At 57.4% G+C, this 115,343-nt stretch carries 109 protein-coding genes and 1 riboswitch (2 of these 110 only partly in view); of the genes, 72 read left to right on the top strand and 37 right to left on the bottom strand.

What is annotated here, in order from left to right; translation table 11 throughout:
- From KORLAC_RS06300 to KORLAC_RS06290, 3 genes are all read left to right on the top strand, one after another.
- Positions 1-316: the 3' portion of a sodium:solute symporter family transporter gene (locus KORLAC_RS06300; RefSeq protein WP_068304490.1), read on the top strand. 1,169 nt of this gene lie to the left of the window's left edge; 316 of the gene's 1,485 nt are visible here — the last part of the coding sequence; its start codon lies beyond the left edge, outside the window; it ends in the stop codon at positions 314-316.
- A gap of 41 nt (positions 317-357) precedes the next feature.
- Positions 358-1,797, top strand: a complete 1,440-nt coding sequence (locus KORLAC_RS06295; protein WP_082714531.1) for a cryptochrome/photolyase family protein — start codon at positions 358-360, stop codon at positions 1,795-1,797.
- 84 nt (positions 1,798-1,881) lie between these two features.
- Positions 1,882-3,840, top strand: a complete 1,959-nt coding sequence (locus tag KORLAC_RS06290; RefSeq protein ID WP_068304488.1) for a DUF748 domain-containing protein — start codon at positions 1,882-1,884, stop codon at positions 3,838-3,840.
- Here KORLAC_RS06290 and KORLAC_RS06285 read toward each other — a convergent pair.
- The 4 genes from KORLAC_RS06285 to KORLAC_RS06270 all read right to left on the bottom strand — a co-directional run bounded on the left by KORLAC_RS06285 (position 3,837) and on the right by KORLAC_RS06270 (position 7,216).
- A complete protein-coding gene (locus tag KORLAC_RS06285; protein WP_068304486.1) occupies positions 3,837-4,922 on the bottom strand; it encodes a CaiB/BaiF CoA transferase family protein in 1,086 nt (361 codons plus the stop codon). The genes KORLAC_RS06290 and KORLAC_RS06285 overlap by 4 nt on opposite strands.
- Before the next feature lie 27 nt (positions 4,923-4,949).
- Complete coding sequence (locus tag KORLAC_RS06280) at positions 4,950-5,720, bottom strand: 3-hydroxyacyl-CoA dehydrogenase (protein WP_068304485.1); 771 nt, start codon at positions 5,718-5,720, stop codon at positions 4,950-4,952.
- Positions 5,721-5,828: 108 nt separating this feature from the next.
- Entirely contained in the window at positions 5,829-6,689 is an 861-nt protein-coding gene (locus KORLAC_RS06275) for an alpha/beta hydrolase (RefSeq protein ID WP_068304483.1), read from the bottom strand.
- Between the two features lie 8 nt (positions 6,690-6,697).
- A complete protein-coding gene (locus KORLAC_RS06270; RefSeq protein ID WP_068304481.1) occupies positions 6,698-7,216 on the bottom strand; it encodes a GNAT family N-acetyltransferase in 519 nt (172 codons plus the stop codon).
- Positions 7,217-7,340: 124 nt separating this feature from the next.
- Between KORLAC_RS06270 and KORLAC_RS06265 the strand changes: the two genes are divergently transcribed.
- The 4 genes from KORLAC_RS06265 (at position 7,341) to KORLAC_RS06250 (ending at position 12,770) form a co-directional block, all read left to right on the top strand.
- Positions 7,341-8,219, top strand: coding sequence for a LysR substrate-binding domain-containing protein (locus KORLAC_RS06265; RefSeq protein ID WP_068304479.1), 879 nt, complete (start codon positions 7,341-7,343; stop codon positions 8,217-8,219).
- 130 nt (positions 8,220-8,349) lie between these two features.
- A complete protein-coding gene (gor, locus tag KORLAC_RS06260) occupies positions 8,350-9,702 on the top strand; it encodes a glutathione-disulfide reductase (RefSeq protein ID WP_068304477.1) in 1,353 nt (450 codons plus the stop codon).
- A gap of 180 nt (positions 9,703-9,882) precedes the next feature.
- The gene (locus KORLAC_RS06255; RefSeq protein WP_068304475.1) at positions 9,883-11,733 is read left to right on the top strand and encodes a 2-oxoacid:acceptor oxidoreductase subunit alpha; all 1,851 of its coding nucleotides are present in this window, start codon (positions 9,883-9,885) and stop codon (positions 11,731-11,733) included.
- A gap of 11 nt (positions 11,734-11,744) precedes the next feature.
- The gene (locus tag KORLAC_RS06250) at positions 11,745-12,770 is read left to right on the top strand and encodes a 2-oxoacid:ferredoxin oxidoreductase subunit beta (RefSeq protein WP_068304473.1); all 1,026 of its coding nucleotides are present in this window, start codon (positions 11,745-11,747) and stop codon (positions 12,768-12,770) included.
- 75 nt (positions 12,771-12,845) lie between these two features.
- Here KORLAC_RS06250 and KORLAC_RS06245 read toward each other — a convergent pair whose 3' ends face one another.
- On the bottom strand, positions 12,846-13,289 hold the full coding sequence (locus KORLAC_RS06245; RefSeq protein ID WP_068304470.1) for an SRPBCC family protein: 444 nt from the start codon (positions 13,287-13,289) through the stop codon (positions 12,846-12,848).
- 153 nt (positions 13,290-13,442) lie between these two features.
- Here KORLAC_RS06245 and KORLAC_RS06240 point away from each other — a divergent pair, with 153 nt between their 5' ends.
- The 3 genes from KORLAC_RS06240 to KORLAC_RS06230 are packed head-to-tail and all read left to right on the top strand — an operon-like array spanning position 13,443 to position 14,813.
- Positions 13,443-13,778, top strand: coding sequence for an ArsR/SmtB family transcription factor (locus KORLAC_RS06240; protein WP_068304467.1), 336 nt, complete (start codon positions 13,443-13,445; stop codon positions 13,776-13,778).
- Positions 13,768-14,196 carry an SRPBCC family protein gene (locus tag KORLAC_RS06235; RefSeq protein ID WP_068304465.1) on the top strand — a complete coding sequence of 143 codons (429 nt, stop codon included), beginning with the start codon at positions 13,768-13,770 and terminating at the stop codon, positions 14,194-14,196. Before KORLAC_RS06240 ends, KORLAC_RS06235 begins: the two co-directional genes overlap by 11 nt.
- Positions 14,193-14,813 (top strand): class I SAM-dependent methyltransferase, encoded by a 621-nt coding sequence (locus KORLAC_RS06230; protein WP_068304464.1) that lies wholly within the window; start codon positions 14,193-14,195, stop codon positions 14,811-14,813. Before KORLAC_RS06235 ends, KORLAC_RS06230 begins: the two co-directional genes overlap by 4 nt.
- A gap of 69 nt (positions 14,814-14,882) precedes the next feature.
- Here the strand turns inward: KORLAC_RS06230 and KORLAC_RS06225 are convergent, their stop codons facing one another.
- Positions 14,883-15,461, bottom strand: a complete 579-nt coding sequence (locus KORLAC_RS06225) for a hypothetical protein (RefSeq protein WP_068304462.1) — start codon at positions 15,459-15,461, stop codon at positions 14,883-14,885.
- Positions 15,462-15,660: 199 nt separating this feature from the next.
- Entirely contained in the window at positions 15,661-16,359 is a 699-nt protein-coding gene (locus KORLAC_RS06220) for a helix-turn-helix transcriptional regulator (protein WP_074519403.1), read from the bottom strand.
- Between the two features lie 225 nt (positions 16,360-16,584).
- Here KORLAC_RS06220 and KORLAC_RS06215 point away from each other — a divergent pair, with 225 nt between their 5' ends.
- Complete coding sequence (locus KORLAC_RS06215) at positions 16,585-17,220, top strand: DUF2306 domain-containing protein (RefSeq protein ID WP_074519387.1); 636 nt, start codon at positions 16,585-16,587, stop codon at positions 17,218-17,220.
- Between the two features lie 22 nt (positions 17,221-17,242).
- Here the strand turns inward: KORLAC_RS06215 and KORLAC_RS06210 are convergent, their stop codons facing one another.
- The gene (locus KORLAC_RS06210) at positions 17,243-18,406 is read right to left on the bottom strand and encodes a type III PLP-dependent enzyme (RefSeq protein WP_068304458.1); all 1,164 of its coding nucleotides are present in this window, start codon (positions 18,404-18,406) and stop codon (positions 17,243-17,245) included.
- 187 nt (positions 18,407-18,593) lie between these two features.
- On the opposite strand from KORLAC_RS06210, the gene KORLAC_RS06205 reads away from it, so the two are divergent.
- The 3 genes from KORLAC_RS06205 to KORLAC_RS06195 all read left to right on the top strand — a co-directional run bounded on the left by KORLAC_RS06205 (position 18,594) and on the right by KORLAC_RS06195 (position 20,616).
- Positions 18,594-19,220 carry a glutathione S-transferase family protein gene (locus tag KORLAC_RS06205; protein WP_068304457.1) on the top strand — a complete coding sequence of 209 codons (627 nt, stop codon included), beginning with the start codon at positions 18,594-18,596 and terminating at the stop codon, positions 19,218-19,220.
- Between the two features lie 146 nt (positions 19,221-19,366).
- On the top strand, positions 19,367-20,152 hold the full coding sequence (locus KORLAC_RS06200; protein ID WP_068304455.1) for a substrate-binding periplasmic protein: 786 nt from the start codon (positions 19,367-19,369) through the stop codon (positions 20,150-20,152).
- Between the two features lie 92 nt (positions 20,153-20,244).
- The gene (locus tag KORLAC_RS06195) at positions 20,245-20,616 is read left to right on the top strand and encodes a hypothetical protein (protein WP_068304453.1); all 372 of its coding nucleotides are present in this window, start codon (positions 20,245-20,247) and stop codon (positions 20,614-20,616) included.
- A 39-nt stretch (positions 20,617-20,655) separates the two neighbouring features.
- Here the strand turns inward: KORLAC_RS06195 and ribB are convergent, their stop codons facing one another.
- On the bottom strand, positions 20,656-21,324 hold the full coding sequence (ribB, locus tag KORLAC_RS06190; protein WP_068304451.1) for a 3,4-dihydroxy-2-butanone-4-phosphate synthase: 669 nt from the start codon (positions 21,322-21,324) through the stop codon (positions 20,656-20,658).
- Between the two features lie 105 nt (positions 21,325-21,429).
- A riboswitch (FMN riboswitch) is annotated at positions 21,430-21,581 on the bottom strand.
- A 166-nt stretch (positions 21,582-21,747) separates the two neighbouring features.
- Here ribB and KORLAC_RS06185 point away from each other — a divergent pair.
- The 6 genes from KORLAC_RS06185 to KORLAC_RS06160 all read left to right on the top strand — a co-directional run bounded on the left by KORLAC_RS06185 (position 21,748) and on the right by KORLAC_RS06160 (position 27,824).
- Positions 21,748-22,560: a substrate-binding periplasmic protein gene (locus KORLAC_RS06185; protein ID WP_082714529.1), complete on the top strand. Its 813-nt coding sequence runs from the start codon at positions 21,748-21,750 to the stop codon at positions 22,558-22,560.
- A 48-nt stretch (positions 22,561-22,608) separates the two neighbouring features.
- Positions 22,609-23,634, top strand: a complete 1,026-nt coding sequence (locus KORLAC_RS06180; protein ID WP_068304447.1) for a hypothetical protein — start codon at positions 22,609-22,611, stop codon at positions 23,632-23,634.
- A gap of 150 nt (positions 23,635-23,784) precedes the next feature.
- Positions 23,785-24,519: a 2OG-Fe(II) oxygenase gene (locus KORLAC_RS06175; RefSeq protein WP_068304680.1), complete on the top strand. Its 735-nt coding sequence runs from the start codon at positions 23,785-23,787 to the stop codon at positions 24,517-24,519.
- Positions 24,520-24,524: 5 nt separating this feature from the next.
- Complete coding sequence (locus KORLAC_RS06170) at positions 24,525-25,157, top strand: alpha-ketoglutarate-dependent dioxygenase AlkB (protein WP_068304446.1); 633 nt, start codon at positions 24,525-24,527, stop codon at positions 25,155-25,157.
- 92 nt (positions 25,158-25,249) lie between these two features.
- Positions 25,250-27,286, top strand: coding sequence for a hypothetical protein (locus tag KORLAC_RS06165; RefSeq protein ID WP_139167552.1), 2,037 nt, complete (start codon positions 25,250-25,252; stop codon positions 27,284-27,286).
- Positions 27,287-27,449: 163 nt separating this feature from the next.
- A complete protein-coding gene (locus KORLAC_RS06160) occupies positions 27,450-27,824 on the top strand; it encodes a hypothetical protein (protein ID WP_068304445.1) in 375 nt (124 codons plus the stop codon).
- A gap of 4 nt (positions 27,825-27,828) precedes the next feature.
- Here KORLAC_RS06160 and rimO read toward each other — a convergent pair whose 3' ends face one another.
- The gene (rimO, locus tag KORLAC_RS06155) at positions 27,829-29,181 is read right to left on the bottom strand and encodes a 30S ribosomal protein S12 methylthiotransferase RimO (RefSeq protein WP_068304443.1); all 1,353 of its coding nucleotides are present in this window, start codon (positions 29,179-29,181) and stop codon (positions 27,829-27,831) included.
- A 243-nt stretch (positions 29,182-29,424) separates the two neighbouring features.
- Here rimO and KORLAC_RS06150 point away from each other — a divergent pair, with 243 nt between their 5' ends.
- The 3 genes from KORLAC_RS06150 (at position 29,425) to KORLAC_RS06140 (ending at position 32,305) form a co-directional block, all read left to right on the top strand.
- The gene (locus KORLAC_RS06150) at positions 29,425-30,426 is read left to right on the top strand and encodes a PAS domain-containing protein (protein ID WP_139167553.1); all 1,002 of its coding nucleotides are present in this window, start codon (positions 29,425-29,427) and stop codon (positions 30,424-30,426) included.
- Positions 30,427-30,506: 80 nt separating this feature from the next.
- A complete protein-coding gene (locus tag KORLAC_RS06145; RefSeq protein WP_068304439.1) occupies positions 30,507-31,868 on the top strand; it encodes a S41 family peptidase in 1,362 nt (453 codons plus the stop codon).
- A 62-nt stretch (positions 31,869-31,930) separates the two neighbouring features.
- Complete coding sequence (locus KORLAC_RS06140; protein ID WP_068304437.1) at positions 31,931-32,305, top strand: hypothetical protein; 375 nt, start codon at positions 31,931-31,933, stop codon at positions 32,303-32,305.
- Between the two features lie 9 nt (positions 32,306-32,314).
- Here KORLAC_RS06140 and KORLAC_RS06135 read toward each other — a convergent pair whose 3' ends face one another.
- Positions 32,315-32,776 (bottom strand): nuclear transport factor 2 family protein, encoded by a 462-nt coding sequence (locus tag KORLAC_RS06135; protein ID WP_068304435.1) that lies wholly within the window; start codon positions 32,774-32,776, stop codon positions 32,315-32,317.
- A gap of 118 nt (positions 32,777-32,894) precedes the next feature.
- Here KORLAC_RS06135 and KORLAC_RS06130 point away from each other — a divergent pair, with 118 nt between their 5' ends.
- Complete coding sequence (locus tag KORLAC_RS06130) at positions 32,895-34,307, top strand: pyridoxal phosphate-dependent decarboxylase family protein (protein ID WP_068304433.1); 1,413 nt, start codon at positions 32,895-32,897, stop codon at positions 34,305-34,307.
- 115 nt (positions 34,308-34,422) lie between these two features.
- A complete protein-coding gene (gene creD, locus KORLAC_RS06125) occupies positions 34,423-35,733 on the top strand; it encodes a cell envelope integrity protein CreD (protein ID WP_068304431.1) in 1,311 nt (436 codons plus the stop codon).
- Positions 35,734-35,771: 38 nt separating this feature from the next.
- On the opposite strand, the gene KORLAC_RS06120 is transcribed toward creD, so the two are convergent.
- Entirely contained in the window at positions 35,772-36,851 is a 1,080-nt protein-coding gene (locus KORLAC_RS06120; protein ID WP_068304429.1) for a DUF6607 family protein, read from the bottom strand.
- A gap of 278 nt (positions 36,852-37,129) precedes the next feature.
- Here KORLAC_RS06120 and KORLAC_RS06115 point away from each other — a divergent pair, with 278 nt between their 5' ends.
- Both KORLAC_RS06115 and KORLAC_RS06110 read left to right on the top strand, forming a co-directional pair.
- The gene (locus tag KORLAC_RS06115; RefSeq protein ID WP_068304428.1) at positions 37,130-39,205 is read left to right on the top strand and encodes a TonB-dependent receptor domain-containing protein; all 2,076 of its coding nucleotides are present in this window, start codon (positions 37,130-37,132) and stop codon (positions 39,203-39,205) included.
- 17 nt (positions 39,206-39,222) lie between these two features.
- Entirely contained in the window at positions 39,223-39,771 is a 549-nt protein-coding gene (locus KORLAC_RS06110; protein WP_068304425.1) for a cytochrome b, read from the top strand.
- On the opposite strand, the gene KORLAC_RS06105 is transcribed toward KORLAC_RS06110, so the two are convergent.
- From KORLAC_RS06105 to dapF, 4 genes are all read right to left on the bottom strand, one after another.
- Positions 39,772-40,293 (bottom strand): hypothetical protein, encoded by a 522-nt coding sequence (locus KORLAC_RS06105; RefSeq protein WP_068304423.1) that lies wholly within the window; start codon positions 40,291-40,293, stop codon positions 39,772-39,774.
- A gap of 71 nt (positions 40,294-40,364) precedes the next feature.
- On the bottom strand, positions 40,365-41,609 hold the full coding sequence (gene ftsY, locus KORLAC_RS06100) for a signal recognition particle-docking protein FtsY (protein WP_068304421.1): 1,245 nt from the start codon (positions 41,607-41,609) through the stop codon (positions 40,365-40,367).
- A 20-nt stretch (positions 41,610-41,629) separates the two neighbouring features.
- A complete protein-coding gene (mtaB, locus tag KORLAC_RS06095; RefSeq protein WP_068304675.1) occupies positions 41,630-42,925 on the bottom strand; it encodes a tRNA (N(6)-L-threonylcarbamoyladenosine(37)-C(2))-methylthiotransferase MtaB in 1,296 nt (431 codons plus the stop codon).
- Between the two features lie 8 nt (positions 42,926-42,933).
- Entirely contained in the window at positions 42,934-43,779 is an 846-nt protein-coding gene (gene dapF / locus KORLAC_RS06090) for a diaminopimelate epimerase (RefSeq protein ID WP_241493371.1), read from the bottom strand.
- Between dapF and KORLAC_RS06085 the strand changes: the two genes are divergently transcribed.
- On the top strand, positions 43,768-44,670 hold the full coding sequence (locus tag KORLAC_RS06085; RefSeq protein ID WP_068304417.1) for a hypothetical protein: 903 nt from the start codon (positions 43,768-43,770) through the stop codon (positions 44,668-44,670). The genes dapF and KORLAC_RS06085 overlap by 12 nt on opposite strands.
- Here the strand turns inward: KORLAC_RS06085 and KORLAC_RS06080 are convergent.
- Entirely contained in the window at positions 44,667-46,166 is a 1,500-nt protein-coding gene (locus tag KORLAC_RS06080) for an SLC13 family permease (RefSeq protein ID WP_068304415.1), read from the bottom strand. The two genes, KORLAC_RS06085 and KORLAC_RS06080, sit on opposite strands and share 4 nt — an antisense overlap.
- A 159-nt stretch (positions 46,167-46,325) precedes the next feature.
- Here KORLAC_RS06080 and KORLAC_RS06075 point away from each other — a divergent pair, with 159 nt between their 5' ends.
- The 15 genes from KORLAC_RS06075 to KORLAC_RS06005 all read left to right on the top strand — a co-directional run bounded on the left by KORLAC_RS06075 (position 46,326) and on the right by KORLAC_RS06005 (position 63,388).
- Positions 46,326-48,134, top strand: a complete 1,809-nt coding sequence (locus tag KORLAC_RS06075) for a DUF885 domain-containing protein (RefSeq protein ID WP_068304414.1) — start codon at positions 46,326-46,328, stop codon at positions 48,132-48,134.
- A 168-nt stretch (positions 48,135-48,302) separates the two neighbouring features.
- Positions 48,303-50,108, top strand: coding sequence for an ATP-binding protein (locus KORLAC_RS06070; RefSeq protein ID WP_068304411.1), 1,806 nt, complete (start codon positions 48,303-48,305; stop codon positions 50,106-50,108).
- Complete coding sequence (locus KORLAC_RS06065; protein ID WP_068304409.1) at positions 50,105-51,880, top strand: hybrid sensor histidine kinase/response regulator; 1,776 nt, start codon at positions 50,105-50,107, stop codon at positions 51,878-51,880. The genes KORLAC_RS06070 and KORLAC_RS06065 overlap by 4 nt, the downstream gene beginning before the upstream one ends.
- Before the next feature lie 83 nt (positions 51,881-51,963).
- Entirely contained in the window at positions 51,964-53,709 is a 1,746-nt protein-coding gene (locus KORLAC_RS06060; RefSeq protein WP_068304407.1) for an ATP-binding protein, read from the top strand.
- Between the two features lie 220 nt (positions 53,710-53,929).
- A complete protein-coding gene (gene ffh, locus KORLAC_RS06055; RefSeq protein WP_068304405.1) occupies positions 53,930-55,318 on the top strand; it encodes a signal recognition particle protein in 1,389 nt (462 codons plus the stop codon).
- A gap of 67 nt (positions 55,319-55,385) precedes the next feature.
- Positions 55,386-55,832, top strand: a complete 447-nt coding sequence (rpsP, locus tag KORLAC_RS19255; protein ID WP_068304402.1) for a 30S ribosomal protein S16 — start codon at positions 55,386-55,388, stop codon at positions 55,830-55,832.
- 185 nt (positions 55,833-56,017) lie between these two features.
- Positions 56,018-56,572, top strand: a complete 555-nt coding sequence (locus KORLAC_RS06045; RefSeq protein WP_068304673.1) for an NADAR family protein — start codon at positions 56,018-56,020, stop codon at positions 56,570-56,572.
- A 106-nt stretch (positions 56,573-56,678) separates the two neighbouring features.
- Positions 56,679-57,149, top strand: a complete 471-nt coding sequence (locus tag KORLAC_RS06040) for a cell wall hydrolase (protein ID WP_068304400.1) — start codon at positions 56,679-56,681, stop codon at positions 57,147-57,149.
- Between the two features lie 75 nt (positions 57,150-57,224).
- A complete protein-coding gene (gene rimM / locus KORLAC_RS06035) occupies positions 57,225-57,827 on the top strand; it encodes a ribosome maturation factor RimM (RefSeq protein ID WP_074519389.1) in 603 nt (200 codons plus the stop codon).
- Entirely contained in the window at positions 57,827-58,546 is a 720-nt protein-coding gene (gene trmD, locus KORLAC_RS06030; protein WP_068304397.1) for a tRNA (guanosine(37)-N1)-methyltransferase TrmD, read from the top strand. The genes rimM and trmD overlap by 1 nt, the downstream gene beginning before the upstream one ends.
- 6 nt (positions 58,547-58,552) lie before the next feature.
- Positions 58,553-58,936, top strand: a complete 384-nt coding sequence (gene rplS, locus KORLAC_RS06025) for a 50S ribosomal protein L19 (protein WP_068304395.1) — start codon at positions 58,553-58,555, stop codon at positions 58,934-58,936.
- A 179-nt stretch (positions 58,937-59,115) separates the two neighbouring features.
- A complete protein-coding gene (leuC, locus tag KORLAC_RS06020; protein WP_420913270.1) occupies positions 59,116-60,528 on the top strand; it encodes a 3-isopropylmalate dehydratase large subunit in 1,413 nt (470 codons plus the stop codon).
- A gap of 15 nt (positions 60,529-60,543) precedes the next feature.
- On the top strand, positions 60,544-61,149 hold the full coding sequence (gene leuD, locus KORLAC_RS06015) for a 3-isopropylmalate dehydratase small subunit (protein ID WP_068304391.1): 606 nt from the start codon (positions 60,544-60,546) through the stop codon (positions 61,147-61,149).
- A 19-nt stretch (positions 61,150-61,168) separates the two neighbouring features.
- Positions 61,169-62,251 (top strand): 3-isopropylmalate dehydrogenase, encoded by a 1,083-nt coding sequence (leuB, locus tag KORLAC_RS06010; protein WP_068304389.1) that lies wholly within the window; start codon positions 61,169-61,171, stop codon positions 62,249-62,251.
- Positions 62,252-62,365: 114 nt separating this feature from the next.
- The gene (locus KORLAC_RS06005; RefSeq protein ID WP_068304388.1) at positions 62,366-63,388 is read left to right on the top strand and encodes an aspartate-semialdehyde dehydrogenase; all 1,023 of its coding nucleotides are present in this window, start codon (positions 62,366-62,368) and stop codon (positions 63,386-63,388) included.
- A 70-nt stretch (positions 63,389-63,458) separates the two neighbouring features.
- On the opposite strand, the gene KORLAC_RS06000 is transcribed toward KORLAC_RS06005, so the two are convergent.
- The gene (locus tag KORLAC_RS06000; RefSeq protein ID WP_068304386.1) at positions 63,459-64,700 is read right to left on the bottom strand and encodes a GAF domain-containing sensor histidine kinase; all 1,242 of its coding nucleotides are present in this window, start codon (positions 64,698-64,700) and stop codon (positions 63,459-63,461) included.
- 217 nt (positions 64,701-64,917) lie between these two features.
- Between KORLAC_RS06000 and KORLAC_RS05995 the strand changes: the two genes are divergently transcribed.
- Complete coding sequence (locus tag KORLAC_RS05995) at positions 64,918-66,744, top strand: M2 family metallopeptidase (RefSeq protein WP_068304384.1); 1,827 nt, start codon at positions 64,918-64,920, stop codon at positions 66,742-66,744.
- Between the two features lie 62 nt (positions 66,745-66,806).
- Positions 66,807-67,670: an HpcH/HpaI aldolase/citrate lyase family protein gene (locus KORLAC_RS05990; RefSeq protein ID WP_074519390.1), complete on the top strand. Its 864-nt coding sequence runs from the start codon at positions 66,807-66,809 to the stop codon at positions 67,668-67,670.
- Between the two features lie 14 nt (positions 67,671-67,684).
- Here the strand turns inward: KORLAC_RS05990 and KORLAC_RS05985 are convergent, their stop codons facing one another.
- Together KORLAC_RS05985 and KORLAC_RS05980 are read right to left on the bottom strand one after the other, a co-directional pair.
- Complete coding sequence (locus KORLAC_RS05985; protein ID WP_068304379.1) at positions 67,685-69,595, bottom strand: alpha/beta hydrolase family protein; 1,911 nt, start codon at positions 69,593-69,595, stop codon at positions 67,685-67,687.
- Positions 69,596-69,694: 99 nt separating this feature from the next.
- Entirely contained in the window at positions 69,695-71,659 is a 1,965-nt protein-coding gene (locus KORLAC_RS05980) for an alpha/beta hydrolase family protein (RefSeq protein WP_068304377.1), read from the bottom strand.
- 340 nt (positions 71,660-71,999) lie between these two features.
- Here KORLAC_RS05980 and sdhC point away from each other — a divergent pair, with 340 nt between their 5' ends.
- The 5 genes from sdhC (at position 72,000) to KORLAC_RS05955 (ending at position 75,883) form a co-directional block, all read left to right on the top strand.
- Positions 72,000-72,395, top strand: coding sequence for a succinate dehydrogenase, cytochrome b556 subunit (gene sdhC / locus KORLAC_RS05975; protein ID WP_068304375.1), 396 nt, complete (start codon positions 72,000-72,002; stop codon positions 72,393-72,395).
- A 3-nt stretch (positions 72,396-72,398) separates the two neighbouring features.
- Complete coding sequence (gene sdhD / locus KORLAC_RS05970; RefSeq protein WP_068304373.1) at positions 72,399-72,782, top strand: succinate dehydrogenase, hydrophobic membrane anchor protein; 384 nt, start codon at positions 72,399-72,401, stop codon at positions 72,780-72,782.
- A gap of 3 nt (positions 72,783-72,785) precedes the next feature.
- Positions 72,786-74,573, top strand: coding sequence for a succinate dehydrogenase flavoprotein subunit (gene sdhA, locus KORLAC_RS05965; RefSeq protein ID WP_068304371.1), 1,788 nt, complete (start codon positions 72,786-72,788; stop codon positions 74,571-74,573).
- A gap of 17 nt (positions 74,574-74,590) precedes the next feature.
- Positions 74,591-75,367: a succinate dehydrogenase iron-sulfur subunit gene (locus KORLAC_RS05960; RefSeq protein ID WP_068304369.1), complete on the top strand. Its 777-nt coding sequence runs from the start codon at positions 74,591-74,593 to the stop codon at positions 75,365-75,367.
- A gap of 90 nt (positions 75,368-75,457) precedes the next feature.
- Positions 75,458-75,883 (top strand): GFA family protein, encoded by a 426-nt coding sequence (locus KORLAC_RS05955; RefSeq protein WP_068304366.1) that lies wholly within the window; start codon positions 75,458-75,460, stop codon positions 75,881-75,883.
- A gap of 37 nt (positions 75,884-75,920) precedes the next feature.
- Here KORLAC_RS05955 and KORLAC_RS05950 read toward each other — a convergent pair whose 3' ends face one another.
- Entirely contained in the window at positions 75,921-76,973 is a 1,053-nt protein-coding gene (locus KORLAC_RS05950) for a nucleoside phosphorylase-I family protein (RefSeq protein WP_068304364.1), read from the bottom strand.
- Between the two features lie 120 nt (positions 76,974-77,093).
- Between KORLAC_RS05950 and KORLAC_RS05945 the strand changes: the two genes are divergently transcribed.
- From KORLAC_RS05945 to KORLAC_RS05925, 5 genes are all read left to right on the top strand, one after another.
- Entirely contained in the window at positions 77,094-78,575 is a 1,482-nt protein-coding gene (locus KORLAC_RS05945; RefSeq protein ID WP_139167555.1) for a hypothetical protein, read from the top strand.
- Positions 78,576-78,746: 171 nt separating this feature from the next.
- Positions 78,747-79,346, top strand: a complete 600-nt coding sequence (locus KORLAC_RS05940) for a hypothetical protein (protein ID WP_139167557.1) — start codon at positions 78,747-78,749, stop codon at positions 79,344-79,346.
- A 186-nt stretch (positions 79,347-79,532) separates the two neighbouring features.
- Positions 79,533-80,183: a substrate-binding periplasmic protein gene (locus KORLAC_RS05935; RefSeq protein ID WP_160328604.1), complete on the top strand. Its 651-nt coding sequence runs from the start codon at positions 79,533-79,535 to the stop codon at positions 80,181-80,183.
- Positions 80,180-80,902: a substrate-binding periplasmic protein gene (locus KORLAC_RS05930; RefSeq protein ID WP_068304356.1), complete on the top strand. Its 723-nt coding sequence runs from the start codon at positions 80,180-80,182 to the stop codon at positions 80,900-80,902. The genes KORLAC_RS05935 and KORLAC_RS05930 overlap by 4 nt, the downstream gene beginning before the upstream one ends.
- A gap of 85 nt (positions 80,903-80,987) precedes the next feature.
- Positions 80,988-82,322, top strand: a complete 1,335-nt coding sequence (locus tag KORLAC_RS05925; protein ID WP_068304354.1) for a substrate-binding periplasmic protein — start codon at positions 80,988-80,990, stop codon at positions 82,320-82,322.
- Here the strand turns inward: KORLAC_RS05925 and KORLAC_RS05920 are convergent.
- Positions 82,296-83,093 (bottom strand): tyrosine-protein phosphatase, encoded by a 798-nt coding sequence (locus KORLAC_RS05920; protein ID WP_074519391.1) that lies wholly within the window; start codon positions 83,091-83,093, stop codon positions 82,296-82,298. The genes KORLAC_RS05925 and KORLAC_RS05920 overlap by 27 nt on opposite strands.
- Before the next feature lie 241 nt (positions 83,094-83,334).
- Between KORLAC_RS05920 and zapE the strand changes: the two genes are divergently transcribed.
- Complete coding sequence (zapE, locus tag KORLAC_RS05915) at positions 83,335-84,531, top strand: cell division protein ZapE (RefSeq protein WP_068304350.1); 1,197 nt, start codon at positions 83,335-83,337, stop codon at positions 84,529-84,531.
- A 26-nt stretch (positions 84,532-84,557) separates the two neighbouring features.
- Positions 84,558-85,445 carry a hypothetical protein gene (locus KORLAC_RS05910; protein WP_068304347.1) on the top strand — a complete coding sequence of 296 codons (888 nt, stop codon included), beginning with the start codon at positions 84,558-84,560 and terminating at the stop codon, positions 85,443-85,445.
- Here the strand turns inward: KORLAC_RS05910 and KORLAC_RS05905 are convergent.
- Positions 85,439-86,008 carry an antibiotic biosynthesis monooxygenase gene (locus KORLAC_RS05905; RefSeq protein ID WP_068304345.1) on the bottom strand — a complete coding sequence of 190 codons (570 nt, stop codon included), beginning with the start codon at positions 86,006-86,008 and terminating at the stop codon, positions 85,439-85,441. The genes KORLAC_RS05910 and KORLAC_RS05905 overlap by 7 nt on opposite strands.
- Before the next feature lie 195 nt (positions 86,009-86,203).
- Between KORLAC_RS05905 and KORLAC_RS05900 the strand changes: the two genes are divergently transcribed.
- Positions 86,204-86,575: a response regulator gene (locus KORLAC_RS05900; RefSeq protein WP_068304343.1), complete on the top strand. Its 372-nt coding sequence runs from the start codon at positions 86,204-86,206 to the stop codon at positions 86,573-86,575.
- 7 nt (positions 86,576-86,582) lie between these two features.
- Here KORLAC_RS05900 and KORLAC_RS05895 read toward each other — a convergent pair whose 3' ends face one another.
- Positions 86,583-88,367 (bottom strand): hypothetical protein, encoded by a 1,785-nt coding sequence (locus KORLAC_RS05895; RefSeq protein ID WP_068304341.1) that lies wholly within the window; start codon positions 88,365-88,367, stop codon positions 86,583-86,585.
- Between the two features lie 270 nt (positions 88,368-88,637).
- Here KORLAC_RS05895 and KORLAC_RS05890 point away from each other — a divergent pair, with 270 nt between their 5' ends.
- Positions 88,638-90,158, top strand: coding sequence for a PAS domain-containing sensor histidine kinase (locus tag KORLAC_RS05890; RefSeq protein ID WP_068304339.1), 1,521 nt, complete (start codon positions 88,638-88,640; stop codon positions 90,156-90,158).
- Here the strand turns inward: KORLAC_RS05890 and KORLAC_RS05885 are convergent.
- A complete protein-coding gene (locus tag KORLAC_RS05885; RefSeq protein WP_068304328.1) occupies positions 90,155-90,868 on the bottom strand; it encodes a 2OG-Fe(II) oxygenase in 714 nt (237 codons plus the stop codon). The two genes, KORLAC_RS05890 and KORLAC_RS05885, sit on opposite strands and share 4 nt — an antisense overlap.
- A 369-nt stretch (positions 90,869-91,237) precedes the next feature.
- Between KORLAC_RS05885 and mdh the strand changes: the two genes are divergently transcribed.
- The 8 genes from mdh (at position 91,238) to KORLAC_RS05845 (ending at position 101,510) form a co-directional block, all read left to right on the top strand.
- The gene (gene mdh, locus KORLAC_RS05880) at positions 91,238-92,200 is read left to right on the top strand and encodes a malate dehydrogenase (protein ID WP_068304326.1); all 963 of its coding nucleotides are present in this window, start codon (positions 91,238-91,240) and stop codon (positions 92,198-92,200) included.
- Between the two features lie 41 nt (positions 92,201-92,241).
- Positions 92,242-93,411, top strand: a complete 1,170-nt coding sequence (gene sucC, locus KORLAC_RS05875) for an ADP-forming succinate--CoA ligase subunit beta (protein ID WP_068304324.1) — start codon at positions 92,242-92,244, stop codon at positions 93,409-93,411.
- Positions 93,411-94,286: a succinate--CoA ligase subunit alpha gene (gene sucD, locus KORLAC_RS05870; protein WP_068304322.1), complete on the top strand. Its 876-nt coding sequence runs from the start codon at positions 93,411-93,413 to the stop codon at positions 94,284-94,286. Before sucC ends, sucD begins: the two co-directional genes overlap by 1 nt.
- Before the next feature lie 57 nt (positions 94,287-94,343).
- A complete protein-coding gene (locus KORLAC_RS05865) occupies positions 94,344-97,238 on the top strand; it encodes a 2-oxoglutarate dehydrogenase E1 component (RefSeq protein ID WP_241493369.1) in 2,895 nt (964 codons plus the stop codon).
- 21 nt (positions 97,239-97,259) lie between these two features.
- Complete coding sequence (gene odhB, locus KORLAC_RS05860; protein ID WP_068304316.1) at positions 97,260-98,522, top strand: 2-oxoglutarate dehydrogenase complex dihydrolipoyllysine-residue succinyltransferase; 1,263 nt, start codon at positions 97,260-97,262, stop codon at positions 98,520-98,522.
- Between the two features lie 74 nt (positions 98,523-98,596).
- The gene (lpdA, locus tag KORLAC_RS05855) at positions 98,597-100,003 is read left to right on the top strand and encodes a dihydrolipoyl dehydrogenase (protein ID WP_068304313.1); all 1,407 of its coding nucleotides are present in this window, start codon (positions 98,597-98,599) and stop codon (positions 100,001-100,003) included.
- Between the two features lie 213 nt (positions 100,004-100,216).
- A complete protein-coding gene (locus tag KORLAC_RS05850) occupies positions 100,217-100,726 on the top strand; it encodes a response regulator (protein ID WP_068304310.1) in 510 nt (169 codons plus the stop codon).
- Positions 100,727-100,952: 226 nt separating this feature from the next.
- Positions 100,953-101,510: a response regulator gene (locus KORLAC_RS05845; protein WP_175445648.1), complete on the top strand. Its 558-nt coding sequence runs from the start codon at positions 100,953-100,955 to the stop codon at positions 101,508-101,510.
- A gap of 51 nt (positions 101,511-101,561) precedes the next feature.
- Here KORLAC_RS05845 and KORLAC_RS05840 read toward each other — a convergent pair whose 3' ends face one another.
- From KORLAC_RS05840 to KORLAC_RS05810, 7 genes are all read right to left on the bottom strand, one after another.
- The gene (locus KORLAC_RS05840; protein WP_068304304.1) at positions 101,562-101,762 is read right to left on the bottom strand and encodes a hypothetical protein; all 201 of its coding nucleotides are present in this window, start codon (positions 101,760-101,762) and stop codon (positions 101,562-101,564) included.
- A 186-nt stretch (positions 101,763-101,948) separates the two neighbouring features.
- Positions 101,949-102,422 (bottom strand): DUF1203 domain-containing protein, encoded by a 474-nt coding sequence (locus KORLAC_RS05835; protein WP_068304302.1) that lies wholly within the window; start codon positions 102,420-102,422, stop codon positions 101,949-101,951.
- Between the two features lie 92 nt (positions 102,423-102,514).
- Entirely contained in the window at positions 102,515-103,012 is a 498-nt protein-coding gene (locus KORLAC_RS05830; RefSeq protein WP_068304300.1) for a methylated-DNA--[protein]-cysteine S-methyltransferase, read from the bottom strand.
- On the bottom strand, positions 102,987-103,568 hold the full coding sequence (locus KORLAC_RS05825; protein WP_068304299.1) for a bifunctional transcriptional activator/DNA repair enzyme AdaA: 582 nt from the start codon (positions 103,566-103,568) through the stop codon (positions 102,987-102,989). Before KORLAC_RS05825 ends, KORLAC_RS05830 begins: the two co-directional genes overlap by 26 nt.
- A 66-nt stretch (positions 103,569-103,634) precedes the next feature.
- Entirely contained in the window at positions 103,635-103,940 is a 306-nt protein-coding gene (locus KORLAC_RS05820) for a hypothetical protein (protein WP_068304297.1), read from the bottom strand.
- Positions 103,941-103,976: 36 nt separating this feature from the next.
- On the bottom strand, positions 103,977-104,921 hold the full coding sequence (locus tag KORLAC_RS05815) for a tyrosine recombinase XerC (protein ID WP_068304295.1): 945 nt from the start codon (positions 104,919-104,921) through the stop codon (positions 103,977-103,979).
- A complete protein-coding gene (locus KORLAC_RS05810; protein ID WP_068304293.1) occupies positions 104,921-105,586 on the bottom strand; it encodes a COQ9 family protein in 666 nt (221 codons plus the stop codon). Before KORLAC_RS05810 ends, KORLAC_RS05815 begins: the two co-directional genes overlap by 1 nt.
- Positions 105,587-105,870: 284 nt before the next feature.
- On the opposite strand from KORLAC_RS05810, the gene rpsU reads away from it, so the two are divergent.
- Positions 105,871-106,089, top strand: a complete 219-nt coding sequence (gene rpsU, locus KORLAC_RS05805) for a 30S ribosomal protein S21 (RefSeq protein ID WP_068146241.1) — start codon at positions 105,871-105,873, stop codon at positions 106,087-106,089.
- Between the two features lie 93 nt (positions 106,090-106,182).
- On the opposite strand, the gene KORLAC_RS05800 is transcribed toward rpsU, so the two are convergent.
- From KORLAC_RS05800 to KORLAC_RS05780, 5 genes are all read right to left on the bottom strand, one after another.
- Positions 106,183-106,503, bottom strand: a complete 321-nt coding sequence (locus tag KORLAC_RS05800) for a hypothetical protein (protein ID WP_068304290.1) — start codon at positions 106,501-106,503, stop codon at positions 106,183-106,185.
- A gap of 214 nt (positions 106,504-106,717) precedes the next feature.
- Complete coding sequence (amaB, locus tag KORLAC_RS05795; RefSeq protein ID WP_068304286.1) at positions 106,718-108,229, bottom strand: L-piperidine-6-carboxylate dehydrogenase; 1,512 nt, start codon at positions 108,227-108,229, stop codon at positions 106,718-106,720.
- 23 nt (positions 108,230-108,252) lie between these two features.
- Positions 108,253-109,923, bottom strand: a complete 1,671-nt coding sequence (locus tag KORLAC_RS05790) for a thiamine pyrophosphate-binding protein (protein ID WP_068304284.1) — start codon at positions 109,921-109,923, stop codon at positions 108,253-108,255.
- Positions 109,920-111,092: a saccharopine dehydrogenase C-terminal domain-containing protein gene (locus KORLAC_RS05785; protein WP_068304283.1), complete on the bottom strand. Its 1,173-nt coding sequence runs from the start codon at positions 111,090-111,092 to the stop codon at positions 109,920-109,922. The genes KORLAC_RS05790 and KORLAC_RS05785 overlap by 4 nt, the downstream gene beginning before the upstream one ends.
- 1 nt (position 111,093) lies before the next feature.
- Positions 111,094-112,167 (bottom strand): saccharopine dehydrogenase, encoded by a 1,074-nt coding sequence (locus KORLAC_RS05780; RefSeq protein ID WP_068304279.1) that lies wholly within the window; start codon positions 112,165-112,167, stop codon positions 111,094-111,096.
- A gap of 200 nt (positions 112,168-112,367) precedes the next feature.
- On the opposite strand from KORLAC_RS05780, the gene KORLAC_RS05775 reads away from it, so the two are divergent.
- The 4 genes from KORLAC_RS05775 to KORLAC_RS05760 all read left to right on the top strand — a co-directional run.
- Entirely contained in the window at positions 112,368-112,793 is a 426-nt protein-coding gene (locus KORLAC_RS05775) for an Lrp/AsnC family transcriptional regulator (protein ID WP_068304276.1), read from the top strand.
- 139 nt (positions 112,794-112,932) lie between these two features.
- Positions 112,933-113,892 carry a hypothetical protein gene (locus KORLAC_RS05770; RefSeq protein WP_139167558.1) on the top strand — a complete coding sequence of 320 codons (960 nt, stop codon included), beginning with the start codon at positions 112,933-112,935 and terminating at the stop codon, positions 113,890-113,892.
- Positions 113,893-114,168: 276 nt separating this feature from the next.
- Positions 114,169-114,882, top strand: coding sequence for a DUF3667 domain-containing protein (locus tag KORLAC_RS05765; RefSeq protein WP_068304272.1), 714 nt, complete (start codon positions 114,169-114,171; stop codon positions 114,880-114,882).
- A 110-nt stretch (positions 114,883-114,992) separates the two neighbouring features.
- Positions 114,993-115,343, top strand: partial view of an MBL fold metallo-hydrolase gene (locus KORLAC_RS05760; protein ID WP_068304269.1) — the 5' portion only. Its footprint extends 573 nt past the window's final position; 351 of the gene's 924 nt are visible here — the first part of the coding sequence; its start codon is at positions 114,993-114,995; the stop codon falls past the right edge of the window.

Genomic DNA, 115,343 nt, shown 5'->3' with positions numbered 1-115,343 from the left:
ATCCATCGCGCTTTATTCGGACAAGCTTGTGGGGCTATTGGGGGCCTTCGGCTGGGGTACGTTCGCGGCGGCATTGGTGCCGGTGGTGCTGATTGGCCTCAACTGGAAGGGGGCCTCGGCCCGCGGGGCAATTGTGGCGATTGCCTCGTCGCTCGCGATCAATTTTGCCATCCAGCTTTGGCAGATTGAAATCCCTTACAAGATGTCCGGCGGTTTCCTGGCCATGCTGACGTCCATGATCCTGTTCATTGTGGTGTCGATGATGGAAAAACAGAAGCCGCTGCCGAAAGATATTGATCGGGTGATGGACCTTTAGCGTACAACTCCGAAAGCCACGGTTTTTGGAGTGATAGACACGTGAAGCCTATTCTTCTGCTGATGAACGGCACACTTCGCCTGGATGACCATCCGGCGCTGGTGTCTGCGTGCTCGTCTGGTGCTGGTGTGATTCCAATGTTTATTCTGGATGATGCCGGGGCGGGTGACTGGAAGCTGGGCGGTGCGCGGCGCTGGTGGCTGAAGGACAGTCTCATCCGACTGGCCACAAGCCTGGAAGCAAGGGGCAGCAGGCTGATCCTGCGTGCGGGCGATACAGCCGACATTGTTGAAAGCCTGTTGGGCGAAGTGAGTGCCGTTTATATGACCCGAGCCTACAGCCCGATGGGTCGCCGCGCGCAGGAACAGATCCACCAGTTGTGTAGTGCCCATGACACCGATTGCCGCCGCTTCACCGGCAACCTCTTGCTGGAGCCCGAGGATGTACGCACCAAAACAGGCGGCATCTATGAGGTCTTCTCGCCTTTCTGGCGTCGGGCAGTGGAACTGATTGACGGGTCCCCGCCGCTCGGGGCGCCTGACCAAGTCCCCGCGCCGGACAACTGGCCCGAAAGCCAGGATATCACGGAGTTGAAGCTGGACCCCAGGCCCGCGCACTGGGTCAAACCCATCGCCGCCACCTGGGTGCCGGGCGAAGACGCGGCGCAGGACAGGTTGGCAAAGTTTCTGACGGAGGCCGCGCGCGACTATAAGGCCATGCGTGATGTGCCGGGCGTGGAGGCCACCTCGCGCCTGTCGCCCTATCTGGCCCACGGTGAAATCAGTCCGCGCCGCATTTGGGCCGAAGCCCAGCTGCATATGATGACAGAAGCGCAAGACCGCAAAGGCGCCGACTGGTTCCTGCGCGAACTAGGCTGGCGCGAATTCTCAAAGCACCTGTTGTTCCATAACCCCACGCTGCCGGTCAGGCCGTTGAAGGCACAGTTCGAAGACTTTCCTTGGCGCGAAGGCGTGGATGATATGGTGGTAGCCTGGCAGAAGGGGCGCACCGGCTTTCCCATTGTGGACGCGGGCATGCGCCAGCTTTGGCAGACCGGCTGGATGCACAACCGGGTGCGCATGATTGTGGCGTCCTTCCTGGTCAAGGATATGCTGTGGCACTGGCGTACGGGCGAAGACTGGTTCTGGGATACGCTGGTGGACGCGGACCTGGCCAATAATGCGGCCAGTTGGCAGTGGGTGGCCGGCTGCGGGGCCGATGCCGCGCCTTATTTCCGCATCTTCAACCCGATCACCCAGGGCGAAAAGTTTGACCCGGACGGGGATTATATCCGCACCTATGTGCCCGAGCTTGCCGATATGCCGAACGATTATATCCACAAGCCGTTCGAGGCGCCTGAAGGTGTCCTGAAAATGGCGGGCGTCAGCCTGGGGGCGACATATCCTGAGCCGGTCCTGGACCGTAAAGCCTGCCGCGAACGGGCGCTGGCGGCACTCCAGAGCATCAAGAAGCAAGCCTAAAAACCGCCGCATTTTTTGCCTTTTATTGCGTCTGGGGCCAAGCTTCCCATATATGAATGGCAAACCTGAAGTATCGGGAGCTCTATGCCAAAATTCTTGCGGCGATTCATCGTCATCTTTCTCGTTTTGACCGGGATTTACGTCCTCGCGTCACCTTTTGTCGTGCCCTGGTACGTGCAGAAAAAGGTGCGTGTGGTGTTCGCCGAACGCGTGGACGGCACGCTGGCCTTCAGCCATGTGGCCTTCAACCCGGTTAGCCTGACGCTTCTGGTGCGGGACCTCGATATTACTGACAGTACGGGCAAGCCGGTCCTGAAGATGGATGCGGCGCATATCAATATCTCATGGCGCACCCTGTGGTCTGGCCAGCTGCATCTGCAGTCCGTTGTGCTGGACATGCCGGCGCTCCAGATGGCAATCGCCGAGGACGGCCGTACCTCCCTTGAAGCCATGCTGCGGCCGCCCGAAGGCGCGAGCGCGGGCAAGGGCCCCAATATTCGCATCGACAAGTTGGCTGCCAAGGAGCTTCAGCTGGCGCTCAAGAACCATGCGGGGCATGAGATTGCCGTTGGGCCGCTGGACTTGGCGCTGGACGGGTTCGCGACGGCTGAGGGCTACGCCATCAGCTTCAAGGAGTTCGGCTTTGCGCTCGGCGGCGGCAAGGTGACTGCGACTGGCGAGATTGGCCGCGCGCCCCTGTCTGCAAAGCTGCATCTGGAGCTCAGTCGGGTGCCGCTCAAGGCCATCATGGGCTTCATTCCGCTGGATGACCTGACGGTAACGGGTGGTCAGGTGACCGGGCCGGCGACCTTGACTTTCACGGACGACCTGCGCGTTCAGGGTGACTTCGATGTGTCGGACTTTGCAGCCACCACAACCGACAGTCTGGTGCGCAGGGTGCAGGTGCCTTACGCCAGCGCTGCCGGGTTCGACTATGACCGCGCCCGTGACCAGGTGTCGGTGGACAGCCTGACGCTGGGCGGCGGCGTGGCAGAGATGGTGCGAGCAACGAGGCCTGACAGTGTAGCTGAGGCCGAGGGCGAAACAGACGGTGTTGCGCTTGAAATCCGGCAGGCGCTTCTGAGCGGCGGCAAGCTGGTGTTCGAAGACCAGACCTTCGACACACCGCCTGTTGTGACCATTGACGGCGTTGGCGCCATCGTCATGGACTTCCGCCTCGCGGATACGCTTGCCTTCAGTTTCCAGGGCGATGGTTATCTGGGCCAGAACAGCCCTGTGCGCACGGCAGGCTATATTGAAGCCCGCGACACCATGAGCGCGTCCTTCACCCTTGAGATCAACAAGCTGGATCATGCCGTCTTGAAGCCTTACCTCTACCGCACGCTTGGCCGTGCCAGCAGCGCAGGCGAAGCCTATCTGCAGTTCGATTATTATATCGAGGATGGCCAGTTGGACGGCACCAACAGCTTTCTGTTTGACCGTTGGGAGTGGGGCGACAGGAACCCGGCGTATGAGGGCGAGGAAATCCCGCTCAAGAGGGCCTTTAACCTTTTGGAGGATAAGGGCAGTCGGGTAGCGATGGAAATCCCGGTGGACGGTGAATATCTTGACCCCACTTTCCGGGTGGACGGCCTTGTGCGCCAGGCAACCAACAAGTTTGTCGGTAACTTGATTACTACGCCTTTCCGCCTGATCGGCAAACTGATCCCCGGCGGCAAGAAAGATGATATCGACCTGGACAAGGTGCGGTTTGACCCATCAAGTGCCGAGCTTGCGGCGCTTGAAAAAGCCCGGCTGACGGCTTTGGCCAAGGCGCTTCAGGAGCGTCCCAAAGTGCGCCTGCAGATTGATGGCGTTGCAGTGCCAGGGCTTGATCTGGCGCCTGCGGTGCCCGTAGAAGGCGAGGCCCCCATCAACCAGCAGGGACTGACCAAGTTGGCCAATATGCGCGCGGACGCGGTGTATCAATATCTGATCGCCGAAGGTATTGCGCCGCGGCGACTGGAAAAGGTGGTGCTGCCCCTGATGGAGATGCCGGACGGCAAGAAACCCATTGTCCGGCTTGAACTTCTGAAAGACTAGAGCCCCAGTTCCTTGAGGAGGGCCTCGCGGTCCGCGTCTTTGGTGATTGGGCCGTGGCGCACTTCGGGTGCCGTGCGGGAAAATTTCGGTGTTGGCGCGGGCTGGCGTGTGCCGTCCACTTCAATGAAGCTTTCGCGCGCCACATTATGCGGGTGCTCATGCGCTTCCCAGAAGGGCAGGATAGGGGCATAGCAGGCATCCGTGCCGCCCAGAAGGTCGGTCCACTCGTCCAGCGTCTTGGTCTTGAACAGCGCCGTCAGCTCTTCCTTCAGGGCGGGCCACTCGCCCGGGTTCAGGTGCTTCTGCATCCAGCTCTCGTCAAGGCCAGCACGCTCGATAAACACCTGCATGAACTGGGGCTCAATGGCGCCGAGGCTCGCATACTTGCCATCCTTGGTTTCAAACGTGCCGTAGAAATGCGCGCCGCCGTCCAGCAGGTTGATGCCGCGCGCGGGCGCCCAGCGGTAGTTGGCCATTAGCGTGTGGAAGATGCTCATCAGCGCCGAGGAGCCCTCAACCATGCTGACATCAATGGCCTGCCCCTTGCCCGACGTGCGGGCCTCAAGGATGCCGCACACAAGGCCGAACGCCAGCATCATGCCGCCGCCGCCATAGTCGCCCACAAGGTTGAGCGGTGCAGTGGGTGGCCCGTCTTTTGGCCCCATGGCATGCAGGGCGCCAGACAGCGCGATATAATTGATGTCGTGGCCCGCTGTGTGCGCCAGCGGTCCGGTTTGGCCCCAGCCGGTCATGCGACCATAGACGATCTTGGGGTTGGCCTTCAGGACTTCATCTGGCCCGAGGCCCAGTTTTTCCATCACACCGGGGCGGAAGCCTTCAAACAGCGCGTCGGCTGTTCCCGCGAGTGCGAGGAAGATCTTGCGGTCTTCCTCGCTTTTAAGGTCAAGGGCAATCGAACGCTTGCCGCGCCGGTTGATATCGCCCTTCATGTCGAGGGGGGAGGTGCCGGGGCGGTCGATGGCGATCACCTCCGCGCCCATGTCCGCGAGCATCATGCCAGCAAACGGGCCGGGCCCGATGCCAACAAGTTCCAGAATGCGTACGCCAGCTAATGGCCCCATATTGTCCCCCTTGATATTGTCTCCCGCTTACTTCGGCGCCATCCGTGCAGCGGCGTCCATGCGGATCACTTCCCCATTGAGATAGGTGTTTTCCACGATATGACCAGCCAGTTTGGCATATTCCTGTGGCTTGCCGAGGCGCTTGGGGAAGACCACCTGGTTCGTCAGGCTCTCGACCGCTGCTTCGGGCAGGCCGTCAAACAGTGGCGTGTGGATGAAGCCTGGTGCGATGGTCATCACGCGTACACCCTGGCGGGCGAACTCGCGCGCGGTCGGCAGCGTCATGCCAACGATGCCGCCCTTGGAGGCTGAGTATGCCGCCTGGCCGATCTGGCCCTCGTATGCTGCAACAGAGGCTGTGTTGATGATCACGCCGCGTTCGCCGTCTTCGCCCGGCTCGTTATGCTGCATGGCCTCTGCAGCTTGTGCCAGTACGTTGAAGCTGCCGATCAGGTTGATGGCGATCACCTTATTGAAGTGCGCCATACCATACCGGTTGCCTTCGCGGTCCAGCACCTTTTGCGGGGTGCCGATGCCGGCACAGTTGACGGCGATATCAACGCTGCCGTAGGTGCTTTTGGCTGTGGCAATAGCATTCGCCACATCGTCTTCGCTGGTGACGTCTGTTTTCACGTAGGTGGCTGCGTCGCCCAGCTTGCCCGCCAGCTCATGGCCCATCTCGTCATTGAGATCGAGGATCACGGCGTTGGCGCCCTTGGATACAAAATATTCCACTGTCGCGCGACCAAGGCCGGACGCACCGCCTGTCACAATCGCGGTTTTACCCTTAAATTCCATCTGAAATCTCCAAACCTGAAATGTTGCGGTGCAGCATAAGGCCTCGCACATGCGAAATCAAGCGCTCGAAATCGTACAGCAAGGCCCGTCAGGTTTGGAGACAGGTTTTTACTCGGGCGTGGCAAAAATCCGCCGGATGGCCTTGAGAGCCGCCGGGTGGAAAATGGTGCCGTGACTTTCCTGTTCCATGGGCGCGTACGTCCAGTTGAGGCCTTTGGGATTAGCCGCCCGGAGCGCTTCAGCCAGCATGTCAGTGCCCTCCCGCATGGCCGCGCCTTCTGCACCAAACTGACCTTCGTTGCCAATGGTCAGGAACAGGTGCGTGCCCTTGGGCGCCGGGTTCGCGCGGATGAGCGCCGGAGCTTCTTTTGCCAGCGCCTGGTCGTCCCACCACAAGGACGGGCTGACCGCGACATAGCCGCTGAACAGGGCGGGATCTTTCAGGAATGTCTCCAGAACAAAAAGGCCGGCGGCGGATTCGCCCATAAGGGCGCGTTCGCTGGTTGTCCGGTAATGGTCATTCACATAAGGGATCAACTCGTCCTTCAGGAAGGTGCGGAAAGCGTCGCTGCCACCTGCCGTCTTGAGGCGATCGAATTCGATTTCCGTCGCGGATGGCGGCAACAGGTCATGATAGCGATCGATATTCTCAACACCGACTAGAATGAACTCCCGGATCTTCCGGTAATCTGCAGCAAGGGATGCAATGCCAGCGATATGGATAAAGTCCTCACGTACACCACCATCGGGCATATAGAGAACTGGATAAGCCTTGTCTCCGCCTTCATAGCTGGGTGGCAGATAGACGTTGATCCGGCGGGTCTGGCCAAGGACCTTGGTTTGCAGGTCAAAGCCGTGCCCAATGACGACCGGGTCGTGTTGTACGGTCTGTTCTGCCTGCGACGGCACAGCCAACAGCAGGCAAACCAGGCAGGCAATCGTGCGCCAGCAGGTGATAAAGCGGGGCATGCTTGCTCCTATATGGTGGTGTATTGGCTGATGCGCTCGTCGTCGCCCGGCAGTTGGATTTTGCGGTCGAATACCATGCCCAGCTTTTCGATCAGGCCGATGGATTTGGCGTTTTTCGGATCAACGATCGCGAGGATGCGGGTCATGCCCAGTTTGTTTCGGCCATAGTCCAGCACGGCGGCGGCAGACTCATAGCCGTAGCCCATGCGCATATGGTCGGGCAGGAAGGTGAAGCCAATGTCCGGCGCATCGAGGCCGGGTCGGTCCACCAGGCCGCACATGCCGACAGGTTCGCCGCTTGCCTTCAGTTCCACGATATAAAGGCCGAATCCATTTTTCGCGTAGCTGCCCAGCAGATTCTTTTCCAGATAGGCCTTGGCGTCGTCAGTCGTACGCAGGCCGCGGTCGCCCACGAATTCGATGAAGCCGGGGCTGTTATAGATTTGCAGGGCCAAGTCTGCGTCATTCAACGTGGCCTCTCGGAGGCGCAGGCGCTCGGTTTCGATGGCATAAGTCGGGCTACTCATAAATTATCCTCGCTGCCGATTTACGGATGGGTTCTTGTGTTTGCGACTGTAGGAAGCCTTTCCTATTAAGTTAAATGATAGTAATTCACTTTAGTATGAGTTCTATTCACTATTGAGGTTGCCAATGAACCGCTTGCCACCCCTGAAAGCCATGCAGGCTTTTGAAGCCACTGCCCGCCACCTTAGCTTCAGCCGCGCGGCCGATGAATTGTGCGTGACACAGAGCGCTGTCAGCCATCAGGTGCGCGCCCTTGAAGAATTCCTGGGCAAGAAACTCCTGACCCGAAGCGGCAAGCATGTGTCGCTGACCTATGAGGGCGATACTTTCTATTCCGTGCTTGGCGACTGCTTCAAGCGCATGGCGTCGGTGACGGACCATCTGGTGGGCAAGGACCGCACGACGCTGAAGCTAATGGCCCAGACCTCGCTGGCGTCCGAGTGGCTGGTGCCGCGCCTGCATGAATTCAATGCGCTGTTCCCGGAGATCGATACCCGTCTGGACACCTTTGTGATGGCTACCACGTTTGAGGCGTCAGACTATGACATATTGGTTGGTGCCTGGCCTGCGCCCGAGGGATTTGTCTCGCAAAAGCTCAGGGATGACAGTTGGTATCCGGTCTGCGCGCCTGATCTTTACGAACAACTCAACAAGGCTGATCCGGCATCCCTTCTCAAGTATCCGCTTTACAGCACTGAGGAGGGCGCCGATTGGACGCTGTGGATGCAGCATCAGGGTATTCGCACGCCAGCGGCACCCGATATCCGGCATTTCAACCTGGCGCTCTTGTCGACGCGCGCGGCGGTGGCTGGGCACGGCATCGCGCTATCGAACGATTTCGTGGCGGGCAGCCTGATGGCGGAAGGAAAGCTGGTGCCGCTCAGGGAGCTTGGCTATTCCCTGCCATGGGGACAATATTATCTGCATCACCGGACCAGCAGTCACAACGCTGACCAGATCGGCACATTCATTGACTGGGTGTCGGCGAAAGTGGCAGCCGAATAAGCGCTGGACCTTGGGCATGATCATATTATTGTGATGCCCCGCACCGGTGCTTTGCCTTGGATTCCTGTGGCAGGTGCCCATATTGCCAGAAAGCATTTCAAGTATTGGGCCCCAGGGGCCGGAGGCATGTATGACATTCGACTATGATCTTTTTGTAATCGGCGCGGGCTCAGGCGGTGTGCGCGCGAGCCGTATCGCGGCGGGTTTTGGCGCCCGTGTGGCCGTGGCGGAAGAGTTCCGTGTGGGCGGCACCTGCGTGATCCGCGGCTGCGTGCCCAAAAAGCTTCTGGTCTATGCTTCCCATTTTTCCGAGGATTTCGAAGCCGCCAAAGGCTACGGCTGGACGGTGGGCGAAACCAGTTTCGACTGGAACGCGCTGATCGACCGCAAGGACGCCGAGATCGACCGGCTGAACGGCCTCTATATCCAGACGCTGTCGAATGCCGGTGTGGAGATCATTGATGGCCGCGCCGTAGTGACAGGCCCCAATGAGGTTCGGGTTGGTGACAAAACCTACACAGCCAAAACCATCCTGGTGGCGGTGGGTGGCTGGCCGCAGATGCCGGATGTGCCCGGGATCGAGCATGCCATCACTTCCAACGAAGCGCTGCATTTGGAAAAATTTCCTAAGAAGATCGTGATTGTGGGTGGCGGCTATATCGCGGTTGAGTTCGCGGGCATCTTCCACGGCATGGGGTCTGAGGTGATCCAGCTGTATCGCAGCGAACAGATTCTGCGCGGCTTTGATGATGATCTCAGAAACCGGTTGGCGGACGAGATGCGCAAGAAGGGCGTGGACCTGCGCACCAATATCAATGTGACCAATATCGAGAAAACAGACGTCGGTGTGCGCCTGACGCTGACGGACGGTAGCACGCTTGACGCGGACGCTGTGATGTACGCCACCGGACGCACGCCCAACACCAAAGGGCTGGGACTCGAGGACGCGGGCGTGACGCTCGACAAGAACGGCGCCGTCAAGGTGGACGCCTACGGCAAGACGTCGGTGGACAGCATTTATGCAGTGGGTGACGTGACCGACCGGGTGCAGCTGACGCCGGTGGCGATCAAGGAAGGCCATGCCTTTGCCCTGACGGTCTTTGGCGGTACGCCCACCTCGCCAGAGCATGACGCTATACCAAGTGCCGTTTTCAGCCAGCCGCCGATTGGCACTGCGGGCATGACGGAACAACAGGCGCGCGAGACTTTTGGCGAAATCGATATATATCAATCAGACTTCCGGCCGATGAAACATACGCTGGGGGGTGCGACAGAGCGCGCATACACCAAATTGATCGTTGACAAAGCAACGGACAAAGTGGTTGGTGCGCACATGATTGGCATGGATGCCGCCGAAATCATTCAGGGTGTCGGAATTGCTGTGAAAGCAGGGCTGACAAAAGCCCAGTTCGACGCCACGGTTGCGGTGCATCCATCCAGTGCGGAAGAATTTGTCCTGATGCGGACGCCAAGGGCAGATTAATCGGGTGATTTCGAAATTATTGTAGAATAAAATTCTCACAATAGATCGTTTTCATCCTGATGATAGAAAAATTACGTCGCCTTAGGGCTTGAAGCGGTGTATTGGTTGCGCGCATATATATGCGAGTATTGACAGCGGGCCAAATTGAGCGAAGGTCTGCGTGACAGAGGAATAAGTTAGATGGCTTCTGACGTTCAGGTTCTGGAATCTGCGGTTGTCCGTTTCGCGGGCGACAGCGGTGACGGTATGCAGCTTACCGGCAGCCAGTTCACAACATCCACCGCGCTTTCGGGCAGCGACCTTTCCACCTTCCCGGACTTTCCGGCTGAAATCCGCGCACCCGTTGGTACCACCTTCGGCGTGTCGGCGTTCCAGATCAACTTTGGCGCCAAGGCGATCAAGACCGTGGGCGACCGCCCCGACGTTCTGGTGGCCATGAACCCGGCGGCCCTGAAGGTGAACCTGATGAACTTGCGCCCCGGTGGCCTCTTGGTTGTCGATACCGGCACCTTCAACAAGCGGAACCTGCAGAAGGCCGGCTATGAAGAAAACCCGATCGGCAGCCATGAGTTTGATACTTATCAGGTGATCGAGCTTGATATTTCCAAGATGACGCTTGAAGCCGTCAAGGACATGGGCCTTGGCAACAAGGAAGCGCTCAGGTGTAAGAACATGTGGACGCTCGGGCTGATGCTGTGGATGTTCAGCCGCAAGCGCGAGCCTGTCATCAGCTGGCTTGAGAAGAAATTCGCCAAGCTGCCGGATGTGGCAGCCGCCAACGTTGCGGCCCTCAATGCCGGTCACGCCTTTGGGGAGACCGCTGAACTGTCAGCCACGTTCAAGCGCTACCAGATTGGCACCGTACATAGCGAGCCGGGCACGTATAAAACCGTTACCGGTAGCCAGGCGCTCAGCTGGGGTATTGCCGCGGCCGGTGAGCTTGCAGGCCTTGATATCGTGCTGGGGTCCTACCCGATCACGCCGGCATCACCGATCCTGCACGCGCTTTCCACCATGAAAGAGCAGGGCATCGTGACCTTCCAGGCGGAAGACGAGATTGCCGCCATCTGTGCCGCCATTGGCGCCTCCTATGGCGGGGCGCTGGGTGTTACCAGCTCAAGCGGTCCGGGTATCGCGCTCAAGGGCGAAGCGCTGGGCCTCGCGATTTCCACGGAACTGCCGGTTGTTGTGATCAACAGCCAGCGGGGTGGCCCATCCACCGGCCTGCCAACGAAGACAGAGCAATCTGACCTTTACCAGGCCGTGTATGGCCGCAACGGCGATGCACCACTGCCGGTGATCGCCACCCGGTCCCCCGGTGACTGTTTCGAGACTGCCATCGAGGCCTGCCGCCTGGCTGTCAAATATATGACGCCTGTGATGCTGCTGACCGACGGCTTTATCGCCAACGCCGCAGAGCCCTGGAAGCTGCCAGACCTGGACGCGCTTGAGCCGTTCAAGGTTGAGTTCGCCAAGGCGCCTGAGGGCGAAGAAGAATTCAGCCCGTTCGTGCGCAATGAGCAAACGCTGGCGCGCCACTGGCCGAAGCCGGGTGTGTCGGGCACCGAGCACCGTATCGGCGGGATCGAGAAAGACTATAAGTCCGGCCATATTAGCTATGACCCGGAAAACCACCAGAAGATGACGGACCTGCGCCATGCCAAGGTTGAAGGCATCGCAAATGACATTCCGCTTCAGGACGTGGACCAGGGTGAGGAAACCGGCACGCTCGCAGTTGTGGGCTGGGGGTCGACTTACGGTCCGATCTCCGAAGCGGTGAAGGCCGCGCGCGCTGATGGCTTGAACGTCAGCCATATCCATATCCGCTACATCAGCCCGTTCCCACGGAATCTGGAGACGCTCCTTAAGGGATATGATAAAATACTGGTGCCGGAAATGAATGCGGGCCAGCTGAAGACCGTGCTGCGCGACAAGTATCTAATCGACGCCAAGCCGTTCAATAAAGTTTCAGGTCAGCCGTTCAAGATCCAGGAAATCCTGGACGCGATCCGCGCTGAGCTGGCTGTGTAGGAGTAGGTGCCATGAACGAACTTAGCACCCCCAAAGAGAAGCTCACCATCAAGGATTTCACCAGCGACCAGGAAGTGCGTTGGTGCCCTGGCTGTGGTGACTATGCGATCCTCAAGTGCATGCAGCGTACGCTGCCGGAGATGGGCGTTACCCGCGAAAACACGGTGTTTGTATCGGGCATCGGCTGCTCCAGCCGCTTCCCTTACTATATGAACACATACGGGTTCCACACAATCCACGGCCGTGCGCCGGCGATTGCCACGGGCCTGAAGCTTGCGAACCCTGATCTGGATGTGTGGGTTGTCACCGGTGACGGTGATGGCCTGTCGATTGGTGGTAACCACCTCTTGCACGCGCTTCGCCGCGATGTGGACCTGAACATCCTGCTGTTCAACAACAAGATTTACGGCCTGACCAAGGGCCAGTATTCGCCAACGTCTGACGTGGGCACACGCTCGCCGTCGACGCCAACAGGCTCTGTGGACCCGTCCCTGAACCCGATCAGCTTCGCGCTCGGTTCGGGTGCGCGTTTTATTGCCCGCACGGTGGATACGGCGCAGAAGCATATGCCGGGCGTGTTTACCCGCGCGCATGACTTCAAGGGCGCGTCCTTTGTTGAGATCCTGCAGAACTGTATCGTCTATAACGACAGTGCCTGGTCTGACATCACCGAGAAGAAGGCGGCGCCAGAGCGCCAGCTTCTGGTGGAACACGGCGAGAAGATGATCTTCGGCGCTGAGCGCAACAAGGGTATCCGCTTCAACCTGGACACCTTCAGCCTTGAGGTTGTTGTGATCGGCGAGAACGGCTTCACGGAAGATGATATCCTGACCCACGACGAAACCAACCGCCGCATGGCCCAGATGCTGGGCGAACTGGGTGCGAACCCGGGCGAGCCGGTTGCCATGGGTGTGCTGTATGCCCAGCAGGCTGACCACAGCTATACCGACGCGGTGCTGGGACAGGTTGAAGCCGTGAAGGGCAAATCGACTCTGAAGGACCTGATGTATGCAGGCCAGACCTGGGAAGTGAAATAAGCCAGCCCCGCGCTGGAAAAGGAAAAGCCCGGCTGGTTGGCCGGGCTTTTTTTACGTCTACATGCCAGGTTTTCTCTACATACCGGTGGCTTCGATTTTCAGGTCATTGGGGAACGGGCGACCTTTGCCGGTTTCCACATAGGCCTTCAGGCTCAACAGAAATGTCGCCCATTTCATAGAGCAGTGATGGAAGAAGGGCGTTTCCGCTTCCCAGTCCGTGTGCCGGAACATCAACTGGCGGTGGGTGCCTTCATCCTGAATTTTAAACTCCACGTCCGTGCCCAGCCATTCGTCCGGGCCGCCGGTGCATTCCCACACCACACTGTGGTCGTTACTTTCCTTGACCCGCATGTCAAAACCGCCGGCTTCACCGAAACGAAAGGCGATTTCGCCGCCCGCATCCGGGTCACCGCTGGTGCCATCGGTCCACCAGGTGGCAAGGCCGGGCAGGGTGCGGACGGCGTTGGCAAGTGTGTCTTGCCGCGCCTCGGTACCAAACGTTAAACAGATATTCGCCATAAAATCCTCCTGTTGCGATCATCTGCCACCAGAGTCTAGCGCCCAATCATGTAGTAAAAAGAAAAAATTGGAAAATATATAAATCATATAAAATATTGAAAAATAATGCTTTTATAAATTGATTGAATATAAAATTTATTATATTTTCCATATATGGAAAATGAAAAACAGCTCGACACGCTTTTTCATGCACTTGCTGACCGCCGCCGTCGGTTGATGCTGGAGATGCTCGCGGAAAGCCCGAAGCCGGTCAGTATGCTGGCGGAGGAAGCCGGGCTGAAGGCCAGCGCAGCGTCAAAGAATATCGCGGTCCTGGAAGCCGCTGGGCTTCTCTATAAGTCGCGACAGGGGCGTGTGGTCTATTGCCACATGAACTTCGATGCCTGGAAGCAGGTGGCAGGCTATGTGGCGATGCATGCGCGCTTCTGGTCGGGCCGGTTGAATGAGCTGGAACGCTATTTGAAGGAGGCAGGCAGCGATGACGAATGACCCTTTGGTGCTGAAGCGCGTGATGCCGTGTGGGAAGCGGCAGCTGTTTGATGCCTGGTCCAGGCCCACGATCATGTCGGCCTGGTTCTTTGCAGACCAGAAGGCTGTGAAGCCCAGCACGGTTGAGAGCAGCTTCACGGTGGGCGGCAAGTGGTCGCTGACCATGCATATGGAGAATTCGGAGCCCCACATGCATGGCGAATATCGGGAAATCAATCGCTATAACCGCATTGTCTTTACCTGGAACAGCCATATTGCGACTGACAGCATCGTTGAGCTGACGTTTCGCGAACTGTCGCCTAACCGCACGGAAATGACGCTCATGCACACCCACTTCCCGAACGAGGAATCACGCACCAGTCACGATAATGGCTGGAATATGTGCCTCGACAGTCTTGAGAAGTATTTGGCCGCATGACCTCACGCGAACAACATTGGCAGCATGTTTATGAGACCAAGACCCCAAACGCGGTGTCCTGGTATCAGGTGGACCCGGCTCTGTCGCTTGGCCTGATCGATGGCCTGCACCTGCCGGAGGATGCTGCCATCGTGGATGTGGGCGCGGGGGCATCGGTGCTGGTGGACCGCCTGCTGGATTGCGGCTTCAAGAACCTGACACTGGTGGACCTGGCGGCCTCTGCCCTGGCCCATACCCGCGACCGGCTGGGTGCGCGGGCAGCGGCTGTAAAGTTCATCCCCGGTGACGTGACCCGCTTGTCCCTCGGGCACAAGGTGGACCTGTGGCATGACCGGGCAGTGCTGCATTTCCTGACCAGTGCCGACGACCGCGCGCGCTACCGAGGCGCGCTTGACGCCCACCTCAAGCCCGGTGGTCACGCCATCATCGCAACCTTTGCTGTGGGCGGGCCCGAGAAATGCAGCGGCCTGCCGGTCCGGCAATATGACGCCGCGCGCCTGATGGATTTGCTGGGGGATGGTTATGAGCTCGTGAACGAGTGTTTCGAAGAACATACAACCCCGTGGGGCAGTACGCAGGCCTTTGCCTGCTTCCTTGTGCGCAAGAAGGCGGACTAGAGGTCGTCTGAGGCAGGTCATTATAAAACCGGGGAATTAAGTATTGTGTCCCCGGAATTCTCGGAATTCCTAATTAGCCAAAATGGCTTTTCTCTCCAACTCCACTATGAATCGGATCGATTTATAAAAGCTGAGCAACCTAATGTTATCTTCGGTGGAAAAATCAAAATCGGTATACATACCTTTCCTGAAGTACGACGTGCCGTCAAAATAGGTCAGATATACATTGTTAGCATCAAGCAGCCATTTGCCGCTATCAATTACCAAATTCTCCTCCGTAAGCACCTCATAGATGTCTTGAACATTGAATTCGTCTATCGAAGGCTTCGTCACTTTATGTTTACCACCCTCCCTATCAATCAATACTCCCTGCTCATCGGCCCAAAATAGCACTTGCGAAAACGAATTGTTCAAGTTGTATATCCGGATCATCAAAAACGGTGACTGAAGTACTGTTTTTTCGGCTTCGCAAATGTTTTCTGAGATACTCGCCTTACCCCAACCTTCAAAGAACGCCACTGCATTACCGGCTGAAGACTTTTCAGCGATAGCAAGCTCGCAGCTATCTTTGGCGCTGATCGGATGAACACATCCAAATATCAAAGTCCCAGCCAAACACAGGGAAGGTATTTGTTTAAGGCTTTTCATTTACTCACCTCGGATAGTATGGGCCTCTTGCCAAATCACCCATATGATTTCGGAATTCCGGGGACATGATACTTATCTTTTTGCTAGCAGGCAGCATTTGGTCTGTGAAGTGACTGTAGCCAATCCTTCAATCATGGCCACAAAAAAAAGCCTGAGGCAATACGCAGGCCTTTGCCTGCTTCCTTGTGCGCAAGGTGGCTTAGGGCCGGAGGCCGTCGCAGTAGCCCAGGCTGTCGAGGTAGGTCTGAAGGGATGTCTCTGGCGTGTCTTCGAAAAATTCACCGGTGAAGGTGGCCTGGTTGACCCGGTCCAGCCGGAAGTGGCGAAAATCTTTCCTGAGCTCGCACCAGCCCAGCATCATCCAGACAGGCCCGACGAACACCAGCGACAGGGGCCGGATGGTGCGCTCGGTCGACCGTCCCTGTTCGTCGCTATAGTCGAGGTGGATCTTTTCCTTCTTCCGGACCGCCCGGCGAATGGCAGAAAAATTGATGTTCCACGGCGGGCGGGCGCGCGAAGGCGGGGCAAACAGTGCGATGCCTTCAAATGTTTCGCGGTCACGTTCACTCAGCGCATTCCTGACTTTCCGGATCAGCGTCTGGGCCGAAACGCTCATGTCCGTATCGGTCCAGCTGGAGACCATCGCGGCCCCCAGCATCAGAACCTCCAGTTCCTCCACATCGAACGTCATGGGCGGTAGGTAATAGCTTTTATCGAGCATATAGCCCACGCCGGCCTCGCCGTTGATGGGCACGCCGGTGATGATCAGGTCCTGAATGTCGCGGTAAACGGTGCGGATGGAGATATCAAACTCGTCCGCGATGCGTTCTGCCGTCACCGCCATGCGGCGGCCCTGCAGGAAATTCACAATCTGAAAAAGTCGGTCTGCGCGTTTCATACCGGCCACCATACCCCACCATGCTGACAAAAAGTGTCAGTAAGGTGCGATAGGCGTCCGTTTTTGGCAAGACGTAATCTGAAGCGCATTTTTGACACTGAAATTTCACGACGCGTTTCGGCACGCACGCGACAAGCGCTTTGATTTTCCGGATTTTCAGGTCATGATTTCTGCATCGAAGCGCCGACAGAGCTGCTCGATAGTCGTGACAAAGACAGCGAGGAAATGATGAAAACGATCCTGATAATCCTGATGACGATCCTGTCAGTGGCTGTTGCCCTTTATGGCTGGGCCCTGATCTGGCCCGACAGCCCCATCCAGAATGATGGCATGGCCCACCATTTGGCGGACCGGCCGCTGGCCATGTATCTGCACTTCGGCTTCGGGCCGCTTGCATTGGCCATTGGCGGCTTCCAGTTTTTCACCCAGCTGCGGGCCCGGGCACCAAAGCTGCACCGCTGGGTTGGTCGCACGTATGTTACGGCCTGCATGCTGTCCGCGGTTGGGGGCATTTGGCTGGGGTTTGGGTCGGATGCCGGTGTGGTGGCGCAGGTGGGCTTCCTGGGGCTGGGTGTCGCCTGGGTGGTGACCACGGGCTATGGCTTTCTGACGGCCCGCGCTCGTCGCTTCCAGGACCACAAGAGGTGGATGACACGGTCTTTCGCGCTGACCTTCGCGGCGGTGACGCTCAGGCTTTATCTGCCATTATCGCTGGGGGTCATGGGGCTGCCGTTCGGCACAGCCTATCCGGTGATTGCCTATGCCTGCTGGATTCCGAACCTTTTGGTCGCGGAATGGCTGGTGCGCCGGAAAGGTGCGCGCCGCGCGGTTGCGGCAGGGGCGGCCCAGGCCACCCCGTAAAACTGCCTAGATATAACAAGCCTCAGATATAATAAGCTTTCAGGGGCGGGAAGCCGTTGAATTCAATGGCGCTGTAGCTGGTGGTGTAAGCCCCGGTGGAGAACCAGTAGAGCCTGTCCCCGATGGCCAGATTGAGCGGCAGCGGCACCTTGTTGTCTTCATACATGATGTCGGCGCTGTCGCAGGTCGGCCCGGCGATCACGACCTCTTCAAGCTCACCCTGCTTTTCGGTGTAGATCGGATATTTGATGGCTTCATCCATGGTCTCAATGAGGCCGGAGAATTTACCCACGTCGGTGAACACCCAGCGGTGTAGCGAGGTGCGGGCTTTCCGGGAAATCAGCACCACTTCGCTGACCAGCACGCCGGCGTTGGCCACCATCGACCGGCCGGGTTCCAGAATAATCTCCGGCATGTCCTCGCCGAAATCTTCCCTGAGGAAGCGGGTGATCTCTTCCGCATAGGTCTGCAGTTCGTGGGCGCGCATGGTGTAGGCACCGGGGAAGCCGCCGCCCATATTGATCATCTTGAGCTCAATGCCGGCCTCAAGCTTGAGGCGCTCGAAAATGCTGGAAACCTTGGCGATGGCCGCATCCCAGGCGCCGATGTCGCGCTGCTGGGAGCCCACATGGAAGGAGATGCCGTAAGGCACCAGCCCCAGGTCGCGCGCCAGGATCATCAGGTCGATCGCCATGTCGTTCTGGCAGCCGAACTTGCGGCTGAGGGGCCAGTCGGCAGTGTGGGTGCCTTCTGTCAGCACGCGGGCATAAACCTTGGCGCCCGGTGCCGCCTTGGCGATATTCCTGAGGTCAGCCTCGGAATCGGTCGCGAACAGGCGCACGCCGCGCTCATGGAAATAGCGGATGTCTTTGGATTTCTTGATGGTGTTGCCATAGCTCAAGCGGTCCGGTGACACGCCATGCTCCAGCACACGGTCCAGCTCATAGATGGACGCAATGTCGAAATTTGACCCTTTGTCCTTCAGGAGGTTGATGATCTCCGGCGCCGGGTTCGCCTTCACCGCATAATAGATTTTCGCGGTGGGGAACTTTTGTGTCAGGTCATTATAAGCCTCATCGACCATGCCGGTGTCTACTACAAGAAACGGTGTCTCCTGCGTGTCGGCCAGGGCTTTGATGCGGTTGAAGGTATCGGGCGAATAATAATCTTCGATCTGGGCACTCATTGGTGCGACGGCCTTCCTGTTAGGCGTTTTCGGCATGCTGCCGGCCCGGTTATCCGGGGAGGCGTAAAATACCATATTCGCGGGAAGGCCCAAACGAATAATGTAGGCCCCAATATATGGTTGGGCAGCCGACTAAAAGGCTCTACTTCTTGCACTAAGGGAAAAAAAACGGAAAGGAACGAGCCTTATGATCAGGGTGCATCATCTCAATAATTCACGGTCGCAGCGTATTCTCTGGATCCTGGAGGAAATGGGGCTCGAGTATGACATCGTCTCCTACGAGCGGGACAAGGAAACCCGGCTGGCGCCTGATAGCCTGAAGGCGGTTCATCCTCTGGGGAAAAGCCCGGTGCTGGAAGACGGTAGCGTCAAAATCGCGGAATCGGGCGCGATTGTGGATTATCTGGTGCGCACCTATGGTGGCGGTGAATTCGGCCCGAACCCCGGCGCGCAGGACTATAATTCCTATGTGGAATGGCTACATTTTGCAGAAGGGTCCGCCATGCTGCCTTTCATGCTGGCGCTCTATACCGGCAGGCTGGGAGAGGCGGCGGCGCCGCTTGCACCCCGTATCCAGAGCGAAATTGGCAATCACCTCACCTATATGGCCGAACGGCTCGGTGAGCGGGATTTCTTCGTTGGCGACCAGCTGACCGGCGCGGACATCATGCTTGTTTTCGTGCTTGAAGTGGCGGCCGTGAGCGGGATCATTGCCAAGTTCCCGAACCTCAAGGCCTATCTTGAACGCATGCAGGCGCGACCGGCCTATGGCCATGCGTTGGAGCGTGGGGGGCCATACCAGCTTGGCGCGTAAAGCAGCTTTAACCTGTTATGATTTAATTAATCAGTGGTCTGTAGGCTGAACCCACTTTTTGGGGTGGTTGGAAAGCCTGCCCGGGTGCCTGAGTGACGGGCAAAGGTTAAAAGGACCGTTGATAGTTGTTTGGTAAGATTTTTCGAGTGCCATTGCCTGTAGGCGCTGGTCGCCGGGCCGTTGTTTTGGCCTGGCTCGGCGTCTGCTGCCTGCTGGCCTCGCCCACGCAAGCCCAAGGCCCAGACATTGTCGTTTATACGGAAAGCTACCCACCCTATAGCTATCTGACCAAAGACGGGCGGCTAGATGGCCTGTCGACCCGGCTTGTGCGCAGGTTGCTGGATGAAACCGGCATTGAATACCGCATCATCCACGTGCCCTGGACCCGTGCCTACCGTGCCACGCTCGAGGAAGACAATGCCCTGATCTATACCATCGCCCGGCAGGAAGGCCGGGAAGATCTGTTCCAGTGGCTTGTCCAGCTTGGCAGCATCAAGTTCCACTTGTTCGCAAGGCAGGACGATCATCGTTTCGATGCCGAAATAGATTGGAATATGGCTCATTATCGAGTGGCTTGCTTGGTCGACGATATATCCTGCCTGCTTGTGAAGGGCCTGAAGGTGCCGGAGAAAAACATCTACCGGATCGCTGAAGTGAACCGACCGGACGTGATGCTGGTGCTGGCGGGTCGTGCAGATCTTTATGTGGCGGAAGAAATCCACAATCGCTACCGGCTGAAGGCCTTTGGGGTGTCGCCAGACCGGTTGAAGCCTGTGAAAACGCTGGAGGCGGGCGGGGACCTTTTCCTCGCATCCGGCCTTGGGCTCAAACCTGATTTGCGTGCGGCGATCATGGGTGCCCGGGACAGGTTGCGGGAAGCGGGTGATCTGCTGACACTGGACCCAAGCGAGTTGGACAACCTGCCCGAATAGACGCCATGCTGACGGGTGCGCGACAGTGTGCCTCATGGCACATCTGGCTATGGCAGGGTAGGGTTGCTTCCTAACAAACGGGGGCATTTCTCATGAACATCTGGTTTCTGCTGGCGGGTTCAGCCAGCGCGCTGACCATGCTGATCCACTGCATTCTGGGCGGGCGCGAAATCGCGAGGCCTTTGCTGGACGCCACAGATATTCACGCGGTTGCCAAATATACCAATTACTATTGCTGGCACCTGGTGTCGCTGACGCTGGCGGCGATGGCGGGTAGTTTCTTCTGGGCCGCTTTCCACCCGGAGGGGATTGAGCTTGCGGTGCTTGCCACCTTCCTCTCCACAGCTTTCTGTGTCTGGAACCTTGGCCTGGTTACCTGGAAAAAGCAGCGCTTCAGCCAGATGCCGCAATGGGCGCTGTTTCTGGCGATCACTGTGCTGGCGCTGCCGGGCTTCTGGGGTTAGCGCGCGCCCTTGGACACGCGCTTTTTCTCATAGCCGTTCTTAGGCGACTTTTCTGGCCGCTGCCGCCATATAGGCCTGCAGGTCTTCAATCGTGACCACAGCCATGGACTGTTCCTGCGCAAACTGCAGGATTTCAGGCAGCCGCGCCATGGTGCCATCTGCATTCTGAAGTTCGCACAAGACGGCCGCCGGGCTGTGGCCAGCGCGGGTTACCAGCTCCAGCGAGGCTTCGGTATGTCCCGGGCGTGCCATCACCCCACCAGGGTGGGCCCTGAGTGGGAATACATGGCCCGGGCGCGCCAGGTCGTCTGGTTTGGCGTCTGGTGCAATGGCGGTGCGGATGGTGATGATGCGGTCCGCCGCCGACACGCCGGTGGTGACGCCGTGCTTGGCTTCAATCGATACAGTAAAGGCCGTGCCCATGCTGGACGAATTGTCAGCCACCATTTGCGGCAGCTCAAGCGCCTTGAGTGTCTCGTCAGGCAGCGACAGGCAGACGATGCCGGTGCCTTCGCGGATCACCAGCGCCATCTGCTCGACCGTCATGGTATCTGCCGGGAAGATGATATCGCCTTCGTTTTCGCGGTTTTCGTCATCCATCACGAGGATGCCGCCGCCCGCACGCAAGCTGGCGATGGCCTTTTCCACCCGCGCGTGCGGGCTGCCGAAATCGGCCAGGGTTGGTTGGTTTGGGTTGGTCTGATTCACTGTATGTCTCCAATCATCAGAGGCGCAGGAATCAGGGCATATAAAGACGGACTGGGCGCAGGGCAGGGCCACACGCACCAGAAAGCATGCCCCAAGGGGCACACTGCTTCCACTCTCTCATCCGGACTATACCGTCGGCTCCGGCGTCTCACCGGATCTGCTGACCCCACCAAAGGTCTGGTGGGCGCTCGCGGGCTCGGCCGGGAAATCCAGGCCATACCGCCGGTCGGGAATTTCACCCTGCCCTGAGTACAAGCTTCACTTGTTGGCAGCTCCACCGTGGAACTGCCGTGAAACTGAATTAGCGCGCAGGGGCGGTGATTTCAAGCAGACACGTGTTAACCGATTGTTGATGCTGCGCCCCTAAACTATGTGGTATGAGGCTGTGGGGCGTATCGAGTAGCCGTTTGTCACGGAGTAGATATGCGACTAGGGATTAAAATGGGGCTGGCGATGCTCGCACTTGTGTGCGGTGCTGCTGCGGCGCGTGCGGCAGATGGGCAGCCTCTCATTGTCTATACCGAAAATTATCCTCCCTTCAATTATGCCAAACCCGACGGATCGGTGGCTGGCCTAGCAACCGACAGGGTGCGGCAGGTATTGGATGCGGCCGGACTTCAATATGAGATCAAGATCGTACCGTGGGCACGGGCGATGAATTACGCGCGAACGCGGCCGGATGCGCTGATCTACACCATCACCCGCACGCCGCGCCGCGAATATGGCTTCGATTGGCTCGTGCTGCTCGCTGAATCCAATTTTCATATTTTTGCCCGGGCAGAGGAAACCCGGCCCGTTACCCGGGAAAACCTTGAGGCGGGCATGTTCACCGCATCCTGCGTGTCTGGCGATCTGACATGCGAATTGTTGGTGTGGGCCGGTGTGCCGGTTGCCAACATCATTCCGATTGCCAAGGAGGGCACAGGCGATTTTCGTATGGTGCTGGCCGGTCGGGCAGACCTTTACATCAGCGATTTTTCCGTCAATCGGCGCCTTCGGAAAGCGGAAGGCTATTCGCTCGACCTGACCAAACCGGTCATGCGTCTGGACAGCCGTGCTGGCTTTTACCTCGCGTCCGGCCTCAATGTGCCTGCCGACATCAGGGCACGGATAAAGGCCTCTTACGAGCAGTTGAAAGCGTCAGGCGACTATCAGCTGGTGAGCAACGAGCAACAGGCAGATGGCGGCCAGTGGGAAGCCACTCTCCCGGATCAAGGCCATTGGCCTGATGGGTGATGCATGTCATAACACAGTGGATTGAGGAATTTTGAAAAGGGGGGCGCCGTGAAAGGTGTGCTGCATATTGGGATGCCGATGGCGCGGGCTTCGGCCATTCGGGACTTGTTCCTGACCGACGAAAGCAATAATTTTTACTTGGGCAAAGGCCCCACCAGCCATGTGCCAAGCCAAGTGCAATTCGCGCTTGAGACGGAACTTCTGCAAATACCAAGTTATCACTATAACTCCGATCTGGTTGCCACCGTTTTCAGGCTTGGCCTGGAAAGCGCCGAAGAAAATGGGGCCACAGCCTTCATTGTAAGCGACGACAATATCGTCGGCCAAACCGGTGACGGCTACGACAGCCATATGCAGCGCCTCAAGGCAGTGATGCCGGAAGACACGCTGGTGATCCTGGTGATCCGTGAACAGGTCGATTTCCTGCGCGCGTCCTATAAGCATGCTCTTGTGCACGAAGGACTTCGGGCCAGTTTCGACAATTTCGTGAAATATCACCTGGTGCGCGGCAGCAAGGGCTTGATGTCCTGCATGGACCATGTGTCGCTGGCCGGTGTGGCGGCAAGCCATTTCCACAAATTCGAAGTGCTTCTGTATGAGGATCTGGTGCAAAACCCACGTGCACTGCAGGATCTGCTTGCAGCCCATGATATTGTCATTAAAGCGGAAATGAGTGATGCGGAAAACGAACTTTCCGATGCGGAGGCATACCATTTTCAGCGGCTCTATCTGCGCCAGGGTATTGACCTCAGCGGCGACCGCTCCTTGCCGGTTGGTCCTGACGACCTGACAACCCTTGAATCCAACCGCCCGGTCTTTGATGACCTGCTGCAGGCGGAAGAGATACGCGTCAAATCGATCCTGTCGCTGATTGAGGCGGCGCGGCAAGCGGTTGAGCAGCAACCTGATGTCTCGCTTGACTATAGCATGAGCGAACAAACCAGGGGGCTGCTGTATCCGTTCATTCGCCAGGTGAACAAGCGCATGGTTGACATCATGGGGCTGCCGCTTGGGGAACATGGCTATCTGTTGCCAGAAGCGGAAGCCGCGGCGGAGCAAAAGCTGGATTCCTGAAGCAATTGCGAACATGAAGGTCAGGGCTGCCAGCGTTTCTGGCGGCCCTTTTTTGTCGCCGGAAACGGACCTCTTTCTTGGCTGTTCCTTGACTTGAACGGGTTGCCAGAGCCATGAAAAGGCATGGCAATTCACAAGAAGAAGACAGCGATGGCACAGGTTTCAATCCTTGAAAAATCAGAACTGGCCGCCCGCATTGACAGCCTGCCGTGGGCCGATATCCAGCACCGGTTGCTGGAAACGGGCTACGCGGTCACTGGTCCCATCCTGACACCCGATGAGTGCGCGGCCCTGAAGGCTGGCTTCGGGCAGGAAGGCCTGTACCGCAGCCATATCCATATGGCACGGCACGGCTTCGGGCAGGGCGAATATAAATATTTCAGCTACCCGCTGCCACCTGTGGTGGCGGAGCTGCGTCAGGCAGCCTATCCCCATGTTGCCAAGGCAGCTGACGTGTGGGCGGACAGATTGGGGCTTGAGGCAGGCTACCCGGCCCGGCTTGATGACTATCTGGCACTTTGCCACGCGGATGGGCAGGCGCGCCCCACGCCCCTAATCCTGAAATATCAGGCAGGGGATTATAACTGCCTGCACCAGGACCTGTATGGTGACCGTTATTTCCCGTTTCAGATGGCAGTGCTGCTGTCGGACCCCGGCACGGACTTCGAAGGCGGCGATTTCATGCTGGTTGAAAACAGGCCGCGCATGCAGTCTGTCGGGCACGTGCCGCGCCTCAGGCAGGGGCAGGCGATCATCTTTGCCGTCAACGAACGCCCCAGGAAAGGCAGCCGCGGTTATCACCGGGTAAAACTGAGGCACGGGGTGAGTGAGATCACGTCTGGCGAGCGCTGTACGCTTGGCATCATCTTCCATGACGCGCGGTAACAGGGGTGGCTGACCTGTTCGATAGCCTGCGCCCCAGGCGGGAGGTGATCACTGAAGGTGTCACATTGTTGCGTGGCTTTGCTGATAGCGCGCAGGCCTTTGTCCTGATGCAGCAGATTGCGGCTGAAGCGCCTTTCAGAAACCAGCGGACACCCGGCGGGCATGTGATCCGGGTGGCGACAACAAACGCGGGTGACCTGGGCTGGACATCGGGCCCGTCAGGATACCGCTACCGACCGGATGATCCTGAGACGGGCCAACCGTGGCCCGCGATCCCTGACGCACTGATGGATGTGGCGACACGGGCGGCAGAAGCAGGTGGCTTTGACGGGTACCGTCCCAATGCCTGCCTGATCAACCGCTATGAACCAGGGCTCAAGCTTGGGTCCCACCAGGACAAGAATGAGCGCGATTTTCGCTGGCCCGTGGTGACCCTGTCGCTTGGGGTGCCCGCAACCTTCCAGCTGTTCGGCAGCGCGCGCGGCGGTACGCCCGTCAACATCGGGCTTGAAGACGGCGACATGCTGGTGATGGGGGGTGCCGCGCGCATGGCCTATCACGGGGTCAAGACCCTCAAGGAAGGCCAACACCCACCGACAGGAAACAAGCGCTACAGCCTGACCTTCCGCGTGGCCTGACCACAAAACTACTTCAGGTCTCTTTGTATTGCAATCGATTGCATAATTGATCTGAATTGGGTAAACATGGTGAGCAACAAGGGAGAAGCGAAGTGACGAGAGTAAAGCGAGTTCTTTTTGTCTGGCGTGCCCGCTTGCTGGCGATGGCTTTGGTGGTTGCTTGGACGCCGGTAGGTTTTTCGTCGGATGCGGCTGAGGATATCCTGCATTTCGCAGTGACAGAGGGCAAAATCTATAATGAGTTTTACCGGTCGGGCCCGGTTGCGGCCCACACTGTTCTGAGATCAGGCAGAAGACCGCGCCTTATCGTAGCATTCCCTGCTGGCAATAGTGGAGTCAGCCTATGGTTTGATACGACTGAGGAGCAAGTGGCGTGGCAAGCACTGGAGGACTTGACCCCGTTGAGTATCAATTCACCATCGGGGCCACTTAACGGCATTGAAGCCACTGTTTCAGTGCGAGCTGACACGCTGGTGGTGCGTAAAGTCGTTCAGGGCAACATTCGTACGATCCGCACCTATATGCATGAAAGCGTGGTGGACAATCGGATACAAGTGTCGCGCACCAGTGGAGTGGACACTGTACGCTGGTCCCGGGTTCGGCTTGATGGCTCGGGTGGCTATCAAATGGGCCTGACCATGCTGTCAGGCAAAATTGCTGAAGTAGAAGGCAAGCTCCGCTTGGATGCAGGGACGGACGGCATGATCCGCTTTCGCATGCAGGCGCTGACAGGGGACACGCCACTGACGCCTATTCCCATGCAGGACCTTCTGACCGACGAAGCTGCCCTGGACAGGTTGTCCCGGAACATACTTGCTTTCCTGACTTATGAGGAGAAAATGCTGGCCGGTTCCTGGCGCTTCAATACTTATTTTGGCCGCGACACACTGTTGTCAGCAGCTCTTCTGATGCCAGTCTTGAAGCCAAAGGCCTTTGAGGCTGCAGCAACTTCCGTACTGTCTCGTCTGGCAGCAGACGGGCAGGTGGCGCATGAGGAGGATATCGCTGAATTTGCTGTCTTGCGACAGCTCGATCGTGGCAATGAAGCCGTTGCCCGGCCAATATATGATTATGCCATGGTGGATGAAGATTTCATGCTGACACCCGTGTTGGCGCGTTACTTGTCCATGGGAGAAAAGGAACATGCGCATCTCAAGGCACTGTTGGCTCAGCAAGCGACCATGGACGAGACATATGCCGACCTGTTGATGCGTAATGTTCGGTATGTGCTGAAGTGCGCACAGCCTTTCGCGCAAGACCCGGTGTTCCACACCCTGATCGAGATTGAAGAAGGTAGCCGTGTGGGTGACTGGCGTGACAGTCAGGAAGGCCTGGCAAATGGACGCTATTCATACAGTGTGAATGCTGTACTGGTGCCAGCGGCCTTGGAAGCGATTACCCAGTTGGTTGAGGCTGGTGTCGTCAAGAACGAAGGTCTTGCTCGCAATGCGGCTGCAATGGCTGAAGTTTGGACGCGTGAAGCGCCAAGTCTGTTCGAAGCGGCTTTGCCGCTGGATGTAGCCCAGAGGCGGGTCGACGACTATGCAGACGTTCTTGGAGTGCCTACGGTTGCTGTGCAGCCAGACGCTGACGATATGGTGCATTTTCCTGCGCTGGCGCTTGCGGCCGATGGTACGCCCATTAGGGTGATGCAATCAGACCCGGCATTTTTGCTGTTTTTCAGTGAGCCAAGTGCTGCCCGCCTGGATATGATTATGCAGCAGACACGCCAGGCATTTCCGGCAGGCTTGATGACACCAGTGGGCATGCTGGTGTCAAATCCCGTATACGCGGCAGCAGACGTTCAGGCAATTTTCACTCGGGGGCACTATCATGGGCCGGTGGTGTGGCCCTGGCAGCAGGCCATGATGGCAGCTGGCCTCGACCGTCAAATCAGCCGTGAAGATTTACCTCAGGCTACGAAAGCGAGGCTCGCGGCCTTTCGGGACGCACTCTGGGCCGCGATTGGCAACGGCCATGATGTAAAAACGGCAGAGCTGTGGTCATGGGAGTACACAGATGGAGCCTACAAGGCTGTACCATATGGTCAGGGCCTGCAGCACCTGACCGAGTCAAATGCCGCTCAGCTATGGAGTACGGTCTATTTGGCAATCTCACCGCCGGAATAGTCACCAGTTCCAGTCGTTCTGATCTTCCTCGTCATCGGCAACCACATGACCGTGCAGGTCATAGTCGTCGCTGCGTGCCAGGGTGCGGGAGCCTGCGGCATCATGGCGTCTGCCAATAGGCAGCGCATGGTCTATGGTGTTCGGGATGAACCGGGAGGCATGTATGACTGTATATTTTCTGATGGCGGGGCTTGTGTGTCTGGTGACGACCGCCTTTCATGTATTTGCAGGCGGGGCACGGGTGGTGCGCCCGATGCTGGCGTCACAGGACCTGAATGACACCATGAAAGCGGTGCTATACGGCTGTTGGCATGCCTTTACCCTGCTTTACCTGGGTGTGGCTGCGGTCTTTATCTGGGCGGGCTTCACGCCTTTCGGCGTTTTGCCGGCGGCGGCATGCGCGGTGATGGCGGCGATGCTGGCAATATTGAGCGCCGCCGTTATCAGGCGTTTTGGGCAACGCTTTTGGCGGCTGCCCCATTGGTTGCTTTTCAGTTTGGCGGCGCTTTCAGGTGCGCTGGGGGTGATGTCGGCTTAGGGCCTTACCAGTCCCAGTCGTCCTGGTCCTCTTCATCATCGGCAACCACATGGCCGTGCAGGTCATAGTCGTCGCTGGCGTCGATGTGCGCCATCACCATATCGCCCGGCGAAAGCTCTGTGGCGCCCATCAGGTGCACCTGGCCGTCAATTTCCGGCGCGTCTGCGTACGTGCGGCCCACCGCGCCTTCATCTGTGACCTCGTCGATCAGCACGGCCATTTCCATGCCCACGCGGTCCTTGAGTTTTTCGGCGGAAATTTTCGCCTGCACTTCCATGAAGCGTTCCCAGCGTTCCTGCTTCACTTCTTCCGGCACAGGGTTTGGCAGCGCGTTGGCGGCGGCGCCGTCAACAGGCTCATATTTGAAGCAGCCAACGCGGTCTAGCTGGGCTTCCTGCATCCAGTCCAGCAGATACTGGAACTGTTCTTCCGTTTCGCCAGGGAAACCGACAATGAAGGTGGAGCGGATCACGATTTCAGGCACAATCTTGCGCCAGTTCTGGATGCGCTCGAGCACTTTGGCTTCATTCGCTGGGCGGCGCATGGCCTTGAGCACGTCGCGGTTCGCATGCTGGAACGGGATATCCAGGTAGGGCAGGATCTTGCCTTCCGCCATCAGCGGGATCACATCATCCACATGCGGGTAGGGGTAGACATAATGCAGCCGCACCCAGGCATCCAGGTTGCCCAGTTCGCGCGCCAGGTCGGTCATGTGGGCGCGTACTTCGCGGTCTTTCCACTTTTCTGTCTGGTGCTTGAGGTCAAGGCCGTAGGCTGAGGTGTCCTGGCTGATCACCAGCAGTTCCTGCGTCCCGGCTTCCACCAGCTTTTCGGCTTCCCGGAGAACCGCGCGGATCGGGCGGGATGCCAGGTCGCCGCGCAAGGATGGGATGATGCAGAATTTGCAGCGGTGGTTGCAGCCTTCTGAAATCTTCAGGTAGCTATAGTGGCGCGGCGTCAGGCGCAGGCCCGATTCCGGCACAAGGTGGGTATAGGGGTCGTGCGGCTGCGGCGCTGCCTTGTGCACCTCGCCCACCACTTGCTCATACTGGTGCGGGCCAGTGACCGCCAGAACGCCGGGGACAACTTCGCGCACCGCGCCTTCATCCACGCCCAGGCAACCGGTCACGATCACCTTGCCGTTCTCGTTCATGGCTTCCTTGATGGCGGCGAAGCTTTCTTCCTTTGCGCTGTCGATAAAGCCGCAGGTGTTCACAACCACGACATCCGCGCCTTCATATTCAGCAGCGATTTCATAGCCTTCCGAGCGGAGCTTTGTCAGAATCCGTTCGCTGTCCACCAGCGCCTTGGGACAGCCAAGGGAGACAAAACCAACCTTTGAAGTATGCGTGTTCATGAGCAAACATTTTCCTGCAATTGCATGGGCAGTACCGCCGATTTCGGCGGCTTATACAGAGTTTTCAGGGGAATTGCCAGCCAGAAGCGAAGGGGCCGAGCAACGTGGAACTGCTGTAGTTGATGGCTAAAATAAATCTGAGGTTGTTATTTCCCGAAAATACTTTCAGTTCACGTCCTATTGCGTGTATAAAGGAGACTCATTTGGTCAGATTTTAGGGCTGAATGGCGAATGGAGGCATTGATGACTCAGGCTGCCATGTCACCACGCTTTCGGGCGACCCTGATTATTCTACTGGCTGTGCTGATCAACGGCACAATGATCCACTGGTGCTGGACCCTATACCGCGACATGGGGCTGATGAATATTGCCTGGACGCGGACATCTGAGGTGTCCATTGAGAAGGCCACCTCTCTGGCGCAGATCGAACGCTCGATCGGCTATGGCGAATTTATCCATAATTTCAAAAACTATGTACTCAGGCGTACACCGGAATATGATCAGCGAACCCAAGCGTCGCTGGAGAAGGTTGAGGATGCCATTGAGGGCATGCGGGCCCTGTCGCTGCAGGCGGAAGACCGGGAGGACCTGCAGACAATCTCCCAAACGGTGGACACATACCGCAAGAACTTCCTGCGGGCACGGGAGGCGGACTGGCGGGCCTTGCCTCCAGCGGAATTGGACCGGCTGGTTTATGTGGATGACAGCGCGGCCGTGGCAGCGTTCACCGCCATGCGGGACCGCATTCTCCCGGCTTATATGTCCCAGATGCAAACGCATGAGCGCCAGATCAGCCAGGTTTGGCGCGAGGTCGCGACAGGGGCTCTTCTGATAATCCCGCTTATTCTGTTGAACTGTGCCGTCTGTATTTGGGGCGGGTTGAAGCTTATTCGGCGCAGGGGTAACGACATCATGATTTTCGAAGGGTCGTCAGACGCCATCCTGGTGTGCGACGAGCAGGGCCAGATCCTGCGCAACAACCAGATCGCCGAACAGATGTTCGAATATGGCCAGGATGAGCTGCGCAACAGGCAGTTGGCCGATCTCATCCCGGATCTGGATGTCCTGTTTGGGTCGGGTTCGGGGGCGCACCGTAATGGCGAAAAGGCCTTGGCCTCAAAGCCGCTCAGGAACCTCAAGGCGCGGACAAAGGCGGGGCGCCATGTGCCGGTTGCCATTTCCGTGTCGTCGGTTCTGTTCTTCCGGCGCGCTGCAAAAATGGTGGTGGTGCGCGAGGCCGCGTGAGCCCCGCCAGGCATCCCATAATTCAGGCTTTGCATTGACGTTTTTTTGCCTATGATGGCCCCGTTTTTTCGGGAGCTGTTATGCGCGGGTTGCTTTTTTCTTTCTTAATTTTTCTGACATTCTTGGGCACGGCTGGTTCAGCGGCAGACCCTGACGGTGTGTGGCAAACAGAGGGCTATGGCTATCTGTTTGATGTGCGCGGCCAGGAGGTCGCGATCTATGAGACAACCGCGATCAGCTGTCTGCCAAGCGGCCTGATCCCGGGTGCGCTCGAGCACCTTGAAGGCGAAGATGCGGAAGCGCGCTTTGGTGTAACTATCCCAGGCTTCATTGAGGCCGATATGGAAATCTGGCCTTTGGGCAAGGATAGCCGCCGCTTCCACCGCAGCGACACCAGCACCTTCATGACAGCCCACAAGCTGGCGGCGCTGCCGGACGCGTGCAAGGTCAACACTGCCGCTACGGCACAGGACACGGTGGCGGTTTTTCATGAAAGCTTCAAAATCCATTATCCTTTCTTCGCGGAAGGACGCACCGGATGGCCGGCACCGACGGTGGACGCCATTGCCACGGACCAAGAGCTATTCGACTATCTGACCGGCTTGATGGCGCCCCTTGAAGATGCCCATACGGCCCTTGTGGCCCCAAGCCTGGATGCCATGTATTTCGGCGCAGAAGGCGCGGGCAGGTCGGCGCCGGAAGAAAGCCGCAAAGCGGGGTTCGAGATTGTCGACGGCAGCTACCTCAGAAGCCCGCTGGCACCCTACTGCCGCGGCATGTTGGGCTATGCCGAGCTGGTGCGGGGGGTAGGCTACCTGCGCGTAAGCGGCTTTACCAATTTCAGTGAGGCGAACACGCCGGACGCCAACCTGGCGGCGTTCGAACGCGCGCTCGATGATTTTTTCGACCCGATCCACGGCCTGGCCGGACTGGTGATTGACCTGCGCGACAACGCTGGTGGGTCGGACGCCCTTGCGCTGGCGATGGCCCGCCGCCTGACGGAACAGGAGTATATCGCCTATTCCAAGCAGGCCTACAGGGGGGGCGAAGGCGGGCAAGCCTGGACGGACGAAACCGCAACCTGGGTGCAGGCCAGCGACCGTGAAAGCTTCTGGGGGCCAGTGGTTGTGCTGACAGGCCCTAACAGCATGAGCGCAGCAGAAACTTTCCTGATGGCGCTGATGGACCGCGCACCGGAAGTAACACGCATTGGCGACAACACTCGTGGTGCATTTGCCGATATGCTGCCGCGCATCCTGCCGAACGGCTGGCTGTTCGCCTTGCCGAACGAGCGCTATCTGGACAGTGCCGGCAAAAGCTATGACCGGTTGGGCATTCCGCCCCATATCCGTGTGCCTGTTTTTTCCGAAGAAGACCTGGCTGCTGGCCGGGACAGTGCGCTTGATGCGGCGCTTAAGGTCCTGACGTCCGACGCACGGTAACGTTGGTTTGATTTTTCATCACAGGCTTGCGCCATTATGATTTTTCAAAAATGGGGACGTGTGTGGCAATTGATCTGACATGGATGGATGACTGTGTTGAAGTGCATGTGGACGGGGATTTCCCGAACCAGATGGTTGCCATGAACAAGGCCATCACCGGTGACCCGCGCCACAAGAAGATCAGCCGCATGCTGATCAACGCGCTCGACGCAGACCATTTCTATGCCGATGACCATCTGGTGGGCACTATGGCGGAGATGGATGTCATGGCCTATGACGGTGCGCCGCGCATGCGGCTTGCGGTCGTCACTGACAATCCTAAGATGGCCGGGATTGTCCAGACATACGCCGCCCACTATGAAAGCCTGAAACCCGGCGCGGTGGTCAGCAAGGTTTTTGACAATCTTGCTGAGGCGCGCGTCTGGCTGCGAACCTGACCTGTCGGCCTACTTACGGTCCACCTGCTGCGACTGGTCGTGGAACTGCCACAACACATTGATGATCTTCCACTCACCCTCATTGCCCTTCGTCAGATGAAGGTAATCGATCCAGTCGTCGGCCGTCAGCTTCACGGATGCGATGCGCCCGTCAAGTGCCAGAATTTCAATGTCCTTGCGGGGTGGGTTTGGGAAGGCCTTGCCGTCCTTGTTATAGTTTTCCGCCACCCACAGCATGGTGTCGCGGCTGGTTTCCATGACATATTCGGTGCCGTCCGTTTTTTCCCAATAGGTGCGTTTTTTCATGTCACCGTGCAGGGCCCGGTCCATGCGGCTGGGGTCTGGCTTGTGCTGGCTTTCGATATAATCCAGCGCCGCCTGTTCGATAGCCTTGCGGTCGGCCATATCGTCGGCGCTGGCGGGCTGAAAGCTGGCAGCGGCAAAAAGGATTGCAATGAGCAGATGTTTCATTTGATCTTCCCCCATGTATAGTGTGCTGTCTGGGCGCCAAGGTGTACCGAACGGCTCTGTTGGCGCAACTCACAACCCCGTCATAAACGGTTGATCAGGACCAGGAGGAAAGCCTGCGATGAACAGCAAAGAGTTCCGCAAAAATGCACATGATGTGATCGACTGGATCGCCGACTATATGGACGGCGTGCGCGACTTTCCTGTGCGCGCCCAGGTGGCCCCGGGCGACGTACGCGCCAAGCTTCCTGCAATGCCGCCCCTTGAAGGCGAGAGTTTCGACCAACTGATGACGGATTTCAAAGATATCATCCTGCCCGGTGTGACCCACTGGCAGCACCCGCGCTTTTTCGCCTATTTCCCGGCCAATGTGACGCCGGAAAGCCAGTTGGCGGAAATGCTGATCAGCGCCATGGGCATCAATGCCATGCTGTGGGAAACCAGCCCGGCAGCCACGGAACTTGAAGAAGCCATGATGGGCTGGCTGAAGGACATGCTCGATTTGCCGCGTGCCTGGGCGGGGGTTATCCAGGATACGGCCTCCAGCGCCACTTTCTGCGCGGTGCTGGCCGCCCGTGAACGGTCAACCGACTGGAAGGTGAATGAAACCGGCCTGCAGCATGCGCCCAAGATGGCATTCTACACCTCGGCCGAAGCCCACAGTTCGCTGGAGAAAGCCGTCAAGATGGCGGGACTGGGGCGCGCCTCGATCCGCCTTGTGCCAACAGACAAAGATCACGCCATGCAGCCCGCAGCACTTGCCGCCATGATGGAAGAAGACCGCAAGGCGGGCATCATCCCGGCCATGGTGATGGCGACTGTGGGCTCCACAAGTGTCGGTGCAGCTGATCCCTTGAAGGCCATCGGCGTGATCGCGCGGGCCAATAAGGCCTACTTCCACGTGGACGCCGCCTGGGCCGGTAGCGCCATGGTTTGCCCGGAATTCCGCTATCTGCTGGACGGGGTGGAAGGCGCCGACAGTTTCGTCTTCAACCCCCATAAATGGATGGGCGTGCAGTTTGACTGCACGGCCCATTTCGTGCGCGACCAGGACACACTGGTGCGCACCCTGACCATCCTGCCCGCCTACCTTGAAACCCGCGAAGGCAGCACCGTGACAGACTACCGCGATTGGGGCGTCCAGCTTGGCCGCCGCATGCGCGCACTGAAGCTGTGGTTCGTGATCCGCCTGCGCGGGCTTGAAGGCCTGCGCTCCATGTTTAGGGGCCATGTTGCCTGGGCGAAGGACCTGGCAGCTACAGTCCGCGATACCGACGGGTTTGAACTGGTGACAGGGCCGAACCTGTCGCTCCTGACCTTCCGGCTGCTCAAGGAAGGGCTGGACACGGAAGAACTGGATGTCCTGACAGAAAAACTGCTGACATTGGTCAATGATGACGGCTTCACCTACCTGACCCGCACGCTGGTGAACGGACGCCCGGTGATCCGCTTTCAGGTGGGGCAGGTGCAAACCACCAAAGATGACGTCATGGCCGCCTGGGCCCGGGTGGTGGAGCTGGCGAAAGCCGTTTAGTCCTGCCGCAAAATTGCCCCGCATTTAAGGCGGGGGCGCACAATCTGGCCCCGCTTTCGGCACCATCCACCCCCATACCGGTTTGATCCGAAAACCGTATGGGGGAATGATCAGGATGGAAAATGATACAGGAAAGAAGCTTTTGTCGGGCCTGGGTGGCCCGGGCTTCAAGGCGGCGCTGGTGGGCATCTTGCTGCTGGTGCTTTTGATACCCATCACTATGGTACAGTCGCTGGTGAACGAACGGTCCAACCGGTCGAATGACGTGCTGGCGGGGGTTGGCGCCACCTGGGGCGGCGAGCAACAGATATCAGGGCCGATACTTGTTTTGCCCTATGACCATGTGCTGTCGCGCAGCAGCTCGGGCGAGGAAAAGCTGGAGCGCAGGACCCTGATCCTGCTGCCTGATACGCTCACTTCAACCGGTGATGTGGACGTGGAAAAGCGCGCCATCAGCATTTATGAAACCAATGTCTATACCGCCCACATGAAAATGAAGGCGGCATTCCAGTTGCCGCTCCTGATCGACGGCGTATCGCCCGAGCACATGAAATGGGACCAACTGTATGTCAGCCTGGTGCTGGGTGACATCCAGGGCTTGCAGGGCAATATGGAAATCATCAGCGGTGGCAAGCTGTTGCCCATAGAGCCCGGCACCGGCCTGGGCCGGCACAGCCAGGGCATTCATGCCGGCTTGGGCGGTACCCTGCAGGGTGGTGACAGCCTGGCTGTGGACATGAGCTTTTCCCTGCGCGGGACCGGCGCGCTGGATATCTGGCCGTCGGGCGCCAGAACCGATGTGACGCTGGCCTCAGGCTGGCCGTCCCCCGGCTTTCAGGGGCGCTTTTCGCCCATCAGTCACAGCATTTCGAAAGACGGATTCAGTGCCCAGTGGCAGACCCTGCGGCTGGCGCAAGGGCTTGGCCCGGTGTTGTTCGACGGACCGCCAAAGGGTCAGTCGATCAGCGTCAAGTTTGTCGACCCGGTAAACAATTATTCCATGACAGACCGCAGCGCCAAATATGGCAGCCTGTTCGTGCTGATGACCTTTGCGGTGCTATATCTGTTCGAGGTGATCTCCGGCAGGCCTGTGCATCCGGTGCAATATATGCTGACCGGGCTCGCGCTGTGCCTGTTTTTCATGGCGCTTTTGGCGCTGTCGGAGCATCTGGACTTCGGCCTGGCGTACGGCATTTCTGCAACAATCGTGATCGCCATGGTGGCGGCGTATGGCAAGTCGGTGATGGGGTCGGGCAAATGGACATCCGGCATCACCATCACGCAGATCGCGCTGTTCGCCTACCTTTATGGTGTGCTGAAAATGGAAGATCTGGCGCTTCTGTCGGGCACTGCACTTCTGTTCGTCGCGCTCGCGGTGGCCATGTTCCTGACCCGCCGCGTTGACTGGTACAGGTCCAAAGCCTGAGGAAGGGGGCAGGCAACGCGTTTGCCTGCCCCGTTGGCTTATCGGCTGTAGCCGCCGGTGGCCTGTTCGTCGGCCTGAGCCTGCAGGCGTTTCACCGGGGCGGTCGGGTTGGTGTCCACATAGTCATGCAGGATCGAAACCGCTTCCCTGGCCGCCACAGCGAAAGGGACTTTCCCGTCGGCCACGTCAGACGCGATCCCCAGGATCTGCATGTAAAGCTCGGACGGTTCTCCCAGCACGGTCAGGGCCACGGTGTCATTCTCGGCCATCAGGGTGTCCCATTCATCACGGATTTCGGCCCAGAATTCTTCTGTTGCGGCCCAATAGTCGGTGCCGACTTCGGTTTTGAGGTCTGCGAAATGATTGTAGGTGTTCACGCCAATTTCGCGCACCAGCAGTTTGGGCGCATCGCCTGTCAGGATCAGTTTCGAGTTGTCCTGCTCATGCACCCAGCCCTTGGGCGTCAGCGCGTGGCGGTTGACAGCCTCAATGGCGTGATAGTCGCTCCGCTTGGTGGCGTCCCGGCGCGGCAGGGGGCGCCAGCTTGGCGGGCTTGCCCATTCGGACGTGCCGTCTGTGTGGTCCCACGCCGCCACGGCCGCATAGCGCGGGGCGTCGTCCACCTGATAGACGGTCTGGGACCATTTGCCCGCGCGTTCCGCTTCCGTCAGCTGCTGTTTCTGCCACGTGTTGGCGCCCTTGAAGGTCATGATGGTGGCCGGTTCATACTGCCAGTCCTGCCGCCAGTGTTTGATCGGCATGAAGGGCACCTTGTCGCCGTCGCCCACCACCAGGATGTGCTGCAGGCTGATGAAGTCGCCCGTGTCCTTGATTACACGGACCATCTCATGCCCGCCGGTCTTGTAGCGTTCCTTGGGCGTGTAGCCCTTCTGGAACGATACAGTCTCCTGAAAATCGAAGGTGACTTTATAGTCGCCTGCCATCGCCAGAATGGCCGCGCGGTCGGCTTCAAAGTGGCGGTCTTCTGCCACAGGGGCAGGGACCTGTGCGGTCAAATGGGCCGGAGTGTTGGTCGCACAGGCTGAAACCAGCAGCAGCCCGGCAACCAGCATGGCATGCCTGAAAGGCCGCCATGGGTGGGTCAAATTTATCTTCATCTTTTGTTCCTCTTGATCTCAAAAATAATAATGATTCTGACTTGCATTATTAATAACCATCGCCTATGACGCTATTAATGAAATTAAGAATCATTTGCAATAACTAATTAAATACCTCAGGCAGGACCGTCAGAGCTCAGAAGTTTCCCAGGAAGGAATTTCAGGAAGGATTTTTCAAAACGCTCCCTGTGTGGCGTTTGAAAAATCATCGGGCCCGGCAGGTGAGATGGCAGGCGCGGTGCGGCGTGAGGGCAAATGTGATCAAGGGAAGCAAGAGTATGTATCAGTCTGTAAAATTGAAATCCGCCCTATGCGCAGGTGTTTCACTGTTGGCCACGATGCCTGCGGCTGCTGAAACCGTGGCGGATATCACCGAAATCAGCGTCAGCGCCACCAAGAATGAAGTGGAGGCCTTCAGTGTGCCGGCGTCCGTCAGCGTGGTAACGCGCGAGGAAATGGATGACCTGCTGGCCGCCAGTGTGTCTGACCTTTTCGTCTCGGTCCCCGGCCTGTCGTTCGGTGGCGGCCCACGGCGCACCGGTGAAACGCCGACCATCCGCGGAGTGGCGGGTGAAGGCGTGGTGGTGCTGTTTGACGGCGTGCGCCAAAGCTTCCTGTCGGGCCATGACGGGCGCTTCTTTATTGAGCCTGACCTCTTAGGCTCTGCCGAAGTGGTGCGCGGCGGGGGCTCATCGCTTTATGGCTCTGGCGCTGTAGGCGGCGTGATCAGCCTGCGGACGCTGGACGCCGCAGACCTCCTGGCGGACGGGGAGCGGGCAGGCTACCGCCTGAAAGCCGGCTTCCAGGGCGCCAGTAATGAGTGGATGACCGGCGCGACTGTGTTTGGCCGGTCCGGTGACGGGCGTCTCGACGGCGTGGCTAGCCTGACGTTCCGGCAGTCGAGCGACATCGCGCTCGGCAACGGCACGACGCTTTCGGGTGACGACGAGATCGGCTCGGGCCTTGCCAAGATCAGCTTCCAGGCCAGCGACGCGCTGCGCCTGAGCGCCAGCTGGATGGGCTACAGGAACGACGCGATTGAGCCCAACAACGGCCAGGGCAACAGCGAAGGCGACCTGATGGCGAAACGGGTCGTCAGCGACACCTTCCGGTTGGGCACCCGCTATAACCCTGAAACCCAATTGGTGGACCTCCAGGCCGTGGCCTATGTGAACAAGGCGCAGGTGGATGAGGACGACCTGGACACTGACCGCATCATTGGCCGCGACGTGGAAACCAAAGGTTTCACCATCGACAACCGCAGCCGGTTTGACCTGGGCCGCCGCGCGAATGTCACCTTCACCTATGGCGGGGAATATTACCGGGACGAGCAGGTAGGCACCGACAATCAGACCACAGACGGTACCCGCGGCGGTGTGCCGGACGCGGTGGCCAACACCACGGGCCTGTTCGCGCAGGCGGAACTGTCGCTCGACACACCCATGGGCGCATTCTATATCGTGCCCGGCGTGCGCTACGACAGCTTCAAGAACAAGGCCGTGGGTGAGGCGGTGGAGACGGACGAAAGTGCCACATCCCCCAAGTTTGCCGCCACGTGGGAGCCAACAGAAAACCTGATGCTGTTCGCATCCTACGGCGAGGCGTTCCGCGCGCCATCGTTCAACGAGATTTTCGCGGACGATGTGCATTTCACCATCCCGCTTGGCCCCGGCCTTGAAGCCCCGAACTTCTTCATCCCCAACCCGGACCTGCGGCCTGAGCGGTCGAAGACCTGGGAGTTTGGCGCGGGCGTGGATTTCGTTGACCTGTTCACAGGCGATGACCGCCTGACCATGAAAGGGTCCTATTTTACCTCTGACGTTGAGGATCTGATCGATCTCGAGGTGAACTTTGAGCTGTCCATGGCCTGCTTCGTGCCCGGCTTCCCCGGCACCTGCAACGCCGGTACCAGCCGCAATATCAACACAGGCCGCGCCATCATGGACGGGTTCGAGCTGGAGGCGGTCTACAGCAGTTTGCGCGTGCGGCTCGCGGCCTCTTATTCCCGCGTTAACGGCACAGACAAGGACACGGGCAAGTATGTCGGCATCCTGTCGCCGAACCGCCTGTTCACGTCGGCCGAGCTGAAGCTGCCGGAAATCGATGCCCGTATCGGTACACGCGTCACCATCGCTGGTCGGTTCGATAAAGTGGATGACGTGGCCGAGGAACGCCCGGGCTATGAAACCGTCGATGCCTTCATGGTGTGGGAACCGAAGGGCGGCCTCAAGGGCGTGCGTGTTGATCTTGGGGTCGACAATCTCTTTGACGCTGCGGCGGAGCGCGTGTTCGCGGGCGTGGTGGATGCGGGCCGCAACGCCAAAGTCCGTGTCGGCTGGATCGGGTCATTCTAGGGCAAAGGATCGACGGGATGTGGAACAGCGAAAGCGGGTACGGTTGGCTTGCCAAGGCACTGCATTGGTTGGTGGCGCTTCTGATGGTCGGGATGTCTGTTCTCGGGTTCATCTTCGCTGACATGCCGCGCGGGGACGAGAAAACCGAACTGCTGGCGCTTCATGCTTCCTTCGGGCTATTGCTGCTGGCTTTCATGGTCGTGCGGCTGGGGGTGCGCATGAAAGGTGCACGTCCCAGGCCGCTTGACCCGTCGGCGACGCGGCTGAATGCCCTGGCCCACAGTGTGCATATGGTGCTTTATCTGGGGATATTTCTGGTGATTGCCGCCGGCATGCTGACACTGATGACAGTGGGTTGGGATGTGCCCTTCTTTGGGCTGTTCGCCTTGCCCACGCCGTTCGAGCGCGACATGGCGCTGCACCATCTGTTCGAGGAAATTCACGTCTATGGCTGGTGGGGGTTGGCAGGTCTTGTTGGCCTGCACCTTGTTGGCGCGATGTACCATGCGTTTGTGCTCAAGGACGGCACGCTCCGGCGCATGGCGCGGGAGAAATCCGAGGGCTGATCAGCCTTCAGCGGCGCGCCGTTTGACACTTTTGACCGCCGGGTCGATCGCGAGCGCCAGGCCCAGGTCCCGGATGTCCTGCGGGGCATCGGGCAGGCAGATGGCCAGCCGATAGGCGGCGTAGCGCTGTACGGGGTTTTCCGAGTGGTCGGCGACCGTTTCAAGAAGCGCGCTATACTCCCGGCCATAATTGCGGAAGGCCTCCCGAAGTCGCATGGGCATGTCGCGCCACAGCTGGTCTTCCAGATTGCGGGGCGAGGCCAGAAGGATGTTCAGGCGGTCCAGCTTCGCCGGAGTGGGTGCTGCCAGCGCGCCTTTGAGTGTCGCGGCATAGCTCGCGGCATAGTCGAAGCTGGCCTGCGCCGTCAGGGGTTCGGGGGTGTCTGCTTCCTCAACTGGCGTGATCCACGCTGGGTCGCGCAAGGCGGCCATGATCGGGCTGCTTTGTTTCCGGTCCCAGATCCAGAACAGCAGCCACCCAAGCGCGAAGGCGATCAAGCCATAAACGACATATCCAAGCATTTCCGAATTTCCCCCACTGGCGGCTTGATACTGCAGCGATCCTGCCACCAGGGGGCAGGCGATGGCAAGCGCTAGTCCTCGATGCCGACAAGGGCGCGGGCGAATTCGGCTGCGTCGAAGGGCTGGAGGTCCTCGATCGCTTCCCCAACGCCGATGGCATGGACCGGCAGGCCGAATTTTTCGGCGCAGGCCACCAGCACACCGCCGCGGGCGCTCCCGTCCAGCTTGGTCATGATGATGCCGGTGATGTTGGCAAGTTTCTGGAACACCTCCACCTGATGCACCGCATTCTGGCCCGTGGTGGCATCCAGCACGATTACTGTATCGTGCGGCGCGCCTTCAACCTTCTTGCCAATCACGCGGACAACTTTCGCAAGCTCCGCCATCAGTTCCTCGCGGTTCTGCAGGCGGCCAGCCGTGTCGATCAGCAGCACGTCTGTGCCTTCTGCCGTTGCGCGCTCAACCGCTTCGAACGCGAGCGCTGCTGCGTCTGCGCCGATTTCCTTGGTGACAACCGGCACACCGTTGCGGTCACCCCAGATCTGAAGCTGCTCGACCGCGGCTGCGCGGAAGGTATCGCCCGCCGCCAGCATTACCGACTTGCCGTCTTCCCGGAACTTTTTCGCCAGCTTGCCGATGGTGGTGGTTTTCCCCGCACCATTCACACCCGCCATCAGGATGATGTGGGGTTTGTTGGATGGGTTCACAGCCAGCGGCTTGGCGACAGGGGTGAGGATTTTCTCAACCTCGGCAGCCAGCACCTTTTTCACCTCGTCGCCGGTGATTTCCTTGTCGAACCGGTCCTTGGCGAGCGTACCGGTGAGCTTGGAGGCCACGGCAACGCCCAGGTCAGACGTGATCAGAAGGTCTTCAAGTTCCTCAAGCGTGTTATCGTCCAGCCTGCCCTTGGTGAAGATATCCGCAATGCCGCCAGAGATGGCGCTGGTGGATTTCTTCAGCCCTTCCTTCAGGCGCTGGAACCAGCTTTTCTTCTCTGATGGCTTCTCCGCAGGTATTTCCTCAGCCGCGGGCTCAGGCGCGGGCTCTGGAGCTGGTTCTGGCTCAGGTTCAGGATCTGGCTCGGGTGCAGGTTCCGGTGTTGCTTCGGGCTCTGGCTCGGGCGCCGGGACAGGTTCTGCGACAACGGGCGTGGGGACCACTTCTGCCACTTCAGCTGTTGGCGCAACTGGTTCTTTAGGCTGCTCGGCAGGCTGTTCTGGTGCCTGTTCTTCGGCCTGCACGTCAGGCTTTGGCTGCTCTTCCGTCTCGGATTTCTTGCCAGTCAGGCGTTGGAACCAGCTTCTTTTCTCGCTCACAGGCGTTTCCTCAGGCAGGCTTATGGTTGGGTCTTGATGCCAGACATGGCGTTTTCATCGCGTGGCGTCAAGCGCACAGGCACGATATCGCCGGGCTCGGCGGGGCCGTCGATCACCACCGGGATGAATTGTTCGCTATGGCCGATGGGGTTACCGTCGTGGCCGATGCGCTCCACCAGCACATTGGCGTCCGCGCCTTCGGCCCGCTTGAACAGCTCAGCCACGCGCTTGTCACCGGCGGCGCGTAGGCGGGCCGCGCGTTCTTTACGCACGTCCTTCGGCACCTTGTTCGGGATTTTGGCGGCGGGCGTGCCCTCGCGTTCCGAATAGGGGAACACATGCAGCCAGGTCAGGTCGCATTCCTCCACAAGGCGAAGACTGTTCTGGAACATCTCTTCCGTCTCAGTGGGGAAGCCGGCGATAATGTCCGCACCGAACACCATGTCGGGGCGCTCAGCGCGCACGCGGTTCGTGAATTCGATGGCATCGCCGCGCAGGTGGCGGCGTTTCATGCGCTTCAGGATCATGTCGTCACCAGCCTGCAAGCTCAGGTGCAGGTGCGGCATCACGCGGGGTTCATGGATGATCGCGTCATAAAGCGGCTCATCCACCTCAATGCTGTCGATGGAGGAAATCCGAAGGCGCGGCAGGTCCGGCACCAAATGCAAGATTTTCTGTACGAGCGTGCCGAGGGTTGGCGTGCCCGGCAGGTCCTCACCGAAGCTGGTGATGTCCACGCCCGTCAGCACCACTTCCTTGAAGCCGCGGTCCACCAACCGTTTGATCTGGTCGACCACTTCGCCCACGCCTGTTGACCGGCTGTTGCCGCGGCCATAGGGGATGATGCAGAAGGTGCAGCGGTGGTTGCAGCCATTCTGGATTTGCACAAAGGCCCGCGCCCGTTCGCCAAAACCGTCGATCAGGTGGCCCGCGGTTTCCTTGACGGAAAAGATATCATTCACCTGCACGCGCGGTGCGTTCGACAGGTCAAGCCCCGCGCGGCCAAGACCGACGAAGCTTTTGGCTTCGAGCTTTTCCTGGTTGCCCAGAACGGTCGCGACCTCATCCATTTTGGAAAACTGCGTCGGGTCAATCTGCGCCGCGCAGCCGGTGACGATGATGGGCGTGTCGGGCCGTTCGCGCTTCATGCGGCGAATGCTTTGGCGCGCCTGGCGCGTGGCCTCAGCCGTGACGGCGCAGGTGTTGACGATGATCACATCATCAAGCCCGGCGTCTTCCGCGTGACGGCGCATCACCTCGCTTTCATAAGCATTGAGGCGGCAGCCGAAGGTCACGATTTCTGGTTCTTTTTTCATCATGTCGCTCACAGCGCGACCTCGCCTTTGAACGCCAGCGTTGCCGCGCCTGTCATTTGTACTGTGCCGTCCGCGAGCCACTCAACCTCAAGCGGGCCGCCGTCCAGCATTACGGTGGCCTTGCGGTCAATGAGGGCAAGGCGCGAGGCCGCGACAACACTCGCGCAGGCGGCGGTGCCGCAGGCATCAGTGATGCCAGCCCCGCGTTCCCACACACGCAGGCGGATTGTATCACCTTTCACGGTCCCAACCGAGGCATTCACACGCTCAGGGAACATCGCGTTCTTTTCAACCTGCGGGCCCCAGTATGGCAGGTCAACCGTGTCGGCGTCCTCAACGAAGAAGACAGCATGCGGGTTGCCCATATTGACGCACGTGGGTTCGAACAGTGGGCCCATGGCGAAATCGATCTTCATGGTGTCCGTTTCGCGCGCCAGCGGGATCTCATCCCATGCCAGCCGCGCCGGGCCCATATTGACGCTGATGCCCGCCTCTGCGCGGGTGGCGGTCAGCAGGCCTGCGTCTGTCTCGATCAGGACCTTTTCTTTGCCGCTTTCATCCAGCGCCAGCTGGCCCACGCAGCGGGTAGCGTTACCGCAAGCACCCACGCGGCTGCCGTCAGCGTTGCGAATTTCCATGAAGATGTCGGCTTTGCCGCTTGTTCTCAGGATGATCAGTTGGTCACAACCGATGCCGCGGCGGCGGTCAGACAATGCACGCACAGCTTCATCCGCCAGCGCGAGATCATCCTCGCGGGCGTCAAAAATGATGAAGTCATTGCCCAGTCCATGCATCTTCAGGAACGGGCGCATATGCTGGCCTTTTTCCATGAGGCCGCTTATATGGGTTCTCATAGCGCAGAGTCCATGGATTTCTGTGCATCTGGCAGCAGATTTTGGCGGATTGAGGCAGGCTTGGTGGCAGGGCGACAACAAATCATCATTCATGCGGGGTTTCACCGCTGCGCATCGACCGCGGTGCAGGACATGCTGCGCGCGCGGCGGACGGCCATTGAGGCCACTGGCACGGCGCTGCTGCTCAGGGAAGATCTGCAAGGCTGGCTGACAGGCCGGCAGCTCCGGCTTCTGTATCGCCATCAGGATGATTCCCTGGTTTCCAGCCTGCGCCTGAAGTTGGTTGCATCCATGCTGCAGCGCATCAGGGCGGACCGCATTGTGATCAGCGAGGAATTACTGCTGGGTTTGATGCCCGGTGTACGCGACCCTGGCTTTTATCCCCATTTCGGCAACTTCATGCGCGCTATGAAACGGTTGGCGAAATCCTTCGATGTCGACCTGAGGCTGGTGGCCCGGCGACCAGACCGGTTTCTGGAATCCGCCTATGCATTTCGTGTGCGGCAGGGGCTGCGGGAAGCGTTTCCCGATTATGTGGCACGCATCGGGGAGCAGGACGTGTCGTGGTTACGGTTGGTGCGAGAAGTTGAACGCGCGGGCCTCACGGCGAACACGCGTTTCACCTGTCTGGAAAGCTGGCCAAAGGAACGTGCCGGGCATGCCGTTCTGGAATTCCTGGGATTGGACACTGTCGCGGGCGACACCCCAATCAAGCTTAGCGGCAATCCTAGCTGGTCGGCAGACCGGCTACAGGCGACGTTGGAGGCACCTCTTCAGGTGGCTTTCACGGACGTGGAACGTACGGCCTTTTTGTCGCGCCTCACTGCAGACAATGCGGCCTTCCTGGCGCACCCCATGGTGAATGCGCCAGCGGATGCCTGGCGCGATTAGCCGAACACCATGGGCAGCAGGCTGTAGCACAGTGCTGCCACCACAAAGGTGCCAATCACATTGAGCCATAAGCCCGCACGCATCATGTCCGGCACATGCAGCTGCCCGGTTGAGAAGATCACCGCGTTCGGGCCCGTGGCCACCGGCAGCATGAAGGCGCAGCTGGCCGCCATGGCGGTGGGTGCCGCCAGCATGATGGGGTCGATATCGGCGCTGGTCGCCAGCGCGCCCAGCACAGGCACAAGCGCTGCTGTGGTGGCTGTGTTGCTGGTCAGTTCCGTCAGGAATATCACCATGCCCACAATCACCAGCATGATCACGAATAGATGGGCGCCCGAAAGGCCCGCCATATGGTTCCCGAGCCAGACGGCGAGGCCTGTGGCTTGAATGGCAGCCGCAAGGCTAAGCCCGCCGCCGAACAGCAGGATCACGCCCCAGGGCAGCTCAACCGCGCTTTCCCATGACAGCAGCGCCTTGTGCTTGTTGGCTTCGCCGCCGCCCGCCGGGATCAGGAACATGGCAAGGCCTGCCGCCACGGCAATATGCATGTCTGACATGCGGGCAACGAAGGGCATCAGGTCTGTCAGCCACTGGGTGTCCACCAGCACCTGGCGGAAGCTCCACAAAAGCGCCATGCAGGTCATGACGATTGCAACCCGCTTTTCCGGTGTTGTGATGCGGCCCATGGCCTGAAGTTCGGTCTGCACCACCTCAGCCCCACCGCGCGCCAATTTGGCGTCAAACGGGAAGCAGATTTTGGTCAGCACCAGCCACGCCAGCGGCACCATGGTCAACACAACGGGAATGGCGAAGGCCATCCATTCAATGAACAGGATTTCACGGCCGGTGGACTGCTGGATGAAAGCTTTTACAAACAGGTTCGGCGGCGTGCCGATATAGGTGCCAAGCCCCCCGATGGAAGCCGCCCAGGCGCAGCCGATCAGAAGGGCTATGGTAAAGCGGTGGCCGGTGGCTTTTTCCTTCAGGATGGTCTGTGCGACTGTGAGCGCGATGGGCACGATCATCAGTGTGGTGGCGGTGTTGGATATCCACATCGAAAGCAGCGCCGACGCCGCCATGAAGCCCGCGATCAGGGCCGCTGGGTGGTCACCGACGCGGGCGAGGATATTGAGCGCAATCCGCCGGTGAAGGTCCCATTTCTGCATGCCCATGGCAGCGATGAAGCCGCCCAGCAGCAGGAAGATTACCGGTTTGGCGTAAGGCAAGGAGGCCTCGCTTGAGCTGGCGGCCCCCAGAAGCGGCAGCATCACCAAAGGCAGCAGGCTTGTGGCCGGCACGGGGATGGCTTCGGTGGCCCACCAGGTTGCCATCAGCACAGCAAGCGCAACCACGGACCAGGCATCAGCGGACAGGGCCGCAGGCGGTGCACTGAGCATGACAGCCAGGAACAGCAGTGGCCCCAGGAACAAGCCAATGGTTTGGTACTTTGCACGTGTTTCACCGTGGCGATGAATTTCGCCCTGCTGATTGGCCATTCTGTTTCCTCCCGTTTCCCTTGTCTAAATTCAATATCGACTCGGGTGGTGGCTGTGAAGGCTTTATTGCGGATTGGCTGAAAATCTGCAGAAAAGAACCGACTTGAGACTTTTCAGGATTGGGCTATTCTGCGGTCATAAAACAACAGGGAGGATACCATGTCCGTCAAAAAATTATTGGGCGGCATTGCGACAGTCGCGGTGCTCGTGGGGGGCGTTTATGTCTCTAAACTAGTCTGGTTCAAGCCGTTCAGCTTCGATCATTTCCAGACTCGTGTGATCGTTCAGGAGGGTCTCGATAGCCCGCAAACCATGAGCTCGCTTCGCATGCTGGAGCCATGGGGCATCACTGGCCATAATGCCGAACTGGATGATCTGTCGCTGGCGCACGACGAAGTGCAGCGCGCACGGACCCAGGAAAACTACGAAATTCTGATGTCATACGATGACGACGGTCTCGATGCCGACCAACGCCTGAACAAGAGGCTGATGGCTTATGGGCTGAAGGAAGACCTGGAGCACCCGGAGTATGACTATTATAACTACCCGCTGACCCAGCTTTATGGCTGGCACAACAATTTCCCGGCCTTCATGACCGGCACCCACTCAATTCAGGATCTGGAAGAAGCGGACTATTATGTGGCGCGCCTGCGTGCGGCCCGTACCCAGTTTGACCAGATGATGGAGCAGCTGAAGAAGCGCGAAGAACTGGGCATCATTCCGCCAACCTTCATTCTGGAAAAAGTGGAAGCGCAGCTTAATCCTTTCGTCAAGGACGACCCAAAGGAGAATGCGCTTTATGCCGGGGTCAAAGACAAGATTGACGCGCTCGATGCCGACCAGTCTGAGAAAGACCGAGTGCTGGCGGAAATCGAAGCTGCGATCACCGACGTGATCAACCCGATCTGGGCTGATATGCAGACCTATGTGGCTGCGCTGAAGACGAAATCAAACAATGATGCCGGTGCCTGGAAATTCCCGGACGGTGAGCGTTTCTACCAGACCCGGCTGAAGCATTTCACCACCACGGACATGACGGCAGAAGAAATTCACCAGCTTGGCCTCAGTGAAGTGGACCGTATTCAGACCCAGATGCTGTCGATCTTTGCGGAAATGGGCTACGACACGGCCATCCCGTTTGCTGATCTGATCAATGGATACGCTGATGAGCCGCGGCACTATTACCCTGATACACCCGAGGGCCGTGAGCAGATCCTGAAAGATTACGCCGCCCTGATCGAGGAAATTGATGCGGGCATCGCAGACCAGTTCAACATGAAACCGAAAGCGCCGGTTGAAGTAGTGCGGGTGCCTGAATTCATGGAGCAGGGTGCGCCGGGCGGATACTATAATTCGCCAGCCATGGACGGCAGCCGTCCTGGCCAGTTTTATGCCAACTTGTATGACATCAAGGGCACGCCCATATACGGCATGCGCGCGCTGACCTACCATGAAGCCGTGCCGGGCCACCATTACCAGATCGCGCTGCAGCAGGAGCAGGAAGATCTGCCAATGTTCCGCAAATTTGCAGGCTATGGCGCCTATATTGAAGGCTGGGCGCTTTATGCCGAACGCGTGGGTTGGGAACTTGGGTTCATGAAAACCAATGACGACAAGATTGGCGCGCTGCAGTCCGAACTGTTCCGCGCCGTGCGCCTGGTGGTCGACACCGGCATCCACGCCAAGAAATGGACCCGCGAACAGGCGATTGACTATATGGCGTCCAATACCGGCATGGCCATGTCTGACGTGGTGACCGAGATCGAGCGCTACATCGTTTGGCCGGGCCAGGCTACCGGTTACAAGGTTGGCCAGTTGACGATGCTGCGGCTGCGCGACAAGGCAAGAGAGGCTTTGGGCGAAAAGTTCGACATCAAAGCCTTCCATGACCTGGTGCTGAATGGCGGTGCAATGCCGCTCACGATCCTTGAGGATCAGGTGGACGCCTTCATCGCCGCCAACTCATAAGGCTTGAGCAGCGATAATTGTTTTGAAGGGCGGGTTTACCCGCCCTTTATCTTTTAGGAAATATAGTGCAGGCTTCGACCGCGATCTGGGGGCGGGCCTGCTTTTGGGAAGGGCAGGTTAGTATGGGAAGAGGTTGCGCCACAGGTGGTGTTGACGAAGAACGATAAAATGTCGCGGAAATCCAGCCGGGCGCGCCAGGTCCGCCAGGCTCTGGATGGCATCTATCTTGGCCAGTTGCCAACGATCACCCTGGTTATGGCGCTCTATTACCTGTTCACGGGTATTTCCCATGTCTTGGTACTTTCAGCGGACGTCCGCCTGCCGCTTGCATCTCTGTCTTTCGCCGCGTCGATGATCAGCATCATAACCTGGATATTGCTGCGGCTTCAGAAGATCCCGGAGCGGTTCAGCCACGCAGCCTTCTTGCCGTCAGCATTTGCGGTCATCTTGCTGGTTTATCTTCATGTGGAGATGACAGGGGATATCCTGCAGCTGACCAACGCCGTGCTGATTTTGCTGGCTTTCGGGTTCATTACGCTGCTGCCCAGCGTCTATATCGGCCTTGTGGCTGTCAGCTCTTTCTTCTTTGTCGGGTGCCTCTATTCGCTTGGCGGGCCGCTTACGATCCACATCGCGTTCATGGGGGTGGCCAGCCTGGTGCTCAGCGGCCTATGTTTTGTCCAGCGCTACCGAACCCTGTCGAACGTGGAACGGTTGTTGATATCCAACAGGTCCAAGTCTCATGCGCTGGCCCAGAAGGCCCGTGAGGCCCGGGCGCTCCTCAAGGAGGCGGAGCAGGCTGCAGAGGAGGCCCGTCGGGCCAATGAGGCCAAAGGCATGTTCCTGGCCAACACCAGCCATGAGCTCAGAACCCCGCTGACCGGGGTTCTGGGCATGATGCGCCTCCTTAATGATACGCGGCTGACAGGCGAGCAGCAGGAATTCCTGAAAGCGGCCCAGTTCAGCGCCAACACCCTGTTGACCCTGATCAACGATATCCTCGATCTGGCGCGGATGGAGGAAGGCAAGCTCAGGCTGACAGAGCAGGCCTTTCGGGCTGACGAGATTGCGAGCCAGGTTGTTGATTTGCTCAGGCCAACCGCCGAAGAAAAAGGCCTCAAGCTGACGTTCCATAACGCTGCGTCGGCCTGTCCCCCTACCATGGGGGACAGTGTTCGTATTGGTCAGATCCTGTTCAACCTGGTGGGCAATGCCATCAAATTTACCGATGCAGGCAAGGTGGATGTGAGCATACGCCTGGGCCCACAGGCTGAGGGCCGACAGCCTATGACGTTTGAGGTGGTCGATACCGGGATCGGATTTTCCAGTGAGGAAATGGAACGGCTGTTCGCCAGATTTGAGCAGGCAGACGGGTCTGCCGTAAAGAAACAGGGCGGTGCGGGCCTCGGGCTGTCGATATGCCGCGAACTGGCGCGTCTCATGGACGGACACCTGTATGCCGAGGCTGCGGAAGGCCAGGGCGCGCGCTTTGTTTTCGAGGTTCAGCTGCCCCTGGCCACCAGCGCTGAACTGGCGGCGAGCCAGGAAGATCAGGCTGGTAAAACACCAGAAGCCCTGCCGGAAAAGCTTTCGGTTCTTGTGGCCGAAGACAACAATGTGAACCGGTTGCTGATCGGAAAGCTCTTGGCCAAACTGAACTGGACCCTGCAGTTCGCCGAAGACGGCAACCAGGCGCTGGAAGCAGCGCTGGGTCAGGATTTCGATTTGATCCTGATGGATGTCCGTATGCCGGGCCTGGACGGGACAGAGGCAACCAAGGCCATTCGGACATCGGATGGGAAGCGGGGGCAGGTTCCGATTATTGCCCTGACAGCCAATACAATGGCCGAGGATGTTGCGGCATATCAGCAGGCTGGCATGGACGCCGTTGTGGGCAAGCCAATCCAGCTTGATGACCTGAAAGCCGCAGTGCAAACTGTACTTACCGAGCGCAGGGAGCACACAAGCGTATGACCCATGAGGCTGCGGATACAGACGTGAAACCGTCCGATGAGCATGGCATTGCAGCAGTGCCGGACCTGCTGGCGATAGAACTCAACAAGATTTCCCAGCGGTATCTGGGCGCGATGGCCGTTGTGCTGAGCGTTTTCTACAGCCTGCGTGGTACAGCCTTTCTTATAGACCCAAAGGGTGGGGACCCGGTTGTGCTTGCGGTTCCTGCATTCCTGACGGCTTTTTATGGGATATGGATTTCCCGGAAGGCCCAGGCGCAGCAATTGGGGCGCAAGGCAGTAGAGGTCAATTTTTTCGTTATCTGCCTGGCTTTGATCGGGAATACAGCACTCGCCTATATTGAGGGGTTCAATGCTGAAATCACGCCCAATATGGCATTTGTACTGGTTGCTGCAGGCCTGGGCACGATTTCCGTCTGGAACTGGCTTGCGCAGGTGGCTTTTGTGGTTGCCGGTTATGGTACAGTGCTGGCGACGATCGGGCCACCTGACGACAAACCTTTCCTGTTTTATTTGCTGACGGGTGGCGCGCTCTCTTTTCTGGCCTTCAAAGCCCGCCTCTCTGTCATCCGGGACCGGATGGACCTGGAGGTTGAGCTTATCGACAAGGCGCAGAAGCTTGAGGCTGCAAACAAGGCCAAGGACCGCTTCATGGCTAACGTGACCCATGATTTGCGCACGCCGATGACCGGCGTTCTGGGCATGATGGACCTGTTGCGCGACACAAAGCTGACCAAGGAACAGGCCCGCCTGCTTGAAACCGCCAAAACCAGCGCGGGATACCTGCTGGCGATCATCAATGACATCCTGGATTATTCGAAACTGGAATCCGGCAAGTTCGAGCTGAAGCCGGCGCCCATGGACGCCGTTGCCATCACGCAGGATGTGGTGGAGATGCTGCGCTCTCAGGCGCAGGCGAAGGACATTGCCCTTACGCTCAATCTGCCAGATGAAGACCTCATCGTGGTGAACGGCGATGGCGTGCGTATTGGTCAGGTACTGTTTAACCTGGTGGGCAACGCCATCAAGTTTACCGAAAAGGGCGGGGTGACGGTGACGATGCAGCTCCATACCCACCAGGATCGGCTGTCCATTGAATGGATCGTGTCCGACACGGGCGCGGGCATTCCGCAAGGCCGCATCACCAAGCTGTTTGACCGGTTCGAACAGCTGGATGCTTCCAGTACCCGCCAGCAACAGCAGGGCACAGGCCTTGGCCTTGCCATCATCAAGGAGCTCTTGGCCCTGATGGGTGGACATGTGGAGGTCGCAAGTGTCGTGGGTGAGGGGACAGAGTTCAGTTTCACCGTGCCGCTGGAGCGCCTGAGTGCAGATCAGCTGAAAGCGGCGCCTGCAGTCGCAGTACCGGAAGCCGTCTTGTCCCTGCCGCTTCGGATTCTTGTGGCCGAGGATAATAAGGTCAACCAGGCCTTGATTGAACGGCTTCTGGTAAAGCAGGGCTGGACGGTGCAGATGGTGGAAAACGGTGAAACGGCCGTGGCGGCCGCCACCAAGACAGACAAGCCCTATGATTTGATTTTGATGGACGTTCAGATGCCGGTGATGAATGGCCTGACGGCCACCCGTATCATCAAGGAAAAGATGGTCAGTCCGCCCCCCGTGATCGCGCTGACAGCCAACACCATGAAGGAAGATGTGGCCCGGTATCTAGAGGCCGGCATGGACGCCCATGTGGGCAAGCCGATCAATATGGAAGAACTCAGGTCAGCCATCGCGAAAATACTGATGGCCCGACACAACCCGCCTGAGTAGGCCTGGCCCGGCGCCAGCTTGCAAGTTGCCGGTATGTGTGGGTAAATGCCTGTATCATAATTTTGGGGTTGGGGACGGAACCTGTGAGCGAAAAAGAGCCACCAGGCGGCATAGGGGTGGACCAGCATTACACAGCTGAAGCAGTTCAGTCGGAGATGAATGTCATCGCCCAGAATTACCTCAAGATGTTGGGGCTTACCCTGGCGCTTTATTACGGCCTGCGGTCAGTTGGTTATTTCCTGAAGTTTCCCCCTGAAATTGTACCCTATCTGGCTGCTATTTCCATTCCTTCTGCCCTGATCGGCATTGGGGTTTTCCTATACTGCCGGATACGCCAGTTGCCGCAGGTCAAGATCGAGCTGACCACGTTTTTTCTGGGCTGCCTGGTGATCCTGAATGTCTTCGGGAACATGTATCTTACCGGCAACAAGAACCAGTTTTTCAGTGCCGGGCTGGCGATCATCGTTTTCGGTATCAGCACAACCCAGCTCCGTGTCTGGTTTGCGCTGGTGCTTTTGTGTGTTGCCACTTTCATCGTGGCCGCGGCCAACATGCCGGTGCTGGGCGTTGAAGTGATTTCGCTGCTGATTGGGTGCCTGCTGATCTCCATCGCGGCTTTCTTCACCCGCGCGCCTGCTATCCGTAAAAGGGTGGAACTCCAGCTGGAACTTGAGGACAAGGCCGACTCCCTTGAAGGCGCCTTGAAGGCGAAAGACCGCTTTCTGGCCAATATGTCCCATGAACTCAGGACCCCCATGACAGGGGTGCTTGGCATGATGGACCTGCTGCGAAGCACAGAGCTGAATTCAGAGCAGGACCAGCTGCTGAAAACCGCCAAGACCAGCGCGGGCTATCTGCTGGCCATTATCAACGATATCCTGGACTATTCGAAACTTGAATCCGGCAAGTTTGAACTGAATGTTGGCCCGATGGATGCGCTGGCGATGACACGCGATGTGGCGGGCATGCTGCGCAGTCAGGCGGAGGCAAAGGGCATATCGGTCACTGTTCATACGCCTGCAGCAGGGGACCTGTGGGTGTTGGGGGACAGTGTTCGACTGGGGCAGATTTTGTTCAATCTTCTGGGCAATGCCATCAAGTTTACCGAAAAGGGCGGTGCCGATATCTATCTGGATGCCGAAGAAGAAGGCGACACGGTGCGCCTGACCTGGCGGGTCTGTGACAGCGGCGCCGGCATCCCCAAAGACCGCATAGGCACCCTGTTTGAGCGGTTCGAGCAATTGGGGGACGATACGACCCGCGCCCAGACCGGCACGGGCCTCGGGCTTGCCATTATCAAGGAACTTGTGGCCCTGATGGAGGGTGATATCAGTGTCGAAAGCACCGTGGGTGAAGGGTCAGAGTTCCGGGTTGCGGTGACACTGCCCAAATCCCAGAAAGTGCTGCGTGAGGCCTCTGTGCAGGCCGCCAGCGAAAGTATGGCGGCCGTTGGCCACCTGAAAGTGCTGGTGGCGGAAGATAATCTGGTCAATCAGGTGCTGATCCGCAAGCTGATGACGGCCAAAGGCTGGGAGGTGATGGTTGTCGCGAACGGTGAGGCTGCTGTGGAAGCGGCCTTGGCGGAAAAGCCCGGATTCGACCTGGTGCTGATGGACGTGCGCATGCCGGTGATGGATGGCCCGACTGCCACTGGGATCATCAAGGAAAAGATGAAATCGCCACCCCCGATCATTGCGCTCACGGCCAACACGCTCACGCCGGATGTGGAAAGCTATCTGGCGGCGGGCATGGATGCCCACGTGGGCAAGCCCATCGTGATCGAGGAACTGATGGAAACCATCCAGTCACTGCTCAAGCCGGGCCGCTGAAAACGCCGCAGCGCACGCCCTGTTTTACTTGACTCCTTGCCCCCTTCTTCCTATGTAAGGCGCGCTTCCCACAGGAAGAGACATTGCCGCAGCGCCTACGAAGACCCGAGCTTTGGGGTGCCCACCAGTCAGCGAGTTTCGCCCACTGGTGCGATTGGCATTTGGCTAAGTCCTTGTTGGGTAATTTGAATTTAGAACCGTTGCAAAGGTGGTTTTGCATATGTTTGATAGCCTGTCTGACCGGCTGAGTGGTATTTTTGATGGACTGAAGCGCCGTGGTGCGCTGAAGGAATCGGACGTTACCGAAGCGCTCCGGGAAGTGCGTGTGGCACTTCTGGAGGCCGACGTTGCGTTGCCGGTCGTCAAGGATTTCGTCAGCCGCGTCAAAGAAAAGGCTATCGGCCAGCAGGTACTGAAGTCGGTCACACCGGGCCAGCAGGTTGTCAAGATCGTCAATGACGAACTTGTTGCCATGCTCGGCTCAGAGACCAGCGCCATCAACACCGCGGGTGTGCCGCCTGTGGCGATCCTGATGGTGGGCCTGCAGGGCTCCGGTAAAACCACGACGACGGCGAAGATCGCGAAGCGCCTGACGGAAAAAGAGAACAAGAAGGTTCTCATGGCGTCCCTCGACGTGCGCCGCCCGGCAGCCCAGGAGCAGCTGAAGATCCTTGGCGAACAGATCGGCGTCAAGACGCTGCCGATCATCGAAGGCCAGATGCCGGTGGAGATCACCCGCCGCGCCATGGACGCCGCGAAGCTGCAGGGCTTTGACGTAGTGATGCTGGATACTGCCGGCCGCCTGCACATCGACCAGAGCCTGATGGCTGAGGTTGTGGCAGTGCGCAATACGGCGATGCCGCTTGAGACGCTTCTGGTGGCGGACAGCCTGACCGGCCAGGACGCCGTCAATGTGGCGAAAGAATTTGATGCGCAGGTCGGGATTACCGGCGTGGCGCTCACGCGTATGGATGGTGACGGCCGTGGCGGTGCAGCACTTTCCATGCGGGCTGTTACAGGCAAGCCGATCAAGCTTGCGGGTACCGGCGAAAAGATGGATGCGCTTGAGGATTTCCATCCCGAGCGTGTGGCAAGCCGGATCCTTGGCATGGGCGACGTTGTCAGCCTCGTGGAAAAAGCAGCCGAAACCATTGAAAAAGAAGACGCTGAAAAGATGGCCAAGAAAATGGCCAAAGGCGAATTCGACCTTGATGACCTGCGCACCCAGCTTCAGCAGATGGCGAAGATGGGCGGCATGAAGGGCGTGCTTGGCATGCTGCCCGGTATGGGCAAGCTGAAGGGCGCCATGAATGCCGGCATGGATGACAAGGTGTTCAAGCGTCAGGAAGCGATCATTTCTTCCATGACGCAGAAGGAGCGCAAACAACCGAAAATGATCAACGCCAGCCGCAAGAAGCGGATCGCGGCGGGGTCAGGCACCAGCGTGCCAGAGGTGAACAAGCTCCTGAAAATGCATATGCAGATGGCCAAAATGATGAAGAAAATGTCCGCTATGGGCAAAAAGGGCCGGATGCCAATGATGCCAGGTGGAATGGGTGGCGGTATGCCCGGTAGCCTTCCCCCAGGATTTGACAAACTGTTCTCGTAAGGGAACGCACTGAAACTTGAGAATACTCCCGGACCAAGGTTGGCCGGGGATCTGAAAGGAAAATAAAATGGCACTTGCAATTCGTCTGGCCCGTGGTGGCGCGAAGAAACGTCCTTACTACCGCATCGTTGTGGCTGACAGCCGCTCCCGTCGCGATGGTAAATTCATCGAGAAAATCGGTTCCTACAACCCAATGCTCGCGAAAGACGACGAGAACCGCGTTCAAATCGACCTCGACCGCGTAAAAGAGTGGATGGGCAAAGGCGCGAAGCCTTCTGACCGTGTTGCTCGCTTCCTTGAAGCCGCTGGCGCTGTTGAGAAAACTGTTCGCAACAACCCGAACAAAGGTAAGCCAGGCCAGAAAGCTCTCGAGCTGATCGAAGAGAAAAAAGCCAAAGCTGAAGCTGCTGCTGAAGCTGCCAAGGAAGCTGAAGAAGCTGCGAAAGCCGCTGCTGCTGCCCCTGCAGAAGAAGCCCCAGCTGAAGAAGCTTCTGAAGAAGCTGCTGCTGAGTAAGCTTTGCTTCTATCCAATTAAAGACGGCGCGCCGGGCAACCAGCGCGCCGTTTTTTGTTGCAGGTCATGTCGCCTGGATTTTGCTTTGTTGTTTAAGTGAGGTAGGGCAATAAGTGTGTTGACAACACTAAATAATCTGCATAAAAGGCACCTGCGTGATCCGCTGAAAGATAAAGGTGGCTAAGGTGATTTATTCGGTTGAGGAACTGATCAAGTTCTCCAACAAAAGAAAGTGTAAGTACGTTTTCTTTTGGGGGCACAAGTCCAATGCTGATCACACAACAAAGGCCTGTTTTAGCCAGTGGTTTCCTTGTGGTTTTCAAGGCGAAAGCGGGGAGAACTATAGGTCAGCAGAGCACTATATGATGGTCCAGAAGGCGAAACTGTTTGGCAATGATGAGATGGCTGCGAAAATCTTGCAGTGTTCGATCCCTGCCAAAGCAAAAGCCTATGGACGGATGATTGAGCCGTTCGACCAGAGCATCTGGGACCAAAACAAATTCGACATAGTCGTCGAGGGTAATCTTCTGAAGTTTTCCCAAAACGAAAGCCTCAAGGAATTTTTGCTCAACACAAAGGATCGCGTTTTGGTGGAAGCCAGTCCTGTCGATAGGATTTGGGGCAATGGCCTGACTGCTGATCATGAACACGCAGAAAACCCAAATCTTTGGAAGGGGCAGAATCTTCTTGGTTTTGCGCTAATGAAGGTTCGGGACCTTCTGAAAGGTGCTGCTGAGTAAGCTTTGCTTCTACCGAATAGAAAACGGCGCGCCGGGCAACCAGCGCGCCGTTTTTTTATCAGGTGAAATTTCGCCAGGCCCACCCCACATATAAAATATGGATGGGATGCGGTTTAGCACGAAACTCAAACTGACGGCGATTGGCGTATTGCTTTTGGCCATCACCAGTGCGTGGCTACATTGGAAGCATAATGTCGAATGGGCGGCGCGTGTGGCTTGGGGCGAAGCGCGCGGCGAACCTGATGACGGGATGCATGCTGTCCTGAATGTCATGATGAACCGCAAGCGGGACCCACGCTTCCCGAACAGCTTGTCAGGTGTGGCGCTGCAGCCCTACCAGTTCACAGCCTATAATCCGGATGATCCCAATCGGCGGAAACTTGACGCTGTAGCTGAGGACGACCCCAGTTTTCAGCGCGCCAAATGGCTGGCCACCTTCGCCCAACTGGGGCTGTTGTGGGACATCACGGAGGGTGCCACCTATTATCACAGTGCGGGTATCGAACGCCCGGATTTCCTTTCAGAGGCGAAAGTCAGCGCCATCATCGGCAATCATATCTTCTATGTGGCGGACTAAAGAGCGCAGAATTCTTGACTCTTCCCCCGCCGCACCATAGACACGCGGCTGACTTTTATTGTCAGGACCATAGACATGGCTAACGCATCGGAAGAACGCCGCCAGCGCGGTATTGAAGACGGTTGGATCTGCGTGGGTGCCTTTGCGGGCGCGCACGGGGTTCGGGGCGACGTGCGCCTGAAGTCTTTCACCGATGTGCCGAGTGCCCTGTTCGCCTATCCATCCCTTCACAAGGGGGCGAACGGCCCGGCGCTCAAGGTCAAGCTGCTCCGCGACGCGCCCGACGGTTTCATCGTGCGGGTTGACGGTGTGATGAACCGCGAAGACGCGCAGGCGCTGAAGGGCACCCGGCTTTATGTCTCCCGCGAGGCGCTTGAGGCCGAAGACGAAGATGAGTTCTATCTGGCTGACCTGATCGGGCTTGAGGCCCGCGATGCCTCGGGTGCTGTGCTCGGCATCGTGCGCGCGGTCGAGAACTTTGGCGCGGAAGACCTGCTGGAACTGGTGCTGACAAAACCCCTCAAGGGCCTTGGCCGCCACGCCTTCATTCCGTTCCGCAAGGCCTATGTGCCGGTGGTGGATATCCGTGGTGGATTCGCCGAAATCGCCTTTGATGACTGGGTTGAAACCCACATCAGCGAACGCGACCCAGACGACATGGAAGAGGGCGCGAAATGATGGACCCGCTCTTTACCGCCCAGATCCTGACAATCTTCCCGGATATGTTCCCGGGGTGTCTTGGCCAGTCGCTCGCGGGAAAAGGCCTGAATGAGGGCAAATGGGCGCTAAAAACGCTGGACATCCGCGATTTTTCGAGCGATAAGCACCGCTCGGTGGACGATACCCCCGCGGGCGGTGGCCCGGGGATGGTGATGCGCGCCGATATTTTGGGCAAGGCAATTGATGCCGCGAGAGCGGACGCCAAGCCTGAATGGCCCCTGGTTTACATGAGCCCACGCGGCAAACGCTTCGATCAATCGGAGGCGCAGCGCTGGCAGGAAGCAGGGGGTGTCACGCTACTGTGTGGTCGCTTCGAAGGCGTTGATGAACGCGTTCTTGAAGCCCGGGGCGTGGAAGAAGTGAGCGTTGGGGATTTTATCCTCTCGGGTGGTGAGCCCGCGGCGCTTGTGATGCTGGATGCGGTGGTTCGTCTGCTGCCGGGCATCATGGGCAAAACCGAAACGCTCGATGAAGAGAGCTTCGAAAGCGGGTTACTTGAGTATCCGCAATATACCAGGCCTCAGGTCTGGGAAGGTCGGGAAATTCCCGAGGTGCTCACAAGTGGGCACCATAAACGCGTCGCCCAGTGGCGCCGTGAAAAAGCAGAAGAGTTGACCCGTTTACGCCGGCCGGATCTCTGGTCGACCTATGAGCAGGCAAGTAAGAAAAAAGGTTGAAGACCGATGAATATTATTCAGAAGCTCGAGCAAGAGCAGATCGAAAAGCTGACCGAAGGTAAGGAAATCCCAACTTTCGGTGCTGGTGACACCCTGCGTGTTAACGTGAAGGTTCGCGAAGGCGAGCGTGAGCGTATCCAGGCTTATGAAGGCGTATGTATTGCGCGCTCCAACAAAGGTGTGAGCTCCAACTTCACCGTTCGTAAGATTTCTTACGGCGAAGGCGTTGAGCGTGTATTCCCGCTCTATGGTCCGGTTGTTGACAGCATCACTGTTGTTCGTCGCGGTAAAGTACGTCGTGCGAAGCTCTACTACCTGCGTGGCCGTACTGGTAAGTCTGCTCGGATCGCCGAGAAGAAAGACTTCAATCGCGGCAAGAACGCGAAATAATATTTCAAACTTTCGGCACTTTGCTTATTATTTGTTGCGAAGCGCTGAGGGTGGATATAAAGAACGGGGGCGGGACGCAGGTCTGGCCCCCGTTTTTCATTTTGGCCGGTTTGAAATTGCTGGCGCCGATGGCTGAAAAGGCTTTGCGCGCGAAGGGCTTCCACACCGGCAGGTACTGACTGGAGTTTGAGATGCCAAAAACGATGTATGATAAGATTTGGGACCATCATGTTGTGGAAGACCGCGGCAACGGTGTGGCCCTTCTATATATCGACCGGCATCTAGTGCATGAAGTGACCAGCCCCCAAGCGTTTGATGGCCTGCGCGCGGCGGGCCGCCCGGTACACCGGGTGGACAGCATCATCGCGGTGCCGGACCATAATGTGCCCACCAAAGACCGTGACAAGCCGAACCCGGACCCCATGTCCACGGCCCAGCTGACGGCGCTTGAACAGAACGCCAAGGAATTCGGCCTCGATTATATCGACATGACCGACGACCGGCAGGGCATCGTGCATGTGGTGGGCCCCGAGCAGGGCTTTACCCAGCCGGGTGTGACGCTGGTGTGCGGGGACAGCCATACCTCCACCCACGGGGCGTTTGGCGCGCTGGCGTTCGGCATCGGCACATCTGAGGTTGAGCATGTGCTGGCAACCCAGACGCTCGAGCTGAAGAAATCAAAGAATATGCGGGTGACCGTTACGGGCGAGCTGCCGAAAGGCTGTTCCGCCAAGGACGTCACGATGGCCATCATTGGCGCCATCGGCACCGGGGGCGGTACGGCGCATGTGATCGAGTACGCAGGCCCCGTGATCGAGGCGCTGAGTATGGAAGGACGGATGACGCTCTGTAACATGTCGATCGAGGCGGGCGCGCGCGCAGGCCTTGTGGCGCCGGACGAGAAGACATTCAACTACCTGAAGGGTCGCCCCTATGCGCCGAAAGGTGGCCAGTGGGAAGCGGCGGTAAATTACTGGAAGTCGCTGAAGTCCGACGACGGTGCCGTGTTCGACAAGGAAATCACCATCGACGGTAGCGCCATCGTGCCACTGGTGACCTGGGGCACCAGCCCCGAGGATGTAGTGCCGGTAACTGCGAATGTGCCCGGTCCGGATGATTTCAAAGACCCCGCCAAGCGCGAGGCGGTCGAAAAGGCGCTGGATTATATGGGCTACCCGGCTGGCACGCCGATGACCGGCTTCAAGATCGACCGGGTGTTCATCGGCAGCTGCACCAACAGCCGGATCGAGGACATGCGCGAGGCAGCCTCCATCATCAAGGGCCGCAAAGTTGCCGACCATATCATTGAGGCCATGATCGTGCCGGGCTCCGGCCTTGTGAAGCTGCAGGCCGAAGAAGAGGGTCTGGACAAGATTTTCACCGAGGCGGGCTTTGAGTGGCGTGACCCGGGATGTTCCATGTGCCTGGCCATGAACCCTGACAAGGCAGGCCCGGGCGAGCATGTGGCCTCGACCAGCAACCGGAATTTCGTCGGTCGCCAGGGCCCAGGCGCGCGCACGCATCTTGTCAGCCCCGCCATGGCGGCGGCTGCGGCGATCGCCGGCCACTTTGTTGACGTCAGAAACTTTTAAGCGAGGAGAAGACCCATGGAAAAATTCGTCAGCGTCACCTCCATCGCCACGCCGTTCCCGCGCGTGAATGTGGATACCGACATCATCATCCCGGCCAAGCACCTCAAGTCGATCAAACGCACAGGCTTTGGCGAGCACGCGTTCGAGACCGTGCGCTATAACGCCGACGGCAGCCGGATCGAAAACAATGTCTTTGATGGGCCCAAATACAAAGGTGCCAAAATCCTTATCGCAGGCGATAACTTCGGTTGTGGTTCCAGTCGCGAGCATGCGCCGTGGGCGATTGCGGAGCTTGGTTACCGCTGCATCATCGCCCCAAGCTTCGCCGACATCTTCGCGGGTAACTGCGTCAAGAACGGCATCCTGACCGTGGCGCTCAGCCAGGACGAAGTGGATGCGCTCGTGCTGGCCGCAGAAGCCGGGCACGAGATTCATGTGAACCTGAATGACCAGACGGTCACGTGCCAGAACGCGAAATATGAGTTCGACTTCAACCCGGCGCACAAGGAAATGCTGCTCAATGGCCTCGATGAGATCGGCCAGACGCTGCAGGCTGCCAGCGTGATCAAGGGCTATGAAGACAAGCAAAAACTGATGACCCCGTGGCTGTTCCGCGGCTGATAAAGACGAGAGTTTGGATATGACCACACATAAAGTGATGCTCCTGCCGGGTGACGGCATCGGCCCTGAAATCATGGCAGAAGTGCGCCGCGTTATGGGCTGGATTGAAGGCGCTTATGGGGTGTCTTTTGATGTTTCCGAAGGCCTGATTGGCGGTTGCTCCTATGAAAAATTCGGCCATCCGCTGACAGACGACACATTGGCGCAGGCGAAAGCCTCCGACGCCATCGTCATGGGCTGTGTGGGCGGCCCGCAGTGGGACGGCAAGACAGACTATGACAAGCGCCCGGAAGCGGGGTTGTTACGGCTCCGTAAGGATCTCGATCTGTTCGCGAACCTCAGGCCCGCCATGTGCTTTGACGCGCTTGCGGATGCCTCCAGCCTGAAGCGCGAATATGTTGCCGGCCTTGATATCCTGTTCGTGCGCGAACTGGCGGGCGGCGTGTATTTCGGTGAGCCGCGCGGCATTGAAGACCTGCCCGGAGGCGGGCGTGTGGGCATCAACACCCAGCGCTATACGGACCAGGAGATCATCCGCATCGCCCGCGTGGCGTTCGAGATGGCGCGCAAGCGGAACGGCCTTGTTCATTCAGCGGAAAAAGCCAATGTGATGGAATCGGGCCTTCTGTGGCGCGAGGAAGTGACCAAACTTCACGCGGCGGAATATTCGGATGTGAAGCTGGAGCATATCCTGGCCGATAACTGCGCCATGCAGTTGGTGAAGAACCCCAAACAGTTCGATGTGATCCTGACAGACAACCTGTTTGGTGACCTGCTTTCTGACGCCGCAGCGATGCTGACAGGCTCCCTGGGCATGCTCCCAAGCGCGAGCCTCGGCTCTGGCGGGCCCGGCCTTTATGAGCCCGTGCATGGCTCCGCACCTGATATTGCAGGGCAGGGCATCGCCAACCCGATTGCGGCGATCCTGTCGTTCGCGATGGCGCTTCGTTACTCCCTGGATATGGGCGACGCAGCTGACAAGGTTGAAGCTGCAGTGTCGAAGGCGCTGGATAGTGCCCGCACGGGTGACATCTGGGCCGACGGTTTCGAGAAAGTCGGAACCACTGGTATGGGTGACGCCATTTTGAAAACACTTGGCTGAAACGCCCCTAAAGCGTAGAAATACTAACTATTTGCGCAAATACTTCGTGTTTGCTTTTTTGAGTGGAGCAGTGTGAATAGACGCTCCAATTTTTGCACCCCATAGGAGATTAAGATGGGTTTTCGTGTCGCTGTTGTAGGTGCGACTGGTAATGTCGGTCGCGAAATGCTGAATATTCTGAATGAGCGGGAGTTTCCTGCCACAGAAATTATTGCGATTGCATCCCGAAAATCCATGGGCCAGAAGGTGGATTACGGCAATAAGGAACTCACCATTCAGGCGCTTGATACGTTCGATTTCACGGGCGTTGATATCGCGCTGTTTGCTGCTGGTTCCGGTGTGTCGAAAGAGTATGGCCCCAAGGCTGCCGATGCTGGCGCCATGGTGATCGACAACTCGTCCTTCTACCGCATGGACCCGGACGTGCCGCTGGTGGTGCCGGAAGTGAACCCGCATCACCTCCTGAAGATCAAGAAGAACATCATCGCCAACCCGAACTGCTCGACCGCGCAGATGCTGGTGGCCCTGAAGCCGCTGCATGACGCCGCTGTGATCAAGCGCGTTGTTGTGTCGACTTACCAGTCTGTGTCCGGTGCCGGTAACGCCGCGATGGATGAGCTTTTCAGCCAGACTCGCGCGATCTTTGTGAACGACCCGATCAAGCCTGAGAATTTCACCAAGCAGATCGCCTTCAACGTGATCCCGCACATCGATGTCTTCATGGATGACGGCTACACGAAAGAAGAGTGGAAGATGGTGGCCGAGACGCACAAGATGCTGGACCCGGACATCAAGCTGACGGCCACATGCGTGCGCGTGCCTGTGTTCGTGGGCCACGCGGAATCGATCAACATTGAGTTCAAGAAGGAAATCACCGAAAAGCAAGCGCGTGCCCTGCTGCGCGAAGCACCCGGCTGCCTTGTGATCGACAAGCGCGAAGACGGCGGCTACATCACGCCACAAGAATGTGTGGGTGATTTCGCCACCTTCATCAGCCGTATCCGCGAAGACAAGACGGTCAAGAACGGCCTGAACATCTGGGTGGTTTCCGATAACCTTCGGAAGGGCGCGGCGCTGAACGCGATCCAAATTGCGGAATCGCTGCTGAACCAGGGCATCCTGAAAGCTGCTGCGTAAAGCTGCTTTTGGAAAGCGTGAGACATTCAAAATGCCGGGGCGACTGCTCCGGCATTTTTGCATTCAGGCCTTAGATAAAGCCGTCGTCGTCATCGATTACCAGATCGGGCGGGAACACCAGATGCGCCTTGGTGCCCTTGCCAACTTCACTCTCTACCTCCAGCCGGGCCTTCTGGCGGTCCATCAAAACCATGGTGGTGGGAATGCCAAGCCCTGAGCCTTCCTGATGCATGTCATAGGCATTCTTGAAGTTGGTCAGCGGTTCACACGCCTTGGTCAGTATGTCATCTGTCATGCCGATGCCGGTATCGATTACGCTCAGAACAGCGCTGCCGTCTTCGCGCTTTGTCACTTCAATCGCCACATGCCCGATGCTGGTGTATTTCACCGCGTTCGTCAGCATATTCATCAGGGCCTTCTTGGTATGGCCTGCATCGCCCTTCACATACAGCGGTTCGGTCCGGGTGGCGGCCAGGATCTTCAGATGCTTTTGCGCAGCCTGGTGCTGGATCATGCGGTTGCCGGTGCGCGCCAGGTCGGTCAGGTCGAACTTCTCTGATTTTGCCGTTTCATCGGAAATTTCGAGCATCGCAAGGGACATGATATCGCTGATCAGCGTCAGCAACCCTTCACCAGATGCACAAATTTCTGCCGCATATTCCTGAACCTGGGGGCCTTCGATCTGCCTGTCGCGAATAAGCGACGCATAGCCAATGATGGCGCTCAGGGGTGTTCTCAGCTCGTGGGTGATATTGGCCATGAACATGGACTTGGAATAGTTCAACAGCAGCGACTGGCTTAGCGTTTCGCGCATGGTGTCCAGAGCCTTATGGTGCTGCAGTTCCACTTGCGTGCGGCATTGGGCGGCGCGGAGGCAGTCGAAAAGCTGGCTGTCCTCAAGCTTCATGCGGCTTTCAGCCACAACTGCGCCAATGGCGGTTCCCTGGTCGTCGAACAGCGGGAATCCCACATAGGCTTCTATCTGTTCTTTCTTCAGGAAGCTGTCTTTGGGATAGCGGGTCTGCACCGTGGCCTCATGGAGACAGAAGTCCTTATTGACGGTTTCAAGGCAGGGGGTGTCATTGATGGGCCAACTCTGGAAGTCCATATGGGCACCGTCCCAGTAAAGCGAGATAGTTTTCATCTCTTCTCTGTCGTCGGACAGCAGCCCGACATAGGCGATGTCCGCGCCCATGTCCTCACACAGCAGTTTGGTCAAGGCATTAAAATAGGCTTTGCCGACAAGACTGGCGATCTTGTCCAGCACAGATTGCCCTTGGGGCGGTGTTGATTTATTGGCCTTGTCGGTCATACGGTTTCTATCTGACCCCCGTCATGGCGGGCAGGCACGGCCCTTGCGGACAACCTTCCTCAAAACAGATGCCTGCAGCCTCCTGATCATATCGTGAAGATGGTTAATGAATCGTCAGTGATTGTATCCAATCGTGTTGACTTATCGGGGACGATTTGTAAGACCGATATGGCTGGATCGGTGTGGGGACTCCGATAAGGCCTTGAAAGGGGATATCATGGCACAGTTTAAATCAGGACTATCAACCATCGCGCTGATGTCGGCGATGGCACTTGGGCTTGCGGCATGTGGCGACACAACCACTGAAAAAGAAAAAGCACCAACCGCAGAAGACGCGGCAGCCTTCATGGCAGATGCCGAGAAACAGCTTTTTGATGAAAGCGTCAGCCTCAGCCGCAAGGCATGGGTGCAGGCAAACTTCATCACTGTGGACACGAACGCCATTGTTGCGGAAGCGGACGAAGCCTTCACCCTTCTGGGTGTGAAGCTGGCGAACGAGACCAAACGGTTTGAGAATGTGGAGCTGCCCGCAGAGCTGCGCCGCAAAATGAACATCCTGAAGGGTGGGCTGACCCTGCCGGCACCGGATGATGCCGCAAAAACGGCTGAGCTTGCCAAGATCAAGGCGAACCTTGATGCCACATACGGCACCGGCAAGGTCGAGATGGAAGGCCAGACACTGTCGCTGGGCGGTGTGTCAGACATCATCGCGTCCGACCGCACACCAGAGCGCCTGCTGGCGGCTTGGGACGGCTGGCACAAGATCTCGAAGCCGATGAAAAGTGACTACGCCCGCATGGTTGACATCGCCAATGAAGGCGCGCGGGAACTCGGTTACAAGGACGTGGGCGCCATGTGGCGCTCCGGCTATGACATGGACCCGGACGAATTCGCCACCATGGTTGACGGCCTTTGGGCTGAAGTGAAGCCGCTCTATGATGCGCTCCATTGCCAGGTACGAGCGAAATTGTCTGATTTCTATGGTGACCGTGTCGTTTCAGATACCGGCCCGATCCCGGCACACCTGTTGGGCAATATGTGGGCGCAGGAATGGGGCAACATCAATGATGTGGTCCAGCCTGACGCGGCCGCGGGCGGCAGCCTGGATGTGACCAGCCTGCTGGTTGAAAAAGGCTATGACGCGAAGAAAATGGTGAAAACGGCTGAAGGCTTTTTCACCTCGCTTGGTTTTGAGCCACTGCCGGATACCTTCTGGGACCGGTCGTTGTTCGTCAAACCGGCGGACCGTGAAGTGCAGTGCCACGCTTCCGCGTGGGACATCGACAATAAAGACGACGTGCGTATCAAGATGTGCACCAAGGTGAATGCGGAAGATTTTGTTACCGTGCACCATGAGCTTGGTCACAACTTCTACCAGCGCGCCTACAAGAACCAGGACACGCTGCACCTGAATGGCGCCAATGACGGCTTCCATGAAGCCATCGGTGATATGGTTGCATTGTCGATGACGCCAGATTACCTGAAGCAGATCGGCCTGATCGACGAAGTGCCGGAAAGCACAGACCCGGTACCGGCGCTGATGCGCCAGGCGCTTGATAAAGTTGCCTTCCTGCCGTTTGGCCTGATGGTGGATAAGTGGCGCTGGCAGGTCTTCTCGGGCGAGGTAACACCAGACCAGTATAACGACGCCTGGTGGAAGCTGCGTGAGGAATATCAGGGCCTGAAGGCACCGAACGACCGCCCTGCGGACGCGTTTGATCCGGGTGCGAAGTACCATATTCCGGGCAATACGCCTTATATGCGCTATTTCCTTGCCCGCATCCTGCAGTTCCAGTTCTACAAGGCCGCTTGTGACCAGGCTGGCTGGACTGGGCCGCTCTATCAGTGCTCTATCTACGGCAACAAGGAAGTAGGCGAGAAGTTCAAGGCCATGATGGAAATGGGCGCCTCGAAGCCCTGGCCGGATGCGCTTGAAGCCTTCACCGGCAGCCGCGAGATGAGCGGTGAAGCGATCATCGCCTATTTCGAGCCGCTCAAAGCCTGGCTTGATGAGCAGAACAAAGACCGCACCTGCGGTTGGTAACACGCTGAACAAGGGGCCCGGTATGCTATCATGCCGGGCCTTTTGTATCCGGAGACCATGAAATGACCTTAGCCCGCCCCCGCAGAAGCATGCTTTTCATGCCCGCTTCAAATGCCCGCGCACTTGAGAAGGCCAAAGGCTTGCCTGCTGATGGGCTGATCTTTGACCTTGAAGACGCTGTGGCGCCGGAAGCCAAAGATGAGGCGCGCACACAGGCCGCAGCTGCTGTCGCGTCTGGTGACTATGGTGGGCGAGACCTGGTGGTGCGTATCAATGGGCTGGATACTGACTGGTGGCGGGATGACCTGAAGGCCGTGGTGCCCAACCATCCCTTTGCAGTTCTGATTCCGAAGGTAGAGGGCCCGGAGGCCATCCATAAAGTGGAAGAAGAAATCACCTGGCACAGCGCCCATCCGGACATGGAAATCTGGGTCATGATCGAGACGCCGAAAGGCTTCCTGAATGCAGGCGCGATTGCTGCGGCCAGCGACCGGCTGACCACCTGGGTGGTGGGCACGAACGATCTGGCCAAAGACCTGCGCGCCAAACACACGAAGGACCGTCTGCCGGTGATCACGGCGCTCGGGCTGGCGCTGTTGCATGCGCGGGCGAACGGGCTGACGATCCTTGACAGTGTTTACAGTAATTTCCGTGACGCAGAGGGGTTCGCGTTCGAATGCCAGCAGGCCAAGGAACTGGGCTTTGACGGCAAGACGCTGATCCACCCCGCACAAGTGGACGTGGCCAACAGCACCTTTGCACCAAGCGAAGACGAGCTCACCCTCGCGCGCCGTATGCTGGCCGCCTTTGATGAAGCAAAAGCTGAAGGCAAGGGTGTGGCCGTGCTGGACGGCAGGATGATCGAGGAACTGCACCTTGAAGAGGCCCGGCGCATGGTGACGATGGCCGAAGCCATCGCCGGATAATTTGCGTCTCGGGCCTAGTTGGCCGCGACGCGCGTGTTCAGGTGCTTTTCAAGGAAGGTCAGTGATTCCACGAGGAAGGTTTCCCGTGCTTCGCGATTGACGAGCCAGTGGGTCCCTTTGGCTATCTTGACGAACTTGACGTCTTTCTTTTGGCTCCTGAGAGCGTCATACATGCGGTCTGATTGATTCAACTGAACGCGCGCATCATCTTTGGCATGGATCAGCAGAACGGGTGTCTCAAACTTATCTGCCAGATGTTTTGGTGATACGCTCTCGGGCTCCCCTTCTTTCGGATGCATATCCTTGACCCATTCCAGATCTTCGCCGCCGATAAACTTGTATTGTTTGTCGCCGATGAAGAAGGGTAAATCGGCGACACCGTTACCGCTTACAGCGCAAGCATAGAGGTTCGGGTTCTGTGCGGCCCCAATAAGGGCGGAGTAACCGCCATATGACAAGCCGAGGATACAGATGCGGTTTTTGTCCGCGATTCCTTCCTTGATCAGCCAGTGGGTGGCATCCGTAACATCACGCTGCATCACCCCACCCCACTCATGGTAACCCTTCGCTTCAAACGCCGGGCCATAGCCGGTTGATCCTCGGAAATTTGGTTGGAAAACAGCAAATCCTCGGGCAGCTATTGCCTGCACAATATAGTTGTAATAAGCGTCACTGCGTGAACGGGGACCGCCGTGTGGCATGATGACCATAGGCAGGTTTTTGGCCTCCATACCGACAGGTATAGTAAGGTAGCCGGGAATTTCCAGCCCATCCTGTGCGGTGAAGCTGACGGAAGATATTTTTGCGAGTGTTGTTGGATCAAGTTCTGGGTGTTTTGCTGTAACTTGGCTGAGCTTCTTTTCGGCCAGATCAAAATGATAGTAAACGCCAGGTTCTTGATCACTTCTGGACAGGATCAGATATGCTTTCTTATCGAGCGCTTTTCCCACGATCAGATTGTTTCTATCGGGAATCGCACGATTAATGAAGGCATGAAACTTTTTGTAATAGTCATCCCAATAGAAAATTTCACTGTGGTCAAGTGTGTATGAGACGCCGATTGGACGCCGCGTGTTCGGGGCCACGACGAGGTCGTCAACATCCACCTTTGGATGAGAATAGATCTCTTCCAAAACCTTGCCGGAGTGCATATCAACCTTGAATAGACCTAGGGTTCCATGTTGGCTGGGGCCCCGGCCATAGGCAAACTGGGGATCGTCGAAGAAGCCCAGGATACCAAACCCTTTGTTGGCCCATTCGTGGTTTGAGACATTTTGCCATTCCCCATCAGGCATCCGATAGTAGGGTACAGTTTCGCCGTCCTTTTCTGCGATGCCATATCGGGCCTCATTTTGTTGGTCGAGGTGCCAGGCATATATATCCATCAGGGAGTACTGGACCACTTTATGGTTGCCTGTTGCCAGGTCAAATTCCACGACGTCTTCACCATAGGGCGCCAATATGTGGTTCGGATCATCCGGCAACAGATCGTAGTAGCCATATCCTGACTGTTTCAGAACTTGGAAATTTTGACCGTCTCGGCGAATGGCGGCCAGCATGTATTTTTCCCGCTTCGACCGGACATAGCTTCTGTCGATCTGTGTCTGAGAGTACCCGATTAGCAGGAATCCGTTGCTGGCCCAGCGAAACCAGTCTATGTCCGCGTTCTTGTGAAAGGGAACAGCCACCTGGCTACCGCCAAGCCGGTGCTGTATCATCAGAACTTTACGACCTTCGAAAGGTGTCAGGTAGGCGATGAATGCGCCGTTTGGCGACATTTGAAGCTGATCAAACGCCGGCAGCTGCGCAAACTTTTCTGCAGTTGCAGCCACTGAAGTTTGTTGTGCATGCACGGTTGCTGTCGAGGCAGCCAGCAACAGTGCCGCAGCCAAGCCACCCAACAGGCGGCGCAATGAGATTTTCATGAAGTCCCCCAAAGACCAGTTGATAAACCAAAGGTTAGCTATAGCGGCCTTTTGTGTTGACGGCAACGGCCCGAGGCACCAATTTTGTCCATCAGACACTTAATCATTGCCGATATGCGCTTTCAGAAATTTTTCCGTCTCAGATAGAAGGGTTGCCCGTGATGCTGCGGTTACCATGTAATGGTCACCGCTTTCGATTTTCACGTACCGGGTTTCCTTGCCCAATTTTTCCAGTCGATCATGCAGTTTTGCCGATTGGTCATAAGGGACCCGACGGTCATCACGCGATGCCATGATCAGGACGGGCGTGTTGATTTCTTCGGCGCGATCATAGGGCGAAATATCTTCGTCTCTCTTGCCTTCCAGGCCCCATTTTTTGCCCCAGGCCTTGCCGCCGATAAAGTTGCGGTCATTGGCTTTCATGGAAGGAATGTCAGTTACGCCGTTTACGGAAATGGCGCATTGATACAGGTCTGGCTCCTTGATTACCCCCATAAGTGACGCGTAGCCGCCATAAGATGCGCCCACGATGCAGATACGGTTCGGGTCGGCATACCCTTTTTCGACGATCCAGTGTGTGGCGTCTGTGACGTCATCTTGCATCAGGCCTCCCCATTGGTTTTCGCCGGCTTCCTGGAAAGCCGGCCCAAAGCCGGTTGAGCCACGGAAGTTTGGTTTGATGACCAGATAGCCCCGGTCTGCGAGGAACTGAGCCCAATAGTCCCAATCTGCGGTGTCACGGGCTTGCGGCCCGCCATGTGGAAGAACCACTGTCGGCATAGTCCTTGGCGTGTCGGTGTGGTGTGGAATTGTCAGATAAGCGGGAATGGTGCTGCCATCCCGAACAGGAATATCGACCCGGCGCGTTACTGCAGATTTCGTGACGTCGATATTGGGATAAGCGCTGGTGATAAAGTGCAGTTGGCCCTGGTCGCGGTCGAACAGATAATAAGCACCGGGAACTGTGTCTGAGGCGCTGTAGATTAGATACAGGCGCTTCTCTTTTGCCTGGCCGGCAATATAGTTGACGGTGTCTGGCAGGGCTTTGTTTATGCTACGTTTGATCAGTGCCAGGTCCTTGTCGAAATAGGTGATCCTGTAGTGATCGTCGACATAGGCCACGCCTGATACATGACCAGTGATCGGGTGTTCGGTGACACTGGAAATGTCATATTCAGGGTGTGAGAAGAGCTTTTCGATAATCTCGCCGGTTTCGACATCGATGGAAAACAGACCTTTGGTGCCGCTGTCTGTCTGGCCACTGACATAGATGATCTGGGGGTCTGGCGAGAAGCCTTCGAAATCATATTTCTTGCCCCAGTCTGTCTTGTCCAGATTGATCCAGCCGTCCTTCTCTGTCTTGTAGATGGTGAACCATTCATCAGACCGGAAACCGATGCCAAGCCGGATTTCCGAGTTATGGTCAGTGTGCCAGCTGTGGATATTGTTGCGCTCGCGTCTGACCGGTCTTCTGCTACCCGACCTTACGTTGACCCTGAAGACTTCACTTTCGCCGTTGAGGTCGAAATCCATCGCCATCAGGATATTGTCCGGATCTTCCCATAGGAAGTCGACAATACGTTCATGGAGAGAGACATGCTCGTTCCCAGACCTTGTGGCCCTCAAGCGTCGCTTCGGCTTGCCAAGCCACAAGAAATTATTGGTCTCCCGATCAAAGGAAAATATCCGGGTGTTGAAGGTCTGGTCGCGAAACTCGCTCCGGCGCATAAGGGCGCCTACCTTTACCAGCAAGACACGGTCGTTCGCCCAATAGAAACTTGATATTTCGGAATCTTCGGGTGCCGGGATAAGGCCGCGTTCCGAGCCATCCAGATTCTGAAAGATCACAGCCTTTCGGCCTTCATATTGGACGCTGTAGGCCACAGACCCGCCACCAGGCGATAGTTTGGCGCCAGAGAAATCTGGTAGCGTGGCGAAGGCTTCTATCGGTGTTTCGGCCGGTGTCTCGGCAAGCGCAGGAGAGACCATGGACATGCCGGCAGCGGCGAGACAGGTAATGGCTGTGGCGAACCATGCCCTGATCAGGCTTGAAGATGAAATCACGTTTTTCCCCAATAAAAGTGATCAAGTTGTATTTGGTACACCTACAAGTTAACAAGCGATGCTGGCTTCTTCAAGTCTTTGCGCGGGAAACCTGCTTTGGCATGTTTTTCACAATCAAGCTTCGCGCCGATCGTGATGACAGCGCTGGACGTGGGGGCGAGTCACCCTAGATATTGCCGTGAAACAGGAAAAATGTCCCTTATTTCCCAATTCCTTCCTTGCGAAACCCGGGGCTGGGGCGTTAAAAACAATGCCTGATTCTTTCGCAGTGCAGCATCCGGCACGTGCGAGGCTAACAAAGTTAATTCCGCCGGAATTAAACATGTCAGGGGATTTATTCATGGCGCAAGTGAAACGCCCGCTCTCTCCCCACCTGCAGGTGTACCGCTGGGGATGGCACATGGCAGCGTCCATTATCAACCGGGCAACCGGTGTGGCGCTTGCTTTTGGCTCTATCCTCCTTACCTGGTGGCTGGTGGCTATGGCGACAGGGCACGACTATTTCGATCAAGTACAGGGCTATGCAGGCTCCATCATCGGGCGTCTCGTCCTGTTTGGCATCACCTTCGCGCTGATGCAGCATCTGGCGGGCGGCATTCGCCACCTGTTCATGGACGCCGGCAAGCTTTATGAGCTGAAGGCCAATACCTCATCGGCGCGACTGACCTTTGTGTTCTCGATTGTCATGACAATCGTGATCTGGGTCGCGGCCTACAAAGTAATGGGGGTGATGTAAGTCATGGCTGATATGAAAACACCACTTGCCAAAGTACACGGCCTGGGCTCTGCCAAGGACGGTACGCACCACTGGATGGTGCAGCGCATGACCGCGCTGGCCAACATTCCGCTGGTGATCTTCATGGTTGTCTCTTTCGTCGGTAACGCCGGCAAGGGACACGCTGAATGGGTGGCCTGGCTGAAACAGCCGCTGGTCTCCGTTCTGGTGATCCTGTTCCTGGCAAACTTCGTATACCACATGCGCCTCGGGCTGCAGGTGGTTGTCGAGGATTATGTCCACGACAAGGGCACCAAGATTGCGACCATGGTCCTAATCACTTTCGCCTGTGTGCTCATTGCGGCGCTCAGCATCTTCTCCGTTCTTCGTATAGCGTTTGGGGGATAAATCATGACGGGCGCATATCCCATTATAACACATACCTATGATGCCGTTGTTGTTGGCGCCGGGGGCTCTGGTCTTCGCGCAACCATGGGCCTCGCGGAAGCGGGCCTCAAGACAGCCTGTATCACCAAGGTATTCCCGACCCGTTCGCACACCGTTGCGGCGCAGGGCGGTATCGCCGCATCCCTTGGCAACATGGGGCCGGACAGCTGGCAGTGGCACATGTATGACACCGTCAAGGGCTCCGACTGGCTCGGTGACCAGGACGCGATTGAATATATGGTGCGTGAAGCACCGGCTGCCGTCTATGAGCTGGAGCACTTTGGTGTGCCGTTCAGCCGGACGGAAGAAGGCAAGATCTACCAGCGCGCGTTCGGCGGCATGACCACCGAATTCGGCGAAGGCCCGCCAGCACAGCGCACCTGCGCCGCCGCTGACCGGACCGGCCATGCCATGCTGCACGGCCTTTACCAGCAGTCGCTGAAGTATGACAGCGACTTCTATATCGAATATTTCGCCATCGACCTGATCATGGAAAAGGGTGAGTGTCGCGGCGTGATCGCGATGAATATGGAAGACGGCTCCATCCACGCGTTCCGGTCCCAATCTGTGGTGCTGGCAACGGGCGGTTACGGCCGGGCCTACTTCTCCTGCACATCCGCCCATACCTGCACCGGTGACGGCGGCGGTATGGCGCTTCGGGCAGGCATCGGCCTGCAGGACCTTGAGTTCGTTCAGTTCCACCCAACCGGCATTTACGGCGCGGGCGTTCTGATTACTGAAGGCGCACGCGGCGAAGGTGGTATCCTGATCAATAGTGAAGGCGAGCGTTTCATGGAACGCTATGCGCCATCCGCGAAGGACCTGGCGTCCCGCGACGTGGTATCGCGCTCCATCTCGAACGAGATCCGTGAAGGCCGCGGCGTTGGCCCGGAAGGCGACCATATGTTCCTGCACCTGGATCACCTTGATCCGGCAATCCTGGCGGAACGTCTGCCCGGTATTTCCGAATCCGCGAAGGTATTCGCGGGCGTGGACGTGACCAAGGAACCAATTCCGATCATTCCAACCGTGCACTACAACATGGGTGGTATTCCGACCAACTATCATGGTGAAGTGATCAACCCGACGAAGAAAGACCCTGACGCCGTTGTGCCTGGTCTGTTCGCGGTGGGTGAGGCTGCATGCGTATCCGTTCACGGTGCGAACCGCCTTGGGTCCAACTCGCTTATTGACCTTGTGGTATTTGGCCGCGCGACTGCGCACCGGATTGCTGAAACCAGCAAGGCGGGTGCCACTCAGGCGCCGCTGCCGAAGGGCTATGAAGAGATGGCCATCGGCCGTCTTGACGCTGCCCGTCACGCCAACGGTTCAACATCTACGGCGGATATGCGCCTGAAGATGCAGAAGACCATGCAGAACAACTGTGCGGTATTCCGGACAGAGGAAGTCCTGGCCGAAGGCGTGAAACTGATCGACGATGTCGCGTCGGGCTTCGACGACCTGAAGACCAACGACCGTTCGCTCGTGTGGAACAGTGACCTCATCGAGACGCTCGAGCTTCAGAACCTGATCGGCCAGGCAGTCCTGACCATGCACGGTGCTGCAGCGCGGAAAGAAAGCCGCGGTGCCCACATGCATGAGGACTATCCGGACCGGGACGACAATAACTGGATGAAACACACCGTGGGTTGGTTTGACGGCAAGAAGGTCACGCTGGGCGAGCGCCCTGTACATGAGTACACGCTGACCAAGGAAGTCGAGTATATCAAACCAAAAGCTCGGGTTTATTAAGGGAAGGGAGACGACAAATGGCTGAATTTTCACTTCCCAAAAACTCCCGCGTTGGCAAGGGTAAAACCGTCAAGGCGGATGGGGCATCCAACACCCGGGCATTCCACGTGTACCGCTGGAACCCGGATGACGGTGAAAACCCGCGCATGGACACATTCGAAGTGGACATGGACAACTGCGGCCCGATGGTCCTCGACGCTCTGATCAAGATCAAGAACGAGATGGACAGCACGGTCACGTTCCGCCGGTCCTGCCGTGAAGGCGTTTGTGGCTCCTGCGCCATGAACATCAACGGCAAGAATGGCTTGGCGTGTACGACCGCGATTGACGATGCCAAGGGCGACGTGGCCATCACGCCGCTGCCGCACCAGGAAGTGGTGAAGGATCTGGTTCCAGACCTTTCCAATTTCTATGCGCAATATGCCTCGATCAAGCCGTGGATGCAGACACAGTCGACGACGCCAGAGAAAGAGCGCCTGCAGTCTCATGAAGACCGCGCCAAGCTCGATGGCCTCTATGAATGTATCCTGTGTGCCTGTTGCTCCACCTCCTGCCCAAGCTATTGGTGGAACGGCGACAAGTATTTGGGCCCAGCGATCCTTTTGCAGGCCTACCGCTGGCTGATCGACAGCCGTGATGAAGCCACCGGCGACCGCCTCGATCACCTCGAGGACCCGTTCCGGCTTTATCGCTGTCATACTATCATGAACTGTGCAAACGCGTGTCCGAAGGGCTTGAACCCTGCGAAAGCGATTGCAGAGATCAAGAAGATGATGGTCGAGCGCAAAGGCTAGAAATCGCGAAACCGATATATCTAAAGGCCGGGTTTTCCCCGGCCTTTTTTATTGTATGCTGGCAGCACCGATTTTGATGGGGGGAACAAGATGACAGATTCAGTTGATATTTCAGGCCAATGCCTGTGCGGTGCAGTGAGCTTCAAGGCACAAACGGCTTCAAAACACTTCGGTGTATGCCACTGCGGCATGTGTCGCCGGTGGGGCAGTGGTCCCTTCATGGAAATCGAGTGCGGGACCAGCGTCTGTTTTGAAGGAGAGGAGCATATCAAGGTCTATAGCTCTTCCGAATGGGGAGAGCGTGGGTTTTGCCGCGAATGCGGCTCCAACCTTTTCTACCGCATCAAGGAAAACGGCAGCACCGGGGTCTCCGCTGGACTGGTTGATGACATGACCGGCTTCACCATGATCGCCCAGGTCTGCATTGACGACAAACCAGACTTTTACAGTTTTAGTGAGAAGACCCGCGAACTGACATGCCAGCAGATGTTCGATCTGTTTGCTCCGAAACCCTAGCGGTGCAACCGGGGCAATGCCCCGGTTTACTATTGGTTCAGATCACGGCCCAGGCCACCAGTGCGCCGTTATAGCTGGTGTATAGCCCATACGTGCGATAGATCACGCCGCCCCAGTCGCCCTGCACACTCACTGGCAGGTCTGCGTTCTGAACGGGGTCAGACACGTTCCTCACGAACCCGAACTTGATGCTTTTCTCATGGCACACCTTGCCAAGCACAGCGTCGTCCATCTCCACCACGGCCTTGTCGGCAAACGGCGAGTTTTTGGCGTCTGTCGCCACGACAAATGTGGCGGTGGTCACAAGCGGCTGCTTGTTGGGTGTCATGTCATACACCTTCACCGTATCGTCACCGAAGCACAGGCCATTGGCGTCCAGTGTGCTCAGGTCGTATTTGCCGTCCTCAAAAGCACTGGCCAGGCTTTCGAGGTCGCTCTTTGTGGTCGGGATGGGGAACAGGCTTTGCGTGAAGTCGGCCTTCGCGAGGAAGCTGTCGTCCGCTGTCCAGTCACAGTAATAGGTGGCCCATTTGGAGGGGTCGGTTGGATAGTCGGTGTCATAAAGCTGGCCGCTCGAGACCACACGCACTGTGCCTTCATGGTCATGAAGCTCGGCGCCGCCAGCCGTGCCGATGGACAGCAGCAGCGACGCGCCTGTAGCTTCCAGCAGTTGGCTGGTCATCTGCTCCAGATAGCTCTGGCCCGGCCAGTCCAGGTGGGTGTTTGATTTGAATAGCAGCACTTTCTTGCCGCGCACTTCCACCAAGCGGTATTCGCCCCAGGAATCCCAATATTGGGGCCATTTGCCTGATGGCATGTCCCAGTCATACCGGTACCAACCGTCCCACTTGCTGGTATTGCGGGCGCTGTAGGGCATGGGAGTGCTGCTTTCCACAAACACCTGCTCTAGGGCGGCCCATTCGGCTTCCGCCCATGTCAGGATCACCACATCGGCCGCCGGCAGCGTGCCTGCCTCGCATGAGAGTTGTTTGGGGGCTTCGCCACCAAATTTTGACCAGGGCACAGCTGGCAGGTCAGGCAGGGATAACGTGGGCTCGGAACCGGTCTTGGCGTGACGGGTGGTGGCCATGGTCTGTCTCCTCAAAATGACATTTACAACCATATGATGGCGTTTTTCGAGATAAATCAATACCAGGAATTGTGTTTATCATTTATATAGGTTGTATTGGACAACTTTGGAAAGGGGAGCATGATGCGATATTTCAGGAAAGGCTTGGGGCTGGGCATAGGCGCGCTGGCGCTGTTGGCGCCAACTGGTGGTACCACCATTGCGGACGATCACAGCAAGGTCGCGGAACGGTATGAGGGATTGAATATTCCAAGCAAGCTGGGGCAACAGTTTCCGGATTTCGGGCGCATGCTCGCCCCCGGTGAATATGACGGCCGGGTATTCCGCCTGAGCCAGGATTATCCGCGCAAAGAGCCGAATATGAAGAAGGACAAGGCGGTCCAGAAAATCCTGAAAATCGATTTCAAGGAAGACTGGTACTCATACGCCATGGCCGTGCGGGACTATGTATTCGAAGGCAATGCCCATGCGGATGACATTGAGAACAGCTTCAACCTTGAAGATAACAAGGTGCGCAACTGGTATCATATCCCCTGGCAGCATTATGGTGTGAACGGCCGCGAAGGTTTTCATGGCCTGACAAAAGAGGGACCGATCCTCAAGCAGATGCTGGCGCCCGAGCAGGTAACCCCCAGCTTTGCCTATGCCGTTGGTTTCTATAATGAGCCAGGCGGTTACACTATCGGGCAGGTGTGGCCAACACCCGCCTATCCTGACCTCTCTTACATGAAGGCCGGCAAGGGGTTTCCGGTTGGCACAATTGTGGGCAAGGTGCTGTTCACCACGCTGGACGCCGATGAAGTGCCGTATCTGGTCGATCCCATCAGTTGGAAAGGCTACATCTATAATACGGACATTCCAGGCAGCACGGGCAAGCAGTGCGGCGAAAACCTGCCGGAATGCCAGTCGGTCACCACGGTCAATCTGATCCAGATGGATATCATGGTGCGTGACCCCCGCGCGGACGATACCGGTGGCTGGGTGTTTGGTACCTTCATCTATAATGGCACGCTTGGGAACGACAACAAGTGGGACAATATGATCCCTGTTGGCCTCATGTGGGGCAATGACCCAGAGTATCGCGAAAGCTCCAACAACCCGACACCCACCAAAACCATCATCAACCCGGTGCTGAAGGAAACGGTGATCAACCAGCGCATGGTCGACGGCAAGCCGGAACTTCCTGCAAGCCACCTTGGTTGGGGCGGGCGCCTGAACGGGCCGGTGGACAACCCGAATTCAAGCTGTATGTCGTGTCATTCCACATCGCAGTATCCAACGATCTCGGCGATTATGCCGTTTCTGAATGAACCGCCGGTGTCTGTGCCGCCGGTGGGCACAGAAGCGCCGGATGACTGGATGATGTGGTTCCGCAACGTGAAATGCACCACGCCGTTCAACGCGGGCGAGGCTATTTCGCTGGATTATAGCCTGCAGCTGTCGCAGGGCATCAACAACTATATGCAATCGCTGGTGACCCGCGAAGATGGCTTGTTCTCCTACGAATATTGGTACAACAGCACCAATGACGGCAACCAGCCGGGGCAGGACGATACCCCGAACGAGAAGAAGGTGTACCCAGTGCTGCGCGGCGCCAAATAACAGTTGCGCGCAGACACCCAAATAACCGGGAACGGGCCTCACCTTGTGGGGCCCGTTTTTCATGAGAAGGCGGAATTGAGCCACTTTCATCTATATTGGCACGCTCGCACCTGCTATCCTAACTGTTCTGCTAAGCAGAAATGTGGGGACTTCAGCTGGCTAGAGAGTCATATGCTAATCAGAATTGGATCCAAGATCGGGGCCGCGCGTATGGCGGCCAGGTTCGGTGCGACACATGCCGTGCGCATTGGGCCGACCGCCATGGGCGCCTTGAAGTTCTGGCGCCTTCCTGCTGAAAACATCCTGCTCTTGGATATCGAAAGCAACAAACGGGTGAACCCGAAGCACATCTCGACGCTGCTTGATTTTGTCTATTCGCTGCCGGCGGACGCCCGGCTTTTCATCCACTGTGCGTCCGGCATGACACGGTCTGCCGCTGCCGCGATTATCACAGCCTGTGCGCTCGAGCCCGACAAAAGCCCGGCGCAGCATTTGGCTGCCATGCTTGAGGCAAGTCCGCGTATTGTGCCGCAGCGCCGTATGCTGGAAATTGCCGATGATCTTCTGGGCCTGGATGGGGCGCTCAAGAAGGCAGGTGATGACGACTGGAACAGCCGTCTTGAAAACCTTGAGCCGTTTGAGGTTAGGCCTACAGTTAAGGTGGCTGGTCGGCGCATACAGCGGCCCTCCCGGCTGGTCGGCAGATTGAAGCGATTGCTGCATCTGGCAACCAACGCGTCCGTGCCCCGCCAGGATGTCTGCGACCGCTGAATGGGCGTGTCGGGGCCCGAGAGGTAGCCAGGATAGGTTGCGCGGTGACGGTTTTCGATCAAGTCGATAAAATCTTCACTTTTGGGCAAGGACTTGTGGTGCACTATGGGTCCAAGAGGAAAAGGTAATCAGGGGCATTCGTTGAAAGGCGCCATTGCAATCACTGCTGGGATAATGCTGGTCACGATGACTTGCGCTGCATTTTGTGACGACGAGCCGGTGCGCGCAGGACGTACCAATACAAGCGGGCTGGCACCTGTGTGGGAAGCCATTGTGGCAGAGGCAGGCATCGATGTTGTTTATGTTAATCTGCCACCCAAGCGTAAGCGCCGGTCTTTTGTAGAAGGGTATCTGACACTGGATTGCTGCCACCCCAAAATTTATCGCGACACCCCCGAAGAACAGATGACTCACCTGTTCTCCGACCCCATCTACTATGCCAGGGCGCACTATGTGTTCCGCAAGGGCGAAGTGGTGCCAATTGAAAAAGGGGAAGACCTGCGCCCCTTCAGGGTGGCTGGTATCCGGGGCTTTGACTATCGCTGGCAGGACTATTTCGGTGTTCGTCTGGATGGCCGCGACCATACGGATGTCCTCAACCTGGTGGTAAAGAACCGTGCCGATATTGGCATCATCACAGGCCTTCAGTTTCGTATAGAACAAGCCACCAATCCGCAGCCACTTGAGCTTGGCGGCGTCAGCGCCGAGGGGGCGCTGCTTGCAAGTGTGCATGTCTCCCGGCCCGACTTGCTGCCGCGCCTGAATGCTGCCATCGCTGCCATGAAAGCAGACGGCCGGTTGAATATGCTGTTGCTTCTAAAGGAGCGCGGCGAATGAATTTCCGGCGCATGCTTCACAGCGCCGTTTGGTGCGCGCTGGTCCTTTGGGGTGACCTATATGGGGCAGCGCCGGTCCAGGCAGAAGGTGAACCGATCCGTGCCAGTCGCTTGGAAGCCAGCGTGTTCCGTGATGTATGGCACGCTATCTTGGAGGAATCCGCGATCCCGGTGGAGCTGGTTGAAATTCCGGGTCATGAAGACCGGCGCCGCCGTTTCGTAACCGGGGAACTGGTGCTTGACTGTTGCTCGATCAAGCAGTGGCGCGATAGCGAAGAAGAAATCGCTGTTCAGCTGTGGAGCCGGCCGGTGTTTTATACAGTAGATCACCTGGTGCTGCATGACGGCCGTAAATATGATTTGCCTGACCCCACAGATCTGAGAGCCTTCAAGGTCGCGGTTGTGCACGGCTTCAGTTATCAGGGCGACGATTTGTTCGGGCGCACGGTGGTATTGGCGACGATTGAACAGGTGATGGACGCTGTGGCAAGCGGCGAGGCGGACCTGACGATTGTCAACAGCCAGGAGTTCAGGCGATTACAGAAGCTCAAGCGCCGTCCACTCCAGTTGGGGCCGGAGCATAATGAATTGGTGCTGCGGGCGCGGGTGCATCAAAGCCGCCCGGACCTGTTGGCGCAAATCAACGAGGCGATCAAACGCCTGCAGTCATCCGGACGGATCGCGACGCTGACCGGCGCGCGGTTGCGGTCTGGAAACTAGGGGCGAAGGAGATGCGGTGGTGATCAGTTCTGCATGTGCTCAAGGAGCCAGGAGGTGTTTGACAACAAGGATATGGCGCTTTTTTTTGGCCTTTTGCCTGGTCAGCGCCGTGGGCCTGCCATCTTTCGCCAATGAGGAAGTGAAGGCTGGCCAAAGCGACTCGATCGAATTCGACAGGGTCTGGTCTGCCATCCTGACCGAAGCCGGGCTCGAGGCGGAAATCATCAGTGCGCCCCATGAGCGCAAGCGTGAGATGTTTATCAAGGGCGACATCGTTCTGGATTGCTGCGCGATTCCCGAGTGGCGGCAGCGGCCGGAGGAACAGGCAACACAGCTGTTTTCGGATGTCTTTTTCCAGTCTGCCGAACATTATGTGTTTCGGCGCGGTCACGCGGTCGACCCTGTTGAAAACGCGGCCAAGCTGCGGTTCGTCAAGGTGAAGGGCTTTGTCTATGACCTGAAGGCCCAGTTCGGGACGGTGATTGAGGTTCACGATATCGAGGAGGTGCTGGACCATGTCGCCTCAGGCGAGGCGGACATTGCCATCGTCAACAGGCAGGACTATGAGCGCCGCCTGCGGTTGAAGCCAAGACCCCTTGAGCTTGGCCCAGTGCATACGGTCGCAGACCTTCGCGTGCGGGTTCACAAGTCGCGTGCGGACCTTCTGCCTGCCCTTAATGAAGCAATTGCGACGCTCAGGACCAAGGGGCGCATTGCGGATATCCTGAAGGAGACTGACGCGGAAAAGGCCGGTCGGGGCGAATATGTCGGCGTTTTAATGGTGGGCCGCAGCGATACCATGGGTACGCAGCGCATGTGGCGCGAAATTCTGGCTGAAACCGGGGTCAAAGCGGTGTTTGTGAACGCGCCCCAGGCCCGTAAACGCCGCATGTTTGCAAGTGGGCGCATCTTGCTGGATTGCTGTGCCGCGCCGATCTGGCGCACGCGGGACGAGGAGGTCGCCGTCCAAAGCTGGAGTGATGTATTCTACACCTCGCGTGAGATCTGGGTATTCCGAAAAGGCGAGACCTTCCCGGTTGCAACAGCAGAGGACCGCGAAAAACTCAGGGTCGCTGCTGTTCAGGGATTCGATTTTCACGATCAGGAAAGCTTTGGTATTCGGGTGCCAGGCCAGGATATCGACGATACGTTACGTCTGTTGGCTGCAGGGCGCGCGGATGCGGCGATCCTAGGTGCATTGGATTATGACGTGCGGATTGGCGCCAATTCCACCCTATTTGAACAAGGGCCAGTGCGGGTCGAGGTCGGATTGAGTGTGAGGGCGCACAAGAACGTTGTGCATTTGCTGCCTCAGATCAACGCCGCAATCGCGCGCCTGAGAGAAAGTGGTCGCATCAAGGAGATTATCCGGGAAGTGGCGGCCGAAAGCGGCTCACCCTTCAAGAAACAGGTCCCTTAGCCGGGCTTGACGCGCAGGTGTCAGGCCAAGCGTGTCTTCAAGATAGGCATCCACCGACCCGGTAGCCCGCTCAATGCTGGCATAGGCGGCATCCAGGAAAGCGGGCTCAACACCCACAAGCGGATGAACGTCATCGGGTACGATCGCACGCCCCGCCTTTTCAGACAGGCGCTCGGCAATCATGGCGCTGGTGGCCGGGAGGTCTACGGCATCGTTTGTCATCAAAAAGTCTGCTGTAATATCAGGCTCCGACGCGCCAAGGGCCCGCATCAGTAGGGCACCCGCGATGCCCGTGCGGTCCTTGCCAGCGGTGCAGTGAAACAGCACCTTATCCTCAGGCTTGCCTTCAAGAATAATATCGAAAAACCGCTTCAGGCCGTCCGCGTTGGCGACCGGGATGGTCTCGAACGCCAGGATAAACTGATCCCGCAGTTCCTTCGCCGGGAACGGGCTGGTGGACAGGCGCTCATAGAGGTCCTGCACCCAGGCGGCTGCATTGCCGCCAATGGGGGTGGCGTGATAGGCCGGTGCCCAGCCATCTGGCCAACCCACTGGGTGGCGCTTTTTCTCCACGTCAGAGCGGAAATCGATCACGGTGGTGATGCCATATGCGGGGGCCGCGGTCTCTGGGGTTCCGGTGAACTCGGCCCAGTGGCCAGACCGATACAGTTTGTCCCAGCGCATGGTGCGCCCGTCGGCCACTTTGTAGCCGCCCATGTCGCGGAAGTTTTTCACGCCGGGCATGGGGATGATACGGGGCGGAGTGGGCATTAATCGGTCCTAACAGCTGCGGTGTCGAAACGGGTTGTTCAGCTGCGGCGCCCTTTTTGGGCTGCGCGCCTGTACCCTGTTGAATAAGGCGAAGTCGGCCAAGGTCAAGCGAAAGCCCTGTTTGGGTAGCCTCACGAGCAAAGCCATAAAAGTGGCAAGCGGCTGGATTGGTATTTTGGCTTGAGGAATTTCCCTGCCATGCTAGGGAGAAAGGAACACCATCCATGGGCTGGAGACTTTTGTGGCCACAACCGAGACCCCGCTTGAAGCTTACCGCCGCCTGGAAAGCGAGGGCGAAGTACGCGCAGACGATGATCAACTGCGGGTGCTGAAGCATTTCGACCGGCTTTACCAGGACCTGCTGGATTACCCGGAAGTGGCGACGAAATCACGCAGCCTGTCGATCAAAAGCTGGCGGCTCTCCACCCTGTTCAAGTGGGGCAATAATGAGAAGGGCGTGCCGAAGGGGCTGTATGTCTATGGCGGCGTGGGGCGCGGCAAGTCCATGCTGATGGACCTTTTCTATGAACTGGCGCCGGTGAAAGCCAAAAAGCGCGTGCACTTCCACGAGTTCATGCTGGATATTCATGCGCGGCTCAAGGAATGGCGCGGTATGTCAGCCAAGGAACGCGCCGCACGCGGTGGCCGAGTGGTGGGCGATGACCCAATTCCCCCGGTGGCCCGCCAGATCGCCATGGAAGCAACGCTGCTGTGTTTTGATGAAATGCAGGTGACAGACATTGCCGATGCCATGGTGCTGGGGCGGCTTTATAAGGAGCTACTGGAGCGCGGTGTGGTGATTGTGGCCACATCCAACCGGGTGCCCGACGACCTCTACAAAGGCGGGCTCAACAGGCAGCTGTTCCTGCCGTTTATCGAGATGATCAAAAGCCAGTTCGAGGTGGTGCCGCTGGATGGCCCCACCGACTATCGCTATGACCGCCTTAAAGGTGTGGATACTTATTACACACCCATTGATGAGGTATCGACAGCCAAGCTGTCAGAAGCCTTCTTTCGCCTGACCGACCGCGATGTTGAGAACCGCGACAAGGTGCCATCTGACGAGCTGACCGCGCAGGGTCGCAAGCTTTTCGTGCCCAAGGCCGCGCGCGGCGTGGCGGTGTTCAGCTTCAAGCGGCTGTGCGCCAACGCGCTCGGCTCAGCCGACTATCTGGCGATCGCGCGGGCCTACCATACGGTGATCATGGTGGCGATCCCGCAGATGGGGCCGGAAAACCGAAATGAAGCCAAGCGGTTTGTGACCTTCATCGACGCGCTCTATGAGCACGGCGTAAAATTCCTGTGCTCTGCTGCCGTCCCGCCCGCTGACCTTTATGAAGCGGGCGAAGGCCATTTCGAGTTCGAACGCACGGTCTCACGCCTGATGGAAATGCAGTCGGAAGACTATCTGCACCGCGGCCACGGCAAGGTGGAATGAGAGTTTTGAAAAGGATGAAAGAATAGATGGTGTATTCGGTTTCTTTCCCTTTGCTGCCGCTGATTGTGGCCGTCCTGCTGGTTTTCATCGCCCTTTATTTCAAACAAAGGTTGGGTGCTGTTGTTTTGATTGTGTTGGTTACGGGGCTTTATGCCGAACACTACAATCGCCAGATATTGCGGAAAGACACATGCCTTGAACATGCGACTTTTCAGATCAATGGCAAACCAGAGGCGTTTTCGGGTATTTATGTGCAGCTTTCGCGAAAATATACATGGGCGGAACTGGACGCTGTTTTTCGCGAGTTACCACTGAACAGGTATGGGAAGTCAGCGTCGCCGCTTACCTTTGTTGACGCCGATATAGCGAAATCGAACTTCTACGAACCGCAGCGACACCGGTTTGCCAGAGAAGTCTTTCATAGCAACAAGATATGTTGGCCACGACCTAGCAGCCCATGGCTAGATAATGAGACGTTTCTAGAAATACATGAACGTCTGAAAAGGGCTGGAACCTGTTTCAGAATTACGCCTGTGAAGGCATTGTCAGAAGTGAAACAGTCAGATTGTTGGGGGAATTCTAACTGGAACTATTGCGCAGTCACGGAAGCAACGCAGGAAAACCTCTCTATCCCCACGTTTAAAACCGAGAGGAAGAATATTGAAGTTGTTGCTTGGCCCAGCCAAATGCCGGCCGAAGTGATTACACGGTCGTTGGAAGCGAGCGATGGTAGTTGGTCCGCACAGTCAACAACGGTTCAATATGGCCAGGATTTGGACAGCTGGCTCAGCCAGTTAACGGGTTGGTTTAGTGGCTCGCGGACTGTTGCGAACAGTTGCTTTGGACGCCCACTTTTGCCGACTGTCTATCATATGCTCAAGCCCGAAAACGAGAAGATAAAAAGAGTTCAGTAATGGATTCTGGCCTGTCGCCCCTTCAGCCACGGCCTGAACAGGCGGATGAGGATGGGCATGATGATATAGACCATTGAGGGCGTGATGATCGCGAGCGATGCCAGCGTGGCCAGCAGCGGTTGGGCAGTAACGTAGGTCTGTACAAACCCCGGCACGAGATAGACCGGCGCGATCAGGCCCAGGAAGGTGACGACTGCCATCTTTTCCCGTGACGGCGGTTTGCCCCCTTCGCCCGGTGGGAACATGAATTCCAGGCTGCGGTAGCGGCTGATGCGCGGCGGGGCGGCGCAAAAAGCCTCTGCATCTTTAAGAAGCGCCTGACGTAAATCCGATTTCATCCAGGCTTCCAGATTGCCATAGCTGTCAAATCGAAAAATGCTGATGAATATGCCTTCTTCGTCTTCCGGCCGGATGACCTCCGTTCCCAGATAGCCCGCGAAGGTGCGGCACGCGGCGCGAATGTCGGCCGACCATGCCTCGAACAGTTTCTCTGAGCCCAGCTTGACATGGTGCTGGACGATGGTGGTGACAGTCCCGGTATCGGCAGTGATTGGCGTCGGCATGATCCTGTCCTCTGTCTGCAGTCCAGATGTCTGGACCCATACAGACTATAAGCCTGCCCTTTGGGGCGTCGATGAAAATCACGCCCTGAAATCAGCGGTTTGGTCGCCTTTTAATATATATTAGTTGCTGACGAGGTGATAGTTTGCCCTTATTAATTGAGTGTGCGCAAGTTGGCGACGATAAAGAGGCGTTTTATGACCCTGAATATTTGTCTGATTGAAGATGATCCAACTATTCGCAAGGCCTTGTCGAAGGTGCTTGAGCGGGAAGGTCACTTTGTCGCCGTTTGCAGCAATGGCCGCGAGGGCCTCAATATTGCGTCAAGCCGCCCGTTTGATTTGGTGATCACTGATATCATCATGCCGGAGGTGGAAGGTATCGAGGTGATCCAGAAGCTGCGCCAGCATCAACCTGACTTGCGGATCATTGCCATGTCTGGGGGCGGCCGTGTGGGCAACACAGATTTTCTGGAAATCGCCAAATCTATTGGCGCGCATGAAGTACTCTATAAGCCGGTGACCCGTACCGAGGTGATGCAGGCAATCGAACGCTGCATGGCACAGTAAGGCCGCGTTAGCTGGACATGCGCCGGCTGTATATGCTTCCAAGCTCGAACGGTAAAATTCCCCAGGGGAAATCAAGCGGTGTGCCGATTGCAGTGCCGCCGATATAGCGCACGCCTGAACCGACGGCGCTGGCCGCCAGGCTTGTGTGGTCCACCCCGCTGACGAAAGTGACCATGCCCGAGCGTTCTGCCTGAATCACCAACCTGTCCAGCTCCTGGAACTTGCTGGCTTCCGTTCCGGCAAGGTCTGGCAGGTGATAGCCGATGGCGTAAACACCGCCGGCCTTAAGGTCTGAGTGGCCCTGGAACTGGCGAGGCAGGCGCACAAGGATGGCGCGACAGAAGGGTTTCAGGTACCCAACATTTTCCAGGATGCGGGATGCCCAGGTATTGTCGGCCACGTCTGTGATTTCGATAATCAGCAGCTGGCGTTCGGCTTTACTAAGGCGTCTGAACATGTCGCCCAGCACGGAGCGTGTTTTGGGGTTCTGCAAGATGGAATGACGAATGGTGATGCCGAACGTACAGACAATGTCGGACGCAGCCGCTTCCTTGATGTCCAGAAGCGCCTTCTGGGCGGTGATGATATCCAGTCGCTCATACATATAGTTTGGGCAATTGGCCGGCAGCATTGTTCTGAGCTCTCGCGTTACACCGCCCACGGTCAGCGCGACACTGCAGCGATAGGTGTTCACCACATTCAGCTTCACATCCCATACAGGGAAATATTGAAAGCTTGCATCTTCCCCGAATTCGGACAGCAGTTCCGGATGGCTGGGGAACATCTCCACTTCGTCTGGATCAAGGTCAACGATATTGGCGTTGGCAATCATGCTTTCCTTGATGCAGGCACCATTTTTCAGCGTGGTGATTTCCGCGCTGGTGTCTTTCATGTCTTCCTGCACCTGGTGTAGCTGGCCGTTGAGTTGGGCGGACATCTGCTGCAGTGATTCAAGGAACTGCTGCGCCTGGCTTTCAGGGGACAGTTGGAACTGGCCGTTGTTGATTTTCTCGAGATATTCCTGAGAGGTGAAAAAGGCGTAGTTCAGTTGATCCTGCAGTGATTCCAGGACGGCTTCGAAACCTTTCATGTCGCCTGTTTGCCCCAATTCGCCGACAGACTGGGCGATCTTGTCCAGAAGCGCCTGGATCTGGTCCATCATGGCGGTCTCGTCAGGCGTGCCGGGTGCTTCTGTCTCAAAACCTTCTGCCTTGATGGTTTGCATGTTGTGGCGGGTCGGCGTGGCAAGCGACTCGATGGACCCCAGGAGGTTCGAGACGTTACCGCCGCTACCCGTAAGCTGCTCGGACTCAATGGCGGCGGCAGTCGATTCGAGCTCGAATCCTTCAAGAAGGGCGTCGGTCCCGAAGATGCGCTGGATAATCAGCTTGGAGATATGGGCCAGTTTTTTTGAGGCTTCCTGTTCATCCAGTTCGTCGAAGGCGATGACGTAGTTCAGGTCCTTGTAGTTGAACATTTCGTCATTTGGGCCCAGGTGGTCCTGGATGATTTTTTCCACGTTCATCTGGATCGTGGATTTCAACCGGGGCCACTTTTCGCCGACTTTTGCCTTGATCTTTGCAGTGTTGAGGACATGCAGATTCCCTGCGACCACCAGCTCACGCTGTTGGGCCAGGTTTTTGATGGCGTCCTCGAAATTCTGTTCAGGAGAGGTGTCCACCACCTTGCGTGGCTTGCGGTGATGCGCGTTACGGGTCAGAGTCTCGGTTGTCTCGAAAAAGCTGCCGAATAGCTTTTGTATCATTTCTGCTGGTTTGGCGAACTGACTCAAAGTGACCCCCTTTCAAATCTTGATGCCATAATCTCTACAATCAGGAAGTGATTTCCTGTCCGTTTTGGCTGAAACAAGAGCAGCGTCAGTTACTTGTTTCATTCGATCTGCCTGAAGTGTCTGGTAAGAACCATCTTAGTCGATAGGTTCCAGACATTTGGTTAACCATAAGATTGAATTATATTTATTTAGATATCGTTAAGGTGGCATTACTATAGTCATAAGCGTGAATTCTTGCGGCCATGCAGGCTGTTGCTGGGGAAATGCCCGATGCGTTATGACGCTACTCAAAAATACCATGAATTTCTCAAGGCGATCACGCAGCATTCTGCGGATGGCATCATGGCGTTTTCTGAAAGTGGGACAATTATTCTCGCCAATGCCGCTGTCAGCAGCATACTGGGCTACGACAATGGCGAAATGGAAGGGTTGAACATCCAGTGTATTCTGGGAAGCGACCATGTCGATGGCCCAACGCTCTGTCGGCTGTTCGACCAGTTCGAGCCGGATGGCGATCATATGCCGCCACTGACGCTTAAGGCGTGCCAGAAAGGCGGCGGTGAAATCCCGATTGAGATAGCCGTTGGGAACGCCGTCCTGACAGACGGCGAAAAGGTCTATGTCGCCAGTTGTCGGGATATCACCGAACGCCTGCAGATTGAAGGGCAGCTCAAGAGTCAGGCGGAAGTGATCCGCCAGATGAGCGACGGCATGATTGTTTCGGATAGTAACTTCCAGATCACGGAATGTAATCACGCCATTGCAAAGATGCTGGGGGTCAAATCAAGTGAGCTGCTTGGCAGGGCTGTCTATGATTTTATCCAGCTTGAAACGCCTGACCTGATCGATCGCGAGGAAATCAGGCAGATCGCGATGGCGGAAGGGCGCTGGAACGGCATTGTCGATTTCATCAATGTCAGGGGTGAAAAGATCAAGGCCGATGTGGCTGTGTTCCCAATCAATGCGGCCTTTGGCGAAGCTACGGTCTTTGCGTCTGTCATCCGGGATGTGACAGAGAGGGTTGAGGCAGAGGAGCGGATCAACCAAACCCAGAAGATCGAGGCACTTGGGCGTCTGGCGGGCGGCGTGGCCCACGATATCAATAATCTGTTGTTCCCGATTTTCCTGAATCTGGAGGCCGCTCTTGGCGATCTGCAAGGCCGGGAAGACCTGGGCGGTGTGTGTGAGGACCTGAAGGATTCGATGGAGGCCTGCCTCAAGATCAAGACCATGGTTCAGAACATCCTGATGTTTTCGCGCAAAAACTCGATGGATTTGCAGCAGATTGATGTCAGCGAAGAGACCCGGGAAGCGTGGAAACTGGCAAAGCTGATCGTGCCGAGTTCGGTGGAATGCTCTGTCGAGATAGAGCCTGAATGTGGCCTGTTCCAGGGCAATTCGGTTCAGTTCAGTCAGATCATGCTGAATTTGGTGTCGAATGCAGTCAGTGCGCTTGATAACGGTATTGGGCGCCTTGAGGTGCGTCTGAAGCCTGTGAATGGAGGCACCATTCCCGGGCCAAAATATTATAAGCTGCGCCAGGATGAGGCGGTTGAACTATCGATCCGGGATACGGGCTGCGGCATATCCGATACCCATATCGACAAGATATTCGACCCGTTCTATACCACCAAGGGGGTTGGGGAAGGTACGGGGCTTGGGCTGACGGAAGTGGCCGGGATTGTCAAATCGCTCAATGGGGCGATCGACGTCTCCACCTGTCCGGGGGAAGGTACGGAATTCAAGATCTATCTTCCCGTCACCCGGCAAAAGGCGGTGCAGGACGCCTAGCGTTTGACCCAGCCAAGGAAGCTGGTGCGGCGGTCACCGGCGAAGGGCGCCACCACCGTTACGGCGTGGGGCTTGGGTACCAGGAAGATATTCAGCGTGTTGAAGGTGGGCTTGAAGCCGCCTTCGATATTCTCGTCATCGTCGAAGAACACCAGGTTGCCGCCCCAGTCGGCCTTCCAGTCTTTGGTCATGGAAATCACATAGGCCGCGACCCGGTCGTCGCTGGCGTGGGTGTCATCATGGCGGGTCAGGAAGTTTCCGGCGACATACTGGCTGGCGAAGCTGTCGATATAGCGCACCTTGGGCTCGCGGGTTAGCGTGCGCATGAATTCGAGAACCGGTTCTGAATTGACGAAGTCATGCATGAAATGCAGGGGGTGGCCGCTTTCGCGCCCATTCTGCACAGCGTCAGAAATATAATATTGCTGGAAGAAATACTGGAACCCCTCGCGCGCACCCTTCTGGATGATCTGCCAGAATTTTTGCTGCTGCGCGGGATTGAGACCCGCGATCTCAGCCTGTGGCACTTCATAGAAGTTTTCGCCTTCATTATAGGCGGTGAACCATGTTGGGTTAGCGCGTAGTAACGTATACAACTCTTCGGCCACATCATCAGGAAAGAAGTTCGGCACCTGCAGGCGCCCTTCTTTCTGAAGGACTTCGCCCAAAGCTGCCGGGTCGTGACGCGCGTCAATTCTGACATCAACCATGGTTGTCGGTTTCCAATATTGAATTCATCCCCTCCCTCCCTTAGCGGGAGAAATTTCTGTTGGCAATATGGTGCGCTTATTCGTCACAAACAGAGACTCGGGCGGTGCGGGCGCGCAAGATTGTTAAAGATGTGTAAAAAAAGGGTAGTAGCTATGACCACAGCGCATGGCTGGTCATTGAAAAAGGACCACCAATGGGTCCAAAAACTCAATAATGTAACGATTCATAAAGATATAGTGTGGAAGGTTGACCGTAAATGGCTTGTCTGAGCAGGGTAAACGCGCTAGTTACCTCCCAGAATATTCTTTGTTTTTCAGTATGTGGTTACTCTCTAGTGGCCCCCAAAAAAAATTGGCTGGAGCATTCTCATGGCACGTAAAAAAATTGCATTGATCGGCAGTGGCCAGATCGGTGGCACCCTTGCACATCTCGCAGCGCTCAAGGAAATGGGCGATGTGGTTCTTTTTGATATCGCGGAAGGTCTCCCACAGGGTAAAGCCCTTGATCTCGCACAAAGCGCTCCGGTTGAAGGCTATAACGCCTCCCTGAAAGGCGCGAACGATTATGCTGATATCGCAGGCGCCGATGTCGTTATTGTGACAGCCGGTGTGCCGCGTAAGCCTGGCATGAGCCGCGATGACCTACTGGGCATCAACCTGAAGGTAATGAAATCAGTTGGTGAAGGCATTGGCAAATACGCGCCCAATGCCTTTGTTATTTGTATCACCAACCCGCTGGACGCCATGGTTTGGGCGCTGCAGAAATTCTCCGGCCTGCCAACCAACATGGTTTGCGGTATGGCTGGCGTACTGGACAGCAGCCGCTTCCGCACCTTCCTGGCTGAAGAATTCAACGTGTCTGTTCAGGACGTGACAGCCTTCGTGCTGGGCGGCCACGGCGACACGATGGTGCCGCTGACCCGCTATTCCGCGGTTGCCGGTATCCCGGTTCCTGACCTCATCAAGATGGGTTGGTCCACGCAGGAGAAAATCGACCAGATCGTTCAGCGCACCCGTGACGGCGGCGCGGAGATCGTTGGCCTGCTGAAAACCGGTTCCGCTTTCTATGCGCCTGCAACAAGCGCGATCGAAATGGCGGAAAGCTACCTCAAAGACAAGCGCCGCCTGCTGCCGGTTGCTGCATACCTCACGGGCGAATATGGCCTCAATGACATGTATGTTGGCGTACCGGTGCTGATCGGCGAGAACGGCGTGGAAAAAGTAGTGGAGATCGAACTGCAGGGCGAAGAAAAGTCCGGCTTCGATCACTCCGTAGATGCAGTGAAGGGTCTGATGGAAGCTTGCATCAACATCGACCCATCGCTCGGCTAACAAGCTGAAACTCTAGAAGCCCCCAAGGAGCTCTTGGACAGATGAATATCCATGAATATCAGGCGAAAGGCCTGCTGAAGAAATATGGCGCTCCCGTCCTTGAAGGCGGTGTTGCCTACACGGCGTCGGAAGCTGTCGACGCAGCGAAAAAACTTGGCGGCCCTGTTTGGGTTGTCAAAGCGCAAATTCACGCTGGTGGCCGCGGTAAAGCGGGCGGCGTGAAAGTTGTTAAATCGCTGGACGATGTAGAAGCCGTTGCCAAGGAACTGATCGGCAAAACGCTTGTAACGCACCAGACCGGCCCAGAGGGCAAAGAGGTGAAGCGCGTTTATGTTGAAGACGGTTGCGCCATCAAAAGCGAATTCTACCTGTCCATGCTCCTTGACCGGGCCTCCGGCAAGCTCGCTATCATGGCGTCCACCGAAGGCGGCATGGATATCGAGGAAGTGGCCGAAAGCACGCCAGAGAAAATCGTGACCATCACGATCGACCCGGCAACCGGGCTGCAGCCTTTCCACTGCCGCAAGGTGGCCTTTGGCCTGAACCTTGAGGGCGCAGCTGCGAAAGAATGCATGAAAGTTGTTAGCTCGCTTTACGCGGCTTACACCGATCTGGACGCTTCGCTTCTGGAAGTGAACCCACTGGTTCTCACCGAAGACGACAAGATGATCGTCCTCGACGCCAAGATGTCCTTCGACGGCAACGCCCTGTTCCGCCACGCGGACGTGCGCGAGCTTCGCGACGAGAGCGAAGAAGATCCCAAAGAGATCGAAGCTTCCAAATACGAGCTGAACTACATCAGCCTCGATGGCTCCATCGGCTGCATGGTGAACGGTGCTGGCCTTGCCATGGCCACCATGGACATCATCAAGCTGAAGGGCGGCGAGCCTGCCAACTTCCTGGACGTTGGCGGCGGGGCGACCAAAGAGCGCGTAACCGAAGCTTTCAAGATCATTCTGTCGGATGACAATGTTGAAGGCATCCTCGTGAACATCTTCGGCGGCATCATGCGCTGTGATGTGATTGCGGAAGGTGTTGTGGCGGCAGCCCGTGAAGTGGCGCTCAGCGTTCCACTGGTGGTCCGTCTGGAAGGCACCAACGTAGAACTTGGCAAGCAGATCATGGCTGATAGTGGCCTGCCAATTATTTCTGCCGACGATTTGAATGACGCAGCCGAGAAGATTGTTAAAGCTGTGAAGGAGGCCGCGTAATGTCTGTACTCGTAGGTAAAGACACTAAAGTTATCTGTCAGGGCTTCACTGGTGCCCAGGGAACTTTCCACTCAGAACAAGCGATTGCTTACGGCACCAACATGGTTGGTGGTGTAACGCCGGGTAAAGGTGGCATGAAGCACCTGGATCTGCCTGTGTTCAATACGGTTGGTGATGCGCGTGAAGCAACAGATGCCAACGCTTCTGTAATTTACGTACCACCTCCGTTCGCGGCGGATTCGATCCTCGAAGCGATTGATGCCGAAATCGAGCTGGTTATCTGTATCACCGAAGGCATTCCGGTTCTGGACATGGTTCGCGTCAAGCGCGCTCTCAAGAACTCCAAGACCCGCCTTGTGGGCCCGAACTGCCCAGGCGTGATCACGCCGGGTCAGTGCAAGATCGGCATCATGCCTGGTCACATCCACAAGCCTGGCAATGTTGGCATCGTATCCCGATCGGGTACGCTGACCTATGAAGCTGTTGCACAAACAACGGCTGCAGGCCTTGGCCAAAGCACCTGTATCGGTATTGGTGGTGACCCGGTCAACGGCACCAACTTCATCGATTGCCTGGACCTGTTCCTCCAGGACGACGATACGCACTCGATCATCATGATCGGTGAGATCGGCGGCTCCGCGGAAGAAGAGGCGGCCGAGTTCCTGAAGCACAGCAAGGTGAAGAAGCCTGTTGCAGGCTTTATCGCTGGCCGCACGGCGCCTCCAGGCCGCACGATGGGCCACGCTGGCGCTATCGTTTCTGGTGGTCAGGGCGGTGCAGACGACAAGATCGAAGCCATGAAGTCGGCTGGTATCGTTGTGTCCGACAGCCCGGCTGCGCTTGGTACAACGCTTCTGAAAGCAATCAACGGTTAACCGTTAAAAGAGGGGGCGCGGCCAAAGCGCCGCGCCATTTTGCCCATGGGTGCAGATATGGACCGCATCGCCGCCTTGGAAGGTGTCAGCCCACAGTTTGTGGAATCGCTCTACGAACGATATGCCGCTGACCCATCTTCTGTTGATGAAGGCTGGCAAACTTATTTCGACGCACTTGAATCCGGTGTGTCCAGCTCGGGGCCAAGCTGGGCCCGCAAGGACTGGCCGCTTCGCCCGAACGATGACCTGACGACGGGCCTTGATGGTTCCGACATGTTCATCGAAGACGCCGGCAAGCCTGCGCCTGCGGGCGCCAAGCTGAGCCAGGAAGACATTCGGGCTGCAACGATTGACAGTATCCGCGCCCTGATGATGGTGCGCACCTACCGGGTGCGTGGCCACCTTATGGCCAACCTGGACCCACTGGGCCTTGAAGAACGTCCGCTTCACCCGGAACTGGAGCCGTCCACCTACGGTTTCGGCCCTGGCGACATGGACCGCCCGATCTTCATGGACGGTGTGCTTGGCCTTGAAGTTGGCACCATCCGCGAGATCCTTGAAATTCTGCGCCGCACCTATTGCAGCAACCTGGGCGTTGAGTTCATGCACATCAACGACCCGGAAGAGAAGGCCTGGATCCAGCGCCAGATCGAAGGGCGTGACAAGGAAATCCAGTTCACCGACCGCGGCAAGATCGCGATCCTGAACAAGCTGATCGAATCGGTTCAGTTTGAACGTTTCCTTGGTAAGAAATACACCGGTACCAAGCGCTTCGGCCTTGATGGCGGCGAAAGCATGGTGCCGGCCCTTGAAGCCGTGATGAAAACCGGTGGCCAGTACGGCCTGGACGAGATCGTCATCGGTATGCCGCACCGCGGGCGCCTCAATGTGCTTGCGAATGTGATGGCAAAACCTTACCGCGCCATCTTCAACGAATTCCATGGTGGCTCCTTCAAGCCTGATGACGTGCAGGGTTCGGGTGACGTGAAATATCACCTGGGAACTTCCGCCGACCGTGAATTTGACGGCAACAAGGTCCACCTGTCGCTGAACGCCAACCCATCGCACCTTGAGGCTGTGAACCCGGTTGTGATCGGCAAAACCCGCGCCAAGCAGGAACAGAAGAAAGACACCAAGCGTCACACCACGCTGTCGCTTCTGCTGCATGGTGACGCGGCTTTTGCAGGCCAGGGTATTGTGGCGGAATGCTTCGGCATGTCCGGCCTGCGTGGCTACAACACCGGCGGTACGGTCCACTTCATTGTGAATAACCAGATCGGCTTCACCACCAGCCCGCAGTTTGCGCGCTCCAGCCCGTATCCATCTGACGTGGCCAAAATGGTGCAGGCGCCGATCTTCCATGTGAATGGCGATGATCCTGAAGCGGTAACCTACGCTGCCAAGATCGCGACCGAATTCCGCCAGACCTTCAAGCGCGATGTGGTGATCGACATGATCTGCTACCGCCGCTTCGGTCACAACGAATCTGACGAGCCGGCCTTTACCCAGCCGCTGATGTATGCCGCGATCAAGAAACACCCAAGCGTGGTCAAGATCTATGCGGACCGTCTGATCGAAGAGGGCGTGATTACCGCCGAGAAGTTCGAGCAGATGGAAAATGAATTCATCAGCTATCTTGAGGACGAGTTTGAAGCGGCCAAAGAATACCGCGTCAACAAGGCCGACTGGTTCGAAGGCAAATGGGAAGGCCTTGGCCTTGCCGACAAGGACCACGAAAAACGCCGCGCCGAAACTGGCGTGTCCGAGATCATGCTGCGCGAAGTGGGCGAACAGATCACCAGCTACCCGGAGAAGTTCAATATTCACCGGACGCTCAAGCGGGTTCTGGACGCCAAACACAAGATGTTCGAGGACGGCGAGGGCTTTGACTGGGCAACAGCGGAAGCGCTGGCGTTTGGCACGCTTCTGCGTGAAGGGTACGGTGTGCGCCTGTCTGGCCAGGACTGTGGCCGCGGCACTTTCAGCCAGCGTCACGCCGTGTTCGTGGACCAGAAAACCGAAGACCGCTATGTGCCGCTTCAGGAAGTCAATCCTGAAGCAGACTTCACGGTTCTCGACAGCCACCTGTCAGAGTTCGGTGTGATGGGCTTCGAGTATGGCTACTCCATGGCGGAACCAAACAGCCTGACCCTGTGGGAAGGCCAGTTCGGCGACTTCGCCAACGGTGCCCAGATCATCATCGACCAGTTTATCTGTTCGGCTGAAGCCAAGTGGCTTCGGATGTCTGGCCTGGTGCTTCTGCTGCCGCACGGCTATGAAGGTCAGGGGCCTGAGCACTCGTCCGCCCGGCTTGAGCGCTATCTGCAGTCTTCTGCCGAGGACAACTGGCAAGTGGCCAACTGCACCACGCCTGCGAACTATTTCCACATTCTGCGGCGCCAGATGCACCGTTCTTTCCGGAAGCCGCTGGTGATGATGACGCCGAAATCGCTTCTGCGGCACAAGCGCTGCACCTCGGCGCTTGAGGACTTCGGCCCAGGTTCCCAGTTCCACCGTGTTCTGTGGGACCACGCAGAAAACGAGGCTGGTGGTTCGATCAAGTTGAAGGCGGATGACAAGATCAAGCGCGTCGTGCTGTGTTCAGGCAAGGTTTACTATGACCTCCTGGACGAACGCGACAAGCGCGAGCTGGACGACACATACCTGTTGCGTGTCGAACAGCTCTATCCATTCCCGGCTTCGGCAATCGGTAAGGAAATGAAACGCTTCAAGAATGTCGAGACAGTCGTCTGGTGTCAGGAAGAGCCCCGCAACATGGGGGCCTGGTCCTATATCCACGAACTGCTCGAAGACTTGTTCACAGACATCAAACTGCCCGTGACGCGCCCGGTTTACGCTGGTCGCGCGGCGAGCGCTGCAACCGCCACCGGTCTTGCGTCCAAGCACGCGGCCGAGCAGGAAGCGCTCATCGATCAGGCACTCACGGTTTAATCAGGGTAGGAGCCCCGAAACATGGCAATCGAAGATATTGTTATCCCACAAATGGGTGAATCGGTCGCGGAAGGCACGATTGGTACCTGGCTGAAAAAGGTTGGCGACGCTGTAGCCGCTGATGAGCCGATTGTGGAAGTGGAAACCGACAAGGTCGCAATGGAAGTGCCAAGCCCCGTGGCTGGTGTGCTGGTTGAGATCGTGGCCGAAGAAGGCCAGGATGTCGAAATCGGCGCCCTGATCGCGAAAGTGGATACCGAAGGCAAGGCGTCTTCCGGTGGTTCGGGCGACAGCAAACCTGCCGCCAAGAAGGAAGAGGCCGCAGCCCCCGCTGCCAAGAAAGAGGAAGCAGCACCAGCGCCTTCCCCTGCACCGGCAAGCCAGGGCGCACCAGCCAAAGACCTGATGCCGATGTCGCCTGCTGTGCGCCGCATCGTGCAGGACTATAACCTGGACCCAAGCTCCATCACCGGTACCGGCAAAGACGGTCGGCTGACCAAAGGCGATGTGATGTCTGCGATCGAGTCCGGCTCGGCCCGCACGCTTGACGTTCTGCCAGCGTCTGCGGCTGCCGCACCTGCCGGCCCACGCGAAGAACGCGTGAAGATGACGCGGCTCCGCAAGAAGATCGCCGAACGCCTCAAGGATGCCCAGAACACAGCGGCCATGCTGACCACTTATAATGAAGTGGACATGTCTGCTGTGATGGCGGCGCGGAACAAATACAAAGACCTGTTCGCGCGCAAGCATAACATCAAGCTTGGTTTCATGAGTTTCTTCACCAAGGCCTGCTGCCTGGCGCTGAAGGAAATCCCTGCTGTGAACGCGCAGATTGAAGGTGACGAGATCGTCTACCACAATTTCGCGAACATCGGTGTGGCGGTTTCCAGCCCGAACGGCCTGGTGGTTCCAGTGCTGAAGGACGCGCAGAACATGTCCTTCGCCGACACTGAGCTGTCCATTGCCAACTTCGGCAAGAAGGCGCGCGACGGCAAGCTGACTATTGACGACATGCAGGGCGGTACCTTCACCATTTCAAACGGTGGTATCTTCGGCTCGCTGATGTCCAGCCCGATCCTGAATGCGCCGCAGTCCGGTATCCTGGGCATGCATAAAATTCAGGAGCGTCCGGTTGTTGAAAACGGCCAGGTTGTGATCCGCCCGATGATGTATCTGGCGCTTTCCTATGATCACCGCATCATTGATGGCCGCGAAGCTGTGACCTTCCTGGTCCGTGTGAAGGAAGCGCTTGAAGATCCAACCCGCCTGCTCTTGGACATGTAAGCCAGCCGGGTTTGTGACGAGTTACATGGGTGGGGCCGAAATCCCACCCATCTTTATGACAAGAGGGACATAATATGTCTGACGCATTTGACGTTGTTGTAATTGGTTCTGGCCCTGGTGGCTATGTGGCTGCGATCCGTGCGGCACAGCTTGGGCTCAAGACAGCTTGTGTGGAAAAACGTGAAACGCTTGGCGGTACGTGCCTGAACGTGGGCTGCATGCCGTCCAAGGCGCTGCTCCACAGTTCGCACCTGTATCATGAAGCAGGGCACGATTTTGAAGCCATGGGCCTCAGCGTGAAGGGCCTGGATTTCGACATCAAGAAGGTGATGGAATCCAAGCAGAAGATCGTGGACGGCTTGACCGGTGGCATCGAATTCCTGTTCAAGAAGAACAAGGTTGAATGGATCAAGGGCACAGGCCACTTCAAATCCAAGGATACGCTGACGGTTGACCTGAATGACGGCGGCACGCGCGAGGTAAAGGCGAAGAATTTCATCATCGCCACCGGTTCTGACGTTGCCAGCCTGCCGGGCATTGAGATTGACGAAGAAAAGATCGTGTCCTCCACTGGCGCCCTGAGCCTGCCGAAGGTGCCGAAGCACCTGGTGGTCATCGGCGGCGGTGTCATCGGGCTTGAGCTTGGCTCTGTCTGGAAGCGCTTCGGCTCTGACGTGACGGTTGTTGAGTTCATGGATCAGGTTCTGCCGGGCATGGACATGGAAGTCCGCAAAACCTTCGGTCGTAGCCTCAAGAAACAGGGCATGAAGCTGAACCTGTCGGCCAAAGTGACAGCGGTTGAAAAAACCAAGAAGGGCGTCAATGTAACGTTCGAGCCGGTCAAGGGTGGCGACGCCCAGACGATTGAAGCCGACGTGGTGCTGGTGTCCGTTGGGCGCCGACCCTACACCAGCGGCCTTGGCCTTGAAGCCATTGGCGTTGAGATGGACGACCGCTCGCGCATCAAAACAAGCCATGATTTTTCAACCAACGTTCCAGGCATTTGGGCCATTGGCGATGTGATCGAAGGCCCGATGCTGGCGCACAAGGCCGAAGACGAGGGTGTGGCTGTTGCCGAAAATATCGCGGGGCTCAATGGCTATGTGAACCATGATGTGATCCCGGGTGTGGTTTATACCTTCCCTGAGGTGGCATCTGTGGGCAAAACAGAAGAAGAACTGAAGGACGCGGGCGTCGCCTATACGGCCGGCAAGTTCCCCTTCTCCGCCAACAGCCGCGCGAAAGCCAACCTGCAGACGGAAGGCTTCGTGAAGATCCTGGCAGACAAGAAAACTGACCGCGTGCTGGGTGTTCACATCATTGGTGCTGATGCCGGCAACATGATCGCACAAGCCGCCACGGCCATGGAATTCGGTGCAAGCGCGGAAGATATCGCGCTGACGTGTCACGCACACCCGACCGAGACGGAAGCCATGAAAGAGGCTGCCCTGGCGGTTCATGGTCGCCCGATCCATATGTAAGAAAGATCGCCCGCAAGCGATGGAAAAGCCCGGCTTTTGCCGGGCTTTTTTGTTGTCTGTACACGATTACTTTAATTGATAAAATTTTAACCAAAGTTTGACCTGCGGGTCTTTTGCGCGCTATTTCATTCACTTCAGACAATTTGAATAAAATTAAAGTCATCAGGCATTTTTGACTTCAGGCATGACCAACTGCACTTGGGGGTCCAGTTCATGCAGACCAAAAAAATAGACTTCAGCAAGCTTAACGCGCTTATCGCCATGTCGAACGACCAGCTCGGGCGCAGCGTTTGGCATTTCCTCAGGGACCAGGGTATCGGGTCCTGCATGATGGTGACTTCTGCCAAGGACGCAGTGGCGCGCATGCAGGCTAACCGCTTCAATCTGTATTTTGTGGATTATGACCTGCCGGAGTTCGGCGGGGTGGATTTCATTAAGTTCCTGCGCCTGTGCGATGGCGATATCGCGGAAGCGTTTGCTGTGATGGTCATCCCGTCGCCCGATAAGGAAAAGGTTATGGCCGCGCGGGACGGCGGCTGCCATGAGATTCTTGGCCTGCCATTGACTGCCAAACTCCTGATGACGCGGATGACCCATATGATCGGCAATCCGAAGCCCTTTATTCGGGCCGCAACCTATATCGGGCCATGCCGTAGGCGCGAGGTCGTGCGCATCTATCACGGTACTGACCGGCGGAATCGCAGCCGTTTAGTGAATGCATAATGAAGAGAAATAGGTTCTACAAGTGTTGAAGAATCGTTGGAATATTGGTTAATTTTCTATTCCAGATATAATGAAGGAAACTTGTAGTTTTCCTTCTATTTATCTTGGCTGCATTATTTTGACTATTTTGAAATATTTTACTATTGCTGTATTCAGGGTAGGGGCGTGCATGGGGATGCAGGCCTGAAAATAAATCACGCTGGGGAGCGTGAGTTCGGGAGGAACTGTGTTGAGGGGTGTTACCGGGGTGGATTACCGGGCCATGAAAGTGCTTGTGGCTCTATCGAATAAACAGTTGGGTGAAACTATTTGGCACTATCTGAAGGATAGTGGTGTCGGACAGGTGCAGCTTGTCGATACAATGAAGGAAGCCGTGCACCGCATGCAGGCTTTTCAGTTTACTCATTTTTTCCTGGATTTTGACTTTGGCGATCATGGCGGGTCTGACTTCGCCAAGTTCATTCGCATGTGCGACGGCGCGGTGTCCGAGGCGCCGATTATCATGATCATGCCGACGCCGAGCAAGGACAAGGTCTTCACGGCGCGGGATGCTGGCGTGAATGAAATTCTGGGCCTGCCGCTTACTGGTAAGCAGATTGACACAAGGCTGCAATATATCAGCGCACAACCGAAGCCGTTCGTGCGCGCCGCAACCTATATCGGACCCTGCCGCAGACGTGAAGTGATGCAGGTGTTTCACGGTAAGGACCGGCGTCGGGAGGCGAAAGGGCCAAACGCTGCGGGACCTCAACCGTATAGTCGCCAGATGGCAAATGCCTACTGACAAACCAAAGCCCTGCATCATGAAAGTTGCAGGGCTTTTTCCTTAACGGGGTTAGTCCTGGCGCTTTTTAGCCTTGGCGCGACGCCGGTGTTCCTTCAGCGCCAGATAGGCAGCTGCCGGCAGCAACACAAGTGCTGCTTCAGGTTCCGGCACGGTAACCACCGGTCCTTCAAACTGCGCAAGCGCGGAGATCGACAGGCCGAGCACAGCGGTTACGCCCGCCGTAATCAGATTTTCAATATGCTTTTTCATAGTTCCCCACTTTTCATCAAGCAACAGGCGCCGAATTGGCGCTGGTTTCAATGACACCCCGAGAAACCGTATGGTAAAACTGGCCGCTCTACTATCCCTGATGGTGATGCCCGCTAAAAAAAGCTGTGCGGCCGGTTGTATTGAGGTGCTGAAGGGGTGGGAGGCCTTGTTCCGGTGAGGCGGCGCTCAGGCACGCTCCACCCGGCACTGATAGCAGTTATATTGGGATGTGCGGACATGCAGATAGGCGACGTTTGGGTCGTTGAGCATCTCGATGCACTGTGATTCCAGTTCATCCACGGGCACATGGCGGGCACATTGATACTGGATGCGGTTGTCGGTGCCGTAGCCACGCACCATAACGGTGCCCCACCGGCTGAACATGCTTGGAAACCCAGCTGTCTCGTCATGGCGGTCACATTCACGACCGTGCAGAAAAATCGGCCCCAGCTCCGCATAGGGTTGCAGGTCATGAAATGGGCGGTAGGCCAGAACCAGTTTTTCGGCACCCGCTTCAATGGTTTGGAGGCAATGGCGGCAGGGATTGCCAGGCCCTGTGGAGGCTTCCTTTTCGGGCACGCGGCCATTGGCGTCCACTTCGCCGCGCTGGTAGGCGCGGGCTTCACTGGTGGGCATGGCGATGACTTTGAGGGCTGTCATAACGTGGTTCCTTTCTTGTTTTCGACAATAAGCTGGGGTGCGTGCGGCGCGATGCGCCGCTCGTCAGAAGGCTCAAAGGTTTGGTCAGGTAGTTAGAGGGCCAGCAAGGCGCCCTCATGCTTCAGAAGCCACTCCTTGCGCTCAAGTCCGCCCGCATAGCCGGTGAGTGAGCCATCGGCGCCGATCACCCTGTGGCAAGGGTGTATGAGCGCCACCGGATTGCGGCCATTGGCGCGACCGATGGCCCGGGGGCTGGACTGCAGGTCCTGTGCCATGGCGCCGTAGCTTGTGGTGTTGCCCGCCGGAATATCCCTGAGGGCATCCCATACACGCCGTTCATAGGGTGTGCCCAAGGGGTCTGTTTCGAGACCATTAAGCGCATCGCGATTCCCCTTGAAATAGGCCTCAAAAGCGTTGGCGATGGTGCTGGGTGCTGTCCCTTCTGTCGGCGTCTCACCGGGGAAGAAGGTCTCCAGCTGCCGCACCACGCGCGCTGCGCGGTCGGCGAATTCGCAGATGACGATGGTTTCGCCCCTGAGCACCAGGGTGATGGGCCCAAGGGGGCTAGGTAGGGTCGCTGTCGTGAGCATTTTTTTCTCTCCATTCACTTGGCGTGATGCCAAATTCGGTCTTGAAGGCGTCGTTGAAGCGCCTCAGGCTGCCGAAGCCGGACGCGTAAGCCACATCGGGAATGCTGGCGTCTGGCTCCTTCAATAGCGTCACCGCAAGGCCCAGCCGGTTTTCCTGCTTTACATCCATCGGGCTTTTACCCAGATGCTGCTTGAATAGCCGTCTCAGGTGCCTGTCAGTCACGCCCAGACGGTCAGCCAGCTCTGCAAGGCTGTCAGGGCCTTCGCCTTGCGCCAGCAGCCTCAGTGCCCGGCTGATGGTGGCCTTGGTGCCCTGCCAAGCGGGGCTGCCGGGGCGGGCTTCCGGCCGGCAGCGTTTGCAGGGCCGGAAGCCGGCCATGGCCGCTGTGTCACTGTCTGAAAAATACAGCACATTTTCCGGCTTCGGTTTGGGTGCCGGGCAAATGGGCCTGCAGTAGATGCCAGTTGATGTAACGCCGAAAAACAGCTTGCCATCATACCGGGCATCCCGGTTCAGCAGTACGTCATAAAGGATATGTCGGTCTTGTTCTGTCATGGGGACAGTGTAGCGGAAGCGGGGGGTGTTGGCTCGCCATTTTCGGACCTCGAGATGACAGGATGGTTAGACGGCGGAGATCATCTCACTGGCGGCAAACAACGTTAAAACCATCAGGACAAACGGCAATAGGGCCAGTTTGGGTCGTTCACCGCGGCGCAGCTTGCGGTAAAAATCAAGGCTTGAGCGGGTGCTCAGGATAATGGTTGCGGCACCGCATGCGGTCAGGATGAACATGTAAGTTGCGCCGTCGTTCATGGAGGGCCACAAGCGGAAGGCGGCCAGGACAAGCATCGCACCAAGGATTGCCATGGAGGCATACAGGGCCATCAAAGCCCAGCCACGGAAACGGTCGATATCTTTATCCTGCATAGGTCCCCAAGTGGTTCGAAAACATACTGGCCAGCTCTATCGGCGGCGGAAGGCCTTATCATACACATCCTTGAGGCGGGCGCTATCCACTTCTGTGTAAACTTGCGTTGCCTTCAGGTCAGCGTGGCCCAGAAGCTCCTGAATTGTGCGCAGGTCACCGCCGCGAGACAGAAGGTGTGTTGCGAAACTGTGCCTGAGCGCATGCGGCGTCGCGCTTTCCGGCAGTCCAAGGGCGATACGCACCTTCTGCATGGCCGCCTGGATGGTGCGTGGGCTCAGGCGTTTGCCGCGCTTGCCAACAAACAGCGGGCCGTCTGCTGTGATGGCAAAAGGGCATTCAGCCTTATAGGCCGCGATCGCTTCCCTGACAGCAGGCAGCACCGGCACGATGCGTTCCTTATTGCGCTTGCCGATCACCCGCATGGTGTCGCCAGACGGGATATCGTCACCGTTCAGCGACAGCGCTTCCGCGATCCTGAGGCCGCAGCCATACAGAAGCGCCACCACGGCCGTGTTGCGGGTGGCAATCCAAGCCTCCTCTTCAAACTCGCCCACCGTTTCCATCACTGACTTCGCGGCTTCTTCGGTCAGCGGGCGGGGAACGCGGTGCGGCAGCTTGGGCCCCTGCACAGCCTTGATGGCATCATTTTCAATGCCTTCAGTGCGCGCCAGGAAACGGTAGAAATTGCGGATGCTCGACAGCGACCGGGCCACAGAGCGGGCCGACAGGTTGTCGCCGCGCAAGGACGCCAGAAAGGCGCGGAAGTCACGCACCTCAAGTCCGGCCAGCGTGCGTATGCCCACGCCGCCGCCTTTATAGTCCGCGAGGAAACTGATGAAATCGCCAAAGTCGCTGCCGTATGCGGTCAGCGTGTGGGGTGAAACCCGTTTTTCAGAGGTGAGATATTCAAGCCAGCGGTTCACCAGAACAGCGGCTTCGTCTGTGAGGCCTGCAAGCTCGGTTGTGTCTGTGCCCGCCATCAGGCCCCCGGATAGCGCAGGCGTCCAAGGAAGCTGCTGAGGGTTGGGGCGTTTTCGCAGGCCTTGCGCATCTGGAACTTGGCTTTTTCAATGGCCATGACATTCTCGATACGGCGATCAAGGAAAGCCCAGGTGTCCTCGCATCCTTCCGAATCGTCGTTCAGCCAGTAAAGCAGTACCGAGCTATAGACCGCTGAAAGCGTCGCACGCTTGGTATACCAGTTATGGTCTGTGCTGGTATCACCTGCCGCACGCCACATAACGTCCGCAGTGCGCCAAAGCGCCTTGCTGCCCAGCGCCATATGTTGGGGCAGGGCCAGTACCGCCAGGCCGCGCTTGATGACTTCACGCTCGCTCATGTTAAGTTCCAGCCGTGTACGGATGGCTGTGGTGATGCGGTCGCGAATTTTCATGGAAGCGAGGTCACGTTCCTTGAGCGCGGCTGCCAGCACGCGGTCGGCGTCTTCAAGGTGCAATTCAAGTGCCTCAATGGCACCGCGCGGGAAGGCAAGCTCAGCCATCTCAGGGCTGACGCCCACGTCGGCTGCTGCGTTGGCCAGCGCCTTTTCCGTCCAGCCGTCAAATGCCACATGGTCAGTCATCGCCTCCATCAGGGGAAGGCGGAGTTCCTCAGGCGTGTGGTCATCTGTCTGCTTCTTGGCCATGGTCCGTCTCGTGCGTCGCGTCATTTATCCTTGCCCGTTTTCTACCACGGAATGCCGAGGCAGGCGAGGGACATAGTGCCGCAATTTTGCCTTTGGCGCCCAAGTTTGCTATAGTCCACCCATGTACTGACCTTTTGACGGGCTCTAAGCCAGCGCCCGCAAAGGCTTCTGTTGTGGAAATAACTTGTGTGGAACCCAGGGTTTTGCTATATCACGCGCGCCCTGCGGTGTGACCCCGATGTCCCACACCGTAAATTATGGCTATAGAAAGGAAGGTGTAACCCATGGAGGTTACCGTTCGGGATAATAATGTGGACCAGGCTCTGCGTGCTCTGAAGAAAAAACTTCAGCGCGAAGGTGTCTACCGCGAAATGAAAATGCGTCGGTTCTACGAAAAGCCATCTGAGAAGAAGGCCCGTGAACAGGCTGCAGCCGTTCGCCGTGCTCGTAAACTTGAGCGCAAGCGCCTTGAGCGTGACGGTCTGGTAATGAAGCACCGCTAAGCTTTAGCGGGGTTTTCAGACCCACAAAGATCAAACCTCTTAGAGCCTATGCTTTAAGAGGTTTTTCTTTTGCCATTTTGTGGGTGGTGGCGCTTAGCTGTGCGCGTCCTCATTGGCCGCTGCAATGGCCTCAGGCGAGGGCAGGGCCAGCAGGGTTCTGGGCTCATGAATGTCGCGGCGCACTGTCAGATAAAATTTATTATAGGGGCTGCGCGCGATACGAAGCGCCTCCCGCTTGTCACCACTTTTTACGTAATAGACAAACCGACCGCAGCGGATGCCGTCGATGGCATCATCAAGGGGAATCGGCAACAGATTGTCGCCATAGCTGCGCACATACAGGTGCGTGATGGCTTCATAAGGGTTTGCACTGTCGATTTTTCCGACAGCGTCGACATCATATTCGCTCGCCATGCCAGGCCTCTCATAGCAGGGTCAATAAATTACCAGGTGCCTGATGGTACTCAGAACAAGCCTGAAGGCCGATAGTATAGTGCGCAGACGTTTCTGGCTGGTTACGAACTGGCGGGCATTTGTCTAAAATTGCGCGATAGATAAAAGAAGGGCGACCCCACCAGAACCGGGGCCGCCCTTATCAGTCTCTGTGCGTTTTATAGTTGGTTATTCTTTAGTCCAGATCGAACTTGATGCCCTGCGCCAGTGGCAGCTCGCGGCTGTAGTTCACTGTGGACGTCTGGCGACGCATGTAAGCGCGCCACGCGTCGGAACCGCTTTCGCGTCCACCGCCGGTTTCTTTTTCACCGCCGAATGCACCACCGATTTCAGCACCGGAGGTGCCGATGTTGACGTTGGCGATACCGGTGTCGGAGCCACTGTGGCAGATGAAGGACTCGGCTTCACGCACGTCCGTGGTGAAGATGGCGCCCGACAGGCCTTGTGGCACGCCGTTATGCATGGCCATGGCTTCGTCGAAGCTCTTGTACTTCACGATATAGAGGATCGGCGCGAAGGTTTCTTCGCACATGCTGGCGCTTTGCTCAGGCATTTCAACGATAGCTGGCTTCACATAGTAAGCGTCGCTGTATTCGTCAGCCAATGCACGACCACCACCAAATACCTGGCCGCCTTCACCGCGGGCTGCCTCAAGGGCGCGCTCCATGGCATCAAAAGAGGCTTTGTCGATCAGTGGGCCAACAAGCGTACCAGCCTTGAGCGGGTCACCAATGCGGATGCCCTCATAGGCTTTCTTCAGGCGAGGCACCAGATTGTCATACACGTCTTCGTGCACGATCAGGCGGCGTGTGGAGGTGCAGCGCTGGCCGGCAGTGCCGACAGAACCGAACACGATGCCCGGGATCGCCATATCCAGATCAGCAGACGGCGTCACGATAATGGCGTTGTTGCCGCCAAGTTCCAGGATCGACTTGCCGAAGCGCTCAGCCACGCGTGGGCCAACTTCGCGGCCCATACGGGTGGAGCCGGTCGCGGAGATCAGCGGTACGCGGGTGTCGTCCACCAGTTGCTCGCCGATGTCTTTCATGCCGATGATTACGGAAGACAGGCCTTCAGGCGCGTCGTCGCCGAATTTCTCAACAGCGCGTTCGAAGATTTTCTGACAGGCAAGGGCCGTCATTGGAGTCTTTTCAGACGGCTTCCAGATGCATGGGTCACCGCACGCGATCGCAAGCGCTGTGTTCCAGGACCAAACAGCAACCGGGAAGTTGAAGGCGGAGATGATGCCAACAGGGCCCAGGGGCTGCCAGTATTCACGCATATGGTGGCCAGGGCGTTCGGACGCGATGGTCAGGCCGTGTACCTGACGGGAAATGCCAACTGCGAAATCGCAGATGTCGATCATTTCCTGAACTTCGCCTTTGCCTTCTTCAAAGATCTTGCCGCATTCAGCAGTTACAAGCGCGCCCAGGGCGTCCTTGTATTTGCGCAGCTCTTCGCCCAGCAGGCGAACCAGCTCGCCGCGACGTGGAGCTGGCACAGCGCGCCACTTTTTGAAAGCTTCAGCAGCTGCTGCGATTTTCGCATCAACTGTTTCCTTGGTGTCCATGGTGACACGGCCCATCAGGCCGCCGTCGATTGGGGAGAAAACGTCAAGATCGCCGTTTTCAAATTCTGCTGGATTGATATCCAGATCCTTCAGGATGTCAGCAACACGTGCCTGCATCGGTACTCTCCTTGGCGTATAAACTATTTTTGTCTCAGACCCGAAAGCGTGGCCGTGGGGCCGATGGCTTCTGGGTCTATGGTGATTTCAATCAGCGCTGGCTTGCCCGACTTGCGGGCGGCGTCCAGTGCCGGGGCGAATGCGTCTGTGGTGTCCACGCGGGACGCATGAAGGTCGAAGCTTTCGGCCATCGCCACAAAGTCCGGATTCGTCAGCTCAGTGCCTGAAACCCGGTATGGATAATCGCGTTCCTGGTGCATGCGGATGGTGCCGAACATGCTGTTGTTGAACACGAGGAAAATGACATTGGCGCTATAGCGCGCGGCGGTCGCCAGCTCCATGGCGCTCATCATGAAGCAACCGTCGCCTGCGCAGGCGATCACGGTCTTTTCAGGGTGCACGATCTTGGCGGCGATGGCCGCCGGTACGCCGTACCCCATGGCGCCTGATGTAGGCGCAAGCTGGGTTGGGAAGGCACGGTAGCGGTAAAACCTGTGCAGCCAGGCGGCATAGTTGCCGGCGCCGTTACAGAAGATGCTGTCTTCCGGCAGTACCTCGCGCATGTGCTCATACAGTTTCGCAACCTGAACGTTACCCGGGTTCTCGTTGGGTGTGGTCCAGGCTTCGAAGTCCGCGCGGGCCTCTGCAGTTTGGCCAGTCCACTTGTCGCTTCCCGCCAGCTCCATGTCTTTCAGGAGCGGCGCAATGGTTTGCGGTGTGGCATTGATGGCCAGGTCCGGCTGGTACACGCGGCCCAGTTCCTCGGCCCCCTGGTGCATATGGATCAGGGTCTGGCTTGGCACAGGAACTGACAGGCGCTCATAGCCGCCGGTTGTCATCTCGCCAAGGCGTGGGCCCAGCACGAGGATCACATCGGCGTCCTGCATGCGTTTCACCAGCTTCGGGTTCGCACCAATGCCCATGTCGCCGATATAATTCGGGTGATTGTTGTTGAACCGATCCTGACAGCGGAAAGAGACACTGATGCCCAGGTTGTTCTTTTCAGCGAAGGCCTGCATGTCAGCGACAGACTGGTTATCCCAGCCGCTGCCACCCAGCATCACGAACGGGCGCTCGGCCCCTTCCAGAAGCTTTTTCAACTCTGCCATGTCTGCGCTACCGGGGTGCGCCAGCGCGGGCTTGTAGGGCACGCATTCCTGCGCGTCACACAGTTCGCGCAGCATGTCCTCCGGCAGCGCCAGCGCCACGGGGCCGGGGCGGCCTGATGTGGCCACACGGAAAGCGCGGCCGACATATTCGGCCATGCGCGACGCGTCGTTGATCTCGGCCGTCCATTTGGTGACTTCACTGAGGAACCGGCGATAGTCGATTTCCTGGAAGGCTTCGCGCTCCACCTGGTCGGCAGCTACTTGACCGATGAACATGATCATCGGGGTGCTGTCCTGGAAGGCGGTGTGGAGGCCGATGGTGGCGTGGGATGCTCCCGGGCCACGGGTGACGAAACAGATACCCGGCTTGCCGGTCATCTTGCCGTAGGCTTCCGCCATGTTGGCCGCGCCCGCTTCGTGGCGCGTGGTGATGAACTTCAGCTTTTCTTCCGCACCGTGGAAGGCGTCAAGGGCTGCCAGATAGCTTTCGCCCGGCACGCCGAAGGCGGTGTCCGCCCCGTTTGCGATCAATGCGTCGATCAGCGCCTGGCCACCAGTGATCTGCTTATTTGGCATAGTCGTCATTCCTGGATCTCGACATTTTCAGCACGCAGTGTAACGCCTGCATCCCGCAAGCCACGCAGCCAGATTTTGGCTTCCTCCGCGTCGGTCAGCGCCGCGTGGACGCCAGGTTCAAATGCCCCGCGCAAGGTGGCCTTGACTGCCTGCGCGACCGTCAGTGAAACGGTGCGTGCCATTGCGGTCTGCCACCCACTGCCCACTTCGTCAAGGGCCAGCGAACCGGACCAGACAATATTGCCTTCTGTGTCGCGGGCGGTAAGGGCCAGGAACATGACAACGCGGTCTTCTTCGCCATCGCTGTAACCATACTCCCGCCAAAGCTTTTCGGACAGCGCTTTGAGGCTATCGGCATCGGAGGTCTCGACCTGGGTGAAGATGTGGGCCCAGGCTTTTTTCCAGCCCGCTTGCCTAATTGTGCCGCGAACGAATGTCTTCAGATTTGTCTCTGCATCCAGGCCATATTCCTTCACGTAAGGCAGGCTGTTGCGGTTCGGGTATATCTCGAATTTTTCACCGTGGATATCCAGCTCCGACACAGCATGCCAGACTTTCTCAACCAGCTTTTCCTCGCCGTCTTCAATGCAGCGCGCCGGGTTTGTGAGCGCCTTCAATACGCCAAAGGGCGTCCAGGAGAACTTATAGGTGAAGTCTGTTTTTGCGGCGGGGATGCCACCACAGTGAGAGACGAAGTCGATTTCGTATCCCTTGTCAAGGACGCCAGCCTCGCGTGCAGCATTTACAAGGATGTGGGCGAACAAATGGTCAATGCCCGGGTCCAGCCCAACTTCATTGACAAACGACAGGCCGTGGCGTTTCGCCGCGGCGTCCAGTGCCGCCATCGCTTCATCTACATAGCTGGAGGTCACAAGGTGAGCCTCGGTTTCCAGCGCGATATCGGCCATGACGATATGCAGCGTGGCTGGCAGCATGGAGACGATCACATCGCCTTTGTTCACATGGTTCTTGAAATTTTCAACCGACCCACGGTCGCCCAGATCAAGCGTGCTGAAACCGAAGCTTTTGCCTTCAGGCATTTGGGCCTGCAGCATTTTGGCGCGCTCATCCGACATATCCCAAAGAATGACGCCGTCAAGCTCAGATGCCAGGGCAATAAGGCCGGGACCGGATGCGAGGCCCGCGCCGATCCAGTGAATGTGTTTATGTGCTGTCACGTTAGGAAGCCTTTTTTTTAATCATCGCGTCGCAGGCGCTCTGGAAGGCTGCGTCGCAGTTCCGCCATACCTCATTCTGGTCGCGCTCGGGCAGGGCCTTCAGGTAAGGCAGCAGCAGCCCGGCGAACTCCATGCTTGCCTCTGTTGGCAAGAGGGACGGCAGGTTGTCAATGGCGATCAGGTCCACGCCGTCCACCTTGATGGCGGGGGCAGCCCAGCTTGTGGGCTCGCTATAAAGCGGCAGTGGGTTGAAGTCGCTGAACGGGTCGCAGGACACGTCTGAGATCACGCTCAGGCGGTGACCGCCTTTCAGGTGGTCTTTGGTCAGGAACGCTGGAATTTGGTGGGCTACGAACGCGCAGTTGATCAGGATGTCATGATCCAGGATCGCGTCGCGGTCGAGGTTAGTGGTCTCCTTGCGGCCCCATTTGGTGACCTTCACGCCGTGGCGTTCCAGGATTTCAGCCGCACCCTTGCCGCTGCGGCCACCGGCGCCGATTACCAGCGCAGTTGGCGCCTTGCCGTCCTGCGCATGGTCGCGGATCAGGGCATCAAGCGTGTCTGCACTTTCAAACGGGGTCAGGCCCTCGGCGATATAGGACGCGCGGCCAGCCCGTTTATCATGCCATTCCAGTAGCCCCAGCGCAGCGCCCATATAACCGGCCCAATAGCCGAAAGCGACAACGCGCTTGCCGTCATTCTTGGTCATGTATTCGATATCAAGCAGCGATCCATGACCGTTCAGGAAGCGAGTCAGCAGTGCCTGCCAACCGGATTGCTCCTTGAAGGCGTGGGCGAAATAAATGTGGGTGTGCGCCAAAACGTCAGGCGTTTTCGGCAGCTCCTTCAGGCCCAGGATCACGGCGTCCTTAGGCGCCTTTTCCCACGCGCCGGGCTCGGCCATGGTGCATCCCGCAGCCTCATAGGCAGCGTTATCGATGATGCGTTTTTCGGACTTCTCAACGACAACTTCAAAGCCGGCGTCGATCAGTTCCTTTGCCCCCTCAGGCAACAGCGGTGTGCGCCGCTCGGTCGTACGGGCTTCTTCGCGAAGCCACAAAATTTGTTTTCCCATTCCGCCACTCATTTACTGGTTATGGTCTCCCTTTTGACAAGTCTATGCGTGAAAGTGATGGCTCGAAATACCAATACGGTATATACTTTCCGTTAAATTGACGGAAATTTTCAATTTCTTCCGTTAAATCGCCAATTTGCTGGTTTGGACGGTACACATGTCACTCGGTTCCATATGGGGTCGAAAGAAGGGCTGAAGAAATGGATGCAACAGACGAAAAACTGCTGAAGCTTTTAACTGCTGATAGTCGCGAAGGAACATCCTCATTGGCGCGCAAACTGGGACTGTCGCGCTCTACCGTTCAGGACCGCATCAACAAGCTGATCGACCGCAAGATCATCGCCGGCTTCACGGTGAAAACCCACCCGGATTATGAAGGCAAGCTGATCTCTGCGCATGTGCTGCTGTCGATTGACCAGAAATATGCGCAGCAGGCTATCGGGCTGATGAAAACGCGGGCACAGATCAAGACGCTTTATGTGGTCTCCGGCGCCTATGACTTGATCGCCATCGTCAAGGCGCCGACGATGGAAGAGATTGACCAGACCCTGGATTTCATCCTGGCAATCAACGGCGTGAACAAGACCAACACGTCACTGGTGCTGTCGGCAAAAAAAGAAAGCTGACAAGGGTCCGGAATCAGCAGGTGTTGGAGGCGTTTCAGGGGTTTATTGATTTTGGTATCGGGCTGTGCCAAATTGACACAGTTGGGGCAGGAGGCGGCGTATGAAGCCGCTTGCATGAATGAAAACTGGGGGGGTGACGTTGAAGAAAATTATCATTGTGCGTGCGTCGCCTGATTGGGGTGGATTGAGCGCCAAATTGCAGCAGCAGGGTCGACTGGCACCTTCTGACTACCTACCCACCCCCTTGCCTGCGGGTTTCCCCCCAAATGTGCCCGATATTCTGGATCTGTGGAACAGCTCTCTGGCGATGGATTTTTTCAGTGTCCGCGCCGCCGTGGGGGCAATTGCGCAAAAGACATGGCAAAAAACCGGGGCAGACTACATTATGTCGGTGCCTGACTTCATACAGTGGGCCGCTACCCATCCGGATGAAGCTGTTTGTCTATTCCCAACCGACGATGATGATTTTTTTGCCCCTCATCTGTTCGAGGGCCTGGCGGTAGCCGACCGCCCCTATATTCGGCGGTTTCCTTCGCCTATTTATGTGGACATGCTGTTCAATCGCCCGCTCGACAGCCGGTTCCCGCGGTTGATGCCACGGCTGAGGCGGCTTTATGGCCGGTATCCCCGCAAGCTAGCGCTGTTCGCGCCGCTGGTACGGCCCGGTCCCGATATTGACGGCCTCCAGACCTTGGCCTGCGATTATTTTTGCCAGACTAACAATTATGCCTTGATGGGGCGCGGCAGTGACTGGGGGTCGAAGATGCACGAGGTCGCCGACCATATTGATGTATCGCGGGTGCTGGACCGATTCAAATATCGCTGGGACGATGGGCCTGCGAAACAGATTGCTCTGACGAACAAGCACCCCTGTTCCATCTCGCGCCTGATGATCATGCTTCGCGAGGGCTTTAAAGGCGCCACGCTTCGGAGAGGGCTTGAAGAGTATGTTCGGTCGTTTGACCACCTGACATTGCCAGCAGACATGGCCTGGATGCAGACACCGCTTTTCCAGCTGCGGGATTTGTTCGCCAACCTGCTGGATGCGAAATCGGCAGAAGTTTATGCAGAGACGCGTCGGTACAATGCTGGACTGTAAACACTCAGGTCTCAATCAAACGCGTAGATCTGGTAATGGTGGATTAAGGCGCAGGTCTGACCACGGCACCAAGCTTGCTCCGGAACACTCAAGCTGAAGAAACAATATTGAACGCAAGCTCGCGGGTGGTAATCTACCCTGCAGGCCTAATGAAACGCGGGGGAGGCGGTTCTGACACAGGCTTATTGTAAAAGCTGTGGAGCGGTCCTTTCAGGGCAGTTTTGCAGCACTTGCGGGGAACGCCAGCTGGACGAAAGCCAGCGCAGGCTCAGCCTCTTGTTCGGGCAGCTTCTCGAAGAAGTTTCATCGCTAGACAGCAAGCTGTTTCGCAGTTTTCGGGCGTTCCTGTTTTCGCCGGGCCTGCTTGCGTATGAGCACTGGCGGGGGGCACGAAAGCCCTACCTGAAACCAGTGACCCTGTTCCTGATCGTCAACGTTATCTATTTTCTGGTATCGCCAATCACCGATTTTGCCTTGCCGCTGAATAATCAGGCCATTCAGCCCTACGGGGCATGGGTAACAAAGGTGATTGACGGCTATGTCGCCTCAAGTGGTGAAAGCTTCGATCAGGTCGCTGCCCGGTACGATGCGTTGACGCAGGTCGTTGCCAAATCCATCGTGATTGTCAGCGTGCCCTTTCTGGTGCCGTTTGTGTGGATATGCAGTCCGTTTCGGCGGTACTACTTGCTCGATCACACTGTGTTCGCCCTGCATCACTATGCCTTTGTCTTGATCTGGCCTGTGGCGGCATCGGGCATCGGCTACAGCCTGCATGCCCTTGGGCTTGAGGCTTTCCTGCCTGGCTGGGCCAATGCTGCCTTGTTGTTCCTGCCGCTTTATGCATATGGCGTTGTTGGTGTGAAGCGCGCTTACGGGGGTGGCTGGATTGGCGCGCTTCTGAAAGGCATTGTGTTATTTGCCGGCGTTGCGGTGTCGCATTTTATATACAGGCTGATCCAGTTCTGGGTGGTCTGGTGGCAGGTTACATAGGAACACAAGCCTCTCACCCAAGCGTGAAGATCAGTGAATGGCGGCCAGTAGGGCACAGTGTTAGAGAAACGACTGGACATAAAAATCACTAACGGAATACGCTCGCATCAATGACCGGAAAACGCTCTTTCATTCCAAGCCCTCAGGTGGCACTCAAGCTTCGGGAACAGGCATCATATGGCGTGCCGCATGCGGTTGCGCCGGGCGTGACCATGGTGCTGGCGGACAATCCGAAAGATTACACGGGCCCCGGTACCAATACCTATATCGTGGGGGACGACCGTGTCTGGATCATTGATCCGGGACCGGACGACGTGGACCATGTTCGCGCTGTATTGAAGGCCGTGGGTAAGCGCCAGGTGGCGGGTATTTTTGTTACCCACACGCATCAGGATCATAGCCCGGCTGCAAACCATCTGGCGCGCATTACGGGCGCCAGGACCTACGGCTTCGGCGCGTTG

The sequence above is a fragment of the Kordiimonas lacus genome, assembly GCF_001550055.1.
GTDB lineage: Bacteria > Pseudomonadota > Alphaproteobacteria > Sphingomonadales > Kordiimonadaceae > Kordiimonas > Kordiimonas lacus.
This window is presented reverse-complemented; position numbering and strand designations above follow the sequence as displayed.

Coding starts and splice junctions, on each gene's coding strand:
- rimO (WP_068304443.1), bottom strand. CDS start 29,181: ATGAACACGCATACTTCAAAGGTTGGTTTTGTCTCCCTTGGCTGTCCC.
- sucD (WP_068304322.1), top strand. CDS start 93,411: ATGTCTGTACTCGTAGGTAAAGACACTAAAGTTATCTGTCAGGGCTTC.
- KORLAC_RS06110 (WP_068304425.1), top strand. CDS start 39,223: ATGTGGAACAGCGAAAGCGGGTACGGTTGGCTTGCCAAGGCACTGCAT.
- KORLAC_RS06080 (WP_068304415.1), bottom strand. CDS start 46,166: ATGGCCAATCAGCAGGGCGAAATTCATCGCCACGGTGAAACACGTGCA.
- KORLAC_RS05900 (WP_068304343.1), top strand. CDS start 86,204: ATGACCCTGAATATTTGTCTGATTGAAGATGATCCAACTATTCGCAAG.
- odhB (WP_068304316.1), top strand. CDS start 97,260: ATGGCAATCGAAGATATTGTTATCCCACAAATGGGTGAATCGGTCGCG.
- KORLAC_RS06175 (WP_068304680.1), top strand. CDS start 23,785: ATGGCACAGGTTTCAATCCTTGAAAAATCAGAACTGGCCGCCCGCATT.
- KORLAC_RS05865 (WP_241493369.1), top strand. CDS start 94,344: ATGGACCGCATCGCCGCCTTGGAAGGTGTCAGCCCACAGTTTGTGGAA.
- KORLAC_RS05825 (WP_068304299.1), bottom strand. CDS start 103,568: ATGACAGAACAAGACCGACATATCCTTTATGACGTACTGCTGAACCGG.
- KORLAC_RS06150 (WP_139167553.1), top strand. CDS start 29,425: ATGACTCAGGCTGCCATGTCACCACGCTTTCGGGCGACCCTGATTATT.
- sdhC (WP_068304375.1), top strand. CDS start 72,000: ATGGCGCAAGTGAAACGCCCGCTCTCTCCCCACCTGCAGGTGTACCGC.
- KORLAC_RS05940 (WP_139167557.1), top strand. CDS start 78,747: ATGCTAATCAGAATTGGATCCAAGATCGGGGCCGCGCGTATGGCGGCC.
- KORLAC_RS05820 (WP_068304297.1), bottom strand. CDS start 103,940: ATGCAGGATAAAGATATCGACCGTTTCCGTGGCTGGGCTTTGATGGCC.
- gor (WP_068304477.1), top strand. CDS start 8,350: ATGACATTCGACTATGATCTTTTTGTAATCGGCGCGGGCTCAGGCGGT.
- KORLAC_RS05885 (WP_068304328.1), bottom strand. CDS start 90,868: ATGGTTGATGTCAGAATTGACGCGCGTCACGACCCGGCAGCTTTGGGC.
- KORLAC_RS06290 (WP_068304488.1), top strand. CDS start 1,882: ATGCCAAAATTCTTGCGGCGATTCATCGTCATCTTTCTCGTTTTGACC.
- ffh (WP_068304405.1), top strand. CDS start 53,930: ATGTTTGATAGCCTGTCTGACCGGCTGAGTGGTATTTTTGATGGACTG.
- amaB (WP_068304286.1), bottom strand. CDS start 108,229: ATGCAGGCACGTGTTGCTGACATCCTGAAGGATCTGGATATCAATCCA.
- rpsP (WP_068304402.1), top strand. CDS start 55,386: ATGGCACTTGCAATTCGTCTGGCCCGTGGTGGCGCGAAGAAACGTCCT.
- rplS (WP_068304395.1), top strand. CDS start 58,553: ATGAATATTATTCAGAAGCTCGAGCAAGAGCAGATCGAAAAGCTGACC.
- rimM (WP_074519389.1), top strand. CDS start 57,225: ATGGCTAACGCATCGGAAGAACGCCGCCAGCGCGGTATTGAAGACGGT.
- KORLAC_RS06225 (WP_068304462.1), bottom strand. CDS start 15,461: ATGAAAAGCCTTAAACAAATACCTTCCCTGTGTTTGGCTGGGACTTTG.
- KORLAC_RS06205 (WP_068304457.1), top strand. CDS start 18,594: ATGATCAGGGTGCATCATCTCAATAATTCACGGTCGCAGCGTATTCTC.
- KORLAC_RS06210 (WP_068304458.1), bottom strand. CDS start 18,406: ATGAGTGCCCAGATCGAAGATTATTATTCGCCCGATACCTTCAACCGC.
- KORLAC_RS05775 (WP_068304276.1), top strand. CDS start 112,368: ATGGATGCAACAGACGAAAAACTGCTGAAGCTTTTAACTGCTGATAGT.
- KORLAC_RS06240 (WP_068304467.1), top strand. CDS start 13,443: ATGGAAAATGAAAAACAGCTCGACACGCTTTTTCATGCACTTGCTGAC.
- rpsU (WP_068146241.1), top strand. CDS start 105,871: ATGGAGGTTACCGTTCGGGATAATAATGTGGACCAGGCTCTGCGTGCT.
- KORLAC_RS05780 (WP_068304279.1), bottom strand. CDS start 112,167: ATGGGAAAACAAATTTTGTGGCTTCGCGAAGAAGCCCGTACGACCGAG.
- KORLAC_RS06265 (WP_068304479.1), top strand. CDS start 7,341: ATGAACCGCTTGCCACCCCTGAAAGCCATGCAGGCTTTTGAAGCCACT.
- mdh (WP_068304326.1), top strand. CDS start 91,238: ATGGCACGTAAAAAAATTGCATTGATCGGCAGTGGCCAGATCGGTGGC.
- KORLAC_RS05985 (WP_068304379.1), bottom strand. CDS start 69,595: ATGAAAATCTCATTGCGCCGCCTGTTGGGTGGCTTGGCTGCGGCACTG.
- KORLAC_RS06160 (WP_068304445.1), top strand. CDS start 27,450: ATGACTGTATATTTTCTGATGGCGGGGCTTGTGTGTCTGGTGACGACC.
- KORLAC_RS06215 (WP_074519387.1), top strand. CDS start 16,585: ATGATGAAAACGATCCTGATAATCCTGATGACGATCCTGTCAGTGGCT.
- KORLAC_RS05910 (WP_068304347.1), top strand. CDS start 84,558: ATGGTGTATTCGGTTTCTTTCCCTTTGCTGCCGCTGATTGTGGCCGTC.
- leuD (WP_068304391.1), top strand. CDS start 60,544: ATGGAAAAATTCGTCAGCGTCACCTCCATCGCCACGCCGTTCCCGCGC.
- KORLAC_RS05850 (WP_068304310.1), top strand. CDS start 100,217: ATGCAGACCAAAAAAATAGACTTCAGCAAGCTTAACGCGCTTATCGCC.
- sdhA (WP_068304371.1), top strand. CDS start 72,786: ATGACGGGCGCATATCCCATTATAACACATACCTATGATGCCGTTGTT.
- KORLAC_RS06065 (WP_068304409.1), top strand. CDS start 50,105: ATGACCCATGAGGCTGCGGATACAGACGTGAAACCGTCCGATGAGCAT.
- KORLAC_RS06270 (WP_068304481.1), bottom strand. CDS start 7,216: ATGAGTAGCCCGACTTATGCCATCGAAACCGAGCGCCTGCGCCTCCGA.
- leuB (WP_068304389.1), top strand. CDS start 61,169: ATGACCACACATAAAGTGATGCTCCTGCCGGGTGACGGCATCGGCCCT.
- KORLAC_RS06075 (WP_068304414.1), top strand. CDS start 46,326: ATGTCCGTCAAAAAATTATTGGGCGGCATTGCGACAGTCGCGGTGCTC.
- KORLAC_RS06085 (WP_068304417.1), top strand. CDS start 43,768: ATGGGTTCTCATAGCGCAGAGTCCATGGATTTCTGTGCATCTGGCAGC.
- KORLAC_RS05935 (WP_160328604.1), top strand. CDS start 79,533: ATGACTTGCGCTGCATTTTGTGACGACGAGCCGGTGCGCGCAGGACGT.
- creD (WP_068304431.1), top strand. CDS start 34,423: ATGGAAAATGATACAGGAAAGAAGCTTTTGTCGGGCCTGGGTGGCCCG.
- mtaB (WP_068304675.1), bottom strand. CDS start 42,925: ATGAAAAAAGAACCAGAAATCGTGACCTTCGGCTGCCGCCTCAATGCT.
- KORLAC_RS06245 (WP_068304470.1), bottom strand. CDS start 13,289: ATGGCGAATATCTGTTTAACGTTTGGTACCGAGGCGCGGCAAGACACA.
- KORLAC_RS05950 (WP_068304364.1), bottom strand. CDS start 76,973: ATGGCCACCACCCGTCACGCCAAGACCGGTTCCGAGCCCACGTTATCC.
- sucC (WP_068304324.1), top strand. CDS start 92,242: ATGAATATCCATGAATATCAGGCGAAAGGCCTGCTGAAGAAATATGGC.
- dapF (WP_241493371.1), bottom strand. CDS start 43,779: ATGAGAACCCATATAAGCGGCCTCATGGAAAAAGGCCAGCATATGCGC.
- KORLAC_RS06185 (WP_082714529.1), top strand. CDS start 21,748: ATGCGACTAGGGATTAAAATGGGGCTGGCGATGCTCGCACTTGTGTGC.
- KORLAC_RS05815 (WP_068304295.1), bottom strand. CDS start 104,921: ATGGCGGGCACAGACACAACCGAGCTTGCAGGCCTCACAGACGAAGCC.
- KORLAC_RS06005 (WP_068304388.1), top strand. CDS start 62,366: ATGGGTTTTCGTGTCGCTGTTGTAGGTGCGACTGGTAATGTCGGTCGC.
- KORLAC_RS05790 (WP_068304284.1), bottom strand. CDS start 109,923: ATGACGACTATGCCAAATAAGCAGATCACTGGTGGCCAGGCGCTGATC.
- KORLAC_RS06220 (WP_074519403.1), bottom strand. CDS start 16,359: ATGAAACGCGCAGACCGACTTTTTCAGATTGTGAATTTCCTGCAGGGC.
- KORLAC_RS06120 (WP_068304429.1), bottom strand. CDS start 36,851: ATGAAGATAAATTTGACCCACCCATGGCGGCCTTTCAGGCATGCCATG.
- KORLAC_RS05930 (WP_068304356.1), top strand. CDS start 80,180: ATGAATTTCCGGCGCATGCTTCACAGCGCCGTTTGGTGCGCGCTGGTC.
- KORLAC_RS06255 (WP_068304475.1), top strand. CDS start 9,883: ATGGCTTCTGACGTTCAGGTTCTGGAATCTGCGGTTGTCCGTTTCGCG.
- KORLAC_RS05835 (WP_068304302.1), bottom strand. CDS start 102,422: ATGACAGCCCTCAAAGTCATCGCCATGCCCACCAGTGAAGCCCGCGCC.
- sdhD (WP_068304373.1), top strand. CDS start 72,399: ATGGCTGATATGAAAACACCACTTGCCAAAGTACACGGCCTGGGCTCT.
- KORLAC_RS05995 (WP_068304384.1), top strand. CDS start 64,918: ATGGCACAGTTTAAATCAGGACTATCAACCATCGCGCTGATGTCGGCG.
- KORLAC_RS06235 (WP_068304465.1), top strand. CDS start 13,768: ATGACGAATGACCCTTTGGTGCTGAAGCGCGTGATGCCGTGTGGGAAG.
- KORLAC_RS06280 (WP_068304485.1), bottom strand. CDS start 5,720: ATGGAATTTAAGGGTAAAACCGCGATTGTGACAGGCGGTGCGTCCGGC.
- KORLAC_RS06105 (WP_068304423.1), bottom strand. CDS start 40,293: ATGCTTGGATATGTCGTTTATGGCTTGATCGCCTTCGCGCTTGGGTGG.
- KORLAC_RS06250 (WP_068304473.1), top strand. CDS start 11,745: ATGAACGAACTTAGCACCCCCAAAGAGAAGCTCACCATCAAGGATTTC.
- KORLAC_RS06135 (WP_068304435.1), bottom strand. CDS start 32,776: ATGAAACATCTGCTCATTGCAATCCTTTTTGCCGCTGCCAGCTTTCAG.
- KORLAC_RS05840 (WP_068304304.1), bottom strand. CDS start 101,762: ATGAAAAAGCATATTGAAAATCTGATTACGGCGGGCGTAACCGCTGTG.
- KORLAC_RS05945 (WP_139167555.1), top strand. CDS start 77,094: ATGATGCGATATTTCAGGAAAGGCTTGGGGCTGGGCATAGGCGCGCTG.
- KORLAC_RS06275 (WP_068304483.1), bottom strand. CDS start 6,689: ATGCCCCGCTTTATCACCTGCTGGCGCACGATTGCCTGCCTGGTTTGC.
- trmD (WP_068304397.1), top strand. CDS start 57,827: ATGGACCCGCTCTTTACCGCCCAGATCCTGACAATCTTCCCGGATATG.
- KORLAC_RS05810 (WP_068304293.1), bottom strand. CDS start 105,586: ATGGCCAAGAAGCAGACAGATGACCACACGCCTGAGGAACTCCGCCTT.
- KORLAC_RS06115 (WP_068304428.1), top strand. CDS start 37,130: ATGTATCAGTCTGTAAAATTGAAATCCGCCCTATGCGCAGGTGTTTCA.
- KORLAC_RS05830 (WP_068304300.1), bottom strand. CDS start 103,012: ATGCTCACGACAGCGACCCTACCTAGCCCCCTTGGGCCCATCACCCTG.
- KORLAC_RS05890 (WP_068304339.1), top strand. CDS start 88,638: ATGCGTTATGACGCTACTCAAAAATACCATGAATTTCTCAAGGCGATC.
- KORLAC_RS05905 (WP_068304345.1), bottom strand. CDS start 86,008: ATGCCGACGCCAATCACTGCCGATACCGGGACTGTCACCACCATCGTC.
- KORLAC_RS06195 (WP_068304453.1), top strand. CDS start 20,245: ATGAACATCTGGTTTCTGCTGGCGGGTTCAGCCAGCGCGCTGACCATG.
- KORLAC_RS05960 (WP_068304369.1), top strand. CDS start 74,591: ATGGCTGAATTTTCACTTCCCAAAAACTCCCGCGTTGGCAAGGGTAAA.
- lpdA (WP_068304313.1), top strand. CDS start 98,597: ATGTCTGACGCATTTGACGTTGTTGTAATTGGTTCTGGCCCTGGTGGC.
- KORLAC_RS06285 (WP_068304486.1), bottom strand. CDS start 4,922: ATGGGGCCATTAGCTGGCGTACGCATTCTGGAACTTGTTGGCATCGGG.
- KORLAC_RS06130 (WP_068304433.1), top strand. CDS start 32,895: ATGAACAGCAAAGAGTTCCGCAAAAATGCACATGATGTGATCGACTGG.
- KORLAC_RS06000 (WP_068304386.1), bottom strand. CDS start 64,700: ATGACCGACAAGGCCAATAAATCAACACCGCCCCAAGGGCAATCTGTG.
- KORLAC_RS05920 (WP_074519391.1), bottom strand. CDS start 83,093: ATGCCCACTCCGCCCCGTATCATCCCCATGCCCGGCGTGAAAAACTTC.
- KORLAC_RS06040 (WP_068304400.1), top strand. CDS start 56,679: ATGCGGTTTAGCACGAAACTCAAACTGACGGCGATTGGCGTATTGCTT.
- KORLAC_RS05955 (WP_068304366.1), top strand. CDS start 75,458: ATGACAGATTCAGTTGATATTTCAGGCCAATGCCTGTGCGGTGCAGTG.
- KORLAC_RS06230 (WP_068304464.1), top strand. CDS start 14,193: ATGACCTCACGCGAACAACATTGGCAGCATGTTTATGAGACCAAGACC.
- KORLAC_RS06145 (WP_068304439.1), top strand. CDS start 30,507: ATGCGCGGGTTGCTTTTTTCTTTCTTAATTTTTCTGACATTCTTGGGC.
- KORLAC_RS05990 (WP_074519390.1), top strand. CDS start 66,807: ATGACCTTAGCCCGCCCCCGCAGAAGCATGCTTTTCATGCCCGCTTCA.
- KORLAC_RS06070 (WP_068304411.1), top strand. CDS start 48,303: ATGTCGCGGAAATCCAGCCGGGCGCGCCAGGTCCGCCAGGCTCTGGAT.
- KORLAC_RS05800 (WP_068304290.1), bottom strand. CDS start 106,503: ATGGCGAGCGAATATGATGTCGACGCTGTCGGAAAAATCGACAGTGCA.